The following is a 115,343-nucleotide window of genomic DNA, read 5'->3' on the forward strand; positions in this document are numbered from 1 at the left end:
AAGGTGCTGTGCCGCCTGTGCCTACTACGCTGACACTGCCCTGACCGCCGAAGCAGGCGATGGAGGTGCTCACCGTGGCCGTGGCCGTTACCGCTGTAGGCTGCGTCAGAGTGATCTCCGTTGTAGCTGTACAGCCGTTGGCGTCAGTCACCGTGAAGCTATAGGTGCCTGCTACCAGACCTGTGGTCTGGCCCGTCACCTGGTAAGGTGCCGTGCCGCCCGTGCCTACCACGTTCACACTGCCCTGACCGCCGAAGCAGGCGATGGAGGTGCTCACCGTGGCCGTGGCCGTTACCGCTGTAGGCTGCGTCAGAGTGATCTCCGTTGTGGCCGCACAGCCGTTGGCATCCGTCACTGTAAAGCTGTAAGTGCCCGCCGTTAAGCCCGTGGTCTGGCCCGTCACCTGGTAAGGTGCTGTGCCGCCCGTGCCTACTACGCTGACACTGCCCTGACCGCCGAAGCAGGCGATGGAGGTGCTCACCGTGGCCGTGGCCGTTACCGCTGTAGGCTGCGTCAGAGTGATCTCCGTTGTGGCCGCACACCCGTTGGCGTCAGTCACCGTGAAGCTGTAGGTGCCCGCTACCAGACCTGTGGTCTGGCCCGTCACCTGGTAAGGTGCTGTGCCGCCCGTGCCTACCACGTTCACACTGCCCTGACCGCCGAAGCAGGCGATGGAGGTGCTCACCGTGGCCGTGGCCGTTACCGCTGTAGGCTGCGTCAGAGTGATCTCCGTTGTAGCCGCACAGCCGTTGGCGTCAGTCACTGTAAAGCTGTAAGTGCCCGCCGTTAAGCCCGTGGTCTGGCCCGTCACCTGGTAAGGTGCTGTGCCGCCCGTGCCTACTACGCTGACACTGCCCTGACCGCCGAAGCAGGCGATGGAGGTGCTCACCGTGGCCGTGGCCGTTACCGCTGTAGGCTGCGTCAAGGTAATCGAAGTAGTTGTTGAGCAGCCATTAGCCCCTGTTACAGTATAGCTATATGTACCCGCTGTTAAACCACCAAATGTACCTGTTCCTGTATAGGGGGCTGTTCCATCGGTTGCTGTTACTGTTATCTCGCCGGTACCGCTGTAGCATTGAATTGATTGTGTAATGCTCGCCGAAACTGTTGGAGCCACCTGATCCACTTCAATAGTCTGACTTGCTACAGCCGTACAACCGTTAACCCCGGTTACTACAACTGAATACGTAGTCGCTGTTGTGGGGAAAACCGTTATGGCTGCCGTTGTAGCTCCGCCTGGACTCCAGCTATAGCCAGTGCCTCCGGAAGCTGTCAGTGTAGTCGACGTAGTAGTACAATTTAAGGCAGTTACAGAAGCGACAATAGTCGCATTCGGTACTGTCGTATTGCTCTGTACTGTTGTGGTAGATGAAGTCGAACAACCGTTGTTGCGGGTGATGGTCACCGTGTAAGTACCCGCTGCACTTACCACCGCCGTGTTACCCGTAGAGGCAACCACCCCATTCGGTCCTGTAAACACGATGTCCGCATTTTGTCCAGCGTTGGTGTAGGCCACCGTCAGTGTGACGCTGGTCTGAGCACAGGTTAGCGTGCCACTGCTGGTGAAGCTGGTGATGTTGGCAGTTGCCGTGTTGGAGGTTACCGTTGTGGTAGCTATGGCAGAGCAGCCGTTAGTACCCGTGACCGTTACGGTATAGGTGCCCGCTGCACTCACCGTGGCCGTGTTGCCACTGGAAGCTACGGCTCCGTTAGGACCTGTAAAGCTATAGGTCACCCCTGGCGTGGTGCTACTGGCAGTCAAGGTAAGGCTGGTCCGCTCACAGGTCAGGTTACCATTGTTGCTGCTGGTCAGCGTGACACCGGCCGGTACAGCCGTGTTGCTGATTACCGTGGTGGTTGCCGTGGCCGTACAGCCGTTGCTGCCGGTGGCCGTAACTGTATAGGTACCCGCGGCACTCACTACCGCCGTGTTGCCGGTTGATGCTACTGCTCCGTTAGGTCCTACAAAGCTGTAGGTCACCCCACCGGTGCTGCTGCCCGCCGTCAAGGTGACGCTGGTCTGGTTACAGGTCAAGGTGCCACTTGCAGCCAGCGTTACCTCAGCCGGTACTGCCGTGTTACTAATTACCGTGGTGGTTGCCGTTGCCGTACAACCGTTGCTGCCGGTGGCCGTAACCGTATAGGTACCCGCTGCACTCACCACCGCCGTGTTACCGAGCGATGCGACGGCCCCGTTTGGCCCTGCAAAGCTGTAGGTCACACCCGGGGTACTGCTGCCCGCCGTCAAGGAGACGCTGGTCTGGTCACAGGTCAGTGGTCCGTTGTTGTTGAGTACCACACTGGCTGGTACTGTCGTATTGCTCTGTACTGTTGTGGTAGATGAAGTCGAACAACCGTTGTTGCGGGTGATGGTCACCGTGTAAGTACCCGCTGCACTTACCACCGCCGTGTTACCCGTAGAGGCAACCACCCCATTCGGTCCTGTAAACACGATGTCCGCATTTTGTCCAGCGTTGGTGTAGGCCACCGTCAGTGTGACGCTGGTCTGAGCACAGGTTAGCGTGCCACTGCTGGTGAAGCTGGTGATGTTGGCAGTTGCCGTGTTGGAGGTTACCGTTGTGGTAGCTATGGCAGAGCAGCCGTTAGTACCCGTGACCGTTACGGTATAGGTGCCCGCTGCACTCACCGTGGCCGTGTTGCCACTGGAAGCTACGGCTCCGTTAGGACCTGTAAAGCTATAGGTCACCCCTGGCGTGGTGCTACTGGCAGTCAAGGTAAGGCTGGTCCGCTCACAGGTCAGGTTACCATTGTTGCTGCTGGTCAGCGTGACACCGGCCGGTACAGCCGTGTTGCTGATTACCGTGGTGGTTGCCGTGGCCGTACAGCCGTTTGGACGAGTAACTGTTACTGTGTAAGTACCCGGCTGGTTCACCACCGCTGTCATACCGGAACTACTTACTACACCGGGGCCGGCAAAAATAAAATTAGCGCCCGTATTAGGGCTGCTTACCGTCAGCGTGACACTTGTTACGGCACAGGTTAAGGTGCCGCTGGATACAAAGCTGTTGATTGTAGCGGGATCGGTGTTTGATGCTACAGTAGTTGTCGCTACGGCCGTACAGCCATTGGTGCCGGTTGCTGTCACTGTATAGGTACCAGCCGTACTGACAACCGCCGTATTACCGGTAGAGGCTACCGCACCATTCGGCCCCACAAAACTATAGGTCACACCCGCAGTGCTGCTGCCGGCTGTCAAGGTGACGCTAGTCACGGCGCAGGTGAGGGTACCACTGGATACCAGACTTACTCCGGCCGGTACTGCCGTGTTACTGATTACCGTGGTGGTTGCCGTGGCCGTACAACCGCTTTGGCTGGTGGCCGTTACCGTATAAGTACCGGGTTGATTGACCGTAGCCGTATTGCTGCTGGTTGATAAAATACCAGGCCCGGCAAAACTAAAGGTAACACCGGTGGTACTGCTTGAGGCTGTCAGCGTAGCAGTAGGACTGGCACAGGTAATTGGACCGTTTACAGCCAGACTTACGTTCTGCGGAGCAGACGTGTTGCCGATAACCGTGGTAGTAGCGGTAGCCGTACAGCCATTCGATCCGGTTGCGATTACCGTATAGGTACCGGCGGTACTTACTACCGTAGATGCCCCGGTTGCGCCGTTACTCCACTGGTAGGTTACGCCAGAAGTAGTACTGGAGGCCGTCAGCGTTACTGAAGTGGTGGTACAGGTTAAAGGGCCGTTATTAAAGGCAGACACATTGGCCGGCGGAGTACGATTATCGCCCACGATAGTCGTGGCCGTGGTAGTACATCCGTTAGAGTTTGCTGTTACGGTATAAGTACCGGGTTGATTAACGATAGCCGTATTCCCGCTGGTGGTTTGCACACCGGGTCCGGCAAAACTATACGTTACACCAGTCGTGCTACTACCGGCCGTTAAGGTAGCCGTTGCCGCCGTACAGGAAATAGGGCGGTTAGCACCAAGCGTTACATTTTGGGGAGGAGTTACATTCCCCAGAACCGTGGTAGTGGCAGTAGCTGTACAGCCCGGACTGGTAGCCGTTAGCGTATAGGTACCCGGCTGCGTTGTGTTTGCCGTATGCCCTCCGACCAGAAAACCGTTCGGACCAGTCCAGGTGTAATTAGTGCCGTTGACGGGCGCCGTGGTTAGCGAAAGGGTAACCACCGGTTGAGTCGTACAAGACAGCGGCCCATTGTTGGTAGCCGCAATACTCACGGCGTTTACCGTAAACGGATTGGAACAGTCATTGGCAGACCCTTGTGTAGAGCCAGCCGAAACGTTGATCCGACGGGAGCCGGTGGGACCGTTGAGCGGATAAGTGTATGTATAGCAGTACGCTTTAGTTGTTTTGGCCGCCTGGGCCTGTGTTACCGTGAAAGAGCCAGGGTTGGCTCCCACCCCACACTTTCCGCTTCCATCTAGCTGCGTTATCTGAAATACCGTACCGGGACTCAATGCCTGGTTATTAGCTGTTGTAAACGTAAAGCATACCTCTATCTGGCTACCGGCGCAGATTGCGCCCGGTGATACAGATGTTACGGTAACTTTTTGGCTGTACGCATTGCCCATGCCGAGCAAGACGAAAAAGGATAAGAGCCAGGGGACCCTGAGCAGGTAATATTTCAGCATAGAGCTAATTATTAAGTGAACGTTTTGACTATAGGCAACCATTTGAGTACAGGGTTAGACGATAGCAACCCAGTAAAGTATCTTATGAGGAGGTATTTTTTCGGAAGCACATGATTACCAGGAACCGTGAACCGGAAAATACGCTGCCCAGAGACCCAACCGGGTATCACCGTCTGCGTGTGAGATGAATCTGTTTTGCGGAAACTGTTACGCCGGATGCGTATGGAGATAACCGCCGGGAACCGGGTTCACGGACGGTAATACAGGGGAAAGAGAAAAGTAGTTTTTTTCCATACTCATTAAGATGATAAGTGTACGACAGGTATATGATAAGAGACGTTCTGCCGGGTCAAAGAAACGTATTATTTTAAAAGGTGGTACCGAATTAGGCAGTTTTACCCGAAAATGAGTGACCAAATATAGCCGCCGAAAGTCAGTTAATTTCGTTTTAATGTATATTTAATTTTTTTTTAATTGAATATATCAAGCCACTTCATAAAAATGACCGTTCGCTCAAAAGTTTTTTTCTATTTCAACTAAAAAGAATAAAATACGAGCAAATAATAGTCTTAAATATATTAATAGTAACATCTGTTATTTTCATATAAGCAAAAATGCTCAGGTTCTAGCCGGTTACATCTGAATACCAATAGCCTGCATCAACTGGCTGGCGTTGAAGCTTTGGCAGATACCCGTCCGCAGGCGGTAATCAAACACCAGCTCACCCTGGTGGAGGTCAGACTGAAAGTGGTAGTTGGTGATGAAGTCGACCTGCTCCCCTACCTGCCCCAGTTCCAGATCGTGTGTGGAGACAAACCCGGATGCCGGCGTGCGGTGCAGCTGCCGGATCAGCGCTTCGGCCCCGCGGTGGCGGTCGGCGGAGTTGGTGCCTTTCAGGATTTCGTCGAGGAAGTACAGCACCGGCAGGCTGTCGGTCTGGCTGGTGAGCTGAATGAGCGTTTGCAGGCGTTTGAGTTCGGCGTAGAAGGACGAGGTGCTTTCTTCCAGCGAGTCCTGGGTGCGCATACTGGTAAACACCCGCAGGGGCGAGCAGGCAAAGGCCTCGGCACAAACCACCGACCCGGCCAGCGCCAGCACCACATTGGCCCCCAGCGTGCGCAGAAACGTACTTTTGCCCGACATATTGGAGCCGGTAATCAGGATGGTCTGTCCCGAGCCGGTCAGCGCTAAGGAATTGGCTACGGCCTTTGCGGGTGTAATCAGCGGGTGTGCAGCCTCTCTGGCGTCCAGCACAACACCGGTGTCGCGGATGTCGGGAACGGCATAGTCGGGGTGGGCAAAGGCCAGGCCGGCCAGGCTATTGAGGGCTTCGGCCTCGGCCAGGGCGTCAAGCCATTGCGGCAGGTGCCGGCCGTGCCGCTGCCGCCAGCGGTCGAGGCCGATCAGGTACTGCACATCCCAGAGGGTCAGCACGCCGAAAAAGAGGTAGAAGTAAGGATTTCGGCGAAAGTTCAGGTTATCGGTCAGCCGGTGCAGTTGACGAATGGCCGCCGACGCGGGTTCCCCGTCGGCCGTCAGGTGGCGCCGGATCTGCCGCCACTGCACGGCCTCCGCCGACCGGTTTTCGATGAGCCGCAGCATATCGCGGTAGGTATCCAGGGCCTGCACCATCTCAAACGTCTGCTCGCTGACGGCCTGCGTCCGTTTGGTCGTTTGGCTCAGCACCAGGCCATGCACAAACAGGGAACCCAGTACGGCCACGCCAGGGACCATGCCCGTCAGCCAGAGACCGATCAACCCAACCGTAAATACCGGCAATACCCAGCGCACCACCTTCAGGTAGCCAGGGAGCGGGGGTACCGGCTCCCCAGCCCAGGCCAGCAGCGGCTCGGGCGCCTGACCGGCACCGGTGCTAAGGTAAGCGGCCGCTTCAAACGCCTGCCGCCAGTCGAGTTGGGGGGCCAGTTCGGCTACGGCCTGCTGGCGGAAGCGAATGGTCTGGGGCGGAGCAGGTTGCTGCAACCACTGAGCCAGGGTACGCTCACCAATATACGTATGGGTTCGGTTCAGCAGCCGGAAGAGCGAATGAGGGCCAAATACGTCAAGATCAGCCGAATACGGGTGCAGCGGGTTGCCAAACTGGGCACCGGTTTCGTTGCGCAGGTATTTGCGCTCCAGCCGGGCGGCTTCGTCCTGGTTGATAAACTGCAGGTGGCCGGCATAGTCGCGCTCGCGCCGGACGGCCTGGTGTTTTTTCAGCAGGTACAGAAAGCCGGTCAGACCCAGGCCGGCAACGACAAACGCCCAGGTGGTTTGGCCGGTGCTGCCCAGCCACCAGACGAGGGCGACGGCGATAACAAACCAGCTTAGGCGGATAATGGCGAGTTGGTTGTACCGGCGCTGGGCGGCTTGCTGCTGTTGGGCAAATTGGTGCTGGCGTTGGATGAAGAGATTGGCTGGTGTCATAACCGCAAAGGCGCAAAGAGGGCGCAAAGTACGCAAAAAGTAGGGATTGTTTGTCTGGCAAATTGTTATACCTTTGTTATAACCAGATATATTTTTTCGATGCAGCAACCCATTCGCAAAATAGGCAATTCACAAGGTATTTTGTTACCCCGGCCGCTCCTTCAGCAAGTTGGTATTGAAGGAGTGGTTGATATTGAGGTAACGGAAGGGGCGCTGGTACTCCGGCCGGTGCAGCCTCATCCGCGTGCCGGTTGGGATGATGCTTTCCGGCAGGCTCTTGAGCGAGGTGATGAACCGGAAGCTGATTTTTTTGAGGGAATACCTAACTCCTTTGATGATACAGAATGGAGTTGGTAGTACATCGCTTTGAGGTATGGCTGGTATCCTTAGATCCAACGCAGGGGAGTGAGATTGCGAAGACGCGTCCCTGCCTGATTGTTTCTCCGGATGAGATTAATCGCAGGCTTAATACCGTATTGGTAGCACCAATGACCAGCACCCGCAAACAGTATCCAACGCGGGTCAACTGCCGGTTTATAAATCAGGATGGCCAGGTAGCACTCGATCAGACCCGTGCTGTTGACAAATCCCGATTAGTCAAACGAGTAGGTACGTTAGAGACCGATGTTTGCCAGACTGTCTGCCAGACACTGGTTGCCATGTTCATGTATTGATTGGCCTTACTGATTGCACTCTGAGCAGACGCCCTGGACCAGCAGGTTTATTTCTTTGCGCCGGTAGCCGCTGGGCAGGCTGAGGGCGGGGATGATGACGTCATCCAGGCAGGTGGTCTGGCCGCACTGCTCACATTTGAAATGTACGTGGTCGTGGTGGTGGTCGTTCTGAGCGCAGGTGGTGCGGCAGAGGGCGTATTTGGTGCCGCCTTCGTCGTCGAGGACTTTGTGGAGGATGCCTTTTTCCAGAAAGGTTTTCAGCGTCCGGTAAATGGTGACGCGGTCATGGTCGGGGCCAAGTCCGTTTTCAATATCGCTGTGCGACAGGGCATGATCCGTCTGCAGAAACAGGTCCAGTACCTCCTGCCGGTTGCTGGTATGCCGTAGCGAAAAATCGCGTAATGTCTGAGTGGCAGTCATGGGTTAAGTCGATAGTAGATAGTCAATAGTCGTTAGTGATTACGCCATTTCTTACTAATGACTAACGACTATTGATTATCCACTACTCCGTTGTTTCAAACTGTAATTTAACCAAATTCGCGTACAATCCCTCGCCGAGGGCTGCTAATTCCTCGTGCGTACCCGATTCGGCGATTTGTCCCTCGCGGATCACGTAAATGGTATCGACCTTCCGGATCGTGGCCAGACGGTGGGCAATAATGATGGTCGTCCGGTTCTTCATCAGTTCGTCCAGGGCGCCCTGCACCAGCCGTTCCGATTCGGCATCGAGCGAACTGGTTGCCTCGTCGAGGATCAGAATAGCCGGGTCTTTCAGGATAGCGCGGGCAATGGCAATGCGCTGCCGCTGACCACCCGATAGCTTGACCCCCCGCTCGCCCACCAGCGTATCGAATCCTTCGGGGAACGACCGGATAAATTCCAGGGCATTGGCCCGCCGGGCGGCTTCCAGAATGTCGGCATCCGACGCGCCCGGTTTCCCGTAGGCGATGTTTTCCTTGATACTACCACCAAACAGCATCACCTCCTGCGGAACCACGGCGATGTTCTGCCGCAGATTCGTGACGTTGAACTCCTGAATGTTCCGGCCGTCGACCAGGATGCTGCCGGTCTCCACCGGATAATAGCGCATCAGTAACTGCACGATGGTCGACTTACCGGCTCCGCTTTGCCCCACCAGGGCGATCTTCTGCCCGGCGGCTACGTCCAGCGAGATGCCTTTCAGCACCTCGATATCCGGCCGTGAGGGGTACGAGAACCGCAGGTTGCGGAAGGCGATCTGCCCGTCAACGGGCACCGGCAGGGCACTCGGCTCGCTCACCACATCTACTTCGGGCTGCTCTTCCAGAATTTCCAGAATCCGCTCCGAGGCCCCGATGGTCTTCTGCACCTGAGCGTACAGGTCGCCCAGACCACCCACGGAGCCGCCGATAAACATCGTATAGATAATAAACGTCAGCAGGTCGGAAAAGGGCATCTCACCGCTGAGCACCAGATTACCCCCGTACCAGACCACGCCGACGATACCGCCAAAGAGCGCGAAAATGATAAACGACACAAAGACGCCCCGGAACTTAGCCGCCCGCAGCGAGTTATTGACTACCTTCTGCAGGGCCAGGGAGTACCGGTTGATCTCCAGCCGCTCGTTGGTAAACGCCTTCACCACGTTTACCGATTGCAGGGTTTCTTCGACCACCACGTTGGCGTTGGCCAGTTCGTCCTGCGCCTTCTTCGACAGCTTCCGGATAAACCGGCCGAAGAAAATAGCCGAAACGATCATTAGCGGAAACGTCGCCAGCATAAAGAAGGTAAGCTTCCAGGATAGGTAAAAGATGATGGCCGTGCCGACGGTGAGCGTAGCTACCTGCCGGAAAAATTCTGCCAGCGTGATCGAGAGCACATCCTGGAGCTGGGTAACGTCTGATGAAATGCGGCTGGTAAGTTCGCCCACCCGGCGCTGCTCAAAAAAGAATACCGGCAGCGTAATAATCTTGCCGTATACGGCCCGGCGTACATCGGCCATAGACCGCTCGCTGACCTGGGCAAAAAAGTAGATGCGGAAGAAGGAGAAAATAGCCTGCACCACCAGGATCAGCACAAAGAACCCGACCACCTGGTTGAGCGAATACGCCGAACGCCCTTCGATAACGCTCGTAATTTCGCCGATAAGCTTACCAAAGCTGAGCGTGGTAGCCGTCGACAGGATCAGGAACAGAAAACCCAGTGCGAAAGAGGCCCGGTACGGCTTCACAAACCGGAAAATCCGCAGGGCCTTTTTGAGGCTGTCTTTACTAACCCGTTTTTTATCGTCTGGAGCGGCCTCCTCGCCGAAGCTCCGTCCTCGTTTTGCCATTCTATCTGTTTACGTCAATACAAAATTAATCGTCATCTGGTTGCCCTTTATACCCTGACTCCTGAAAAATCTGGCGGGCATTGGTATTCGCCATCAGGTCTTTAATAGAAACCGATGGGTGCTCGTCATGGTATCTACCCACAATTCGCCAGCCCAGCCACCGCCCAATGGCACCGGGGGCTCTGGGACCGATTTCGGCCGTAAAGGGTCGCTCGTTGGTGTAACGCTGCTTAATGGCCGGGCTCGTCTGGTATAACAATTGTTCGTCGATAAAGTGCGCCCAGACCAGATCCTGCGCGGCATAAGTACTCGTCAGTTGCTGATCGGTATAGCCGATGATGAGACTATCGGGCGTTTCGGGCAGCATGGTTTTGGTAAAAACGTACCCTTTGCCGTAGTAGATCATATCGGCCAGCAGCGTCTGATCGGTTCGGTCGGTCGCGTTGAACGAATGGGAAAGGGCAAAGACAATGGCCGGTACCAGGAAGTCTTTCTGGTAGCGACGCAGGATGTACTGGGGAAAATCGGGACCCTGCGGGCGGTATTTGGCGCTGGGGCCGGCAAAGTAATCTAATCCAATAACGATAAGGCTGTCGGAGACGACAAAATCCGGCCCCATAAAACCGGTTACTAACGTAGCAACGCGGGGCACCTTGAAGTCCGGAAATTCTTTCTTAATATTGGTAAACGCTTCTGAAAGCTGATTTTGCAGTTCTTTGGCCTCCGAAAACTCAGTCTGCACCTGCTGATACAATACGTTCAGTTCACGGTCGTTTATCCGGGTATAAAGCTCATTCACCAACGCAGTATCCTTACCGGCATCCTTCGAGCTAAAATACAATCGGGCCACGTCGGGGTGCTGGTCGAGAAACGCCCGGATGCTTTCGCGTGATTTGCCGGAAAAGAGTTGCTGATCGAGCCGCTGCAGCGTTACCTCTTCGCGTTTATCGCAGGAGTTCAATAACACAATACAAAAAAGTCCCCAAACCAGGAGCCATTTCGGGGAAATCCTGTCATTCATCCGTTTACCTGTTTTCATTCTTGAAAACGTCCAAAATCATGAAAAAAGTTGCAGCCGCCTGCCTGATTTTCTCGTTAATCGGCACCGGATCGATCCATGCCCAATCCCGCCCTGTTTCGCAGCCCCGGCTGTACGCCCCCACGCTCGCCGTAAGGGCCAACCGAACCGACTTCATTGCTGACCCAACCGACGAAAAGCCGGTCAAAGGTCGTAAAAAGAAGAAACAGGCGCAGAAAGAACGGGCCGAATATGAACGTTCCAAATACGGAAAGAACAATAGCAGCCCGGCCGACGCCGATATCTACCCGGACTATTCGCAGCCGAGTCACCTGATTGAAATGAGCTTTCGGGTTGCCCCTATTGTCTCGTTCAACACCGTTCAGGGCCAGGGTACCTACCAGAGCTTTACCGACAACGGTGTTGGCGTACGCCTTAGTGTAGGCCCCTCGCTGGATTACTTTTTCTACAAGAACCGGTACTCCTTCAGTACAGGCCTGTGGTACACCATCAAACGGTCGGGCTATGTGATGCCGGGTTCGTTTGGGCAGCCCCGCTGGGACCCGAGTGCGCCGATGCAGCGGTCGGTCTATAACCTGCAATACGTACAGGTTCCCCTCACGGTCAAAATGTTTGCCAACAACATTGCTCCGCAAGTGCGGCTGTACGTGCAGTGCGGAGGAGTGGCCGATGTGAAGCTGTCGGAAAAACCGCTCAACGAAACCACCGACGGCCTGTACCGATACGCCGAAAGCAGCGGCAAACGCCGGCAGTATGGCTTTGCCGACCTGGGCATGCTGGTGGGTGCCGGCATCCAGTACAAGCTGAACAACACCAACGCCCTCAACATGGGCCTTACCTACCAGCGCGGCCTGATCGACGTGGCGCGGGGTACCGGCCTGGTTTCGAAGAACAACCTGCTGGGCCTTGATCTGGCGTTTAAATTCTGATTTTTATCCTGGCACCCTACCTAACCATCGGCAGCGGCAGGCTCACCATAGTAGCAATATCGGTCCGGGCATCTACCGGCCGCAGCCGGAACGAGTAGCTGTAGGATTTGTTGCCGGGCAGCAGGTATTCCGGATGGGTACGCGGGCTCCAGCTATCGTCACCGCCGAGGCCCATCTGCTGAAAATCGACGTTGACCACCGTTACCGAGCCCCGCTCCAGTTCCTGCGTAGCGGGGTTCTTTGCCTTTAGCAGGGCGGCATCCGTATAATCCCGGACGTTAACGTTCACAACAGGATCACCGATAATGAGCAGCCCGTAGCCCGACGGATCGGCGATCTGCATCCACCGCACATCGGTTTTGTTGCCGTTTTCCTGGGCCATCGTGTACGGAAAATACTGATCGGCCACTTTACTCTTGTACCGACCGATGAGGGCGGCATCTTTCCGGTCCCAGTAGCTTTCAAAAGGCCCCCGGCCATACCAGTTCAGATCGGTGAAGAGTTTGGGCAACTGAAACTGCATACCCACCCTGGCCAGCGCAGGCAGCGTTCCTTCGGGGGTATAGGTGGTGGTCACAAACACATCGCCGGTTCCGTATACAACATAATCGGTCTGCTGCAGCAGCCGGCCCTCTTTGGCGGGGATTTCATTGATACACCGGATTCGGACCATCTGCGGCCGGGTCGACTCAATAGTAAACTCAAGCGGACGGGCCTGGGCTGTATCCAGACCGGCATCGCGCCAGCGGGCTGCAAACGAGCGGCTGCCTCCACCTTCGTCGTTATCGGTCGGCACCCGCCACAGACTGGGCTGTGGCCCCTGCTCCAGTACTTTTCTGCCTTTGTAGGTCCAGCTTTTGAGACTGCCGGCGGCTTTGCTGAACACCAGTGTAAAGTTCATTCCCTGCACGGTAGCCCCGCCGGCCGACGGGGTCACCTTCAGGGCGGGCAGGCTGCTCATGCCCATGACCGGCATCGTGGCTGCGTTCACCTTCACCGGAAACTGACCGAACGCCACCTCATGCCCGGCCGGTGCCCAGGGTGTTTCCTGCTTTAGCTTCAGGCTCACCATCAGGTAATACTCACTGCCCGGATCGGCCGGATCGGGCAGGCGGTACGGTAACGTCAGCAACTGCGTCTGGCCCGGTTTTGCCGTCAGGTTAGCCTCCGCCCCCTGCGCAACTACCTCGCCGTTCCGCAGCAGCGACCAGTCGAGCCGGAACGGCTCCAGCGTCTGGAAGTTGTAGCTGTTTTTTACCGCCAGCCTGTTCTGCTGCGCCGACAGCGGGGCCGGCACCGATAGTTTGATGGACTGGTATACCTGCTTCACCTCGTTTAGCTCCGGCTGGGGAGTGCGGTCGGGGTTCACCAGCCCATCGCCGGCATTGGCCCCGTCGATGGAATTGATGTGGTCCGTGTATTCTTTCCCTTCGGGCGTACGCAGACGCAAACCCTGATCGACCCAGTCCCAGATAAAGCCGCCCTGCATGCGCGGGTACTTGTCAATAGCGGCCCAGTACGCTTTCAGGTTGCCCACGCTATTGCCCATCGCGTGGGCGTACTCACACACAATCAGGGGCCGGGCCGGGTCTTTCTCCATCAGCCGGATCATATCGTTCACCGACGGGTACATGGTCGAGATAATATCGAAACTGCTCAGAGTGGTGGGCTTGTAGTCTTTCCGGCCTTCGTAATGGATCGGCCGGGTAGGGTCGATCAGCTGTATGATATTGGCCATGTCGGTGAAGTTCTGCCCCATGCTGGTTTCGTTGCCCAGCGACCAGATCACCACCGACGCGTGATTTTTGTCCCGCTCCACCATTGCCCGGCCACGGGCAATAAACGCGTCGCGCCATTCGGGCATATCGGCCAGCAGCACGTTCTTATACCAGAGTTCGTGACTCTCAATATTGGCTTCATCGACCACATACAGACCAAATTCATCGCAGAGGTCGTACCAGAGTGGATCGTTGGGGTAGTGGGAGGTCCGGACGGCGTTAATGTTGTGCTGCTTCATTAACCGGATATCCTGAATCATAGACTCGCGGCTGATAACCCGGCCCGTAGCGGGGTCGAACTCATGTCGGTTCACACCCTTAAAAGTGACGGCCTTACCGTTGATCAGCAGTTGCCCGTCGGCCAGCGTCACCTCCCGAAAACCGATCCGCCGGCTGATAGCCTCCAGCACCTGATCGTCGGATCCGATAAGCTGTATGGTCAGGGTATAGAGGGTAGGTGTCTCGGCACTCCACAGCGCCGGCGCCGTTATGGCGTTGGACAGCCGGTGAAGCCGTTCCTCATCGGTGCCGGTGCCGTCGGCGGAGCGGATGGTTTCGGTAAAGAGTACCTGCCGTTTCGGATCGTAGAGCGTAACTTTCAGTTGGTACGACGGCCGGGGCAAACCCGTGAGGTTCCGGACGTTGGCGGTTAATTTTAGGGTCGCATGCTGGTATTGCTCATCGAGGTCGGTAATCACGAAGAAGTCGCGCAGGTGCAGTTTGGGGGTACTGTACAGCAGAACATCCCGGTAAATGCCCGAGATACGCCAGAAATCCTGGTCTTCGAGGTAGCTGCCGTCCGACCAGTTGATTACCTGCACCGCCAGCAGATTCTCACCCGGCCTGGCCGCTTCCGTGATGCGAAATTCGGCGGGCGTCATGCCATCTTCGTGGTAGCCGATGCGTTGCCCGTTCAGGTATACGTAGCAGGCCGATTGCACCCCGGCAAAATGGAGGTAGAGTTCGCGGCCATCCCAGTTGGCGGGCACAGTAAATCGGGTCCGATACAATCCAACGGCGTTGGTATCCGTTACAATACGGGGTGGCTGTGCCGGAAACGGGTGTTTGATGTTCGTGAAAACAGGGCGGTCATAGGAGCGGCCTTCGCGGGCGCCGACTACCTGCCAGTTGGACGGAACGGGCAGATCATCCCAGGTCTGGTCGTTGATACCCGGCTGGAAAAAATCGCCCGGTACGCGGCTCGGATGCTGCACCCACCGGAATTTCCAGGTGCCGTTGAGCCGTTTCACAAAAGGCGAGGCTGTAGGGTCGTGGGTCAGGGCCTGCTGTTCGGTCGCATACGGCAGCGCGATGGCGTGGGGCTTTTCGGTGTTGCGGCTGATAACGGCGGGGTTTTCCCAATCGGGCAGGCCGGCACTGGGCTGCTGCGCCAAAACGGGCAGGACACTCCCGCTGAGGAGCAGCATCAGTATGCGTCGGTTCATGAAGTTTCTGGTTAAGTACACTTTGGTAACGATAAACTAAGGTCATCATTTCTTCCGGCCGCGAATTTAGTGGCCATTTCGTCTCTTTGTAAACCCACGGAGTTCATTGTTAACGCTATGGCTATTCAACGTTTTTTTCTCTTGCTGCTTTGTGGATTCCTTTGCTTACCGGCCTCAGCGCAGTCGCGTCGCCGGAATGCCCTGACGGAAGCGCCCGCCAATACCCCGGTACCCGTAGTGCCGGCCCCGCAGGCCCGGCTGCTGGAAGGCATGCGCGTAGGCAGCACGCTGCTGAACCGGGCCATACGATACTCCATCTACCTGCCGCCCGATTATTACACCTCCAACCGGCGCTATCCGGTTGTGTACCTGCTGCACGGGTATACCGACGATGAAACGGCCTGGGTTCAGTTCGGGGAGGCCGACCGGATCATCGATGAGAATATCAAATCCGGCGAACTGCCGCCCATGATCGTGGTCATGCCCGATGCCGGCCTTACCTGGTACATGAACGACTACCAGAACAAGGTACGCTATGAAGACATGTTTGTGCAGGAGCTGATCCCGCATGTCGACTCTACCTACCGCACCCGCACCAAACGCGACTACCGGGCCATCTCGGGCTTGTCCATGGGCGGTCACGGTTCACTGCTGCTGGCCATGCACCACCCAGAGTTATTTGGCGCCTGTGCCGCCCTGAGCGCGGCCGTGTTTACCGACGAAACCATGACCACGATGGATGAGGCTACCTACAACACCCGGTGGGCCCCGCTGCTGAGCGGACCCGTTAAGGGACAGGACCGGCTCACCGCCCACTGGAAACGCAACAGCCCACTTACGCTGGCCCGCTCGGCCCCGGAGGGGGACCTGAAAAAAGTACGGTGGTATCTGGACTGTGGCGACGATGATTTTCTGTCGGCGGCCAATGCCCTGCTGCACCTGTCGCTGCTCGAACGCCAAATACCGCACGAGTACCGCGTTCGCGACGGAGCGCATACCTGGTCGTACTGGCGCACCGGCCTTCCCGACGCCCTAAAATTCGTTGCCGACAGCTTTCGTCGCTGATAACACCCGCAACACGACCAAAAACGTGTTACCTTTGCCGCAGCACCATTGCCAACCAAGTACGAAATCGCCGGGCGGCCCCGTCTTAACTCTTAACTCTTCATTTCCTTGCTCTTAGCGACAGACATCGGGAACTCCGACATTGTTTTTGGCCTGTATGCCGACGGCACCTGGCGGCATGTCTGGCGTACCCCGTCGCTGGCCGACAAACCGGCCACGCATTACGCCACCCAGCTGCGGCTCTGGCTGCTGGAAGCTAATGTCAGGCCCGATGCCGTAATCACTACCGTGCTCAGCAGCGTAGTGCCCCCGCTCACGCCCACTATCCAAAGTGTATTGCAGGTTCTTTTTGCCCCGGAGCCCATTGTGGTCGGCCCGGCGGTATACCCATATCTGCCGCTGGAGGTGCTGCGCCCCTATGAAATCGGCACCGATCTGGTGGCCAACGCGCTCGCGGCCTACAGCCGCTACCGGCGCAACTGTGTGGTGGTTGATTTTGGCACTGCCCTCTCCTTTACCGTTGTAACGGGCAACGGACGGATCGTGGGCGTCTCGATTGCACCGGGCCTGCGTACGGCCATTCACTCCCTGTTTACCGATACCGCCCAACTCCCCGAAGTGCCCATTGAACTCCCTGCCTCCGCGCTGGGCACCAACACAACCCAGGCCATCCAGGTTGGCGTAGTGCTGGGCTACGAAGGCCTCATCCGCTTTTTAATCCAACGCACCCGGGCAGAGCTAAACGGCGACTGCATTGCTGTAGCAACGGGTGGTTTGTCGGCCGCCATCCCCACGCTGCGGGACGAATTTATCGATATTATTCCCTCTTTGACGCTGGATGGCATACGGCAGATCGGCGAATTGAGTCAGGCCGGTATTAAGGCAAAAGCGGCTTCCACCAACGCAAGTTAGAGCTTAAGACTACCTTAGTATCCAACAGCTTAGGGGCTTTTGATCCGATGTTCATACCTTTTACCGTGTCACCTGTAGGCAGTTGCCGGCGTAACCACCTTTCCACAAGATGAGGAATAGGCTCCTCAATTTATCCCGAAATCAATCTCCTGTAAATTTAGCGTACTACCAAACAATTTTAAGGCACTGATTTGCTGGTAGTGTTTTAAAGCGGAGATCAACACTTGCCTTAAAAAAATACAATTTCTGGTAATAAGTCCGTTGATTCCCAAAATCAGTTGCCGGAGTGGCATATTTTTTTCACCTGGTTTGGTAGATTTCCCTTAACCTGTTCGAAGGAAGAGTATTGTAAACAACAAATACATCGAGCGGGTATGAAAAAGTGGTTAGTGGTAATCGTTGTCTGTCTGATTACCTTAGGAAAAACAGCAGCTAATCCGGGCAACTGGAGCAATGGCAAGATTGTACTGAAAAACGGCGCCGTAGTAACGGGTGATATCAATTACAATTGGAAAGCGGAGATTGTGCAGCTTCGGCTGCCCAGCGGAACGATTAAAGCCTATTCGGCTTTTCAGGTGGATCATTTCATATACTTCGACAATGGTCAGAATGCCCTACGGAAATTTGCATCGGTTGACTACCCGATTAAGTCGACCCTGCATCGGAAGTTGTTTCTGGAAGAGTTTACGAGTGGCTCCTACACGGTATACCGCCGGCTCCGGCACGGACGCGACCCGATCAAGATTGCGAAACCGGCGATGTACGCCGACGACACGGAACTGGTCAAAGATTATGACAGTTTTAATTACTACGTGTTCACTAACGATACGTTTACCGACCTCGATTATTTCGAGCAGGAGCTATGGCCTCAAATGGAACAGGAGTTCGGCACTGAATTAAAGCAGTTTATTCAGACCCGGCAGATTAATACCAGTTCTACCGTGGCCCGGCTCATGATCATTACGCACTATAACTACCTGAAAGATAACACGTCAAGCGCCGACATTAAGTCTTCGTTTGCCCCGGCGGTGCGGTCGATGGTTTTAGCGGACGAATAAATTAGTTTTGGTCTTTCTAACGCACTACAGGCAAGCCGAATATCACTTCGGCTCCTGTAGTGCTTTTTTTATTCTATTTTTGCACTCTCCAACTGCAAGGCACGTATTTATATGCAATTAAGCGAACAGGAAATAAACCGACGGCAAAAGCGGGAAGAACTCATGCGGATGGGCATCGACCCCTACCCCGCCGAACTGTTTGACGTTACCACCACCATCGCCGAACTCCGGCAATCTATACAACCCCAGCCGGGTCTGGACCTCTCCGGCGACGAACACTGGGGCACGGTCCGTCTGGCAGGACGTCTGATGGGCTTCCGCATCATGGGCAATGCCTCCTTTGCCGAACTACAGGATGCCACCGGCCGGCTGCAACTCTACTTCCGGCGCGATGATCTCTGCCCCGGCGACGATAAAACCCTGTACAACACCGTCTTTAAAAAGCTGCTCGACATTGGCGACATCATTGGCGTGCAGGGGCATGTGTTTACGACACAACTCGGTGAGTTGTCGGTATATGTGAAAGAATTTAAGCTGTTGACCAAAGCTCTGCGTCCGCTGCCGGTTGTGAAAGAGGCCGTTAACGAGCAGGGCGAAAAAGAAGTTTACGACGCCTTTACCGACCCTGAGCTGCGTTACCGCCAGCGGTACGTCGACCTGGTTGTGAATCCGCAGGTGCGGGATGTGTTTGTCAAGCGCACGCAACTGGTCAACTCCATCCGGCAGTTTCTGAGCCAGCGCGGGTACCTGGAGGTGGAAACCCCCATTCTCCAGCCAATTCACGGCGGAGCGGCTGCCCGGCCGTTCCGGACGCATCACAATTCGCTGGACATGACGCTTTACCTGCGCATTGCCAACGAACTGTACCTGAAGCGGCTCATTGTGGGCGGCTACGACGGCGTGTTCGAGTTTGCCAAGGATTTCCGCAACGAAGGGATGGACCGTACCCACAACCCGGAGTTTACGCAGGTAGAATTCTACGTAGCTTATAAAGATTATCTCTGGATGATGGATACCATTGAAGAGATGATTGAAAAGGTAGCCCTCGACCTGCACGGCACCACCGAAGTGATAGTAGGCGACAAGACCATTAACTTTCAGCGCCCCTGGAAGCGGCTGACCATGTTTGAAGCCATTCAGGCATATACGGGCATCGATGTGTCGGCCATGGAAGAAGCCGACCTGCGGCAGGTAGCCGAAAGCAGAGGCATTAAGGTGGATGAAACCATGGGCAAGTCAAAGCTGATTGACGAAATCTTCGGCGAGGCCGTAGAGCCGAACCTGATTCAGCCCACGTTTATTACCGATTATCCGGTTGAGATGTCGCCCCTGACCAAAAAGCACCGGAGCAAGACGGGGCTGGTTGAGCGCTTTGAAGCCATCTGCAACGGCAAGGAAATTGCTAACGCCTACTCCGAGCTGAACGACCCCATCGATCAGCGGGAGCGGTTTGAAGACCAGTTGCGGCTGGCCGAGCGGGGCGATGAAGAAGCCATGGCGCTGGATGACGATTTTCTGCGAGCGCTGGAATACGGTATGCCCCCTACGGCCGGAGTAGGCCTGGGTATTGACCGGCTGACGATGATTATGACCAATCAGCCGTCGATTCAGGATGTGCTGTTCTTCCCGCAGATGCGCCCGGAGAAAAAACAGGAGGTATCGACGGACGCCGATTTTGAAGCGGCCGGCGTACCCAAAGAGTGGGTGCCGGCATTGCAAAAGCTGAATATCCTGACGGTGGAGCAACTGAAAGCGGTAAACCCGAATAAGCTGTTCAACGATTTGGGGGGCGTTCGCAAGAAGCTGAAGCTGGCGGTAAACATGCCGGCGCTGGATGAGGTGAAGGGCTGGACCGGGCAGTAGCGAGTGGGCAGTTCTCAGTGGGCAGTTTGCAGAGGATAAGCAGCCAACGTAATTTGTTTTCTGCCCACTGAGAAGCCGGATTTGCAATCCGGGGTACGGGGTACAAAAAAACCCGAGTTCCAGCGGCTCGGGTTTTCTATTGTCAGATCGGTACATGTGTTACATCACCGACTCTACTTTCTTCACTTTAACGGCGTTGAGTCCTTTTTTGCCATCAACCAACTCATACTGAACCCGGTCTTTCTCGCGAATGGTGGCACCGTTCAGACCAGTAATGTGTACGAAAATGTCGCGATTCGACTCGTCATCAACGATAAAGCCATAGCCTTTGCTCTCGTTGAAGAACTTAACTGTACCTGTTTGCATAAAATGAGAAAAATTAGAAATAGAAATATACGCTTCGTGGAGGGGACACTACTAACAAAGAACGCGAAACAGGCACCGAATCACCCGGCCAGTGGGTGTACTAGGCAGATACTCAACGGACTTTGTTGAACAGTGGAAAAGGCTGTTCCCTAAAAAAAGCCATCCTCCCTGAAACACAAAGTAAATAAATTTGTTTCAAATGCAAATAACATCCTGCAAATACTTTATAAGATTTTCGGTATTTATTTTAAACATTTCAATTTTTCCGGGTGTGCCTTATTTTTCGGTTCGCTAACGTGGTCTGAATTGGCTAAATTGGGATTGGTAAGAGGAGAAAACTGTGTTTGGGCATGAACAAGATTCGGTATTTTGTTGAGAAGCAGGCTTTTGGAGTGTGTACCCGTTTGGGTGAAATGATGAATATTTCGGCCAGCAGTATCCGTCTGTATTTTATTTATACGTCGTTTCTGACCCTGGGCTCACCGGTTATTATCTACCTGATTCTGGCGTTCTGGCTGGAAATGAACAAGCACCTCCGGCGCCACGCCCACCCTACCATCTGGGATTTCTGAAGTCGCTGCCGTACCCTGCATTACTGGTTCTGCTGTTGGGGCTCTTTGTTCTGCCAGGCCAACTGGCAGAACGTTTTACACCCGTTTACAAAATAATCCCAGACAATGCTGCGCGTATAAACCGGAAGGTGGGTAACTGCTCCTGCCTGGCGGAGCAACTGGTTGCGCACCGGGCGTAGCGCTCCCAATCGGCCGTAAAACGCAAAATGAGCCCGTAGAATAGCTCCAATATCACGCCATTGCCCGGCCCGCAAAAACACCGCCGACGATATACCATCCAGCACCAGTCGCAGCAGCAGGGTGCCAAACAGCCGCTCCGGCGGCAGGTTTTTGTACAGCATCAGCAGGCTGTTGCGGTAATTCAGGTAGGTTTTCTGCGGATTGGTTTTGGGTAGGGTGCCGCCCCCAACATGGTACACCACCGACCGCCCGCAGGTCCAGATCTGGTACCCGAGCCGTTGTACCCGCCAGCACCAGTCAATCTCTTCCATATGGGCGAAAAAGGAGGCATCGAATCCCCCCGCTTCGTGAAATACCCCGGCCCGGACGAACAGACAGGCTCCCGTGGCCCAGAAAACAGGGCGGTCGTCGTCATACTGCCCCCTGTCTTCTTCCAGCGTATCGAACAGCCGGCCGCGGCAGAAGGCGTAGCCCAGCCAGTCGATGTACCCACCGGCGGCTCCGGCGTATTCAAAATGGGTTCTGTGATCATACGCCCTGATTTTGGGCTGGCAGGCGGCAATACGGCTATCAGCCTCCATCAGGGCCAGCACGGGTCGTATCCAGCCGGGCGTCACCTCTACGTCGGAATTCAGCAAGACATAATACTGCGCCGGTATCTGCCGGAGCGCAGCATTGTAGCCACCGGCATAGCCGTGGTTGCGGGATAGTTGCAACAGGCGTACGGCCGGAAAGCGGTCGCGCAGCAGGGATACGGACTGATCGGTAGACGCGTTGTCGGCAACGTATACCGGAAAGCCCTCGGCATGGGCGAGTACCGACGGCAGAAAGCGTTCCAGAAACGAGTACCCGTTGTAATTCAGAATAACAATGGCCAGGTGATCCATGAAAAGGGGGGGCAGAGCCAGTAGCCCGGCCTTACATCATGCTGCCCAGATCGAAGCCGGGAATATCGGGGAGCAAACCGGCCGTAGACTTCCGAAGATGTTCTTTGATTTTAGGCTCAATATTCTCCATCGCCTTATTAACGGCCGCCACAATCAGGTCCTGAAGCATTTCCTTATCGTCGGGCTTGATCAGGTCGGAGTCGATTTCCAGTTTAACGACCTGCTTGAGACCATTGACTGTGGCCCGCACCAGGCCGGCACCGGATTCGCCGGTTTCAGAAACGGCGTGTAAACTCTGTTGGGCTTCCTGCATCCGGGCCTGAAACTCCTTTACTTTCCCGAACATATCCATCATGTTAAACATAACTGCAAAGTAAATGAAGGTACCGGGATAACCCGGCAGACAACAGAAAGTTTTTAGCGCATCAGCAGAAAGCTGCCCCGCTTAACCGACTGGACCCCGGTGTTATCCTCAATCTCGACCCGGTAGATATAATTGCCGGGCTCGGCCAACTGTCCGTTGATCATGCCGTTCCAGCCCCGACCGGCTTCGGTTGTGGTGAATATAGGTTCGCCCCAGCGGTTGAAGATCGTAAGGCTAAATTTTTTCCAGTATTTGCCCACCACCTTAAACTCCTCGTTCTGCCCGTCGCCGTTTGGCGTAAACACATCGGGAGCGAAGATCCTGGCGTTCTGGCGCAGCTCAAAAAAGTTTGAATAGCTGACCGACCCATTTGCGGAATTGGCAATAATACGAAACCGGACGGCCTGTAAGCGGGGGTCGTCCAGATCCGGCTCAAAATGCGTATTGCCGCCTACATTCATCTGCTGACGCGCCTGCCTGCCCAGCGAATCAATGAATTCGACGGTGTAAAAGGCTACGTTCTGGGGAAAAAACGGAGAGTCGGCGGTCCAGTCGATAGCCGTAGCCGTTTTGGAGGTCAGCCATACCGTACAGACGGGTGCCGAGGGATTGGACTTAAGCCCGCAGTTGTTCTGATACGTCACTTGGTAACAATACGACTGCTTACTGGGCTGAGCGGTTTCGTCCCGAAAAACGTTGGTGTTCTGAATGGTGTTCAGCGCCCGGAACGGCCCATTGGGGCTGTCGGCCCGGCCAATGGCAAACGAATACTGGGGCGTGGTGCCCACGGCCGGCCCCGTCATAACCAGGCGGGGGTAGTTGTCCTCTACCGAAACCAGTGTACTCCGTACATCGCCCGGAATATCGCCTGTCCCCAGACCGGTTACGCAGGTGGGTGCCGACGTAATGGATGTTCGTCCGCCGGGTGCAGCGGGGTTGTTGATCTCCGCCACCACGGTATAGCAATATTGGGTGTTGCAATCAATATTATCTGTATCAATGTACGCGCCGGTTGCCCTGGCAGCGATGTTGGTAATAGGAGCCGCCCCTCCATTTCGGAAAATCCGGTAGCGCAGAAACGTGCCTGAACCCGAATAGGTGTTCCAGCTCAGGCTGTTCTGTTTTTTCTCAGCCACAGCCGTAGTCACGATACTGCAGATGTCTTCCGACGCGATCGCATTGCCGCACACGTCTTTGGTTACCAGACGAAAGCACTGCTCCTTTCGGGCGTCGGTGCTGATGGTAAACGTACCCGAACTGGCGGTGCTGTTCTGGCCGGTTGCCACAAAATTGCCGCCGGCATCTTTCTGGTGCAGCTCAATGGGTGCGCTGCCGGTAAACTGGTATTGCAGCAGTATGGTCTTATCATCTCTGGCGGTCAGGGCCGTCACCACCGGCTGACTAACGCTGGCGGTAGCGCCCACCGTAACCTGCTTGGTACTGGAGCCCCCGCAATTGATGCCGTTGTATAACCCCAGCACCGTTACGCTGTAATTTCCGTTTGAGGTGTAGGTATGCGGTATGCGGGTTTGCGTAGCTACCTCGGCAATAGTCAGATCCTGGAACGGTGTACCGTCGCCCCAGCTGATCCGGATCTTATCGTATTTCCGGGTTTCATCGGTTAGTTTGAAATCAACGATAACCACCCGGCCGGCACAGGCCTGAGGGGTAAAATCAACCAGTGGCGTATCAAAAACTTCAATTTCCTGGCAAAAGAGCATACCGGTTCCCGACAGACTGCCTGCCTGCAGGATTCTGTATTTACCCGGTTTGGTGTAGGTATAGGAAGTCTGATCCAAGCCGCCGGTAGCGATATTGGCATTAGCCGTATACTCGTAGAAGTATTTGACGCTGGTAGCCGCCGTTTTGGTATTGGTAACGCGCACGGTCAGGGGTGCGCACCCTCTGGTTACATTCACCGTAAACCCGCCTTCTACTGAGTTGGCCGGCCGCTGCGCTTTATCGCATAAATCCTGAGCCAGCACCTGATTCAGGCCGGTAAGGATCAGAACGAAAAACAGATTCCACCGCCAAACGCTTGCCTCGTATACAGAAGGCTTTTTCCGATAAGTATTCACGCAGGGGTAATGATTTAGTCGTTATGTCGTTGGTTTATAAAGTACTGCCAATATAACGCTTGAACCCGACAATTTAGCGTCTAAAGAACGTATCTTTGCCTGAACGGGTTTTACAGGAAAGTAAAGGTATTCCACCGGCTCTCATCAAGCAAACGCATGAACAATAATAATACCAATATCCGGCTAGACTCCATTGAAGAGGCTATTGCCGATATTCGCGACGGTAAAATCGTTATCGTTGTTGACGACGAAGACCGTGAGAATGAAGGGGATATGATCTGCGCGGCCGAAATGACCACGCCTGAGATGGTAAACTTCATGATAAAAGAGGCACGGGGTTTGATGTGTGCCCCCCTCACGGAAGAACGCTGCCAGGAACTCGGTCTGGAAATGATGGTGGGCAACAACACATCGGTGCATACTACCCCGTTTACCGTGTCGGTTGATCTGCTGGGTAACGGCTGCACCACCGGCATCTCGGCTTCCGACCGCTCCAAAACCATTCGGTCCCTCGTTGATCCAAACACCCGACCGGAAGATTTAGGCCGGCCGGGGCATATTTTTCCGCTGCGGTCGGTTACGGGCGGGGTTATCCGCCGGGCCGGCCATACCGAAGCGGCCGTAGACCTGGCCCGACTGGCTGGTCTGCAACCGGCCGGTGTGCTGATTGAGGTGCTGAACGAAGACGGGACTATGGCCCGCCTGCCCCAGCTGCGCGAAATGGCCGACCGGTTCGGCATGAAACTGGTGAGCATTGAAGACCTTATTGCTTACCGGCTCCGCACCGAAAGTCTTATTAAGCGCGAAATCGGCGTGGATATGCCTACCGACTGGGGGCATTTCGACCTGATGGCCTACCGCCAGAGCAATACGGGCGATACGCACCTGGCCCTGGTGAAAGGAACCTGGGAGGCCGACGAACCCGTGATGGTGCGCGTTCACTCCTCCTGCGTCACCGGCGACATTTTTGGTTCCTGCCGGTGCGACTGCGGCAGCCAGCTCCATGCCGCCATGCAAATGGTGGAGCGTGAGGGCAAAGGCGTGGTGCTGTACATGAATCAGGAAGGCCGGGGCATTGGCCTGCTCAACAAGCTGAAAGCCTATAAACTTCAGGAAATGGGCCGGGATACGGTAGAGGCTAACCTGGAACTGGGCTTCGGCATGGACCAGCGCGATTATGGCATTGGAGCCCAAATCCTGCGCGATTTAGGTGTGCATAAAATCCGACTGATCTCCAACAACCCCAAAAAACGGGCGGGACTCATGGGGTATGGCCTGGAAATTGTAGACACCATACCCATTGAAATACCCGCCAATCCGCACAACGAACGCTATTTGCTGACCAAACGCGACAAAATGGGCCATACCATTCTAAAGGGATAGTTATTTGCAGGCAGTTTGCTGTTCTCAGCAGACAAAATTGTACGCCCCATCCTTCCGATGGGGCTTTTTGCGTTCTCCCCTTCTGCACCGCCTACCGCCCACTTATTTACAATCCCACGCAACCTGCTCCGCAAAATAGTCGTATTAGCTGCTGAACCGGTTCAACTGCAATAGCGAATAGCGTCCTTCACTAAACAGTTGAAAAGATGATTACCTTTACGAACCTCAGGCGAGCAATTTGGCCGGTGGTAACTAAAGACACCTCAGAAGTGCCCTGGCGGGGATCTTCGTGAAGCACAACGTTCCATTTTCTTAACCGTCGTTTGGCAATGTCCAACGCTCCTGCACCCCCGGAACTAACTGAACTGCTGGCCGGCTGCCTCCGTGGCAACCGGCGTAGTCAGGAGCGGCTATACCGACAGTTTTACGGGTATGCAATGAGCATTTGCCTGCGGTATACGCCCAACCGGGACGAAGCCATGGAAGTGCTGAACGATGGATTTCTGAAAGTATTTACCCGGCTGGATCAGTATGATACGAGCCAGCCGTTTAAACCCTGGCTCCGGCGCATTTTAATAAACACGGCCCTGGACCAATACCGGCAGACGGTTCAGCATTACCGCCAGGAGGATTTGAGCCAGGCAGAACAGACGCCGGAATCGGCGGCCGATGCGATCAGCAAGCTGGCCCATGAAGAACTGATTGAACTAATTCAGTTGTTGTCGCCGGCTTACCGACTGGTGTTCAACCTGTATGTGATGGATGGATATAGCCATGAAGAAATTGCCGGTCAGCTTGGGATTTCGGTGGGTACATCGAAGTCGAACCTGGCACGGGCGCGGGAGAACCTGAAAGCAATGGTAGTAAAAAAAAGCCGGATAGGGCCTAGCCAGGCCGGACCAGATCAAGATAAGTATGCAAGAGTTATCTGATGAGCAGATGGATGAACTCTTCAGAAAATCGGCTGAAGAGTTTGAACCTGTTTTTGATCCCGACCACTGGCTGGATATGAAACGCCGGCTGGACAATCATGACCGTGGCATTTTGTGGGGGCAGATTAGCCGCTGGGCTACGCCGGTCCTTCTGTTGCTGCTGCTGACGGGCGGCTACTGGTACTTCCGTTCGCCGAAGGCCAACCCCTCAACCGACACTCCCAAACTTGCCGGCAAGGTGACACCACCACCCACCCGGTTGCTACCATCGGACAGTAACCACCCGGCCGGCGAGCCGTCGGGCAAAACCGGACTCAGCCCGGCCCGCTCCAATGATGTCGGGTACGCTACAGCCGGGCCGGGCAAAGCGGATAACGCAACTACCAACGCGAAAGCACCGGACCAGCCGGATGCGCCTGGCACCCAAATACCCGCAGGCAACAGATGGCCGGCCCCTCCGGGCACGTCGCAACGGGCGTTGAACCTCACATCATTGCAAAGGCAACGACCAATTTTCCGGTTGGCCAGCAGGGACAGTAACCCTGAAAAAGATAAAAGCGCCGGAAAGCAGGATATCGATCCTGTGGCACAGGATACCCATACTACCGCCGGCGAGCCGGGGCACAGCGCCATGCCGCATGAGCCGGCAGCACCCGCAGTAGCCGCTGACCGGCCTGCTTCGCCAGAGGCTGCGGCACCAGAAGGTAGCCGGCTGCCCATGCTGTCGCCCATGGTTCCGCACGCAATCCGCTTGCCGGCTCCTGCTCCGCTTTCCAGCCAGATAACGGATAGTGATCTGCCCAGACCGGCCCGGCCGGTGGTGCCGGCGCGGGAAAAAGGCGCAAGCATTCAGTTTCTGGTTTCGCCCGATCTGACGGCCATTGGATTAACTGATTTCGACCGGCCGGGCACCAATGTCGGTATGCTGCTGCAATACCGCCTGGCAAACCGCTGGAGTATACAGACGGGGGTGCTGAGGAGCATCAAGATCTACCACGCATCGATCGAGCAGTACCAATGGCCCAGTTATTACCAGTGGGCGGTTATGCCTAAAGGCGTAGCCGGACGCTGCAATATGATTGATATTCCCGTAAATATCCGGTATGACTTTCTGCTGCGCCGGCATCCGGCCCAAGCGGATATAAAAAGCCGGTGGTTTGTCAGCAGTGGCATCACCAGTTACGTCATGCTGCGCGAAACGTACGATTATCAGTACGCCAACCCCAACGATCCGCAGATCAGGCATCGTAGCTGGAACGGGCAGACCGGTTCGTACCGGTTCAGCCACCTGAATGTATCCCTGGGGTACGAAAACCAGATCAGCCGGCGGTTGTCGTGGCAGGTGGAGCCGTTTATTAAAGTGTCGCTACGGCCGGTAGGCTACTTTAAGGCCCGCCTGCTGAGTACGGGCGCTTTTGTGTCGCTTCGTTATCGGCTTTGACTATAATACCATTCTTTTTCGTTACTACATAAGCAGTGCATACCAGAACTATGAAAAACAACGCAAGTAATCCGGAAGCAATGAAGCGTGGCGACTTTCTGCGCAGTTTAGGGTTGAGCACAGGAGCCCTGATGGCTTTTTATTGCATGGGCACGCTAACGGCCTGCTCGAAAAGTGGTGACACCCCGACCCCCAACAACAATAATTCAGGCACCAATGTTGGTCCCGGCACCGGTACCGCCGGCTTTACGGGTAATGCCGAATCGGCAAAAGGCAAAATAGATTTTACGCTGGATCTGACATCAAGCAACTTCAGTACCCTGAAAACCGAGGGTAAGTTTGTAAACGTAGGGGATGTACTGGTGGCCAATGCCAAAGGAAACCGGTATATTGCTGTTGCTAAAACCTGTACCCATGAGGGCGGAGGGCTGGATTACCGGCTGGCTACGGATGACTTACTTTGTAATAATCATGGCGGTCTGTTCAACACCAACGGTAGCGTCAAACTGGCACCGCCGACTAAACCCATAAAAGTCTTTACGGTTGCGCTGACCGGTGACAACCTGCGGATAACCGAATAATATATGCCGAACGTCCTGCTGTTTTTCTTTAGCCTGTTCCTGTGGACAGGGGCTTTAGCCCAGAACACGCCAATACCCGGCCGAGATACCCTGATGACGACAGATAGTACCTCGTCGGCTGATTTGCTGTCCGGCCTGACGGAGGCAACAGAAAGTCAGCCGTTGCTGCCCATTAAAATGGTGTTTACGCAACGGGCGCTTTGGGGGCAAAAGGGCTTATTACGGACCACGGGTATAGCTCCACTAACGGCCGTAAACCGGGCGAAAGAGCTGAAGATTCGTAAGGCCATGCTGAGAACCCATCAGATTCTGGGTTTTGTTACGCTTGGCGGTATGATTGCGCAGGGTATTGTGGGGTCTCGGCTGTATACCGCCAAAGGACTTGATTATGTCCGTCTCAAGGAGACACACGAAGATATTGCTACGTTTATCAATATTGCTTACGGGACCACGGCCGTACTGTCTCTGACGGCTCCGCCCCCACTACTGGGACAGCGCCGGGGTATCAACTCCATTAAAGTGCACAGAGCGTTAGCCATTGTTCACCTTACTGGCATGATTGCCACCAATGTACTGGCCAACCGAATATCCGGCAATTTTGACCTGAAACCCTACCACCGGGCAGCCGCCTTTACCACATTTGGCGCGTACGCAGCGTCCATTATTGCTATCAAGTTTTAACCTATCGCTTTCTGTATGAATCGTTTACAAGCGGGCCGTCTGGTTGTAGCCTCACTCGTTTTGCTGGTATGGGGGTCCTGGACCCCGAATGCCAATACGCTGCCGGGAAAACGGAAACTCCTGGCCGACAAATCGGCGTCGGTTGTAACCTATGCCATGCACCACCCGATGCATAGCTGGGAGGGTGTCAGCCGCGACGTCAACAGCGCTATTGTGTACAATGATGATACGCAGACGATTGAAAACGCAGCGGTTTCTGTTAAAGTAGGCTCGTTCGACAGCGGGAATGCCAACCGGGACTCTAACGCCATGGAAACCCTGGAAGCGCTGAAATACCCAAATGTGACCTTTGTCAGCCAAACTATTCAGACCGGGGCCAACGGGGCACTAACGCTTACAGGAAACCTGACCTTTCATAATGTAACAAAGCCGATAACCGTGCAGGCTACGCGTAAAGACGGCAATGGACGGATGACTGTTGATGGTAGTTTTGAACTTCGGTTGAGCGACTATGCTATTAAACGCCCAACGCTGATGACCATACCGGTAGACGAAGACGTACAGATGAAATTTACCATTGTCTTTCGGATGTGAGCCGGATCTGATCCTGCCGACACTATACAAAACAACGCCCCGGCTGTTCAGTCGGGGCGTTGTTCTGCAAAGTAGGGCTGGTAGTCCTTACGGCCCATCAGGCATAGGTATTCAGCATCACCGGCATCACCAGCATCAGAATATCTTCGTTCTCTTCCTTGTCGGCCGGCACCATAATACCCGCCCGGTTCGGGGCCGACATTTCCAGCGACACCATTTTGGCGTTCAGGTTATTCAGCATCTCGGCCATCAGCTTGGCGTTGAAACCGATTTCCATATCGTCGCCGTCGTAGTCGCAGAGCAGCTTTTCGTTGGCTTCGTTGGAGTAGTCGAGGTCCTCCGCCGAGATGGTCAGGGAGTTGGCCCGCAGCGTCAGCCGGATCTGGTGCGTGGTGCGGTTGGCGTAGATCATGATCCGCTTCAGCGAGTTCAGCAGGTCGGTGCGGCCAATGGTCATCACGTTCGGGTTGTTCACCGGAATGGCGTTTTCGTAGTCCGGGAACCGCTCGTCGATCAGCCGGCAGATCAGTTGCGTCGGGCCGAAGGTAAACGACGCATTCGACTGGCTGAACTCGGCTTTCACCGGCACGTTCTCCGGCAGAGAGGTCTTCAGCAGCGACAGCGCCTTACGCGGAATAATCATCGAGGTGTTGGCCGTCGACTGAATATCGGTCCGCCGGTAGCGGATCAGCCGGTGCCCATCGGTGGCAACAAACGTGGCGTTCTCATCGGTCAGTTGCAGGTACACCCCCGTCATGGCCGGGCGCAGATCATCGGTGCTGGTGGCAAAAACGGTATTGTTGATGGCGCTGGCCAGGGCATCCGATGATAATTCTACAGACAGATTGCGGTTGACCGACGGGATTTTGGGGAAGTCGATCGGGTTTTCGCCGGAGAGTTTATAGCGGCCGTTGTCGGTCAGGATTTCGGTACCGAACGTTTCGGTATTGATGTTAAACGTAATCGGCTGTTCGGGCAGGCTGCGCAGGGTATCGAGCAGCAGTTTGGCCGGAATAGCGATAGAGCCGCTCTCCGACGAATCGACCGGAATCTGCGTAATCATGGTCGTTTGCAGGTCGGAGGCCGTGACGGTCAGCGTTCCGTCTTCAATGCGGAAGAGAAAATTCTCCAGAATCGGCACGATGGGATTTGTCGCTACGACACCATTAATATTCAGCAGGTTTTTGAGCAGTACAGACGAGGAGACGATAAATTTCATATATACGGTACGTTTAGATACACGAATGCACAATAGAGCAAAAGTAACGAAATTAGTCATTAGTCGATAGTGTTTGGGGCGGTAATTGTTACGCAGACCGGGCCGCCCGATGGCCCGGTCTGCGTAACAACTTAATTTCCCCCTACCCCTCCAGCAGTAGCGTGTCGTCCTCGGCTTCCAGTTCGCTGACGTCGGGCACCTCAATGCCGGCGATGCACTGAATGGCACCTGTCAGGTCCGTGGTGTTGGCCAGTACCGCGTCAATGGTCTTCTCCCGCACTGTCCAGGCTTTGTAGGTGCGCTTCTTCTCCTTGTCCAGCTCAGTCCGCAGCACCGTAAACGCCCGCAGGATCGACTCAATGCCGTGGCGAAACTCGTTGCTGGTCAGGTAGCGGTACAGGAGCTGCATTTTGTCGCCCTTGTTCTCTTCGGCCAGCCGGGCGTCGGCTACTTTCAGCACGCCGTCGCGCAGCACCCCCGACAGCAGCTTCACCTCCCGGAAGGTGCAGACCCACACGCCGTTGTAGAGCCCGGCCTGGGGCATATCGCGGGGCATGGTTTCGGTAACCAGCACGGCCACATCGCCCCGGTGGAGCTGGAGATCCGCTTTCAGCTTTTCGATCCAGCCGGTGCTGAAGGTGCGGGTCCGTTTGGTTTCGTAGATGATGCGCCCGCAGACCCGGCCGTACTCGCTTCGCACCGTATGAATCACGTCGGCCCCATGCTGGCCTTTAGCGACCTCCTCGATCTGATCGAACGGATACACCGCAGTCAGTAGCCGCTCCAGCGCGAGTTCCACCACCTCGCCCTGGGCCTGTTGCGAGCCCTGCTCCAGCTTCTGCTTCATGGTGCTGAGCTGTAGCGTCAGAGACTTGATCAGCTCCTGCTGCTGCTCCAGTTCCCATTTAGTTTCGTCCTGTGCCCGTTGCAGCGCCGTGGTACGGATAGCGTCCCGTTCCTGCTGCAGGCGCTTCTCCACCTCCAGATCCAGCGCGGCCCGCTGGTCTTCCAGCTCTCGCTGCTGCCGCAACAGGCGCAACTCCTGCGCCTGCATGTCGCGGATACGGGCCGACTTCGCGTTCAGGTCTTCCTGGAGCGCCCTGACCAGTGCCTGCTGCTCTTCCTGCGCTCTGGCCAGCAGCGCGGCTTTTTGCTGTTGCAGTTGAGCCTCAACCAGGCGCTGCACATCGGCCTGCTGGTTAAGTACCTGTTGCTGGAGGGCAAGCGCCCGGCGTTTCAGGTCGGCTTCCTGCTGTTGCAGGTGGGCGTTCTGCCGGGCGCTTGCCTGCGCCAGACGTTGCTGCAACTGCTGTTCCAGTTGGTGGGCGAGAGTGGCCTCCAGGTCGATCGGCTGGTGGCAGTTCGGACAGGCGAAGGTAGTTTGCGTTGTTTCGAAGGTCGTAAACGGGTTTTGGGTGAATGATGGGGCAAAGGTAGGGAGGCATAGTGCAGTCTTTTTGCAGGGAGGAGAATCAGGGGAGTATAGGAGGAAAGGAATACAGAAGGAAAGGGAGTTGAGCGTATGGTGGGCCTGTTTGTACCGATTCCCGACCCGATAGTCGGCACCCCATTACGGCGGCCATAAGCCCAGGCAACGCCGGCCCGATAATCGCGGGCCGGGAATGGGTACCAAAGCCTTTGTTCTGCCGGAAGGGGTACGCTGAGCCGTAAACCGGAATTTTATTCCGGTTTAGCCCCGCCCGTGTTAACGCTTACGTTGCCGTAAACGGTACCATGAGCTATTTGTCCGGGGCAGCATCCCTGCTGGCCCCTTCTACAATAATCCTTGTTCTAGTGGAAGTGGTACTCTGACTCAGAACAATTCAGGCGGTTTTGCCGCTCTATACGGATGTCTTAATCCTTGTTCTAGTGGAAGTGGTACTCTGACACAAGTCTATTGCGGGGAGAACCACAAACCGCACTGGTCTTAATCCTTGTTCTAGTGGAAGTGGTACTCTGACGGCTTGGAAATAGTAGGCAAGGATGTGTACCAGACGTCTTAATCCTTGTTCTAGTGGAAGTGGTACTCTGACTTTAAATTTTACATTCACTAATGTGAATAACGATAGCATAATTGTCTTAATCCTTGTTCTAGTGGAAGTGGTACTCTGACGTAAAAATCTCGAACTTAAAAAAACTGTAACTATTTAGGTAGGGTATCCTGATGTAAGTTGTTGACAATAAGGAACTTATAAACTACTTGTTTGCGAAAGAGCGCCAAAATAATGCATCTTTTCAATTAAAATACTCTATTTAAGGCCAAAAATTGCACTTTTGCTGGCCTTGACTATGCAAATAATTGTACAATTTGGCGAAATAGGGTACCTAAACAGTTACAAAAAACTAAAGCCATGAAAGTCTTAATCCTTGTTCTAGTGGAAGTGGTACTCTGACTTACTACGTCAGTGGTACGCTCGAACTGGCTGAAGGCAGTCTTAATCCTTGTTCTAGTGGAAGTGGTACTCTGACGACTGATTTTTTTGTTAATTGGTTATTTAATTTTTAGTCTTAATCCTTGTTCTAGTGGAAGTGGTACTCTGACCACGTCTCAAAAGACCGGTAAGGTCATGAACGTGTATGGGTCTTAATCCTTGTTCTAGTGGAAGTGGTACTCTGACAAAACCAAACAAACACGTACGATTATGAGCAAGAACAGTCTTAATCCTTGTTCTAGTGGAAGTGGTACTCTGACCCTATCGGGGATGGCGAGGTCGCCATTGATTTGTATTATGTCTTAATCCTTGTTCTAGTGGAAGTGGTACTCTGACCAAACTGAACAGAAAGGCTATGACACAAGTTACCACTTGTCTTAATCCTTGTTCTAGTGGAAGTGGTACTCTGACCAAAGGAAACACCGCGATACTGAAGCGCTATATAAGTCTTAATCCTTGTTCTAGTGGAAGTGGTACTCTGACGTAACTGTCGAACAACTACCCGTTAACACAACACTGTCTTAATCCTTGTTCTAGTGGAAGTGGTACTCTGACTGTTCGCCTTTGACGGGTTGCGGCAGGTCCGTATGAGTCTTAATCCTTGTTCTAGTGGAAGTGGTACTCTGACCTGTAATAGGGCTTCAACAGCCTTAATCAACTCCTGTCTTAATCCTTGTTCTAGTGGAAGTGGTACTCTGACATTTTCCACTTCAATCGTGGAAACTCAATTACAAAGAGTCTTAATCCTTGTTCTAGTGGAAGTGGTACTCTGACCGAACAACTCTGTATGACTGGACATTTCACCGAGGTCTTAATCCTTGTTCTAGTGGAAGTGGTACTCTGACGGTCGCAATACTGGCAAAGAGGTAAACCAAACAGCCGTCTTAATCCTTGTTCTAGTGGAAGTGGTACTCTGACGCACTTACAATGGTTGAAGTGGACGACCGCGAGAACGTCTTAATCCTTGTTCTAGTGGAAGTGGTACTCTGACTACAACGATTTGTACGAAGATGATCCGCTTTGGTGTCTTAATCCTTGTTCTAGTGGAAGTGGTACTCTGACAGCCTTAAAAGGGCTACAACCAGAACAGGTACAAGCCTTGGTCTTAATCCTTGTTCTAGTGGAAGTGGTACTCTGACCTGTTAACACAGTAGGCGCGAGTTACCACACCCGCATAAGTCTTAATCCTTGTTCTAGTGGAAGTGGTACTCTGACTATATGCAATCGATGGCTCCGATGAGGAGCTCGACAAATAGTCTTAATCCTTGTTCTAGTGGAAGTGGTACTCTGACTCTCCCGGAACGGGCTGCTGCGATTACCCATTGTCGTCTTAATCCTTGTTCTAGTGGAAGTGGTACTCTGACTCGGGAGCCTCCAGCCGGATGGCTCTCTATATGGTCTTAATCCTTGTTCTAGTGGAAGTGGTACTCTGACATTAATTTCGATTCACCGACTATCACTGAATTAGCAGTCTTAATCCTTGTTCTAGTGGAAGTGGTACTCTGACTTTGGTTACTACAATCTTAAACCTAGTTAAGAAGTAGTCTTAATCCTTGTTCTAGTGGAAGTGGTACTCTGACTCTTTCCACGTTTAAGCAAAATAGCTTAAACCGTACGTCTTAATCCTTGTTCTAGTGGAAGTGGTACTCTGACTGCTAAATTTGTAAATACCTGTAAATCAAAGAACTATTTTTGAAAAAATTAACAAAGTACAACGTTTGCTTAGAAAAGTGATAGCGTTTTCGGAACATCGCCGGCTCTTTTTTCTTCCCAATACTACTCATTCCACCGAAATTTCAAAAGCCCGCCAGCCTAAATTATTTTTCTTCGGGTCGTAACAGGCGTGGCCTACCACCGATACAAGCTGATTTGCACGAAGCCCCCGGCTACCAAGCAGATCGGCCGGTACGTAAACATCCTGCACAAAGCCGAACCCGCCGGGTGCCACCTTCAGCGGCCCAGTGGCCGGGCGCAGGGCCACCGCCGGTGCCTGGTCGGTAGGGCGCACCGTACGTACCCGCACCTGGGGCCGCCCGTCTTTTTCGTCCCGCTCCAGCCGCAGGGCGAGGCTGCTGCCTACCTCCGGAAGCGCCATACCCGCTGCCGACCCAACCTGAGCCGTCCGGAAACGCCCCTGCGTATACGCATCGGCGGCATACGACACCAGACCCTGCCCGGCATCGACGGCCGTCACCAGCACGACAGTCTCAGGCAGGTCGGTCCAGAGCAGAGCTTCGGCGGCCGGCCGGGCGGTGCCGTACCAGTCGGCACTGGCCGGCACCGCCTGCGTATATTGGTCATCGTTAAGCCACTGCTCTACCTCGGCCGGAATTTTCCAGCCCTCCTGCCGGCGGGTCGCTACCAGCCGGTCGATCTCCGTACGGGCTTCGGCCCAGCGGTTCTGCCCGATCAGCACGGTCGCCAGCTTCTGCCGCACCTTGACCAGAAACGGCTCCGGGGCCGACAGCGACAGCGCTTTGGCGTAGCAACTGATGGCCAGGCGAGGCTCTGCGGCAACCAGATCGGCCAGCAGATCCCACACCCAGAAGTCCCGTTGCTTCCGGCGGGCAAACGGCAGAAACGCCGGTATGGCCTCGTCGGCCCGGCCGAGCGCCAGTAGCAGCCGGGCCTGGTAGTAGGGCAGAAAGGTCCAGTCGGGGTATTGGGCCGCCAGCGCCCGCAGCCGGTCCAGGACCGGCAGGACCATTTCTTCCAGCAGGGGCACCAGCTGGAGTAACTGCCGGGACACGGCCATGCATACCCGCTCAACCAGCGGACTCAGGGTGGTGCCGCCGGACTGATCGGCGTTCCCGCCGGGCAGGGTCTCGGGCTGGTAGTCCTCTTCCCGGAAAGCGTCCCAGCCGCCGTTGCCCAGAATACCGAGCCAGTCGACACCGGTACTGCTATGCCGCAGCAGGCCCTTGATCCAGACCGACCGCACCAGCGAGGGCTCCGGGTCCAGAAACAGCCGCGACAACGCCACCAGTTCGGCCAGGTCGCGCAGGGGCAGGCGGTCGGCCGGAGTCCGGAGCAGATAGCGGTTTACCGGCCACAGCACCTGTCCCCGCCAGCGTAGCTCATCGGCGCCCATCGGAAAATCGGCCAGCAACCGCAGCCCGCGCAGCAGCCGGACGGGCGCAGCCTCATCGGCGGCTTCCTTGAGCAGGTCGGTATACACCCAGGCCAGCTCCCGGCGGTTGCGGTCGTTGGTCGGGTCGGTTTCGTACAGGGCGCGGGCCTGCTGATAGGCTTCACGCAGGTTGCCGGACTGGCGGAGGGCGCGGATGGTTTGCGTTGTCATAAGAGTGATGAGTGATGAGTGATGAGTTAGGGGGCAACTGCCGGGCGACTCCATTCAGGCTACCCACTATCAACTAACGACTATCGACTTCACACAAATACTGTGTTCTTCGGAGCGGTCATCATCTCCAGGTCGAAAGACTTGCCGATGCAGTGCAGGCTGTTGAGCATGTCTTCGCCCACGGGCAGCAGCATGATGCTGTCTTCGTTTTCGTACAACTGCTGGATCTGCCGCAGCAGGTCGGTCAGTTCGCGGTACGAGCGCCGGTGCAGCCGGGCAAAGAACACCGACTTCTGCACGCGGATGCAGCCCTGCTTTTCGAGCAGCCGGGCCACCAGCCGCCGGATCTTGTTGTTCTCGATGTCGTAATAGATAAAGCAGTACATCTCTTCCGGGCGTTTTGTGGGTTCGTTTGTCAGCCAGTTCAGCCAGTCGGCCAGCCGCTTTGGCAGGGCGGTAGCATCCGCCTGTTCGGCCGATAGCAGGGCGTCGGGCCTGATCGAAGGCAGGCCGGCACCGGCCCAGGAGCGATTCCGCTCGGGCAGCGTTTTGGGCGGTATGGGTTTACGGCGGGGCATTGGTTGGCGTTTGACGTTTGACGTTTGACGTTTGATGACGAAGTGGAGCCACCCGGCTCTTCAACTGGTGGAGCAACGTTAAACGTTGAACGTCAAACGTTAAACCTAATTCAACGCCAGCGCAAACGGCACGCTCTCTACCACCGAAGGGGCAAACAGCAGCGTATACAGGCAGTCGTGCAGGCGGTCGGCCAGGGCCGGGTCGGTGCCGGTCCTGGGCGATTTTACCAGCGAAAAGCCCCGCTTGCCGAAAAAGACGTTGATCTCCGCCAGTCGCAGGCCCTGCGTAACGCAGAACTTCAGTCCGTAGTTGAGGGTAACTACTTCCTTCAGTTCCAGGCCGTGCTGGGGCAGCATGGTCCGCAGTTCGGCTTCCAGCCGGGTCAGTTCTTCGGGTACGTACACCTGCCGCTCCCGGCTGCGGGTGGTGGCCGTACTGCGCGGGTTGATCTGGTGCAGAATGTCCCGATAAGCCGCTTCGTCGATCGGCCGGGCCTTAGCCACCACCGGGACTTCAGCAGCTACCGCCAGCGCGGTTTGGTTACCCGCCACGTTACCGGCCAACGGGCGCTCCTCCTCCGCAAACAGATCGGAGGGCGCATCGGGTAGCCAGCACTGCCAGTCGAGGGGCACAGCGCTGCCGTTCAGGTAGGCCGTTGGGTCATGCGCCAGAAAGCAGGCCCGTGTGGGATCCGACGTGCGCAGGTCGACGCTCCGGGTCAGGCGCATATCGGCCCCAAACTGCGTGGCAAACTGCCGGTAGGCCGCCGAAAAAGCCTTAGGATCGGTGCAGGTGGTCGACAGCGGAAAGAACAGTTTCAGCCCACGCCCGCCCGGCGACACAAACGCCAGCGCCACCGACTCGTGCCGGCGAATCTCGTCGGGTACCGTACCGTTCAGGTCCGTACAATCGTCGAGGTCCAGCACAAAAAAGTCCGCGCCCAACAGGTGTTCCGTCCGGCGGCTCCCGTCGGCAAACCGGCTGCCCACCACATACGGCAGCCGGGTTTTCACCGACTTAGCGGCCGTCGTATCCAACTGGCTCAGCTTCCGCAGCCGGTCGGTCATCGACGCCAGGTGCGGGTCAGCCGTGATCTGCTGATGCACCTCGTCCAGGGTAACCAGCCGCAGCACCTCGGCCGCACTGGTGATCTGGGTTCCGAAAGAGAGCTGAGTTGTTGTCATGGGGGGGAAGGGTTAGGTTTCGGGTTTCAAGTTCCAAGTTTCAGGTTCCATGTTTCAGCGGGGCCGCCCGGCGGTTTCAGGTCGACGGCTGGAGGGACAAACATGAAACCGCCGGGTGGCCCCGCTGAAACCTGAAACATTAGATTTCAAACTTCTTCAGCGTCGAAGCCAGCTTCTGGGCTTCCAGCGTGATGTGCTGCAACCGGGAACGCGACAGGGACTGGATCACCACAACCTCGGCCAGGTAATCGTTGAACGACTGGATCAGAATACGTTTGCCCGTGGTGTTGAGCCAGTACTGCCCCTGCTCGATGTCGAAAAACTCGTCGAACACAATTTCCTGCAGGCACAGGTGGCAGACCACATAGTCGGCCCAGCAGCGGAACAGTTCGATAAAATCATAGACCAGCACGGGACGGTTGTATTCGTCGCGGTGCATGACACCGATAAACGGATCGATACCCGCCTGAATCAGCGCCGACTCGCAATGGCCGTACAACATGCCGTAGGCGTAGTTGAGCAGGCAGTTGAACGCATCGGCAGCACCCCGGTGGGTACGTTTGTCGAAGCGGTACGCAGCGGGCAGGCAGCGGCTCAGGTGGGCAAAATACACGCGCCCGGCGCTTCCCTCCCACCCCCGAAACGAGGCAAAAGCCTCCTGCGGATCGGTAATCTCGTAGGTGCCGATCCTGTCGCGGTGCCGCTGCAACTGCTGCAGGGGTTCGTCCGGCCGGGGAGCCGCCGTCCCTTCCAGCAGAGCGGCTACCAGATCGAGCACGGCCATCTGGTTATCCAGTTTCCGCACCAGTACCTCGCGCACCCAATTGTAGCCGAAGGAACTGCGTGCAAAGTCGAGCTGGTGCTTGCGCACGGTCGACACCGACCCGAAGCGGTTACTCCACAGCCGCCCCACCGGAAAACCTTTGCGGTCGACAAAAAGAATATCGGTGTCGTGTTCCAGGGCGGTCAGCACGGCATCGTAGGTCAGTTGGGTAGCCGGGTGCAGGCAGATGCTTTTCACCCCGGCCACCGGAACATAGGTTTCCCGGTCTTTGGTGCGAATGCGGTACCGGCCATTCCGAACGGCCAGGCTGCTGCCGCGCTGATTGATGACGAGTTGTGTGAAGGTGTGTGTAGTTCAGAATTAATTGGTTTCAAGTGTATACTGAACCAGTATGATCTGCTGCCAGCTTACCGGCTCTTTTTCTGCTACGCAGAACCGGAGTACAATTGCACCGGCGAACCGGTCCGGTTCAGGGGCGCAAAAAACCCTGCACCATTGCCAGGGATTTGGGCAGGCTACCCTGCCGCTGGCAGCTTGAGCGGGTAATGCGCATCTCGGTGAGCCATTTGGTCCAGAGCGCCGTGAGCAGGTCCATTTCGTCGAGATTGTCGTACTTCGGCCGGATTTCGGCCACGCATACAACCAGGTTCGGAAACGGCTTGCCTACCGGCAGCAGTCCTTCGGTCGGGCGGGATAGGGTTTGCCGCCACTGCGGATCATGGCGCAGCCGCTCCAGCATCTGCGAATCGGTGGTCCGGTTGCCCTGCCGCTTGGCGTGCCGGTTCTGCTCGAAATCGAAATACCCATCGGTGAGGATCACCAGCACATTGCGCCGGTCGGCCGCCAGGTCGGTGGGCAACTGCTCGTTGAAGTACTGCCACAGGTCGCAGCCGGCAAACTGCCGCGACCCGGTTTTGCCGGCCGTAGCCTCCCGGTACAGGCGGGTCAGCCGGCCGGGTAAAGCGGCTTTGAAGGCGTCCAGCCGCTTGCGTTTGTCGCCGATGCCCAGTACACTCATGTCCAGGTACAGATCCTCCATGTACGCGTCGGGCCGGTAGGCAATGCCTTGCTGCGGGGCAATGGCCACCCGAAACTGGTCGCGGGAGTTGATGATCAGATTCCGGCGTACCTCCTCCTCAAAGCGGCCGAATACCGCCTGGATCAGGGCAATGTCGCGCCGGGCCTGCTCCGGCTGCAACAGGCGGTCCGACAGGTCGAGCAGCACCACGTAATTCGCCGGCTGTTGCGGGTTCGGGGTACCAGGCCCGGCCAGGGCGACAACAGAGAGCGTCAGAAGGAGACAGAGTTGGATAAAGGTTGTCATACCATCGGTTGGTTTATAGTGTGGAATGATCAGTGGGCAGAAGGCAGAAAAGCGGCCGCCTGTATGCCTACTGCAAACTGCCTGCTGCAAACTGCCGGAGGTGCTCCTGGTAGAACGCCTGCCGGACAGTTTCGCACTCGATGCGCAGGGCCTCGTTGCCCAGCCGGTTATTAACATAGCCCAGCCAGCCGTCGTAGAAATCGGTAATGTATTTCTCCAGCTCCGAATCGCTCACCACCAGCACATCCTTCCGGTGGGTAAGGGCCTGCACATCCAGCCCTATTTTCCGGATGGTACCCTCCAGCTCTTCCAGCCGGGCTTTCAGATCCTGAATGCGGGCTTTCAGTTGCTGCCGGCGCTGCTGCCGGCTCCGGATCTCCAGCCGGGTAATCCGGTAGAAGTCTTTCTTGCCTTCTTCGTGCATCAGGGCGTGCAGGATACCGCTCCAGATCAGGCAGGTCACAAACCCCAGCACAATAATCAGGTAGAATACCGGTGAGGTCCACCAGTGATGCTCACCGTCGGCCAGGCCCATCAGCACCTTCAGTTCGTGGCTTTTCTGCTCCACAAAGAACGCCAGCAGCCCATCGGCCACCAGCACCACCAGCAGCAAACCCGCCAGAGACCACCACCGGAGCCGGTGCGAGCCGTCGGCCAGAATGTGCAGGAATCCACCGAAGGCAAAGAACACAAACGGCGCAATCCAGTGGAAGTGCAGCGTCTCGAATGCCGACCGGGCAAAGATCGTCGACATCACCCCCGCCAGGCCGTTGGTGCCGGCCGCCTGCGCTTCGCCCACCAGGTCGCGGATAAACGCCGAGTAGAAACCCGAGACGTAAAAGGCATACACAAACAACGTCAGCGGCAGAAACAGCAGCCAGTAGAACCGCAGCCGGAACCGGTCGATGTGGTCGGGGTGGCGGGGTCCTTCGGCCTCTGCCTTCCGAAGTTCCAGCATCTGTTCCTCCAGGTCTCCGATCTCCTGCTCCAGCTTCGGAATATCCGTGACGTTGATCTTGTTGATCTCCGTGCGGGCCAGGTCGGCATCCTTCTCCAACTGCAGGATCTGCTGGTCGATGGTCTGCCGCTGCTGCTGCCGCCGGGTATCGTCGGACCGCTCGTCGATGAGGTACCCCCGCCAGATCTGGTTGAACAGGTTCCGCAGCGCTTCGGCATTACCCCGGTGGTGTTCGGCTTTTTCGTAGCCGTAGCGGTGCAGGTTCACCCGCTTCACGAGCGTATCGGTAGCCGGCTCCGGCCCGGCGCCGGCTATCGGCTGGTCGGTGACGGGCTGGGTAGCATGGCCGTTCAGTTTGGTCGGGAAAAGAGCGAAGGTTGTCATAGCCGTAGGAAGGTTGAGATGAAAGACGCTGCAAAAGTGAGCCGCTTTACTGCATTCTTTTTGCAGCGTACCGACTTCTTTTTTATTTTTACGGCACAAGCTTTTCTGTCCTATGCCCGTCAACAAAAACCAACTGGGCCGTTTACTGGCCATCCATAACCTGCTGGGAACCGGCCGGCGGTATAATCTGAAACAGCTCATCGACGCCTGCAAACAGGTAACGGGCGATTTGCCGTCTGAACGGACCGTCTTTGAGGATCTCCGGCTGCTGCGGGAGGAGTACAAGGCGCCCATTTCCAAAGGCGTCAAATCGCTTTATCCGTACCACTATACGGGTGAATATTCGTTGTTTGGGGCCATGAATAAAGAAGATGCGGCTCTGGCCAACGAAGCGGCCGCCCTAATCCGGCAGATGAGCATGCTGCCGCAGTTTGCGGGCCTGGAGGAGGTTCAGCTTAAATTTCAGCAACGGGCGGGCGTGATTGGCCGGCCCGCCGAGCCGGTGGTGCAGTTTGAGCAGAATCCGGCCTACTCGGGCCTCAAACACCTGCAGCCCATCTACGAGGCCATTCAGCAGGACCGGCGGCTGCTGGTGCAGTACTGTGATTTCCATAACCAGCGAGTTAAAATTGAGTTTAGTCCGTATCTGCTGCGCGAGTACAGCAACCGCTGGTTTGTGTTCGGCTGGGACACCACCCGAAAGAGCATCATCAACCTGGCCCTGGACCGCATCGAAGACCTGAAGCGGCTCAGTGACAGCAAGCGCCGGCCCGACGACACCAACTGGAACGAGTACCTGGCCGATATAGTGGGTGTAACCCGCTACCAGGACGAGCCGGTGGAGACGCTGGTGCTGCGGGTGTATCTGCCCCGCGCCCGGTACGTAGAGACCAAGCCCCTGCATGCATCGCAGCAGATCATCGGCCGCACCGATGCCTACCTCCATTTCCAGTACCAGTTGCGCTGGAACCGGGAATTGGAATCGAAGCTGCTGGAGTTTGGCCCCGACGCCGAACTACTCAGCCCCACCCACCGACGGCAGCAGCTCAAGGAGCGCGTGCTGGCTATGGTTCAGCGGTATACATAAGCCCGAACTACTGGTAGCAGTATAGTTACACCCCCGTTCTGTCCAACGTATTGCACCGCGGCAACGGCAAGCCGTTCGTGGGCGGGGGTAAGAGTGATGCCGGGGTTGCCCGGCGGTTAGGGGTGGTGAATGATGAGTTAGGCGCTATAAGGGGGCCAGCCGCAGGTGATGAGTGGGTAGAGTGAGTTATGACATCATAAGGAAACCGGCAGGTGCGCGGTGCGAGGTGGTCTGCTCGTAGGGCGAGAGGTAAAGCACCGTTAATTCGCTCCCCGACAGATCCTCGATTCGGTAGGTATCAATGGGGTGCCGGCTAACCGGGCTATGGGTTGAGCCCAGCCGCTGCCAGGCTACCGGCAGGCCGTCGGGCGTACGCAGGCGGTTCAGGTAAACGCTGCTGTTTATGATCCCTTTGACTGGTATGGGGTTGGTACGGTCATAGCCGAACGCGCCGTAGGCATCCGGCAGTTGCTCGCCGGTAGTGCCGTTGTTGATGCCCAGCACAGCGTTGAGCGCCCCACCGATCAGGGCTTCGTCGCCGTGCTGTGCCCGGTACTGTTGCCGGTGAAATTTTTCGTTAAGGAACTCGTAGAGTATAGCGGCATCGCGGGAAGTGGGGAGCGGGTAGGCCGGTTGGCCGGCGGGCCGGTTCATGACTGAAAACCGGAACGTTTCTTCATCGGCCGGATCATCGAGCAGGAAGAACCGGGCACAGGCATGGAGATACATCCCGGTAAATGCCTGGGTGGTATAATGCCCACGCAGGCGCGGCTGCAGGGTAGCCACTTCGGCCTGGATCTGGGGTTTACCGTCGGGAAACATAACCGCCTGTAGCTGTTCCATCAGGCGGATAAATGCCTGATCCGGATGGTTTTGTTTCGGGCGCAGAAAGTCAAAAAACGGCATAGCGATACGAGCTTGATTAAGCCATAAAATAGCTAAAATTCAGCATATTAGCAAGCTTTTTTTCAAGCTATACCCGCAGGCGTCAGCCCGTTCTGACCAGCGTAATTGTAGAAACGGGCAAAAGCCCATACTGACTACTACCTCGCCGTGTCAGGGGGAGAAACGGTCTTAATCCTTGTTCTGCTGGAAGTGGTACTCTGACCCGCTGGTTAGTTGGCACGAACAACAAGGCAAGACCTGTCTTAATCCTTGTTCTGCTGGAAGTGGTACTCTGACTGGTTTACGAACGGTATAAAGACCGTTTTGGTGAAGTCTTAATCCTTGTTCTGCTGGAAGTGGTACTCTGACGCCTTGAAAAACTGGCAAAACACAAAGAAGAAATTTCTAGTCTTAATCCTTGTTCTGCTGGAAGTGGTACTCTGACATGCCGCATTGGAAGCAGCTGGATTCGTATTTGCAGGGTCTTAATCCTTGTTCTGCTGGAAGTGGTACTCTGACCGGTGCATGTAAACCCGACTGCACCACTGGCCGAGACGGTCTTAATCCTTGTTCTGCTGGAAGTGGTACTCTGACAAGTGCTTGAAAGTTCGGCGTAACAAGTAAGGCAAGTCTTAATCCTTGTTCTGCTGGAAGTGGTACTCTGACTACTCATACATACAATATGTTTGGGAGTCAACCGACATATTGTCTTAATCCTTGTTCTGCTGGAAGTGGTACTCTGACGAGTTACAAACTAAGGTTGGTTCTAAACCAGAAACCTTTAGTCTTAATCCTTGTTCTGCTGGAAGTGGTACTCTGACTCTTCCAAATTCTATCCAGGCTCAACGGTAAAAGCTGGATAAGTCTTAATCCTTGTTCTGCTGGAAGTGGTACTCTGACAAGTACGAAGATGACGATGAGGACAATGAACCTCTGTCTTAATCCTTGTTCTGCTGGAAGTGGTACTCTGACACAAATACGAACGTCTGCAAGCAGAGTTTTTAGAACATGGTCTTAATCCTTGTTCTGCTGGAAGTGGTACTCTGACTTTTGCTGATCTGCATTTTGGTCTTATTGGTATTAGGTCTTAATCCTTGTTCTGCTGGAAGTGGTACTCTGACTTTTGGCGAAATAGATAATTGTGTAATTGCTGAATTGCAGTCTTAATCCTTGTTCTGCTGGAAGTGGTACTCTGACTATGAAGCCAGTCAGGTAAACGGGGAACTGGCACTGTGTCTTAATCCTTGTTCTGCTGGAAGTGGTACTCTGACTTTCAGCGGTTGCACTTTTGACAGTAACGGTGTTTGTCTTAATCCTTGTTCTGCTGGAAGTGGTACTCTGACAGGACACAAGCGGTCGAAAGACCTGTAGGCTGAGTGTCTTAATCCTTGTTCTGCTGGAAGTGGTACTCTGACAATCAACTTACTACTGATATGGAAGCATTTAACTACAATTGTCTTAATCCTTGTTCTGCTGGAAGTGGTACTCTGACTAGGTACGAAAAAAAGCCTGATGTATCATTGCCCAACTGACAGTCTTAATCCTTGTTCTGCTGGAAGTGGTACTCTGACTGTTAGCTTTATTTAACAGTAATCCTAACGCAAGCATAGTCTTAATCCTTGTTCTGCTGGAAGTGGTACTCTGACTAAAACAAAGGCTGTTAATAAAACAGACCTTTGGAAGTCTTAATCCTTGTTCTGCTGGAAGTGGTACTCTGACACCACCACTAAAGAAGGCAAGTTTGTGACTAAAGTAGTCAAGTCTTAATCCTTGTTCTGCTGGAAGTGGTACTCTGACACTCGTTTGCTTTCTAACTAAGGGAGGTAGCCCCGGCCGGTCTTAATCATTGTTCTGCTGGAAGTGGTACTCTGACTGGTACAATGCCGGTGAAATTGTTAACTGCATGATCGTCTTAATCCTTGTTCTGCTGGAAGTGGTACTCTGACGAAGTGGTACTCTGACTTGTCAATATATAAATTATAGTCTTAATCCTTGTTCTGCTGGAAGTGGTACTCTGACTTTTCAACGGGTATTTCATATCGGTTTTGTTGGTTTGCCTGTCTTAATCCTTGTTCTGCTGGAAGTGGTACTCTGACACGCTCTGAATTATTCGATTTGGTGTTAGATTGTCTAGTCTTAATCCTTGTTCTGCTGGAAGTGGTACTCTGACGTAGCCAAGACTGAAGCATCGACCTTCAGACAGGCGTCTTAATCCTTGTTCTGCTGGAAGTGGTACTCTGACTACAACCACAATCGCCGAATACGTTGAGGCGGATACGGTCTTAATCCTTGTTCTGCTGGAAGTGGTACTCTGACTCTATTCATCCAGTATCTGACTGGAGAGATAGACTGGAGTCTTAATCCTTGTTCTGCTGGAAGTGGTACTCTGACATTGATTGTAAAACAGTCTCTTTAGACAAACTTTCTTTTTCCGGTCTTAATCCTTGTTCTGCTGGAAGTGGTACTCTGACAGCTAATTTTGTAAGTTGCTGATAATCAGAGCCAAAAATGGTTAAATTATTAGAAAAATACCATGATCGCTTGGAAATTTTATGTCGATTTCGGAACATAAACAGCATGTCAACGAACAAAAACCGGCGCAAAACCGATCCGATGCAGCCAAGATACGGCCCAAAAACATTCGATGCAAGCCCCCATACCAATTCCCGAACCAATATTGAAGAACCGGCAATCGGGCATCAAATCACCAATGCTTTCTGTTTACGTATATACACCATCGTTAAATCAATGCTTCGATTTCGCTTTTAATCGTATCGTACAGGCCAAAACCATTTACGGCAAAGATCTGGTCGAGTTGGCTGAAAAGATCGTCGGCTGTATAATCTTGTTTATTGCCGCCCAAAATGGCATTAACCTCGCCATGCGTAATCGAACCCAATCCATGTTGTGCGGCATTGCGCTTACCGGCCAGTAATTCCAGTTTATCACCAATGCGTTTTCTGACGGCCATCTGCGGATCTGTCAGCAATCCGTTGTTGCACAGAAAAATATAAATGCTTTTGTAGGCCCACCGGTTAGGATTGTTGATGGACACCTTCTTTTTGCGCAGGTAGGCAGGCAGGTCCGGATGCGTTTCTGTGAGTTTGGCCTCCCAGCCTGGGTTCTGATCGTTCTTACCGTATGCCGAATTAAAATAGGCATGTACCGGTCCCATGATCTGTTCAACCGTTGTTTTGAAAAGCACTTCGTTGAGAGTATGCGCCCGCCAGAGAAATTCATTGTATTTTCGTTGTTTCTGAAACCGTATCTTCATGGCCAGATACAGATCCACAATCTTTTCCGCTTCGGAAATGGTTTCCACCAATTCGTCATATTGCAGATTAAGCCGTTTTGTAGCATAACTGGCTTTGTGGAAGATAGCCGGATTAGAATGCATCGATTCAGTGATGGCATCAAAGTCCAAATCGATCAGGTGCTTGCGGATGGCTTTGGCGGCCAGTGTATCAACAAACCGGGCCGGAAAGGTTAACGCCTGAACCTCAGATCCTTCTGCTTTCTGTAAGTAGATTACCCGTCCTTCAAATGTTTCGATTAGCCGCAGGGTCAGCGCCTGGTTAATCTGGTCGATGCCTCCCTGCGGAAACAGGTACACCGCCTGCACATCGTCGGCATACAGTAGGTCGGCTTTAATGCGGGCAAACTCCTCATACTGTACCCCCATATCCGTCACGGCCTCATACCGGCCAAACGGGTCGATCTCAGCCGTATCGAAGTAGGTATCCTCCCGGATCAGCTTTTCGATGATGTCGGCAAAATAAACGGTATCGTTATCTACATTTTCGCGCTTTTTAACCCGTCCGGCCTGGTGGGCCTCTTCCTGATCAGTAAACACCAGCATGATCACATCCAGCCGGACACCTTTTTCTTTGAGATAAGTCAGGGCCGGCCGGATCAGCGGCCAGTCAATAATGGGCCGAAACAGCGTCCAGTTGTCGAGAATGATACGCCCATCGGGCCGGGGTGTCAGCGTATATACATCGGGAAACTCCTTGTTGTACCGCGCCGACACGCGCAACGCGGGCTGGTCCACCGGCTGCACCCAGGAGAGGGTCCGGTTGCCGCTGACTTCGGTTATGTGTTCAAAGCCGTTAGGCGACAGTGCATCGCGGAGCAGTTGAATTTCGCGGGTACCGAGAGTAATGACGAGGTAGTTTTTCATAAAAGGGGGCTGTAGAGACGCAATATGTTGCGTCTCTACACGAACGTTTCAGATAAAAGGTGTATGATCTCGTCGCGAATAGTGTCAAAAATTTCTTTACCGTTTGCCAAACCGAAGAAAGTCCTTAAATCAATAATGAGTTGATCTAAAGAGGTTTGCTTTGTCATTAAAGCATTTTCCAAATCATTGCGTGTTACTGGAAGAGCAGAATGAATGAGTTTATTTCGTAGCTTATCAAAGCAGGTGATCTGCTCAGTAAGGCGGGTTAGCTGAACCGGCTTTTCGTCAGTGCATTGCAGGTATCGATAGTTGTAGATATTCCGCAGCGTTTTATAGTCAGGTATCCAACCACCATCCGGCATACTCTGTTTATCCATCAGATAACGCTGCAAGCCATCCACGCGCCGTATTGCACTCCCAAAACTGGCATTTTGAGTTAAGTCTGTGATTTTTAAATAGTCAATAACATTTGGTCCAAGTAAAACCTCGCCAAGTGTACGGAGTCGAAGAAGCGTTTCGTTATACTGACTTTGTTCTTTTTCAATCAATGCATTGAGAAAAAGCAATTCCTGTCTGATTTTATATATTCCTTTTTTATCAACCGATTCCCAGTAGGCACCAATTGTAGGGTGGCTATATTTGGCCCGTAAAAGCTGTTTGTAACATTGCTCAGCTTCCTTAACATGAAGATTTCGTAAATTATCGCCTAATTGAGCCAATAGCTGCGGCTTTTTATCGTAAATCAAGACTTGAACAGCGTGAAAGTCATATCGCTTCAATAGCTCTTCAGCCTTTGCCTTGTTAAGATTTCGTATAAATTTCCGAGGAAACTTCCGTTCTGCTACCTCCTGGTCTTCTGGCTGCTGTAGATACCGTACCTTACCGGGAAAATGCTCTATCAGCTTTAGCGTTAGTGCTGTATTGATCTGATCAATCCCACCTTGCGCCAATAGGAAGATATGTCTGACCTCCTCAACTGGCGTGTTTAATAGCCCCCCCTTCTGCCGCTCAAAGTGTTCATATTGAAAATCAATATTTATTGGCTCTCTTTCTATTGGATAGTCCTTTATGTCTGAATTGGTGGTTGTGGGGTGTTGTAATAAATAAGTTTTGATCAGGTCATTAAAGTATAATGTGTCATCTTTCCAATGGAAACCTGCTACGGCTTTATTCTGATTAGTAAAGACTGTTAGCACATAGTCAACTTTAACAAGCTCCTTTTTAAGCCATTTTAAGGGCGCATCAATTAACGGGTACACTAACCATTTTTTATTCTCTTCTGATAACTTCGCAAGTTCCAGACCCGCGTTTCGGGGAGATGGAAAAATATAGTATTCAGGAAACAGCTCGTTAATATTTGACCGGACATCAATAACTGCATCCGTTTCTATGAGCCTGATTTTAGTGATAAAGTCTTTTCCTTTCTCTTTATCTGAATAAATACTTTCTATTTGAATCTTACCTTCAGTAATAGCCTGACGTATAGCAGCTTCCGTTGTTTGTACATCGCGAGTGCCTATGGTAATGATGAGAATATTTTTCATTGAGCTTATTTCTTTTCTTTATGATCAAGCAGCAGTTTCTCGGCACCTGTTTCCAGCATCAACATAATAAAGTTACACGGCCGGTTACAGCTTTAGCTGCTCGGGTGTCAGACCGGTGTTTTGGATGACCGCGTCATCAAGTTCAGGTATCATGCGTTTACACGTTTTCACTGTATTAAATGCAAATTATAACAGAGGTTGGTTAGGTTATCTCTCCTAACCCGTCAATTGTCAATACCCGCATGTTGGTGCGGTACTGGGCGGTATCACCCCCGTACACAAGCGCCGCTTCGGCCGTAGGCGAAAGCGCCTGAAAAAACTGTAGGCCTTTGAAAAAATCCGGCTGAATGGTCCGGCCCGATCTGATCTCAATGGCTGTCAGCCGCGCTCCCCGGTCGATCAGCAAATCCACCTCGTGCCCCGACTGATCCGACCAGAAATAGAACGGTGGCCGTTGCCCCTGGTTGAGCCAGTTTTTGGTCAGCTCATTAATAACCAGATTCTCGAACAACGCTCCCCGCGCAAAATGCACCGCCAGATCGTCCACCGACCGGATGCCCAGCAGGTAAGCGGCCAGCCCGGTGTCGTAGAAGTACACTTTGGGCGTTTTGACAATCCGCTTGCTGAAGTTCTGGTAATACGGTGGCAGCCGATAAGCGATAAACGATATTTCGAGTACCGTCAGCCAGGCGTTTACGGTCTTGTTGTCAACGCCCAGTTCAACGGCCAGGCTGCTTTGGTTAAACAACTGCCCGATGCGCCCGGCCAGTAACTGAATAAACCGCTGGAACAGGCCTAGATTCAGTATGTTCTTGACCTGCCGCACATCCCGCTCCACATAGGTTTGCAGGTAGCTATCGTAAAAAAACGCCGGGTCGATGTCCTGTACAACCCGGCGCGGATAAGCGCCACCCACCAGATAGTTCTCCCAGGATACAGGCGCATAGGCCGTGCCGCTTAACTCCTGCCACGACAACGGCAGCAGGTGAAACACCGCTACCCGACCTGCCAGCGATTGCGTAATGCTTTCCATCAACAGGAAATTCTGCGATCCGGTCAGGATGTATTCGCCGGTACGTTGCCGCTCATCGGTCAGGACCTGCAGGTACGAAAACAGTTCGGGCACATACTGCACCTCGTCCAGAATCACCCCGTTCTGGTACGTTTCCAGAAAGCCTTTAGGGTCTTGCCGCGCAAATTCCCGATCGCTCAGGCTTTCCAGGCTAACATACCGATATTCAGGGCTGAGCAGCTTCGCCAGCGTAGTTTTACCTGACTGACGGGGGCCGGTGATGCTGATAATAGGGTACTTCTGGAGCAGTTCATCGGCTATTGTGGCAAGTTGACGATGTATCACGGCGTTTTTTTGAAATTTAGGAATCAGATTCCTAAATTTCAAAAAAAACCTTATTTTGGTTTTACATATCGAATTTGAAGCAACTGCTTTTTGCCATTCAACTGATCGGCCTTTACGATAACGACAGTACCAATGGGCAAGGGGTTAATGTAACCTATCAGGTCAAACGTTTTCGACTCATAGCCTGCTGCGTACACCTTTACCTTGTTGGTGCGAGCTGCAACGACTACTTCAGCGTCCAGTTCCTGACCCTGTTTCAGCGTTCCTTCAAACAGTTTTGGCTTCCGGGCTTCTTCGGCCTGGCGTTGTTCTTCAGCCTGCCGCTTTGCTTCGGCCTCAGCAGCTTCGCGGGAAGCCTGTTCCTCAGCCTTCAGTTGCGTTTCAATCTGCCGGGCTTTTTCGGCTTCGCGCTCAGCAGCTTTGCTTTGCCAGTCGGCCCATTCGGTTTCTGAGAAAATAGTGAGCTTCAGAAAACCCAGCGGCACACCGCCCAGAGCCACTTTACGCGATTTAGGTAAAGCAAATGCGTTATACCGTGCAGTTCGCCGAACGGCCTCTGCCAAATCAGCCATTTCTTGCTGAAAGTTCACATTGGGCACGTTCCGCCACTGCTCTTCGGCCCAGCCGCCTGTCATATTCAGGTAGCCCGTGCCGAAGCCCACCCGAATGATACACTGATTAGTTTGCAGTTCGGTCAGCAGCCCGCGTAAGGTGTCGAGGTATTCGCTGGCACCGTCGTCGGGCAAATTCTGTGCCTGGTAACGGTTAAGCTCTTTGTTGATAAGTCGACGGGTATTGGCGTTGATGTCGGCAATCAGCTTTTTCCACTCGATGCGGTCGCGGTGCGGAATTTTGTCGGCGGTTTCGCGATAACGTGGGTCACGTAGGCGCGTCAGTAATTCGGCGGGTATCTGTACCCGGCAGATGGCTTCGGCTCCCTGGGGAATACATTCGATCAACTGCTTTACGTCGTCCTTCATTTCGAAGGTGCTGCCGCCCTTTTCGTTGAGCGTTTCGGAGAGCAGGCAAACTGTCTGGTCGAAATGAGCATCACCGATCCGTAACAACCGAAATACGTCGTGGTTGGGTGCGTCGCCGGGTCTATCAACCAAAGCGAAGTACTTCGCTTCTAACTGCTGCCCTTTATACTCATATTTCTGCTTACGGTCGTTGAATTTTTTAAAGTCACTGATCCGGCGGGCGGCTGTGGGGTTGGCCTGTATAAGTGTATTGAAAAAAGCCGTTCGGATGGCTCCTTTCAGCGAAGAACCGGGTAGAAGCGGCTGCCCATTGCCCGAAAACAATTGTTCGCGGATGGTCGGGAATTTTGTTTTGCCGTCTTTGGTCCACTTGGCGGGCTTTTTACTGCCCACGGCCCGCATGGTACGCCGGGCCACGTCGGCGGGCAACACAGCAGGCTTGCGCTTGCGAACATAATCGAGTAGATCGCCTTCATTGTCGATGAGCTGAATCCACTGATCCAGATTTTCTTCACCGATCATGTCCAGCACCTTGCGCTCATCGACCAGCGCCACCGTTGAGGAGTCCGAAAAATACAGATATTCTGTGTTGCCCTGAAGCATCCGGCCCGAGCCAATATGCAGCGGGGTCAGGGTTTCGATCAGTACGTGTTGCGTATTCATGCGTCGGGCGGAGAAACGGTGATGGGAATAGCAAAAGCAAGTCCGTCGCGCCAAACATGCTGGGTTACCTCTGGCGTGTCGGGTTGTAAGTCGGCTACTTTACCCAGGAGTGGTTTGCCAGGCCGATGTGGGAAAACTGATCCCTCCGTAAACATGTAAATCGATTTTTTACGGTACGTCAGGTGTTCGGGCCGGTCTGGACTGGCGATGTAGCCGCCCCGTTTAACTAGACCATAAGCACTCTGACCTAAAAAATCAGCATCCAGTTCGGTTTGTTCCGGGCACCAGAGCGACAGCAACAGTTGATGTGTCGGTTGATCGGGTACAGCCAGGGTTAACGTTGCTTCTGAAACCTCAAACTGCCCATTACCCACGCTTCGGTCGGTGCCCACGCCGTTGTCGCCAAGGCACTTAAGGGCAGCCCGCACATCGGCATATACTGTTTCGTCGTGACTACTAAAAGCAAACCAAAGGCCAGCCGTTTCACTGAAATACAGCCTGTCCACGTAATAAGGTAGCGGGTCTTCTTCATAATTAGCCGGAATGGTTACCCGTTGCTGCACATCCGTAGCAAAGACGGGGGTTTCGCCTAATGTTCGAACGTCGGTGTGATCGCTCACAAACCGACCATCTGCCGTAAAGTCAGCCGCCCGTAGGTGTCGCTTCCGCTCGTTGATGAGATCTTCAAAGTATGACTGACCTAGAAAGGCAAGTTTCTTATGTTTCTTCGCCTGCCGTTCTTGGATAATTTCGTCATCTCTAAACGGTTGAACACGGGCCTGCGGTTTTGGGAAGAACAGTTCATTGCCAACAAACGGAAACGCCGATGATATACGAAACTTTTTAAAGAACGCATCTGTGTCGCTTACAGACTCAGCCCCTAAAACCTGCCGGGCGCAGACGAAAAGCGCCGATTTGAGGGTATCCGCGTGGAGAACTTCTTCACTCTCGCCGTAATCGTCGGTTTTCCCTTTCGATAGATGCAAAGGGGAGCGGAAGTGCATTTTCAGCACTCGATAGGTCAATTCAGCCATCGGTCAGCGTAGGTCTGTAGGTACTTTAGCTTCATCAAGAGTCAATACGTTTTCCTGGACTTGACCTTGATAGAATTCACTGGTTCGCTCTACTACTGATTGAATACGAATTTTGACCTGACCATTACCACGCGAACCGGAGCCGCCGAGGTAGTCATCCTGAAGAAGTTGAAGCGCTTTGTATGTCAAAGAACGAAGCTCGTCCCTAAACTTGTCTTCATCAAACACATTCACGACGATGTTCAGGCCGAAGCGTGCTCCTGCGGGTACCCGCTCGAAAGTACGGGGCATTGCCGCAGACGTGATACGGTCAATAACAACTTCTGTTTTGGCTTCAGTAAATGGTAATTCAGTACCTTTTAATTCGTCAGGATTAAGCAGGAAGCCGTCACGGCAGATAATGCGGGAAGGGCGCTGGCGTTCGTCGCCCCGTGCCGAGCCGAACAACACTGTGGTTTGATGGTCTGGGTTTTCGCCAGGGCCGTTTTTAACTTTGCCCATAGCTTTATCGCCAATATAGCCAAACGACACTTCTAGTAAAGAGCGCATTTTTCCTTTCACTGAGCTGCCGGGTACATAAGGCTGTTTGGTAACAGGGTTACGAATCACCATTTTGTCGGGGCCACCGATACCCATGGCTGAGTTAGAGCCGCCAATTAGCAGACCTGTTAACGCTTCTATTTCTCCTTTGATTAAGATTTTCTTTGTCAGTTTCATGTGTTTGGAAGGTTAGTCACGTCCACCAGCGGCTTTGTGATAGGCTAATATGGCTTCAATAAAATCGCAGAAATTTTTAAAACGGACTTCGTCGTGTTCGGTGCGGGCCTTTACGGCTTCATGAGCAAGTTTCATAACCCGTTCAAAATCTGTTGCCCCAGTTGATCGGTCTTTGTCCTGCGCACGTCGTGCGGCATATGCCATTTTGGGCTTAAGTAGAAGAAAATCAGTTCGTCCATTATTAAATCCTGCCATCTGAATGCGCTTTATTTCACCAAAAACGTTTCGTATCTGTGATGTTGTGAAATTTGCACCTTTGAGATGTTCGCCAAATCCTTCCGCAAAAATGATGGCGTCGTCTGTAATACCGCTGGTAATCCAATCGGCTGAAAACGACACTTTTTTATTTTCGTTACCATAGGTAGGTGGCCCACTTGGTGTACTCCCGGAGCCGTAGCTGCCGGACGAGTATGCCCCTCTGTTTTTGTTTTGGTCGTACTGTGGCATATTAGTCAGTTTGTGTGTTTTCGCTTCTCATTTCAAGTTCCGCCCAGCGGGCTGCTACGTTGAGTAATTCCAAAAAAGTGTATTTTGAGTCAGTTAGTGGTTGACCCTTATAAGTACGGTTTGTAAATAAATCTGTCTTTAGCTGATCGAAAAATCGTTTAGCCTCTTCAGATTTAGCTCGTTCTCTAGCCCGCCCCAAATCATATGCAGAGATCCAACGCCAGCTTGGATTTTGCCCGTTTTTAGCTTGTTCCTGCTGCATGGTGTAAAGTGTACCAATCTTGGAGATTAGTGCTTTGGGGATGTTTTTTTCACCGCCAATGTGGCGTTTAAGGTCATCTTTCAGCTCCGTGACAAGTTTCCACTCTTTACCCCACGCTAATGGTGTCCCCAATAGGCTGAGGCTGTTTTTCTCACGCTCACCATATCGGTGGTTTTTAGCTCGTTTCTCCTCGTCAGCTGATTGATCGGCGGCTTTGGCAATGGGAAATTTAGCTGGCACTACTGCTACTCCGCCTGAGATGCCTAACCGGTTGCTCTGGCAAGTCCAATCAGCGAAGTCCTGCTGAATAGCCTCTGCAAACCGAAGAATTACATCCCACTTACCAACAATGAACAGGTCATCGCCACCAGCATAGAGAATAAAGGTGTATTCGCGGAAGTCAGCGTCTTCTTCCCGAATTTGATTGAGATACCCTTTAAAGAAATAGTCTAGTGAGCGACTCAGCGTACTGTATCGCGAGAACGTACGTTTTCCCGAAGAAAAGCCATTCTTGAAGAGAAAGCCAAGGTTATCGACGTCCATTCGCAAAACGCCCAGACGTTTGAAATTTGTACTATCAGGTCCGGCCAGTTCTTCGAAATATTTTGGCTCCCCCTGCCGGGAACGGGGTATCGTGTTGCCACCGTAAAATGTGAAGCCGTACGTTTGATCATTACCAGGAAGCCCAAACCCTGACGTCTCCCCGGTATTAACACTTTGCACTAATACACTATCTACACTACCTCTGGCCCAATTACGAAACTTCTCAAGTTGCTTCTCACCGATAAAATAATAATGTTGCCCTAAACCAAGCGGATTGAAAAACCGGTTGCTCTCTACCCCAAATGTTCGTTCATCCGGCTCCCAATAAGTAATGGGCTGGTCCGACTTTACCACGTACCGAACAGTTTCGCGCAGTGTTCGCCCAAGCCGAATTTGTTCGAAGGTTGGTTTTCGAACACGCTGTCCTCTTTCTTCGACGCTATCCTCTGGTCCAAGTGGAAATGAGTCTTCTAGTAAGCCGCCGGTTTTAGGATCTCTATTAAATTCTTCACTGGTAATGGCATCGCGGCTACCTCGGCTTTCTCCGCCTACTTCGCTTGGCTCAAAAAAGAATCCGTAGTCTTTAGTAGACAGCGTATCGGCAAATCGTTGTTTTTTCTGAGCCGCCAGTTTTTCGGTTAACCCAGACCACACCTCGCCAATAGTGCCGTTTTTACCATATACTTGCTCTTGAGTTACTGGCTGACAATCGATGGCAAGAAACAATTTTACGCCTTGTTCGTCCCGCAACTTTTGGGCAACTTTCTGACGTAAAGAAGGTAATTCTGTTCGGGTAAACTCTGTGTTGGGAGCCAATATGTAAAAACCTCCTCCTGAGCTGTAGACAATGTTTGCCCGGTGAAGCTTCAGACCATCGAGCAGATACTGTACAATGCTATCTACCATCAATTGCAGATAGAATGAACGACCTTTCAGGTTTTTTGCCGCACTACGACCGATGATGTCGTAGATAAATGCCTGAATGCCCGACAAATCGCCCCCGATTAATAAAAAAGGTGCTTCAGTAACTGGAATGACCGGTTTAGGTAGCTGCTTCTCATGACTATAGTCAAATAAACAGAGGGCAAAGGCCGCTGTACTTTTTAAGTGGTCGTATAGCGATACATCGGGTAAATGCTTCGTACTGCTCGGCACGGTTACGGTGTATTTTTCAAGCAGATATAGCAGTGTATCAGCCAGGGTCGATACCGTTCGGGGACGGTTCTGCTGCTTACCGATAGTTGTCAATTCTTCGGCAAACGATTGCCAGAGTGTCCGGTACTGCTCTGGAGCCGACTGGTCAAAGTCATCAGCCATCGCTTTCGGAAAGAACGATTTGTCTAATGCAACAGAAGTGATTGGCAATCGATAACGAATAGTTTTTTCGTCATAGATTGTTTCAAATACGCTTACCATTCGGACTTTTTTGAAATCGTCCCAATTTCCGGTTCCTTCGGTATTCAATTCTGCATATTCATCAACCATTCCCTCCTGACTCGTGCGGTCAATGCCCGAAGAATAATGATCGGCCAGTTGTATGAGACCTTCCTCTATTCGGGCGGAGTCTGGCTTGTGATGAGCCGCAGCAAGACGTGCCAACTGGCGCAATTGATCGGGCGTCAGCGCGTCGGTAAACAACGCACGAAACGTTTCAAAGAATTGATACGTCCATAGTACGTGCTTGTGTGTGTACCGATCATGCTGATCTTTGGGGCAAAGGGTACTTTCTAATGCTTTAATATCATCAGAGAGTAGCTTTGATTTTTGTACTCCATTTGCATCCCCCCGCTGGTAAAACTTACCGATGTCGTGCAGTAGCCCTGCCAGATAAATCAATTCCCGTGTATGTGTCGTATCTGCCATGCGTTCGTATGTTACTGGTCATTGCTCCTTTGTTCCCTTTCTCCTCTTCTCCCTTCCTCCTTTCTTCTCGTCACCACCCCAAACCCCAAACTCACGCCTTTGCCCAGCCCAATAAAATCGGGCAGGAACACGTTGGTGTCGAACGTAGCGTCGAAGGCGGTCAGCAGATGCTCTTTGAAGCGCTGTTTGCGCGGGGGCGAAAGGTGACGAATGCGGACCCGTACTTCGCGGTCGATGTACCAGTCGAGGCCTTTGGCCATGGAGAGGATGTTGCCCCGCAGGATACGTTCCAGAAAATCGATGCGGTCGCGCTCGTAGGGGAGCTCCATAAAGCGCAGGTAGTTCTCCTGGTTCAGCGCCAGCCAGTGGCGGATGGAGAACGAGAAGCTGTACTCCCAGGCTTGTAGGGTGTATTGGTTCAGCCGCAGGTCTTTTACGCGCAGTTCAACCGGCCGCCCGTTCAGCTCGACATCCCAGGTCCGGTTCTGGAAGAAGTGGTGAATGTCCTCGGTGCCCTCGTCCAGGCAGATAATGGCCGGGCTGCGGCCGATGCGCTTGTACTGAATGAGCGGGTAGCGGTAGATGGAGCCGGCCGATTCGTAGTGGTTATGAAAGAGGTCATGTTCCCGGCCGGCTTTGGCGATGACCGCGCCCCGAAAGGCAGGGATCTCGTGCGGTTCAATGGAGGCATCGAACCGGATGTGCAGGTATCGTAGTTTTCGCAAGGGTAAGGAACGGGTTAGGGTGACGAACGAATTGCTTCTGCAAAAAGTAAGAATCTTTCCTAAGAAGCAAGTAGCGACATTGCCGTTAGCTAAATCGCCCGGCAAAGGTTGCTGTTGAGAATGCAACCTTTTTGCAGCCACCCTAAAATTACTTATCCCCGGCTATACCTCCTCCGACGTACCGTCTGCCACACCAGGCCCACCAGGCCCACCAGCGCCACCGGTCCCAGCAGATTCAGCAACTGCCATTGCAACCGCTCGTTGTTTAGCCGAATCCTGTCCAGCGGCCGGATGGTTACCTGCCGGGCGCGGGCAGCGATGACCCCTTCCGGGTCGACCAGGTAGTCGATGGCGTTCAGAGCAAAATCTTTGTTGGCAAACGTGTTGCGGGTAAAACGGTCGTAGCCAAGTGGATACGGTACGTTCTGGCGGTAATTGACATCGTTGACAATCAGGTCGCCGTCGGAGCAGACAATCACCCGCGACGGCTCACCTTCGGCTTTAAACGTTGCGGCTCGGGGGTCGCCCGGCAAAATGCGGCCGGCGTAGATGGACCGGAAACGGCCTTCCAGCAGGCAACCGACCAGCCGCACCCCACCATCGTACGTGGCCGGGTCGGGCTGCTGGCGGGCCTCGTTATAGGCTACCACGGCCGGTACTTTCAGAATTTTGGTATAGGGGGAGGTCATCAGCAGGGGCGTTTTCCGGATACCCGCTGCGCGAACGGTATCCAGCGTGCTGACAAACCGGCTGTACAAGGCATCCAGGTTACGCACGATAGGGCTGGCTCCGAAATTGTTGAGGATCGGGTAAAACCGCCACGGCACCAGTTGGATGTTTGGTTTATCGCCCATATTACCCACGTTGAGCGGAATGGCCGCGCAGCTCAGGTCCTTGATAATGTCCTGATTGACCCGAACTCCCCAGCGGAAAAACAGGTCGTCGAGGTTCAGGCTGAGCGGCTGGGCAAAGGTACCTTCCGCCCCCACACTATCGACCCGCTGCCCCTCCACGAAGAACAGCGCCCGACCACCGTTCACCACAAACTGGTCTATCTTGAACTTATCGTCTTCTGAAAACGGCTGCTCCGGCTTAGGCACCAGAATGGCATCGATGCCCTGAATAGGCCCCGGTTTACTCAGGTCCACAAAATACAGGTCGTAATTCTCCTGAATAGACGCCAGCAGGTCTGAGAACCGCGAGGGCGGCACACTCGTATTGCCGGAGATCAGCCCGATTTTGCGCCGGTTGCCTTCGGTCTGCGTCAGCCGCCGGATGGCCGACCCCAGTTGAAACTCTACCCCCTCGTACGATTGGTTGAGCTGTTCTTCGGGCGAGGCCGCTTTGTTGCCTTTGAGCAGTTGCACGGCCGATTCTTTGCCCTGGTAAGAAACAATGGCTCCCGGAAAAATCAGTTTCTCAGTGCGCTTTCCCCCTTCGTTGGCAAAGAGATTGGTCGGGGTTACGCCCCGCTCCGCCAGTTTTTCGATCAACTGCGCTTTTTCTTTTTCACTGACAATTGCGGTAGGGTCAATGAACCGGTAGGTTAGATGCCGGCCGGCCTGCGCCTGAAACTCCGCCAGCGTTTCCCGCACGGCATTCTCCAGCCGCCTGAAACCCGGTGGCAAATCACCGGTGAGGTAAACATTTACGTGTACATTGTCGTCCAGATCAGACAGCAGGTTGCGCGTGGCGCCGGAGAGTGTATAGCGTTTTTCTTCGGTCAGATCTATGCGGAAAAACAAAAAGCTCGACAGCACATTGACGGCCAGCAGAGCCACGATAACGATTGCAAAACGGGAAATTTCAGACTTCATACAGACGGTAAACGGACGGAGCGGCAAATATTGTAAACGCAAAGATAAAAGGATGGCAACCAACCTCATCGGCGGGTTGTTGACTAGTTGAATAACCGGTTTGTTCCGATGCCGAAAACCCGCTAATTTGCCCGGATATTCAACGTCTTTGCTTATGACTACTTCACCCGGCAAACTTGCTACCCTCGACCGCGTCATGGACGGCCTCATGAGCCGCTACCGCGAACGCGTGCCCGATGTAAACGGCATTATCAACGCTATGATCGATGAAGGCGTTATCCGGTCGGCCAACGAGATCGAAAACGACCATATCGCCTTTCGGACCATGGGCGTGCCTAACCTCGGCATCCGGTCGTTCGAGAAAATCTTTCTGCACTATGGCTACCAGAAACGTGACGAATACAACTTCACCGAAAAAAAGCTGACGGCTTACTGGTACAGCCCGCCCGAACCCCACTACCCGCGCATCTTTGCCAGCGAACTGCGGGTAAACGAGCTATCTCCCGAGGCCCAGACGATCATTCACAGCTACACCAACGAAGTTACCAGCGACCCGGTCGATTCGCTGGACCTGGACGATGCCGCCAGGGTTGACCGGTTCCTCCACCAGCCCCTGTGGCGCACGCCGACGCTCAGCGATTACCAGCGCCTGTTAGGCGAAAGCGAATATGCGGCCTGGGTGATCTACAACCGGTACTACCTCAATCATTTCACCATCAGCGTGCATAACCTGAAGCCGGGGTATACTACCATCGATGCGTTTGTGGGCTTTCTGGAGCGCCGGGGTTTTAAGCTAAACAATGCGGGTGGAAAGATAAAGGTAAGTCCGGATGGTGCGTTGCGGCAGGCCTCGACGGTAGCCCAGATGATCGAGGCCGAATTCGCCAACAACGAAACGCACCGCATTGCGGGCTCCTACGTCGAGTTTGCCGAACGGCGCGTCCTGCCCGAGTTCGAGCAGTTGCCCGCCGATCAGATCCGGCGCGAGCACCGGCGCGAGGGCTTCGAAACCGGCAATGCCGACAAGATCTTCGAGAGTACGTTTACGTCGCAGACGGGGAAGTAGTGGGCAGTTCTCCGTAGGCAGTAGGCAGTTTGCAGAAAAAGAACCGGAAAGTGCTCGTTCCGCCTGCCTACTGCTCAAAGAATCCAGCGGAAGAAGATATACAGCGTAAAGGAGAGCAAAATAGATACCGGGAGGGTGAGTACCCAGGCTGCGGCTATGTTTCTGACGGTACCGCCCTGCAGGTTTTTGATTCCTTTATTTGCCACCATACTTCCGGCAATACCGGACGACAGCACGTGCGTAGTACTAACGGGTAGTTTCAGCGCCGATGCAATACCGATGGTACTGGCCGCTACCAGTTCGGCCGAAGCACCCTGCGCATAAGTCAGGTGCTGCTTACCGATCTTTTCACCAACAGTCACCACAATCCGGCGCCAGCCCACCATGGTACCTAAGCCCAGCGAGAGGGCAATCATCAGAATGACCCAGGTGGGGGCATAGTCGGTAAACCGGCGTAGACCCTGCTTTTCGTCCAGGTTCTGGGTAATGGCATCCCGCTCGCTCTTACTTAATTCCACCTCCTCGCTTGCCATCAGCTTTTTCAGGTTGCTGTTGATCAGCAGCAAATCCCGGCGGACGTCCAGCCGCTTTTCGGCCGGCAGTTTGCCATCTACCAGCGAACCGGTCAGCATAACCTGTAACTCATCTATTTCCTGCCGGGTAGACTGAAGCCGCAACCGGTCTACCTGCCCAAGCCTCGTAGTATCGATCCGGCTAACTGATTGCTCAATCCGGGCCAAATTACCCTGCATTGCAAGCGGGTCTTTGCCAATATCGAGCGCAAAATAAGCCGGCGTGATCCCGATCAGAATTAGCATTACCAGACCGACGCCTTTCTGACCGTCGTTACTGCCGTGGAAGAAGCTTACCAGGGTACTGGTGCCAATGAGAATGCTGCGAATCCAGGTCGGCGGGGGAGCGTTCTTTTTGGGCTCCTTAAAGAGTTGATCCTTTACGTCGGCGGGCACCATGCGCCGGATCAGAAACATCAGGATAACCACCAGGCTAAAGCCCAGCAGCGGAGACAACAGCAACGCCTGAAACGTTTCAAACGCTTTATCCCAGTTCACAGCCGCGCTGGAGCTTTCAGGCATGGTTGAGAAGGCCAGACCCACGCCCAAAATGGACCCGATGAGCGTGTGCGAACTGGAACTGGGCAGGCCAAAATACCAGGTACCGAGGTTCCAGATAATGGCGCTGATCAGCAGGGCCAGCACCATAGCAATGCTGTGATAGACGTTCTGATCCACCAGCAGTTCAACGGGCAGGAGGTTTACAATCCCCATCGCCACGCCGATGCCGCCGAACAGAACGCCGATAAAATTGCAGATACCCGACCAGACCACGGCCACGGTAGGTTTCAGCGAATTGGTGTAAATAACAGTAGCTACGGCGTTAGCGGTATCATGAAAGCCATTGACGAATTCAAATGCGCAGGCAGCTAAAAGACTAATAGCCAAAAGGATGAAAACATCCGTTTCGAGTCCAAACATGTTGTGTTGAAGGCAGTAAAGATAAAGTCAACCGCTTGTTGACCATACTTTTAGCAAAGGTAAGGCAAACTTACCAGCATAGTGTTAAGAAATTATTAACAGCATCGGTAACCTTGTTCACGAGCTTCTCCTCTGTTTCAGGCAGCTTTGTCTTTTCCTGCCAACTGCCCACAGGCTGCGTCTATATCTTTACCCCGACTGCGCCGTACATTCACCACCACGCCCTTGCTCTCCAGAAAAGCGGCAAATCTGTCGAGTGTTTGCGGGTCGGTATTTTTGAACGTAGCCTCGGCAATGGGGTTGTATTCAATGATGTTTACTTTGGCCGGTACGCGCTTGGTAAACTCCCACAGCTCTTTAGCGTCCTGCAGGCTGTCGTTGAAATTGTAAAACAAAATATACTCCAGCGTGACGCGGGTGCCGGTTTTTCGGTAGAAATACTGCAAAGCCTCCGCCAGTGCCTTCAGCGTGTTGCTCTCGTTGATGGGCATGATCTGGTTGCGCTTCTGGTCGTTGGCTGCGTGCAGCGAGAGGGCCAGATTGAACTTCACGCCATCGTCGCCCAACTGATTAATCATCTTGGCAATACCGGCGGTAGATACGGTAATCCGCCTGGGCGACATATTCAGCCCCTCCGGCGAGGTAATCCGCTCTACCGACTCCAGCACGTTGCGGTAGTTCAGCAAGGGCTCGCCCATACCCATGTATACAATGTTGGTGAGCGGTACGCCGTAGTGTTCCCGCGCCTGCCGGTCTACTTCTACTACCTGGTCGTATATCTCGGAGGCTTCCAGGTTCCGCTTACGCTCCATATAACCGGTGGCGCAGAACTTACAGGTCAGCGAACAGCCCACCTGTGAAGATACGCAGGCCGTCATGCGATCATGCGGTCCGTCGCCACGGTCGCCCTCGCGCAGGGCCGGGATCAGCACGCCCTCCACCAGGTTGCCGTCGTACAGGCGAAACGATGATTTAACCGTGCCGTCGGTGCTTTTCTGCTGCTGGGCCACGGTGAGGGGCCGAATCTCAAAATGGGCGTCCAGCAACTGCCGTGTCTTCAGCGAGAGGTTGGTCATCTGGTCGAACGACCGCGCCGATTTCTTCCAGAGCCATTCATAGACCTGCTTTGCCCGGAATGCCTGCTCGGCATGCTCCACCATCCAGTCTTTCAACTGCCCGGCCGTCAGTTTCCGTATATCCTGTTTTTTCTGTACCGCTGCCTCTGTCATTACTACTCTTCCTTACTCAGTTTTTGTCCTATTTCGAACTGATCTTTCTGTGCTTTCCAGCGCCGGACCGCATTACCACCCGCCGGAATCCATTCGGATGTTACGTCCATGATTTTAGGTGCTACGGGCAAAATATGGGGATAAATCCAGGTGCCATCGGTTTGCCGGGCTGGTATCTTAACGCCTATAGTACTAAACAACCAGAACAGCACACTAATTCCGAACACCCACGTAAAAATACCAACCGAGGCCCCGGCCACACTGTCGAACGTGCCCAAAATCGTGTACCGCAACGATTGCCGCAGCGAATAGCCCATCTGGTTGATCAGGAAAATGGTAGGAAAGAAAATAATAGAAAACCCAAGCCAGGGTAATATCCGGCGGGCCATTTCGGTGCTGATGTACGGGGCCAGCAGATCGATACCAAAATTCAGGAACTTAAACCCGACGATCATCGCCACAATAAACGCCACCACCGCCACAATCTCCACCAGGAGCCCTTTGCGGTAGCCGTTATACGCCCCCCAGATCAGGGGAATGAGGATGAGGATGTCGAGTGTTTTCATAATAAAGAGTGAAAGAGCGAATGAGTGAAAGAGCGAAAAAAGTAGGCGTCTCAAAACCACTCTTTCACTCATTCACTCTTTCGCTCTTTAAGCCAAAAGCTGCTTTACCGCCCCCGAAATCGCCTTCCCATCGGCCTGACCGGCGAGTTCTTTGGTGGCCACGCCCATAACTTTGCCCATGTCGGCGGGGCCGGTGGCCCCCACGCGGGCGATGATGTCCTGCAGGCGGGCTTTCAGTTCGTCGTCGGAGAGCTGCTTGGGCAGGTATTTTTCGATGACAGCAATTTCGGCCTCTTCGGTTCTCAACAGGTCTTCGCGACCCTGCTGCCGGTAAATATCGGCAGAGTCTTTGCGCTGCTTGACGGCTTTGGTCAGAATACGGGTTTCGTCTTCCGGCTTCAGACCGTCGCCGGCGCCTTCTTTGGTTTCTTCCAGCAGGATCATTGATTTGATGGCCCGCAAGGCCCGCAGCCGGTCCTGGTCTTTGGCCAGCATTGCCTGCTTAATATCCGCGTCGATTTGTTGCTTCAGTGACATATAACAGTGAGAGTGAAGAATTATGCGTTAAGAATGAAGAATAGTGGTCTATCTTCGTCTCCGGAACAAATGAAAGTTGGGCAAAGTTACAAAAACAGCGATACCTGTTCTATTCATTCACTCAGTCATTCGTTAATTCAACATTTCTCAGATGACCCGCCTAAGCGTCAATATCAACAAAATAGCAACCCTGCGGAATGCGCGGGGCGGCAATAATCCCAATGTGGTGCGTGTAGCCCAGGATGCCGAGCGGTTCGGTGCCCAGGGGATTACGGTTCACCCCCGCCCCGACGAACGACATATCCGTTACCAGGACGTGCTGGACCTGAAAGAAGTCGTCACCACCGAGTTTAATATTGAAGGCAACCCCGACGAGCGCTTTATTGAACTCGTAAAACGGGTCAGGCCCGATCAGGTGACGCTGGTGCCCGATGCCCCCGACGCCATTACCTCCAACGCCGGCTGGGACACCCTCCGCCATGCCGACCACCTGCGCCGGCTGGTTGATACGTTCAAAAGCGACGGCATCCGGGTTTCAATTTTCGTAGACGCCAACGAACGCATAGTCGAAGGGGCCAAAGCCACCGGCACCGACCGCATTGAGTTGTACACCGAACCTTATGCCGCCGAGTTCTACGACAATCGCGAACACGCCATTGCCTCCTTTGTGCAGGCCGCCCGCGTAGCCAACGACCTGGGGCTGGGCCTTAACGCCGGCCACGACCTTAATCTGGATAACCTGCGGTACTTTGCCGAGAACATACCCGGCCTGCTGGAGGTATCCATTGGCCATGCCCTTATCAGCGACGCTCTTTATTTTGGGCTGGAAAACACGATTCAGATGTATCTTCGGGAACTAAGTAACGTTTGATAGAACGCGGATGACACGGATTAAGCGAATTCACACAGATTTTATTTAGATTATATTCGCGAAAATCTGCTCAATCCGCGTCATCCGTGTTCTATCCACCACCATGATCCAGCAATTAACTGTCGACGAATTTTTAGAAAAAGCCCGGCACCTGCCCATCATTGATGTACGGTCGCCGGGCGAATACGAGCACGCGCATATTCCCGGAGCCGTCAACATACCGCTGTTCGACAATGAGGAGCGGGCGCAGGTGGGTACCCGTTACAAGAAGGCCGGCAAAGATGCCGCCGTGCTGCTGGGTCTTGATCTGGTGGGACCAAAGCTGACGTCGTTTGTCAAGCAGTCGCGGAAGCTGAATCCGAAGGCGCAGGAGGTGCTGGTGCATTGCTGGCGGGGCGGTATGCGGAGCGGCAGTTTTGCCTGGCTGCTGAACACGGCCGGCATGCAGGTAGCTACCCTCGTTGGCGGTTATAAAGCCTACCGCAATGCGGTGCTGGAAGCCTTTGCCGAACCACGCCCGTTGATTATTCTGGGGGGCAAAACGGGCAGCGGTAAAACCGACGTGCTGAAAGAACTGGCCCGACAGGGCGAACAGGTGATCGACCTGGAAGGATTAGCCCACCACAAAGGCTCCTCGTACGGGGCCATCGGGCAGGCACCGCAGCCAAGCTCCGAACAATTTGAAAACCGGCTGTTTACCGAATGGCGACAACTTGACCCTGGCCGGCCTATCTGGCTGGAAGACGAAAGCCGCAACGTCGGCACCTGCTTTATCCCGTTGCCCCTCTGGCAGCAGATGCGGATGGCACCGGTCGCGTTTATCGATGTACCGAAAGCAATCAGAATAAACCGGCTGGTACAGGAATACACCGGCATCGACCATCAACTACTGATTGAGGCCACCGAACGCATCCGCCGGCGCCTGGGCAACAAAGACACCCAACTGGCCCTGAACGCCCTGGCCGAACACGATTACGCCACCGTGGCCGACATTACGCTATCGTACTACGATAAAGCCTACCTGCACGGTCTCTCCCAGCGTGAAGCCGAAACAGTACACCAACTGGCCATTATGGAAGACAACCCCGCCGAAACCGCCCGGCAGCTAAAAGCATGGGCAGCGGATTATGAGAAGGTAACCTTGCGGTAAATGTCGCTTATGGGCAACACCAGTTTACCCAGCCGAACCGTTTCTTCCGGCGAATGATAATCGGTATTCAGCCACTGATCGGGTTGCGCAGTGCGGGCATACACGGAGGCCATCGGCTTTGTCTGGTCAACAAACAGGACGTAGTGCAGCGAGAGCAAGGTTTTATAGCACTGATAGCTTCGTACCTAAATCATAATCTTTCGTTGATTCTGACAGGATCTCAACCACCAGATACGAATTTGTCAGTTGCGTACCGGACAGTTTACTGCTGGGTAGCCGTACAAAGTCGGGTACCCCCTGAATTACCGGCACATCTGCGTTGAACTCGCTCCGGCAGGCTTCTGCATAGATTTTAATGTTACTGCCTACTACGGAGTAATTACCCAAATCATCGAAGTAGTTGGCCAGCAGTTTGGCCAGTGTTACCACCAGCAGTTCATGAATAAAACTTGCCTGTCCCGTCTGTGCGGTATTGCCTTCCTTTTCGGCTTCTGCACTAGAAATGATTTCGCCATTGACGTATTCAATAGTATAGGGTACCTCATCGACCAGGTCGAGGTATTCTTCCCAGGTAGCCGGCACCCGCAGCATAACCGGCCCGGCGGCCCGCTCGGCCCAGGTCATCGGCAATTTTGGCGGTACTGCTTCCATTGATTACCGCGTTTATACATCCATTAAAGATAACCAAAATCCTCTATATTCGTTTCTGCCAATACGATACCCATGATTGAACGCATCGAAACGCCGGGGGCTCCCCTGCCCGCCGGTCACTACGCGCAGGCAACCGTCTGGAACGACCTGATTTTTGTTTCCGGTCAATTGCCCATCAACCCCGTGACGAAGGAGAAAATCACCGGCCCCATCAACGAGCAAACCCGGCAGGTTCTGGCCAATATGCAAGCCATTCTGGAAGCTGCCGGCAGCGACCTCCACCACGTACTGAAAACGACGGTGTACATTGCCGACATCAGCCTCTGGGACCAGGTCAACGCGGTATATGCCGGCTTTTTCGGCGATCACCGGCCCGCCCGCGCCGTGGTTCCCACCAACGAATTACATTACGGTTTTTTGATAGAAATTGAAGCGGTGGCAGTCCGGAAAAGCGCAGCAAAATCCTGAAGGTGCAGGGAACAAGCGTCTCTGTGGCGATTAGACCGAACGGGTACCGTATTATCATAAACGTGGAAACCCGTATAATCAGTTCGTCGGCCGGTCCGGTACGGGGGCACTGGCGTGGAATTCGGTGAAGATGCGCTGGATATAATCGTCCAGCAACTGCTGGATACGGTTGCGATCACCGGAGCGGACAATGAGGCCGACATGGTGCTCTTTGTGCATACGCCACCAGATTTCGGGTTCGGTGAAAACGGATTGGTCAGGCCATTCCTGACGGGCAAGGGATACGATCAGGCCGGCGTAGTGATACTGCTCGTCGGGGAGATGGTAGGGCAGGTTGCGGGCTACTGCGCTTTCCAGTCTGGCCCATTCGCGCCAGAGGTTAATGCCGGAAGCGGCTTCCACCATCTCGGCAATATGTGCTCCGCCAACACGGGACGAGGTTTCCAGAAAATACAGCTCGCCGTCGTGGTCGCCCTTAATGTACTCGGAATGCGAGGCACTGTACCGCATCCCGAACGCCTTCAGCACCTGCTGGTTCAACTGCTGGAGAGCCAGCGTTTCCAATCCGTCGTGCGGCATCACCATTGTCCGGAACACCCCTCCGCCATGCGCAACCTCCATCGGCGTAGCCAGGTACTGACTGCAGCGGGTGAAAATAACGGTACAATCCAGCGAAAGCGAATCGACATGGTACACCTTGCCCGGTTTAAACTGTTCGATGAGGTAATTGTGCCGCAACTCACCCAACGCATGAATGGCCTGCCAGGCTTCGTCCAGCGAATGTACTTTCCGGATGCCCGTAGCCGACGCTTCGGAGCGGGGCTTGATCAGCCACGGGGCTTCTGTGGAGCGAAGAAACTCCGTGATGCTTTCGTCGTGAAACAGTGGGCTGAACGCGGGCACCCGAATTCCGGCCGACTGCGCCCGTATCCGCATAGCCAGCTTGTCGCGGAAATAGCGGGAGGTAGTCAGCCCCATACCATCAAAACGGAATGTTTCGCGTACCAGAGCCGCCTTCTCTACGTCGAAATCATCCAGCGCCACCACCCGGTCGATCCGACGCGACCGCATTACGTGCGCCAGTCCCTTCAGCATGATGTCCAGGTTTTCGCTTGAGTTCAGCTCGTTGGGCAGGTAGAAAATTTCGTCAATAGCCTCATGCGGCCACGGATGGTTGCGCAGCTTCTCAACGGTGAGCAGGTAAACCGTATTGCCGAGTTCTTTGCAAGCTTTTAAAAATGGTTCTCCTTTAAAGAATGTCGATATGCACAGGAACGACAGTTGACTCATGCCGGGTAATGAGTTAAAGTGACCAAATGGATAAGTATTATCCAAATACTTAAAGATTTCGCAGAAAATCAATCAGCAGCCGCACACCATAAGCGGTGGCGTTCTTCTGCGACCCAAATTCCGTGTCGGCAAAGGCCATACCGGCAATGTCCAGGTGCGCCCATTTGGGGTGATTTTCCGTAAATACTTCCAGAAACTTGGCGGCACTGATGGAGCCGGCAATTGGCTTTCCGCTGAAATTTTTCAGGTCGGCTACATCTGATTTAATGTCTTCTTTGTAAACATCCCAGATGGGCATTCGCCACAGCCGCTCACCGGTACGGTCTCCGGCCCGGATCAGTTGCGTGGCGAGTTCATCGTTTTGGGTAAACAGACCGGCCGCGTGGTAGCCTAAGGCGGCAATGATACTGCCGGTCAATGTAGCCAGGTCAATCAGCACCTCAGGCTGGTAATTGCTGACCATATAACCCAATCCATCGGCCAGGATAATGCGGCCTTCGGCGTCGGTGTCAATCACCTCAATGGTTTTCCCCAGATAAGAGCCGATTACGTCGCCCGGCTTGGTAGCGCTGCCGTCGACCATGTTTTCCGTAGCCGGCACAATACCGATCAGGTGAACGGGCAGTTTCAGTTTAGCGGCTGCTTCTACCGTCCCCAACACGGCGGCCGCTCCGCCCATATCGCTCTTCATCAGGTGCATGTTGGTAGACGGCTTTATGGAAATGCCGCCCGTATCAAATGTAACGCCTTTGCCGACGAGCCCCACTTTCCTGACATTGGCCGCATTGGCGGGTTTGTATTCGGCAATGATCAGCACAGGTGGCAGGTCACTGCCTTTGTTGACGCTCAGCAGGGCATCGAATCCCTGTTCTTCCAGCTCCTCCTTGTGCAGCACTTTGACCGAATACCCATACTGCTGCCCCGATGCTGTGGCCCAGTCGGCCAGCAACAACGGGTTCATGTAGTTCGACGGCGCGTTCATCAGCGTCATAATGTCAAGCTGCGTAGCTGCCAGCGCTTCGGCTTGCGTCAGCACCTGCTCCGCTGCGGCACGCTGCGCATCATCGACCAGTAGCCTCAACTGCCCATCTTCCGAAAAAAACGCTGAGGTATCGTTTTTTTCCGTCTGATACAGCCGCAAGTCATAACCGCCCCCGCAAACGCCCAGCACCACCGCTTCGACCCTGTCGGCATCAAAGCCGGTCAGGTCAATGGCAACCTGTTGCGACAGTTTGGCTTTTTGTTTGAAGAACAGTTCCCGGAACGCCCGCAGCCAGTCCATAGTACCGGGTGTTTTTCCCAGCCCCAGCAGGTAAGTTTTCCGGCCGTCGGGATGGTAGAGCGGCAGGACTTCTTTAGCGTCGGCTTTGAAATCGGTATTGAGCACCGAGGGGGGCACCCCTGTTTTTTCGCCGATGGTCACCAGGGTTTCGGCTAATGTATCGGTCTGGACAACCGGTATAACCAGGGCGTCCGGCGTGGTGGATGGGGAAGACGTTATTTGTATCTGCATTGCTTATGGTAGTGTCGGTTAAAAGAACAGCCACTCTACCGCTTTTGGAAATTCGCGGCTCCAGTGGGCTTCCTGGTGCGTTCCTTTCGGATCAATAGACACGTGGAGGTCGATGCTGAGGCCACCGTAATGCTGCCGGAGCAGGGCATCGTTGAAGCGCTGCAGGTTGGGCACCATGTACGACGATTCGGCTCCTCCGCCGTAGGCGTAGACCTTCATCGGCACCGGCGCGGCAAACTTAATGGCATCAAAGTAAATTTTCGGCGAAATCCAGAGCGCCGGCGAAAAAATCATCAGCCGCCCGAAGACCTGCGGAAACAGCATACCGGCATAAATACTGATCAGCCCACCCAGCGAACTGCCACCCATTCCGGTATGCGCGGCATCGGGTATGGTGCGGAAGTGCGTATCCACAAACGGCTTCAGCGAATGCCCGATGAACTCCAGATACTGCCGCCCCCGCCCCTGCCCGGCTTTGGTGCGGTGGAGAGTAAATTCCCGGATGCGTTCTTCGGCCCCGTGATCAATAGTCACCAGAATAACGTCGTGGTGGTGACGGGCTGCCAGCAGCGCCATTTTTTTATCCACCTCCCAGCAGCCGAACTCACTGCCTTCACCACAGAGGTTTTGTCCGTCGTGCAGGTACAGTACGGGGTAGTGTTTATCGGTCGTATGATAATCATGCGGGAGCAGCACCTGTATGCGCCGGGTGGTGTCCAGTTGCGGCAGATGAAAATCTTCGCTGATTAGTTCAACGTTCGGCAGAAAATCCGGATTGAACGACTTGCCGAACCACCGCCAGTGCGGAACAAAGTCACTCTGCGTACCATAATGGAGTGTACTAGTCCGGTTGGGTACGCCTTCGCCGGAGGCATCCAGCTCTACATGGTCCCAGCCGCCCCGGTTGTATTTGTATTCGATTTTGTCGGGTAACGAGAAATCAGCCGGAAATTCAAAGACATAGCGGCCCGGCTCTTTGAGCTGCATTTGCAACGGTTCCGCATGGGGATACCAGTCGCAGAAATTACCGGAAACGAACACCGGCCGGTCGTCATGAACCGGGGTTGTCATCTCCAGCCGAAGAGAATTAGACATGTATGCGAACGTATATACAGTTGGTTGATTAGAGAACCATCGAGCCCCCTCATTATGTTTTCGACAGGCTATAATTGTCTCCTGAAAAGCCGCTGCCGGCTACAAACGTAACTTTATTAAGCGGCCCCGGATTAACGGCTCGTGTTCGTAACTTTCTTATAGTAAACCGGACAGTCCTATGAGCGTGTTACGAACGATAGCGGTAGCCGGCCTGTCGCTGACAGGGAGTCTGGCCCTGGCGCAGACGGGAAACGGCCTGAAGGGCGAATACTTCAACGGCCCCAACTTTGAACAGAAAGCCTACACCCGCACCGACCCACAGGTCAGCTTCGACTGGAACTGGCGCTACCCGGCACCGGGCGTACAGCGGGAGTATTTCTCGGTACGGTGGACCGGCAAGCTCTACGCCCCCACCTCCGGCAAATACCGGTTCAGTGCGACCGTAGACGATGGCGTGCGTATCTGGGTCAATGGCAAAAAGGTGATTGATGAATGGCGTAAGCAGGACGATACGCAGTTTGTTGGAGAGATTACCCTCCAGGGAAAGCACTATTACGACCTGAAAGTAGAGTACTACAACGACTGGAAGGGCAGCATCATTTTTGTGTATTGGGAGACCCCTGAAGAGCGAAAAAGCAATCTGTTCGGGTATACCGGCAAACCGTACAAAACTATTCCGACGCAGTACCTCTTCAGCAAACCGGTAATGGCCGGCCCCGTTACCGCTCAGCCTCAGGTAGCTGTTGCCCCCGCTATTCCTGCGACAAAACCGGTTACAGCGGCACCGGCTGCTGTAACCACTAAACCAGCTGCCACCGCAAAGCCGAAAGCCTCGGCGACGGTGCCAAAGCAAAACATCTCAACCCTGAAATCAACCGGTCAGGTAGCAGTGGCGACGCCTGCCGTTAAAACCCCGGCCGTATTTACCAACCTGGTGCGGGGCGAAGCGGTTATCCTCAAACAGGTGTTCTTTGAGCAGAGTAACTACGTGCTGCGGCCGGAGTCGTTTACGGAGTTGAACAAACTGGTGCAGACGCTGAAAACCCAGCCGTCGCTGCAAATCGACATTGTGGGCCATACCGATAATGTAGGCGATCCGCGCCTGAACCTGGCCCTGTCGGAGAACCGCGCTAAAGTGGTGGCCAATTACCTCATCCGCAACGGCATTGCGTCTGACCGCCTGGAGACCAAAGGCTACGGCGGTACCCGGCCCATTGCCGACAATACTACCGAAGGTGAACGGGCCAAAAATCGCCGGGTAGAGTTTGTGGTCAGGTAAACACCGGAAATAACCGCTCATACCAAAACCGAAGGGCCGTACCCCCAAAATCGAGATATTCGGTAACGTTTCTATTCACACTAAACAGGAAACCTATGGTCAGGTGGCAACTGCTCTGCGTAGGAGCCTGTCTGGCTACGGCCTTGAACGCCTATAGTCAACAGCAATCGATGAATGGCCGGGGATTGGTCGGCGAGTACTACAGTGACCGGAACTACGGCAAAAAGGTCTTCACCCGCATTGACCCGAAAATTGACTTCGCGTGGTTCAACCAGGCACCGGGACCAGGTATGCCCGTATCCTATTTCTCGGTTCGATGGACGGGAAAACTCTACGCCCCTGCGTCGGGGAAATATATATTTACCGCTGAGGTAGACGACGGTATCCGCTTGTGGGTAGGCGGTAAAAAGCTCATCGACGACTGGGATCTCAATGACAACAAAACCATCACCGGCAGTATTCTGCTGACGGCCGGGCAATACTACGACCTGCGCATCGATTACTTCAACGATATGCTGGAGGGCGAAATCAAAGTCTATTGGGTAACCCCAAAAGACAATAAAGCTTCCGGTATTTTTTCCGGCAATCCAGGTACGCTTATTCCGGCTCAATACCTGTATCAGCCCCGCTATACACCCCCTAAACCCGCTGTTGCCCGCGCCACAGAACCGGTCAGTAACCCAACACCGGCAAAAACAACAGCGCCCACGCCTGTACCGGCACAGGTAGCAAGCCGTACCGTTCGTCCCAGTTTGCCGGCTCCAACTACCCCAAAGCCTCAGCAAACGAAGCCGGCCGATACGGCAACGGTCAAACGCACAACACCCCCGGTTGTAGCCGAAACCTTTGAAGGGCTCAAGACCGGCGAAGCGGTGGTGCTGCGAAACGTCTTTTTTGAGCAAAGCCAATATCGGCTGCGTCCGGAATCCTACGAAGAACTGGACAAACTGGTGAAGACGCTGAAGAAATACCCAACTGTTCAGATTGAAATCAGCGGCCATACGGATAATGTCGGCGACCCACGTTTGAACCTGACACTTTCGGAATACCGCGCTAAGGTAGTGGCCAATTACCTGACCCGGCACGGTATTGATTCCGACCGGCTCGAGGCCAAAGGCTACGGCAGCACCCGCCCCCTCGCCGACAATGCTACCGAAGCGCAGCGAGCCCAAAACCGGCGGGTGGAGTTTGTGGTTAAATGACGATTATCTCCTGTTCGCTAATGGACAAAAGATTGTCCGGATTCGGACAGATCCTGGAAAATAGTATAGGCTGTAACCGGCAGGAAAGCAATTTTCAGTGGTGGCACAAGTATTGAGCAACATTCAGGGAATAGCTGTGTCTTTAGGCACATAATACAGCAACCATGCTCCGTAATTACCTGAAAATTGCTTTCCGGAACCTGCTAAAGCACAAGTCGTTCAGCTTTATCAATATCGTGGGAGTCGCTATCGGCTTAGCCTGTTTCCTGCTGATTGCCTTATACGTGAAGGACGAGCTGAGTTACGACCGTCACCACCGGAACGCCGACCGTATTTACCGGGTAGCCCGGACGTTTCTGTCCAAAGACGGCACCGAATCGCTCAAACTGGGCCATGCGGCCCCACCCTTTGGTTCGCTCATCCGGCAGGACTTCCCGGAACTGGAGCAGGTGGTGCGGCTGCTGGAAAACAACGCCCTGCTGCGCTATGGGGAGCATTCGTTTAACGAGGAGAATATGTTCTTTGCCGAAGAGAACGTGTTCAAGGTATTTACAGTCAACGTACTCAGCGGTAACCCCGACAAAGCATTGGTCAATCCATTCTCCATTATGTTTTCTCGGCCGATGGCGGAGAAATACTTTGGAAAGGAAAACCCGGTGGGCAAAACGGTTCGGATGGACAGTCAGTTTGACATGACCGTAACCGGCGTTTTTGAGCCGTTGCCGGCACAGTCGCACTTTCATCCTGACTTTCTGATTTCCTTTTCAACCCTCAATGATAATCGCGTTTACGGAGCGGAAGGGTTGCGCAGCAATTGGGGCAATAACTCATTCTCGACCTTTATCCTGACTCCGCCGAATTACGACATCAGCCGCCTGGAGAAGGCCTTTCCGGCGTTTCAGGACCGGCATATACCGGCGTTTCAGAACGTTAAAGCCTCTTCGTATTCGGTATTGCATCTGATGAAGCTGACCGACATTCACCTGCATTCGCAACTGGATTCGGAAATTGAGCCGAATGGCGATATTCAGTACGTGTACCTGTTCTCGGCCATTGGCCTGTTCATTTTGCTGATTGCCTGTATCAACTACATGAACCTGGCCACGGCGCGTTCGTCGTCGCGGGCCAGGGAGGTCGGTATGCGGAAGGTAGTAGGAGCCATCCGGAATCAGCTGGTTGGGCAGTTCCTGAGCGAGTCGCTGCTGCTGGTGTCCATTGCGCTGGTGATTGCCCTTATTCTGGTGCTTATCTTCCTGCCTTTCCTGAACGACTTTACGCAGAAGCAACTGACCATTGGTGCCCTGGCCGACCCAACGTTTCTGCTAACCCTTATTGGCATTACCCTACTCACCGGTCTGGTCGCCGGCAGCTATCCGGCCTTCTTCCTGACATCGTTCCAGCCGATTAGTGTGTTAAAAGGCAAAGTGGCTTCTTCTATTCGGAATGGGCGGCTGCGGCAAACGCTGGTGGTGACGCAGTTTGCCATCGCGGTGGCGCTCATCATCAGCACGGCGGTGGTGTACAACCAGATGAAGTACATCCAGAATTATAAACTGGGCTACCAGAAAGATCAGATTGTGCTACTGCGCATGGGAGCCGACTCGGCCCGTGATTATGAGGCCCTCAAACAGGAGTTTAAACGAAGCAGCACCATCAATGATGTAGCTCGTTCCTCCAGAATTCCGTCTGGACGGTTGCTGGATTCCTGGGACGCGTATGTGCTGAAAGGCGATACCATGGCTCCCACGGATATCGGCATCAAAGCGCTGACGATCGATTACGAGTTTATCCCGACGTACCAGATTGAAATGGCTGCCGGCCGGAACTTCTCCCGCGAATTTCCTACCGATGATTCAACGGCCTTCATTCTGAACGAAACCGCCGTGAAAATGCTGGGTTGGAAAGACCCAAATGATGCCATCGGCAAGCAGTTTGGCTACGGTCGCGACCGGGGGCAGATTATCGGGGTAACCAAAGATTATCATTTCGAATCGCTTCACCAGACGGTAGCGCCCATTGTGATGTTCCTTGACCCGCAGCGGCTTTTCTGGGCATCGGTTCACGTAGCCGGTAAAAATCTGCCAAACGCGCTGGCCCATATCGAGTCCGTCTGGAAGAAGAACTTCCCCGAGCGTCCGTTCGCGTACGAGTTCCTCGACCAGCGGTTTGGCCAGTTGTACGCCCGCGAGCAGACGCAGCAGACCTTGTTCGGTATCTTCGCCGGTATCGCCATATTCATCTCCTGCCTGGGGCTGTTTGGCCTCTCTATGTTCATGGCCGAGCAGCGGACCAAGGAAATTGGCGTGCGGAAAGTCCTGGGAGCATCCACAACGGATATTGTGGCTTTATTCTCCAAAGACTTTCTGAAACTGGTGCTAATCGCCATTGTCATAGCCTCGCCGATTGCCTGGTATGCCATGGACAAATGGATGCAGGACTTTGCGTATCAATCGGGTATTCCCTGGTGGGTCTTCATCCTGGCCGGTGCGCTAGCGGTGCTGATTGCGCTGTTTACCATCAGCTTCCAGAGCATTAAAGCCGCGCTGATGAACCCGGTGAAGAGCCTAAGGGCGGAGTGATAACCTTTTAAACAACACCCAAACTAACACACAGCAATCAATCATGAAAACTTTACTCACCCTGTTGCTGCTGAGCGCAGGCCTGACGGCGGTAGCGCAGCGGTCGTCTTTACACCAGGAGATTAACGACAACGGAAAGACCTTACGGATACGCGTTGATGCGGAGCAGAAAGGCCGGGCAGAAATCCATTACCAGCGAACCTTTGACGTAAAAGGCATGAGTAAGGAAGAAAAGGAAGCTCTGGTCAGCCGGGTTATCGATTCTTTAGGCATTGTGGAGGCCCGGCACGATGTGGTTATTATCAAAAAACAGCGTGAAAACCGCGAGCCGGATGCCAATTTGGCCACCGCGGCTAAACCGGCTTCCAAAGAGGCAGGCTATGCCGAAACCAAGTCGGTGACGAGCGTGAAGCATACGCGTACAACCACAACCGTTAACGACGGTACGGTGGCCTCGTCCTCCTCCGGCATTGGCAGCACCAATAATCCGTTCACCAAAACCATTGAAGAAGATCCGGTATCGGGCCGGCTCAAGATGCATTACGAGTACACCAAAGACGGCGAACAATTCATTTTTGAGCGTACCGTGAATGCGCAGGGCAAAACCGAAAAAGAAAAGCAGCGGCTTATTGAAGAGACCGAGAAGAGTTTGGGTTTGCCGGTTAAGAATATGTAAGCCATGTACGGGTCCGGCGCACCGGTCCCGCTGACCCAGCCGCGATAGCGGTTAGGCTCCCTGGCTAAAAACTTGCCATCCTCTTTAGCCTAACGGCTAGGCCATCGGGACGATGACCCGTACAACAACGCTATGTTCAGAAATCACCTCAAAATCGTCCTTCTTGATGGACCCGGTGAAGCGTTTAAAGACGGAGTGAGGGAGGAAGAAAGGGTTAGGGAGGAGAGAATTCTGAGCCCCTTCCTCCCCTATAAAAACCCATTCAAATCAAGTTGAAGCACCTCGGAGAATGATGTTTCGGTAACCAGGCCGCCGTCGCCTTTGCGGTAGCGGAACCATTGGAAGGCAATGTAATCGTATACGAAGCCTTCCAGAATGCCGTAGTCATCCTGATCAATGAGTTGAATGACTTTTTTGAGGTCACGTTTCAAACCCTCGGTATGGCAGATTTCAACAATGATGGGGGTTTGGCGGGCGTCGTTGTCGTAAAGGATTAAATCGGGAACCGGACTCGCCTGGCTCTCATCAAGCATGGTTTCGGGGAGTGGTTCCAGGCGGATAGTGCCTTCTTTATAGAATAGTGGACCCAGTCCGGAGTTGAGTTTGGATATGACCCGCTGATGCGCTTTTGGGCCATAAACACTCATTTCCTCATAAGTCAGCGGAAGTCCGGATGCCGAAGGAATATACATAATTCGTAACGCTATCTACATCAAATATATCGTTAACCAACATGCTTCGCAACTATCTCACCACTGCCTTTCGGGCGCTGAAGCGCAACTGGAGCTATAGCCTCATCAACGTGGTAGGCCTCACTTTCGGACTAGCCTGCTGCCTGCTGCTTTTCCTGGTCATTCGGTATGAATTAAGCTACGACCGGCACCATGCCAGCGCCGACCAGCTCTACCGCATTGTCACGCACGTAAAAACATCGGAAGGTGAAGGCTATAACTCGGGTATGCCGCTGCCGGCGCTGGCGGCTCTGCGTACCGATTTTCCGGAGATGCAGCAGGATCTGACCATGATTAGTGACCTGCGGGAAACGCTGGTAGCCACCAACGCCCCGCAGGCACCGGGTGGGCTGCGTCGGTTTGAGGAGCCAAGGGGCACCATGGCCTTTGTGGAGCCGGAGTACTTCCGGCTGTTCAGCTACCAATGGGTACAGGGTAATCCGGCTACGGCGTTGGTTAATCCAAACACGGTAGTGCTGACGGAAACAATGGCAGAGAAGTATTTCGGCACGGCCAGCCCAATCGGCAAAATCATCAGAGTTCGGAACAAAATGGATTTTGTGGTAACGGGCCTAGTGAAAACTCCACCGGTAACAACGGACCTGCCTTTCGGTATCCTGCTATCCTTTGCGTCGCTGAAGGAGTTTGGAGCTAATACCGGCTGGGACGACTGGCAGTCAAACTCCAGCGGTGTCCAGATTTACCTGAAGGTATCCCGAGACCCGGCGCAACTGGAGCGGCAACTGGTGGCGTTTACCAAAAAATACCTTCCCGCCGAGGATGCCCAGCGGCAGCGGTATGAGCTACAACCTTTGAGCGACCTGCATTTCAACCCGGAGATCAGTACCTATAGTGATCGTACCGTGAGCCGGCGAATGATCTGGGCAATGGGGCTAATTGGCCTGTTTCTGCTAATTACCGCCTGCATCAACTTCGTCAATCTGGCAACGGCGCAGGCTATCCGGCGGGCCAAGGAAGTGGGTGTCCGGAAAGTGCTCGGTAGTTCACGGATGCAGTTAGTCCGGCAGTTCCTGGGTGAAACCGGTTTCCTGACAGGTATCTCCATTGTACTGGCCCTGGTCATTGCCTACTTCAGCGTACCATTCCTGGCCGATTTGCTGAAAATTCAACTGACATTCTCTCTTTTTGCGAATCAGGAGGTTGTTGGTTTTCTACTGCTGCTGGGCATGGTAACAACCGTACTGGCTGGTTTTTACCCGGCCCTGGTCTTATCAGGCTATCAGCCGGTGCAGGCGCTGAAGAGTAAGGTTCGCGTAGTAGGCAGCGGTCACCTTACCTTACGGCGGAGCCTGATTGTGCTGCAGTTTACCATTTCGCAGATGCTGATTATCGGAACCATTGTGGCCTATAACCAGATGGAATATTTCCGGTCGGCGGATATTGGCTTCCGCAAAGACGCGATCCTGACCGTACCCATTCCCGAGAAAAAGCCCGGCCAACTGGAAGTTTTTCGTAACCAACTGGCGGCCATTCCCGGTGTGGAGTCCGTAAGCTATGGTATGTCGGCACCTTCGGCAAACGGCAACTGGTGGACAAGCTTTCAGTTCGAGAATGCCGAAAAGCCCAGCGACTTCGGGGTGGTTATGCGCCCGGCGGACACCGCCTATATCAGCACGTACGGCATGAAATTGCTGGCGGGCCGTAACTTTCAGCCCGCCGATACCATGCGCGAGGCCATCATCAACGAAACGCTGCTGCATAAGGTAGGCCTGAATGACCCGCAGCAGGCGATCGGCCGATTGATCTCGGTGGGCGGCAATCCAAAAATGCCGATTGTTGGGGTGGTCAGGGATTTCAACACCTTCTCCCTCCACCGGAAGACTGATCCCTGCGTGCTGGCTACCCACCGCAACGCCTATAACCTGGCCGGCATCAAATTTGCCGGACAGGGCGGCACCGCCGGTATCAGTCAGTTAATGGCTTCGGTTGAAAAAACGTGGATGGCCACCTTCCCCGATTTTCTGTTTAAATACGAATTTCTGGACCAAACGCTGGCTAACTTTTACCAGGGTGAAGAACGGATGTATTCCATCTTCCGATTGCTGGCTGGTATTGCCATTTTCATCGGTTGCCTGGGCCTGTACGGTGTCGTTGCCCTCATGGCCGAATCGCGCACCAAGGAGGTCGGCATCCGGAAAGTGCTGGGTGCCACTACCGCTCATATCTTCAGCCTATTCTCGGTCGACTTCCTGAAACTGGTATTGATGGCACTGGTCCTGGCCTCACCCATTGCGTATTATGTCATGGACAAATGGCTGGCTGATTTCGACTATAAAATCAGCATTGAATGGTGGATGTTTGCCCTGACCGGCCTGCTGGCCACCGGCATCGCCCTGCTGACGGTTTCCTTCCAAAGCGTGAAGGCGGCTCTGATGAACCCGGTTACTTCACTTCGTTCTGAATGATAAATGCATAATGATGAATGATGAATGAGCTTCGCGCTACCCATTCATCATTCATCATCACACCGGCGAGCCGGTCAACACGCATCATTATGCTAAAAAACTACCTTAAAATCGCCCTCCGCAGCCTGTTGAAGCATAAGGTCTTCTCGGTGGTGACCATTGCCGGATTGGCGGTGGGTATGGCTGCCTGCCTGCTCATTATCCAGTATGTGCAGTTTGAGCGGAGTTACGACCGGCAAAGCCCACACGCCGACCACATCTGGCGCGTCTACGTAGAAAATTACAGCAACGGCACACTGGATACCCGCGATGCCAACACCCACAGCGCCGTTGGCCCGACCCTGAAAGCTGAATTGCCCGAGGTGGCCGACTATACCCGCGTGTATAGCGCCGGGGAACTGACAGTTATTCGGAATCAGACGCCCTACGCCCAGAGCAAAGCCTATGCGGTTGAGCCTGCCTTTCTGCGCATGTTTCCATATCGGGTGCTGGCTGGAAATGCCATGCATGGGCTGGCTAAGCCTGGAAATGTGGTTTTAACCGCTTCGGTGGCAAAGAAGTATTTTGGTGAGACCAATCCGGTAGGGCAAACGCTACAACTGGTGGGCGGCTGGTTCTCCAGCCCACATACGGTAGCTGCCGTTATCGAGGATGTGCCGCTCAATACGCATTTTAAATTCGAGATGCTGCTGCCGTACCAGACGCTGTATAGTCAGGGACATAAAGACAACTGGGAGAACTACTGGGATTACAACTATATCCAACTGCATCCGCAGGCCAACCCGGCATTGGTTCGGGCCAAGCTGACCGAACTCAGCAAGCGCTACCTGAACAAGAGCCATATGGTGCTGAACATGCAGCAGCTTACCGATATTCACCTGCGCTCGGACCTGACGTATGAGCACGAAACCAACGGCAGCGCCCGCATTGTGTACTTCCTGCTGCTGATTGCTGCGTTTATTTTAGGGATTGCCTGGATTAACTACAGCAACCTGACTACCGCCCGGGCCATGGAGCGGGCTAAAGAAGTGGGTTTACGCAAAGCCATTGGTGCCAACCGCCGACAAGTGATGGGGCAATTTCTTGGCGAAGCCGTCGTGGTCAATCTGCTGGCCATCGGCCTGGCCCTCACCCTCGTGCAGCTAGCCGGCCCCACCTTCAACCAGTTAACCAATAAACCATTAAACCAATCAACCAACCCCCTGGCACTGGCAGGACTGTTTACCATCAGCGTGCTGGGGTCAGGCTTTTATCCGGCGGTGGTGCTGTCGGGTTACGAGCCAATGAGTATGCTGAGGGGTTCGGTTAGTCGCTTCGGCAAAGGGTTGGTGCTGCGCAAGTCGCTGGTCGTTTTCCAACTGGTCTGTACGGTTGTGCTGCTGGCAGCCACGGTTACAATCGTCCGCCAGCTTGATTTCCTGCTAAACCATGATTTAGGTATTTCCATCGACCAGATGCTGGTGCTGAAAGCCCCCCGCTTCGATTACCGGCAGGATTCTGTTTACCGCAACAAATACGAGGTGTTCAGGACGGAGGTGGCTAAGGTGCCGCACGTACAGCGTATGGCGGCTTCGTCGGTCGTGCCGGGCGAAGGGCTCAACGCCATTGGGGGTACCAGTGAAGGCGTATTCTGGAAAAAACGTATCACCGGGAATAAGCAGACGTTCTACTTCGTCAACGTCGATGAGCAGTTTATGCGTACCTACGGCGTCCGGCAACTGGCGGGCCGGGGTTTTGAAGCCAACCAGCCGCAATGGCGCAATCAATACATCATTAACCGGGCTGCGTTAACAGCTTTGGGCTTTCCGTCGCCCGAAGCCGCCGTTGGGGAGTCAATTGTGTTTGGCAGTGGCAACACCAGCCGGGAAAATGGCATGCGTATCATCGGGGTAGTCGACGATTTTCATATTGAGTCGCTGAAGCTACCGACCCGTCCGATGCTGTATATGTGCCCACCCGCCACCCAAATGGCCTACTTGTCGGTGAAGCTGGGAACGCAGCAACTCCCCGCCACCCTGGAACGACTTCATCAAATCTGGAAACAGCTCTACCCTGCGAGCCCGTTCGAGTACTTCTTCCTGGACCAGAAGTTCGATGAGCAATACCGGGCCGAGCGCCAGTTTCAGCGCATTTTTACCCTCTTTACCAGCCTGGCTATTCTGGTAGCCTGTCTGGGCCTGTTCGGCTTAGCCACCTTTACCGCCGAACAGCGTACCAAAGAGATTGGTATACGCAAAGTGCTGGGCGCTTCTGTCCTGAACCTCGTCTCACTGCTGAACCGCGACTTCCTGAAACTGGTTCTCGTCGCCATCGGCATCGCAACGCCCATTGCCTGGTACGCCATGCAGCAGTGGCTGCAAACCTTCGCCTACCGCATCAACCTCGACTGGTGGATATTTGCTCTCGCCGGTCTGCTGGCGGTATTGATTGCCCTCTTAACGGTCTCCTTCCAGAGCGTGAAGGCGGCTTTGATGAACCCGGTGAAAAGCCTTCGTTCGGAATAGCAACTATGAAACAACGCATTGTCCAACTCAGCTTAGTCGTCGATGATTACGATGAAGCCATCCGCTTTTACACCCAAAAGCTCAAATTTGTCCTTCTGGAGGACACCGTCCTGAGTGAGACCAAGCGGTGGGTACGGGTAGCCCCACCCGGTGCTGAGGAGTGTGCGCTGCTGTTGGCTAAAGCCGCTACGGAGCAACAACAAACACGGGTAGGCAATCAAACCGGCGGACGTGTGTTCCTGTTTCTGCATACCGACGACTTCTGGCGGGACTACCAAAACCTGCTGGCCAACGGCGTTCAGATTGTACGGGAACCGTCGGAGGAGCCTTATGGTACCGTAGCGGTATTTGCGGACTTATACGGTAATCTGTGGGATCTGATCGAACCCAGGCATTCCGGATGACCAGGGGTGTTAGCTGCCGCCGAGGAACCTGTGTGGGGCTGGGGCTAGGCTATGCCAGCCGGTATACATTTGGACCAGGAACAGACTAACATGCAGTCCAAGATTCGCTTAGCAATAAATCGATCAAAGTAAGACATTATAAAATTTGTTGCACTGCGTCTGTCAATAGCTTCACCTTAGCCAAAGCTTCACCGTAAGAAGGAACAACCGTATCCTGAGCGTAGGACATTCCGTTGACGAACCGCACATACTCCTCCGGAAATGCGGTTCACTTCTGCTGCCTAACCTGCTATCTGGTTGATGAAGGAAGAAACCGGCAGGTCAATACTCGGTAAATGCAGGTCGGCTAAAGTAAATTCAAGCTTGATGTGTGGCCGCAGTGATTGAGCTGGCTCGCAGACAGTAGGATAGGTCAAATCAATCATGATGTGCCGATTATTATCCCTTGCATCTGCCTTAAGTAACTCATACGTCTGGGTCAGCGAGCCAGTTATATGTTCTTTAAACGCCGATAACGCTTTCCGAACTTGCGAACCACTCTGCCTCTGGAGACTCGGTGTAATGAGCCTGAAGTCAATGTCTTCCGAGAATCTCTCAATCAGCTTGTGTGCTTTGGAAAGGGAAGAGCCCCCGTGAAGACAATTGCAAAATCAGGATGTGGATTTTCGACTAGTAACTTGATTACTTGAGTCACATGCCAATCCTTTTCAACAAAGGCTTCACTGATACCTATATTCAGAGCAACCTCCTCTACCAGTGCCCTGTCAAGCGACATACTCGTATTTTAGGTAAGCGCCTTTGTAACCAATCTTTCGGCTAACCCGCCTTTTAACGCCAATCAGCCGACCGGTCGGCACCTGCGTTGACTGACCGGCCTGGTACGCTAATTCGGCCGATGAGGGAGCCGTTTTGACTTTTAGCCGACGTAATGCTGCCTTGCCCAGGTTAGGTAACGTTGAGACAGGCACGATTTCCCCTGTCAGCGCTGATACTTTCGCTTTTGCATAAAGACCATAGCCAATTCGGACAATGTTACCCTTGTCAGCCAGTCTCTTCAGCACGCGGCCAACCTGGTCATAATCGCCCAAGTCTTTAAAGTCATCTCGTAAGAAGACATTGCCGCTTTTACGAGCGATTCGTCTGGAAACTTTACTTTCCAATGTCAGTCTTTTACCCATTGTTTATCAGTGTGTTACTATGCAAACATACGACATCTTACAATAGTTTTCACACCCGCCCATAACGACAAAAGATCATTAAACTTACTATGCAGTTAAGAGAATCGCGAGCGTTGTGTGGGGTGTCCGCAATTACTTACCGAATAGCTTACGGATTACCTCAATACGTTGTCCTACTAACGACAGAGCAAATACAATCTGAAGACTTCTCGTAAAGGCTCTTGTTGACATAGTATGCTTCAGGTTGCCGATGTGATTACATACCTCGTACAGATCCTTGTTGTCTTCGACACTGAGACCAAACACGGGGTATTCCCGCTCTGCGGCTTACACGGTTCGCTCACAGAGCAATCATCTTTTTCTATTCATGCTGGCCTTTGTTAAGTGGGAAGTCCTGCGGTTTTCGACAGCCAAAAATCATTTTGCTTTGAAAAGTTCGCTAACGCTGGATGCGATGAAATTGGCTTTGCGAGACTTAAACAGTCTCAAAAATCAATCTACTCTATTAGCTAAGGCTGCGTAACATCAGTAAGTAAATTAGAAGCTATCCGTGATTCCTGACTTATCTGCTTGCGTGTATGCCATTTGTCAGGTATCTTAGTGACAAGATTGCCGGCTTATGGAACTGCTCACCGATAATATTGGATCAGAAACCAGCTTCGAACTGGTAGATCAAGCCCGTCAAGGCGTGTTGCGACTCCGCGTAGACGAGGTGGCCCGTCCGGTATCACTCACCGATCGCGACATGGCCCACATTTTAGGCATCTCGGAGCGAACCCTTCACCGGCTTCAACCACAGGCTCGGCTCGCTTCAGGTGCATCGGAACGGTTGCTGCTGCTGGAGAATCTTCTGGCTCATGGGCTCGCGGTGTTCGATGGCCGTGCCGAGGTACTGGGCCGTTGGCTAAGGATACCATTGCCTGAACTGCGCCGTCAAGCTCCCCTGGAATTTTTAGATACAACCATCGGTTTCGCGCTGGTCCACCAGGTACTGAGCCGTATTGAACACGGTATCTACGCCTGAAGCCGGATGACCACCGAAGGATCTCCATTACGACTTTACCGGTTAGTGAAGGAGCGGTTTTCCGCCACTCCCTTGTCGACCGAGGGCGCCCGACACAACAGTGGCCGTTGGCATCCGGCCGGCCAGGGCATTCTCTATACGTCTACCAGTCCTGAACTGGCCCTGCTGGAACAATTAGTGCACCTGCCTACCTTGCCCTACGAAGATTTACCCCGGCTGGTGCTGTTGACGCTGACTGTGCCCGACAATCGGCGTGTGCTGACAGAAGCAGACTTACCCGCTACGTGGCGGGACGAAGCAGCCTTTGGAGACAACCACCAGCTAATGACACCTTGGCTGATGTTTCCCGATGTTTTGGCGGTGGGGGTTCCATCGGCGGTGGTCACTGAGTCGCTGAACTACCTGTTGCATCCGGCCCACGCATTATTTGAACAAATAAAGATTATCGAGAGTAAACCGTTTGTTATCGACCGCCGACTATGGGAAAAATCATAAAGGACTATACTATCTAAAAGCATAGCATACCTTATTGGTGGCTGGCGTTATCGGCGTATAACTACAAAGACGGCCTGGTTTATGTGGATAAAAACAAAACAGACGGCCGGTATTATCCTTCTAAAATGCTCTGGGCGCTGGGCAACTATAGTCAGTTTATTCGCCCCGAAGCGGTACGGGTTGAAGCGGCCACCTCTTCAATATGCCCAAACTTGCTCCGGAGGAGCTGACAGTTAATAGAAAGGCCGAGTCCTTTAGAATCACCGTTGCCCCGGAGGGTCGAACGGCCGATGCCGCTAACCTATTTTTGCCCGATTTAATTGGCCCTCAAAGCCGCTTTACTTGACCCGGTGAAGTCCCTCCGTACCGAATAGCCGCAAACAAGGCTTAACAATTATTAACAGCCTCTGCATAAACCAAGTCCGTATCTTGATCACCGAATCAGGATACGGACTTGTTGTGTGGCAGAATTATCAGTTATGGGCGATTACCCTTCAAATATATCGCTTAGGTTAAGCTGAATGCCGGTTACGGGGTCATTTACCACACCGTCAGCAAAATTCATCTGCCGTTTGTCAGGCAGGAGAATGGAAACCGTCTGCACGGTGGGGACCACCAGCCAGACCGATTTGACGCCGGCCGGGAAATGCTTTTTATAAATACGCTCGGTTAAGCTGTTCAGGCTCTGTTCGGGCGAGAAGATTTCAATCGTGGTCAGGGGTATATCCTGAACAACAATTTCGTCGGCCAGCCAATCGGCTTTGCGTTTCGGCAAGATGCTCAGGTCAGGGCGGGTTTTACCAGAAGCAAACTCAAAATCAAGTTCGGTTAAAATACTATACTGCTGGCGGTAAGCAGACATTAGTAGAAATGCCAGTCGGCTCTGTAGTTCGGCATGATTGTAACTTGACATTTTTTCCTCTTCGAAGTCGGTAGGAGTTTGGGCGACAGCTTCCATAGCATGAGTGTTTCCGGTTCTTAAAGATAACCAAAAAGTGCGACAATATGCTGCATAACTACCTCACAACAGCCTGGCGGAGCCTATGGAAGCAACGCACCTATACGCTGCTGAACACGGTCGGATTATCGGTAGGTATTGCCGGCGGATTGCTGCTATTTCTCTTTCTGCGGCATCACCTCAGCACCGACCGGCACCACGTTAACTTCGACCGTATCTTCCGAATCAACACCGATCTGCACCTCGAAGACGGCTCCATTGAGTACAATCCCGAAGCGCCCCCGCCCCTGGCGCAGGTGTTGCGTACAGAGTACCCACAGGTAGAGCAGGCGGCTTTCCTGATGATGAACCGGGACCTGACTGTTAGTGTCCAGCGACCGGACCAACGAGAACCCGTGCGTTTCCGGGAACACAAAGGAACAGCCCTGGCAGAGCCGGAGTGGTTTGCTGTCATGAGCTATACCTGGCTGCAGGGAAACCCCAGAACAGCCCTTCGCCAACCCAATACAGTTGTACTGACGGAATCTTGGGCGAAACGGTATTTCGGGACCGCCAATCCGATGGGGCAGGTGTTAACTCTCAACAATAAGGTCAGTGCGACAGTCACGGGTATTCTGGCCGACCCTCCCCCGACGACCGACACCGACATCAGCCTGTTTATCTCATTGTCCACCATGCACCGGCTCTTTCCGGACTTCAACCCATCCGACTGGTATTTCCTCACCAGCTCCCATCGGCTCTATTTTACACTGAAAGACCCCGGCACTGCAGCCAGTCTCCAGCAGGCGCTACCTGCCTTATCGAAGAAGCATTATGGCGAGATGGCCACTATATTCCGGTTTCAGGTGCAACCCATGCGCGAGTTTCACTTTGATGTGCAGCGGGGCGGTGGCGCTATCCGCTCGTCGCTGCTCTGGTCGCTGGGTATTGTTGGCCTGCTGCTGATTGGCGCAGCCTGTATTAACTTTGTCAACCTGGCTACGGTGCAGGCACTCCGACGCAGCAAAGAAGTCGGCGTACGCAAAACGCTGGGTAGCTCACGGATTCAACTGATTTTGCAGTTCCTGCTGGAAACGGCGCTGATTAGCGGGACGGCTACCGCGCTGGCGCTGCTCCTGGTGGTGGCCCTGCTGCCGTTGTTCAACAACTGGCTTCAGTTAACCCTGACTCTTCGGTTTGATGCACTACTTGTTGCCTTTATTTCCATGCTGCTGCTCAGTGTCATTCTGCTGGCGGGTGGGTATCCGGCGGTGGTATTGTCCGGCTTTTCGCCGTGGGCTGCACTACGGGGTAAGCTTATCGCCCCGTCGGGACATGGCTTTACGGTCAGGCGGGTGCTGGTGGTGGTGCAGTTTGCCGTATGTCAGGTGCTTATTCTTGGTTCGTTTATCGTGGCAAACCAGATGCGCTATATCCAGCAGGCCGATTTGGGATTTCGGAAAGACAACGTTGTAGTTGTTCCGCTGCCCTACAACACCAAACCAGCCCAGGATGCGTTCAAGCAGAAACTCGCGCAATATGCCGATGTTCAGGCGGTGAGTCTGCACCACCGGCCGCCGGCCAGCGATCAGTTGTTCGGCGGGTCGTTTAAGTTTGACGGAAAGGCCGACTGGGAACCCTACCCCATTCGCGAGCGCCTGGCCGATGCCGATTACCTGACCACCTACGGCATGCATTTACTGGCGGGCCGTAACATCATGCCCAGCGACACCATCCGCGAATACCTGATCAACGAAACACTGCTCCACAAACTCGGCTTTCAGAACCCGCAGCAGGTCTTGGGCAGGCGGTTACAGCATTACCTCTCGCCGGTTCCATTGCCGATTGTGGGGGTAGTCAAAGACTTTCATCAGAAATCGCTACGGGAAGAAATTGGCCCCTGCATCATCGCCAGCCGCGCCGACTGGTACGAACGGGCCGGTATCCGCATTTCCGGAAAAAACCCGAGCCAAACGCTCCGGCGCATTCGCCGGACATGGCAGCAGTTCTACCCGAATGAGGTATTCGAGTACCGGTTTCTGGACGAGCAGGTAGCAACATTCTACGAAACAGAAAACCTGGTCAACCGGCTCGTCAACGTCTTCACCGGTATCGCCATCCTGATTTGCTGCCTGGGCTTGTACGGACTGGTTTCTATAGCTGTGGTGCAACGGACCAAAGAAATTGGGATTCGGAAAGTGCTGGGCGCTTCTGTACTAAGTATCGTCGCAATGCTCAGCCGCGACTTCCTGATCCTGGTACTGATCGCTATTCTGATAGCCTCACCCATTGCCTGGTGCACCATGCATCAATGGCTGCAAGGCTTTGCATATAAGGTTGATATGGCCTGGTGGGTATTTGTAACTTCGGGCCTGCTGGCGGTCAGTATTGCCCTAATCACCGTAAGCCTTCAGAGTATCAAAGCGGCTTTACTGAATCCTGTTCACGCCTTACGGAGCGAGTAAATCAGGAAATACCACGCCGTCTTTCGTACGTCACAAAATCAAATGCGGCCTCGTGGCGGTCGTCGGCGGGGTGGTGCCGGCGCTCCACTTCTTCCCACGCAGACTTATCAAATTCCGGGAAGCGGGTATCTCCCTCGAAAGCTTTGTCAATCTCGGTCAGGTACAGTGTGGTGGCTGCGGGCATTGCCATGTTATAAATTTCTCCACCGCCAATGATAAAGATTTCGTTTTGCTCCACCTGGCGGGCTTCGGCCAGAGCGTCGTCCAGCGAGTGAACGACCACACAACCATCGGCCTGAAAGTCGTTACTGCGGGTAATGACAATATTCGTCCGGTTGGGCAGTGGTTTGCCCAGAGCCTGTAGGGTCCGACGCCCCATAATAACCGGGTGGTGGCTGGTTTTCTGCTTAAAAAAGCGAAAATCGTCGGGTAGGTGCCAAGGCATATCGGGCCCACCGTCTGGGTTACTTTGGCCGATAACGCCGTTCTGGGCTACAGCTGCGATGAGGCTAATTTTCATACATGTAAAACGGATTTGCAATCCGTTAGAAGACTTAAAATTGACTGCCAGGACGGCTGACAACAGGATCGGTCCTGTAAAACGATTTCGTACGCTGATGCGTTTTTAGTCCGTTGCAGGATTGACATTATCTGCAGGATAGTTAACAGCCGGATTGGAACGATTAAACGGAGTACAATTGCACCGGCGTCCCGGTCCGTTTTACAGGTGGTTTCCCCGCAAAAACTCCTCCACCGTCATCCGGCGTTTGCCTTCAGCCTGAAGCTCGTCGATGGAGATCCAGCCGTCGGCGACGGCAATATTGATGTATGTTTTGTTGTCGGTATCAATCGTACCGGGAGAAAACGCACCCAGGCGGTTTGCGGCTACGCTCACGTTGTAAAGTTTATAGAATTTGCCGTTGAGCGTCGTCCAGGCCGTTGGATAAGGCGATAAGCCACGTACGAAATTCCGGACAACTTCGGCGGGCTGGTTCCAGTTTACTTCACAGGTCTCCCGGTGAAGTTTCGGGGCTGGTTTCAGGTCGGTGGCGGTCGGTTGCGGGGTGCGGGGATAGTCTCCCGCTTCGATAGCCCGAACAGTTTTCAGCACCAGATCGGCACCTTTTTCCATCAGCCGGTCGTGCAGTGTGCCGGCGGTATCGTCGGGGTAAACAGGCTCCGTGTCCTGAAAGATCATCTGGCCGGTATCGATCTCTTTCTCGATAAAAAAGGTGGTAACGCCGGTCTCCGTTTCGCCGTTGATAATGGCCCAGTTGATCGGAGCCGCTCCCCGGTATTGCGGCAGCAACGATGCGTGGAGATTAAATGTGCCGATGGTTGGCATAGCCCAGACCACCTCAGGCAGCATCCGGAAGGCCACTACCACCTGAAGGTCGGCCTGAAAACTACGCAGCTGCTCGAGAAAGGCCGGATCACGTAATTTTTCGGGTTGTAGCACCGGCAGCCCGGCGGCTTCGGCGGCTTTCTTTACCGGCGAGGCAATCACCTGCAACCCCCGGCCCGACGGCCGGTCGGGAGCCGTTACCACGGCCACCACCTGACAGCCGGCATTGAGCAGCCGTTGCAGACTGGCGACGGCAAACTCAGGCGTACCCATAAAAATTATCCGCAAAGACCTGGTCATTTTCCGTTAACTATGTTTTTATTGATAGGCATTGACAGGTATTGCCCTTGCCGTTAAGTATTGCTATTTTTGTCCTCCCGACCGGATCAGGTATTGATCCGGTCATTTTCAGTTGGTACAGATCGCCGGGAAGCTTTGCCATAGCTGGCTGCCCGGCGGAAAGCGGAGTGCACATGCAACAAATGAACGCTTATATACACCGACCGTTTCGCCGACCGGCTCCTTACTGACGGCGTTTCTGACGTGGCTGCAAATAAAACCACTTTTGTTGCAGAACGGTCAGTGTACCGTTCTTTTCTTTTTTATAGCCTTCAACCGGAAGGCGACGAGTAAACAGGATAAAATAGAATTAAATACATGGGAAAGATTTCGTATTACACCGAAGAAGGGCTAAACCGATTGAAAGCTGAATTGAACGACCTGAAAACCAAAGGTCGCGCTGATATTGCCCGCCAGATTGCCGAAGCCCGCGATAAAGGAGACCTGAGTGAAAACGCTGAATATGATGCTGCTAAGGATGCGCAGGGCCTCCTGGAAATGAAAATTGCCAAACTGGAAGAGATTGTATCCAACGCCCGGCTGCTCGATGAGTCGACCATTGATGCCTCGCAGGTATCGGTTCTATCGAAGGTGACCATCAAGAATAAAAAGAATGGGGCCAAAATGACCTACACCCTGGTTTCCGAAGAAGAGGCCGACCTGAAGCAGGGTAAAATTTCGGTAGGTTCACCCATCGGTAAGGGCCTGTTAGGCAAAAAAGTTGGCGACTCGGCCGAAATTACCGTACCCGCCGGCGTTATGGAGTTTGAAATTGTGGAAATAGACCGATAATATGCCTTCCATTTTCACCCGCATTATCAACGGCGAAATTCCGGCCCACACCATCGCCGAGACCGACGATTACCTGGCGTTTCTGGACGTATTTCCGACAGCCGTAGGCCACACGCTGGTTATACCTAAGCAGGAGGTGGATTATCTGTTCGCCCTGGATGATGAGCTGTATACCGGCCTGATGCAGTTTGCGAAAACGATTGCACCAGCTATTGAAAAGGCGGTTCCCTGCAAACGTATTGGCGTAGCAGTAGTTGGCCTGGAAGTGCCCCACGCCCACGTTCACCTGATTCCGCTCAACAGCATGGCAGATATGAACTTTTCGAACAAGCTGAAGCTGAGCCAGGAGGAACTGGCCGCGACAGCCGAGAAGATACGGAGCTTTTTGTAGAAACATGTATCCCGGATTGTAAATCCGGCCGCAAAAGCCTGAACCAATAGGCAGCTTTGGTTTTCAGCTAGACCAGGCCGGATTTACAATCCGGGGTACTACTCACTTCAGCACCAGCTTCAGTCGATTCATCTCTGCGCCGGGCGATGCTTTCTCATACAGGATATTGTATACCGCTTCAATAATAGGCATCGGCACCTGGTACTGCTGATTAAATTCGTGGATGCTTTTCACGGCATAATACCCTTCGGCAATCATATTCATCTCCATTTGCGCCGACTGCACACTATACCCGCGCCCAATCAGGCTACCGAACGTGCGGTTACGGCTGAAAGGCGAATACGCCGTAACCAGCAAATCACCCAGGTAGGCTGAGGCACTGAGATCCCGCGGTTTTGGGTAAATCGTATCCACAAAGCGCCGGATCTCCTGCATGGCGTTGGAGACCAGTACGGCCTGAAAGTTATCGCCGTAGCCCAAGCCGTGCGTAATGCCACAGGCCAGGGCGACAATGTTTTTCATGACCGCACTGTATTCCACTCCATATATATCATCCAGGGGTGATGCCTGCACAAAGCGGCAGGTGAGCAGTTGGGCCACGGTGCCGGCGCAGTCGGGGCCGGAGGAGGCAATGGTCAGGTACGATTGTTTTTCCAGCGCTACTTCTTCGGCATGGCAGGGGCCGGCAATAACACAGATGCGGTCGGCCGGTACGCCGTAGACTTCTTCTACCCAATCGGTTACGAGCTGGTTGCGCTCCGGAATCATGCCTTTTATGGCCGATACCACATGCTTTCCCTCAAAATCTTTGGGTCGGGCTCCTTTTAACGCATCGGCGACAAAGGCAGCCGGTACGGCCAACACAATGAATTCGCTGTTTCGGAAGGCCTCCCGGATGCTGGTGCAGACGCGTACTTTGCGCGGGTTGATCTGCACATCGCTCAGGTAGCTCGGGTTATGGTGGTATTGACGGATATGATCGGCATCGGACTGCTGGCGCAGCCACCAGCGGATACTCACGTTATTTTCGGAGAAGATTTTAACCAGCGCGGTGGCCCAGCTCCCGCCCCCAACAACTGTCAAGCGCGTGGGTTCATAAAGTTTCATGGAGTAAAAAAAGGGATAAAGGAGGAAAGGAGGAAGGGCGTAAAGAAAAAACGAGTGTATGCCTTTTCCCCCTACTCCTTTTTTTACAAGGCTGCCTGCATGTAAAACCCAAGGGTACGGGCTGGGGTTTGTCGGCGAAGTAAACCGGAGTTGTACTCCGGTTTACTTCGCCGGCTTCTCACTATGCTGAAAACCGCTTTCGGGGATGGAACGAAACCGGTGTACAACTCCGGTCTACTCTTCCGGCTTCGCTTTCTTCGAATCCCGCTTGACAACGGCGTCGCCTTCTTTCAGTCGCTTGGATACGGCCAGGAATGGGCCGGATATGACCTGCTCGCCTTCTTTAAGTCCGGAAACAATCTCGATATTTTCGTAATCACTGATGCCGGTTTTGACCACGCGCCGTTCGGCTTTGCCCGTTTTGTTAACGAAAACAATTTCCTGCACCGGTTCTTTTTTGGCCGCCAGCTTAGCCTTCCGGTCATCCACGGCTGCGTTGTTGTTATTGTTATTCTGATTTTTGGTATCTTTTGCAGCCTCCTCCTCTTCGGTGCCTCGTGTGGTTACGGCCGCGATAGGTACCGCCAGCACATTGGTCTTCCGGTCGGTGATAATTTCAACCGAGGCCGTCATACCGGGTTTGAACGGATAGCCTTTGCGGTCTTTGCTGCTGAGCAGGTCCTGGTATGAATTATTAAGGATTCTTACTTTCACTTCAAACTCTGTTACAGCATCGGTCGACATGGACGAAGCCGCTGAGGCCGACGAACTCGCCAGGCCAATGGCGGTATTGGCGATTTCGGTAACGATTCCTTTAAACTTACGGCCCGATGTGGTATAGGAATCGACCTCAATATCGGCCGTATCGCCCAGGCTGACACGGACAATGTCATTCTCATTGACGTTGACGCGGACTTCCATATTGCTGAGGTTAGCCAGCCGCATGATTTCGGTACCGGCCATTTGGGAGGTACCGACCACGCGCTCGCCAAGCTCAACATTCAGCTTGGATACGGTGCCGGTAACGGGGGCATAAATGGTTGTTTTACGGAGGTTTTCACTGGCATCGCGCAGGCCGGCCTCAGCGCTCCGGATATTGAACTGAGCAGCTTTGGCATTCGCCTGGGCGGCTTCCACATCTTGCCGGGCCACATTGTAGTTGGCTTCAATCTGCTCAAAATCGGCCTGTGAAATAACTTTATCGGCCAGTAGTTTCCGGTTGCGCTCATAATCTGCTTTGGCCCGGATGAGCCGGGCCTCGGCCTGTGCAATAGAGGCTTTTGCCTGCTGATACTGCGCCCGGTTGGCGTTTACGGTAGCCTGCGCCCGCGACAAGAGGGACTCGTAATTATCCGGCCGGATTTTCACCAGGAGCTGCCCCTTGGTGACCGGGTCGCCTTCGCTGACATACAGGCCAATGATTTCGCCCGATACGTCCGGGCTCAGCTTTACTTCAATTTCCGGCTGCACCCGTCCCGACGCACTAACGCGCTCGATAATGTCGGTACGTTTTACGGTGGCAAACTCAACGTCAACGGCTTGGGGCTTCCCAATAATCCCGGTTTGCTTGGCCGCTACCAACCCAATAATCAGCAGCACGGTAATGCCGCCCAGAATCCACCAGATACGATTTGATTTACGCTTCATCGGTTAAGAAAAATGAGACCACCGGCGCAGTAGGAAAAACGAACGCGTATACATGACCCCGGAACAGCTATCTCCTGTTCCAAATTGCAGTCATATATTCCGGTTGGCCGGGCAGCTCATTCTTCCTTAAAACGACAGCGGTTTGTTTTGGTAAAAATCGAGGATCTTCGTCCTGAAAATATAATCGTACTTAGCCTGTACCAGGTTAGCCCTGGCCCGGTCAAGGTTCGTTTTGGCAATATTATAATCGACCGAGTTTAATGCTCCGGCATTTAACCGGCTCTCGGCCGCCCGGAATGCCTGCTCCAGCGAAGCCACCTGCACCTGCGTAGCCTGGTAACGGTTGGCCGAGGCCAGCATATTGGTATACGCCTGCTCTATCTGCTGGCGGAGCTGCAAACGGGCGTTTTCCGCAGCAATTTCTGAATTTTGTTTCGTGATTGTAGCAGAGGTAACTCTGTTTCTCGCCTGCATATTGTTGAAAATTGGGATACGCAGATTTAAAGAAACTGAACGGTTCAGGTTATTCCGTATTTGTTCACCGTAGGAGTAGGGCACAAAGGTGCCAGCCTGTTGCGTTTGAAAAACCTGCTGCTGCACTCCGTTAATATCGACAAACAGATTTGGTACCGCTTGCCGGATTAGTGTTCCATCGGTAACCAGACGCTGTAAACCAACACTGGAATACAGGGTACTCAGGTTACCGTTCAGCGACAGGGTGGGATACAATGAAGCCCTGGCGACATCAATACCTACCGCGTCGCTTTTTACCCGCAGTTCGGCCGCCTTTATTTCGGGCATAATGCCTGTGGCCGTTTCGTAAATCTGCTGCGGAGACGCCGTGTAGGGTGCAACCGCAGGATCATCAAACTGGATGCGCTCTACCCCGATTGCTCCCGGGCTGCCCGTACCGGGCAGGTTCATGGTCTGCAACAGGGCTAGTTTTGCCAGATCCAGGTTATTCTGGGCGTTCACAACCGCTAACTGGTCATTGGCCAACTGCGCCCGGATGTCATACAGCGTTGCCTCGGCTACGGTGCCGGCATTGACCAGTCGCTGCGTCCGCTCTACCTGGCCACGGGTGGCCTCTACCTGCCGACGGGCGATCTCCAGCTGATCCTCATTATTCAGCACATTCAGGTAATTCTGCACCACCGTCAGCGCTACATTATTTTGCGTTGCTTTCAGACTCTCCTCGGTTGACTGCAGAAACAGATCAGTTTGCTTGATGTTGTTCTGAATCGCAAATCCATTGAAAAGCGTAACGCTGGACGAGAGCTGGTAGTTATTGGAACTCACCGCCCGTTCCACAAACGTGTTGGTGGTGGGGTTGATGTTCCGTCCGGAGCTAAAGGCCTGCGATCCAAATGCGTTCAGGGTCGGAATGCGATTCATTTTAGCCTGATAGTATTGCAGGTCGCTGTTCTGTACCTGTAGCTGCCCCTGCTTTACCTGCAGGTTGTTTTGCAGCGCAATGTCGATGGCCTGCCGCAGCGAGAATCGGTTACTGTTCGGCCCGACACTCTGCGTTGGTTGTGCATAGGCCGCGCTCACCAACAACAGGCCGGCCAGCCATTTCGGACGTTGAAACAATCGATTTACCGCGCTCATCATGGCTACTCGTTTCATGGTTTAATATTACAAAGTTAATTTTGACTCCTCTACCGTTTTGGGATAAACGGCAGAAAAACACGATGTATCTGGTTTATAATTCTGATATACTCCCGGAGAGCCAGTTTCGGCTGACCGCCGATAACCGGGCTTTTCGGTATGGCGACGGGCTGTTTGAAACCATCCGGTATGAACAGGAACGGATTTGGTTTCTGGCTGACCACCTGAACCGGCTGACTCGTGGTATGCAGGCGCTTCACCTACAGCACCGCTTCGGTTTTAGTCAGGAAACGCTGGAGCAACAAATTCAGGCCCTGCTTACCCTGAATGGCCTGGCCAATCAACCGGCCCGGATCAAGCTACAGATGTGGCGGCAGCCGGGTGGACTTTATACGCCAGACAGTAACAAATCGGAGTTTCTGCTGACGGTGCTGCCCGGCCGGCCCTTTGCCGTAACCGCCAGAAACCGTCTGGGCGTATACGATTCTGTTCGTGTATCGCCCTCCCCCGTCTCGACCTTCAAGACCCTGAATGCACTGCCGTATGTGCTGGCGGGGCTTTACAAACAAGCGGCTCAATGTGATGACGTGGTCCTGCTCGATACGGCCGGTCACCTCGCCGAGTGCAATGCGTCCAACCTGTTCTGGCTTCGGGGGAATACCTTGTTTACGCCTTCACCCGATGCGGGCTGCATCGATGGGATTATTCGTCGTCAACTACTCCGGCAGGCTGCTCAAACTGGGTTATCGGTGAACGAAGGGCTTTTTATGCCTGATGCCCTGACAGACGCGGAGGTGGTTTTCTGCTGCAACGCAGCGGGTATTCAGTGGTTTCGGAAGGTTGAGTTCCACAACAGGACCATCACACCAAACACATCGGAACAGGTCCTGGCTACCCTGGCTCCGCTGTTTGCTACACTGATGCCGTAGCGGCCGGTTCGAGCCAGCCGTCTTTCAGGTGCAGAATGCGATTACCGTAGCCGGCATTTATGTCCGAATGAGTTACCTGTACAATGGTTACGCCGTCTTTCTCGTTTAGTTCTTTAAAGAGTTCCATGATCTGCTTCGCGTGCTCAGAGTGCAGATTACCCGTGGGCTCATCGGCAAAGATCACTTTAGGGTTCGCGGCAATGGCACGGGCAATACCGACTAGCTGCTGCTGACCGCCCGATAGCTGATTCGGGAAAAGGTCTTTCTTCGCCACCATGTTGAACCGGTCGAGCAGTTCGGCTACGCGGCTCTTGCGCTCCGACGACGACATGCCTTTATACAGCAGCGGGGTTTCAATGTTTTCGTATACGGTCAATTCGTCGATGAGGTGATACGCCTGGAAGACGAAGCCGATGTGGTTGCGGTGAATGTCGGTCCGTCTCCGCTCCGAGAGCTTCTGCACCGGCTGATCCAGAAACAGATACTCACCTTCCGAGGGTTCTTCGAGCAGGCCCAGGATATGCAGCAGCGTCGACTTACCCGACCCGGACGGCCCCATGATGGATACAAACTCACCGGGTTCAATGTCTAACGTAATGTTGCGGAGTACGTAGGTCTTGCCGAAACCGGCGGGGTAATATTTGGAAACGTTGCGTAGAGAAAGCATGCGTATAGGTATAAGACTGTTGAATTCAAAAATACGGTTAAATACTCGCGATACGGCCGATCAATGAGCTTGGCTGCTCCGGGCGGATGGTCATTTTGGGGCAGTCTTCCAGACGAGCACTGCTCAGGCAAACTGTTGTGCGCTCTTGCCGGACCGACCGTTCGGCCTTTCTGGCCCGGCGGAAGATAAACCCTTTATCCATTAAAAAGTCTGCATGGCGAGTCTGTTTTATCTCAGACTTTTCTGCTGCTATCTGACTAGTCTGGTACTGTTCCGCTGCGCAAACCGACGTCATTCCCGAACCGGAGAAGACTCCAGCCAGCATACTAATCCCGAAGAACAGGTTCGCCAGGACTTTTACAATGATGCCAGTGTTTATGTAGGTTGTCATAACAGTAAGATAGAGATGTACCCTACTAAACTCAATGCCTGTGCCAGAAACAAAAAGCCCTGAAAAACAGCTAAAAATAGCCATATAACGCAAAAAAGTGTCCACTACCGGACACTTTTTTGTTCACAAACGGACAGGCCTGTTAACTCATTGGTTGATGTATACATTGCCGCTGTTGGCGGCAATAGTAACGGGTATCCCACCGCCGTTCAGTTTACCGCGAATGCGATCTTCTTCGGTATTGCCACTAAAGTTTTTCAGGGGAACAGCCACCCGGCGACCACTCAGATCCAGGTCGATGCCTTTGTCGAGCGGCATCCGGACCCGCACGCTGCCCGGCCCGGCCGTGAGTTTTACGTAGTCGCCCAGTTTGGTAATCTCCACGTCCATACCGCCCCCGCTGGTACGGGCTTCTACGCTGCCGGATATGCCCGCCAGCTTAACCGAACCGCCGGACGTACCGGTAATCAGTTCGCCGTTGATACCGTCGGCTTTCACGCTGCCCCCGCTGGTGGTGGCATTGATTTTGCCGCGCAGGTTGTTCAGGTGTACGCTGCCGCCGGAGGTGCGCAGGGCCAGGTTTCCTTCTGAATCCTCAGCGTGGATAGAGCCTCCGCTGGTAGACAGGTCAATATCTTTCCGGCAACCCGCCAGATGGATACTACCACCCGAGGTGCGGCCCTTGATGGCTCCTTCGACATCGGTCAGGTGCAGACTACCGCCACTGGTGGTAAAGTTCTGCTGGCCGTTGAGCTTGCTGATCCGGATACTGCCGCCGGAGGTTTTCAGGTCGGTGGCGAAGTTGCGGGGAGTATAGACCCGAAACGAGATGCTGACGGATTTTTTCCAGTCCCAGTTATCGCGGCCTCTGCGCTTGGCGGTGGCCACTACGGTGTTGCCTTCGGTATTGATGGTAATATCGTAGTCTTTCAGCCGCTCCTCAATTTCCTCCTTACTCATCTTGTTGTCGGGCCAGTTGTTGGGCCGGACATACATATCCACTTTAACGCCGGAACTTTGGCTTCCTTCCACCAGAATGCTGCCACCGGAGGTTTCGACGCGTACGGTGTTGAGGCTGCCCGTGAAATTTTTCGTCTGATAAGGTTGTTCGTCGCGGTCGTTCTGGGCGTAGGTTAAGCTCGTCAGCAACAGGCCGCCGAGTAGTAAGGTAAATCGGGAACGGTTCATGATGGTTCGTTTTACATGTTTAATCAATAGATGCAGAAACCGACGGCAACGTTGCACGCGTCCCGCGATTCTGTCAGGGTAGGCTAATGGCCAGTACGTCGATCTCCTCCAGCGTTACCTGCCCGCCAAAGCCGCACACGATGGTTCGTTTCTTGTTGGTCGGCCGGTATTTGATCGTTACCTCGCCACGCATCCGGCCGGTCCGGAACAGATTATTTTTTTCGGCAAATTCCCGCACGTTCTGCTCCGACGCTTCGGTTGGCGCAAATCGGCGCGATTCATCACCGTTGTCGATGGTAAAGTGCCACGAGCAGCCGTCAACCGGCAGTTCATAAATCAGTGTTGCTTTCTTCTCAATTACTTCACCCTGAGCGGTCGGCCCCACGTTTATTGCTTTCCGGCAGGTCCCAACCATTCCTAAAATCAGGCAAAAAACAATGACTATCGTTTTCATGGCTACTGGTGTTTTTACCTGCATAGACCCGGCTTTTGGCTGGAAGGTTGGAATGTCTGCCCCAGCAGCCCTGCTGGGCCTTTACAGCACTACACCAGCAGGGCTGCTGGGGCAGACTACTCCGTTCTCAGGCTCTTCACCGGGTTAGCCAATGCCGCCCTGACACTTTGGATGCTGACGGTTAGCAGCGCAATGAGGGCGACCAGCAGGCCGGCCGCAACGAGGATCCACCAGTCGATGGCAACGCGATAGGCAAAGCCGTTGAGCCAGCCGTTCATGGCGTACCAGGCAATGGGCGAGGCTATCAGGATAGCAATCAGAATAAGCTTCAGGAAGTCCAGAGAGAACAGGGCGACAATGCTCGTGACGCTAGCCCCCAGTACTTTCCGGATACCGACTTCGCGAACCCGCTGTTGGGTGACCAGCACCACCAGGCCATATAAGCCCAGGCAGGAAATGAACATGGCCAGCACGGCAAAGTAGGCGACAATATTTCCCAGCCGCTGGTCGCGCTCGTACAGCCGGGCGAGGTCTTTGTCCAGAAACTCATACTCGAATACCTTCTGCGGGAAGAAGCCATCCCACTGCTTTTCAATAAAAGCCAGTGTCTGCGGGATATTCTGGTTCCGGATCTTAACAGAGAGTATGGACAGCATGGACGCATTGATATCCATCACCAAACCCTCTATAGGCTGTTGCAGCGACTCCATATGGAAATCTTTCACCACACCCACCACTTTACCGTTCTTACCCTCCAGTTCAAGTTGCTTACCGATAGCCTGCGCCGGACTCCCCCACTTGAACTGCTTCACCGCCGACTCGTTGATGATGAAGGCTTCAGCCTGGTCGGTACCATACGCCCGCGAAAACGCCCGCCCGGCTACCAGTTGCAGCCCGTAGGCTTTGATGAAGTCGTAATCGGTCGCCAGGGATGTGGCAAACAGGTTATCGTTACGGGTAAAGCCCTCGGGCACTATGCCACGCCGGGTGCCGCCCAGCCCCAGCGGCCCGCTTGACAAAGCAACCTCTTCGACCTGGGGATTGCTGCGCAGCACGTCCTTGAGACTTCTCAGTTTCGTAAACAGGCTGTCGGTCGGGTTGTCGAAGATATTGTTTAAGTTGTTGCTCTTGAAGGGGATGGTAATCACATAGTCTTTGTTGAAGCCCAGCGGCTGCTCCTGCACATACCGAAGCTGGCGATACGTGATAATGGTGCCGATGATGAGCGCAACGGAGGCCGTAAACTGCACCACCATCAGCGTCTGTCGCAGCATGCCACCTTTTGCCTTGCCGCTGGTAAAATTACCCTTCAGGGTCTGAATGGGCAGGAACCGGGCCACAAAGAAGGCTGGATAGCTCCCCGCCAGCACACCCGTCAGCAACGCAATACCCAAAAAGCCGAGCAGCAGTTGTCTGTTGCCGAACAGATACGCCATTGTCAGCTCTTTGCCGGTCAGGTGATTCAGCACCGGCAGCAACAGGCTGATCAGTACCAGCGAGAGACCGAAAGCAATCAGGCACAACAGCAGCGATTCGCCCAGAAACTGACCGATGAGTTGCGTCTGGGCCGCACCCAGCACTTTACGCATCCCCACCTCACGGGCCCGCTTCAGGGACCGGGCCGTAGCCAGGTTGATAAAGTTGATGCAGGCAATCAGCAGCGTAATCAGGGCTACACCGATAAAGATGTATACGTAATCCATACGCCCGGTTGGCTCTACCTCATTGGCCAGGTTCGACCGCAGGTGAATGTCGGTCAGCGGCTGGAGTGCATACACAATGTCTTTGGCGAACCGCTCATTGGCGTGCGTCAGCAAAAACTCCGGAAACCTGGCGTTGACCGTAGCCGCCGACTGCCCCGGTTTCAGCAGCACATACGTCAGCGAATGGCTGATAACCCAGTTTTGGGGCAGATTCTGACGGGCATCTTCACTGATGGTGGCAAACATGGTTTCGTAATTGGCCAGCAGGTCGATATGCACATGCGAGTTATCCGGCAATGCTTTGATAACGCCCGTAACCGTCATGGGGTACTGCCCGTCCAGGCTTAACATCTTGCCCAGCACATTGCCGCTGCCGAAGTATTTTTCGGCCACCTTGTCGGTAATCACCACCGAAAACTTATCCCGCAGCGCCGTAGCCGGATTTCCCTGTAGAAAACTAAACGTGAAGATGGTGAAAATAGCGGGGTCGCCGAAGAAGAACCGCTCCTCTTCGTATTTATCCGGTCGCCCGGCTACACCGTCTTTCGCTTCGATGGACGCGCTCCGCCGGAACAGCCGCGCCGTCTGCTCCACCTCCGGAAACGAACTGGCAATCAGCGGTCCGGCCGGTGTCGGCAACGTCACCAGCGCCGTAGGAACCCCGGCGAATTTGGGGTTGTACGTAACCCGGTAGATGCGGTCGGCCTTTTCGTGAAATTTATCATAACTCAGTTCGTGGCTGACGAAGAGCAGAATCAGAAAGCAGCAGGTCAGGCCCAGCGTCAGGCCAATACTATTAATGACCGAAAACGCTTTCTGCTGCAGCAGGTTGCGGATGGCGATTTTAAGGTAGTTGCGAAGCATGGTAAAGGGAAGAAAAGAGTAGAAGGAGCAAAGAAGGCAGGGAGGAATTCTTTTCTTTACTCCCTTATCTCCTCTGCCCGGCGGCCCGGCTTTACTCCGTTTTTAATGAGGTAACCGGGTTCATCAGGGCGGCCCGGATGCTTTGAAAACTGACGGTGAGCAGGGCAATCACAACGGCCAGCAGACCCGCCAGGGCAAACACCCACCACTCGACGTCAATCTTATAGGCGAAGTTCTCGAGCCAGCGATTCATGGCCCACCAGGCAATGGGCGTGGCGATAACGATGCCGATGAGGACCAGTTTCAGGAAATCGCGATTCAGCATCGAGACGAGGCTGGGAACGGAGGCCCCCAGCACCTTGCGGATGCCGATTTCTTTGGTGCGCTGCTGGGCAGTGAAGGTTGCCAGGCCGAACAGACCCAGACACGATACCAGAATGGCAATGCCGGAGAAGAAGTTAAACACCTGCCCCGTCCGCTGCTCGGCCTGGTACATGCGGTTGTAATCATCGTTAATGAACCGGTACTCAAATGGGTAATCAGGGCTGTATTTTTTCCAGAGCCGTTCGGCCGCAGCAATGGCCTGCGGTGCATCACGTCCGGTTGTTTTTACATACACCCGCCCGAAGGAACGATTGGGTTGGTAATAGAACAGGGCCGGTTCTACTTTCTGATGCATGGAGGCAAAGTGGAAGTCTTTCATCACCCCGATAATGGTACCCTCTGTCTGCCAAAGCTTGAATCGCTTACCGATGGGATTACTGATACCCGCGTTTTTTACCGCCGTTTCGTTCAGGATAAAGTGCGTTGAGTCGGCTTTGGAACCGGTAAACACATCACCGGTCGCCATTTTCAGCTTGAACGTTTGGATGAAGTCCTTCTCCACCGCCATCGGGCGGATGATAAACATGCTTTTCTCGGGCTTGCCATCCCAGTCGGTATCACCGGTGGTAGTGCCTATATTGATCAGATTACTGCCCGCCGAGGTCACGGCCAGCACACCCGGCTTCCGCGACAGTTCTGCTTTTACGGCGTCGTAGTGTTTGGCAATTTCATCCGTCATCCAGAAGCCAAACACGTTTTCGCGATCATACCCCAGGTCGCGCTCGCGCATAAACCGGAGCTGATTGCCGATAATAATGGTGCCGACAATAAGCACAGTCGATAACGTAAACTGCGTTACCACCAGCACCTTGCGGAAGGCTCCTCCCTTACTACCTGCGGCCACTTTGCCGCGAAGTACCTTGAGGGGTTCAAACGACGAGAGCACAAAAGCCGGGTATATACCCGCTAACAGCAGCGTAAAGCCCAAAGACCCAACCAGCACCAGCCATACATCCGGATTAGCCAGCGAAAACGATTGCGTTTTGCCCGTAAGTTCCTGATACACCGGCTCTACGCCTTTGATTAACGCAATAGCCAGCACCAGCGCAATGGCAAAGATCAGCAGCGATTCGGCGACAAACTGCCCGATCAGGTGCCGGCGACCCGCCCCTACTACTTTCCGGACGCTGACCTCTTTTGCCCGCTGGGAAGCACGGGCCGTGGCCAGATTCACGTAATTGATACACCCGATGCTGAGCAGAATCAGGGCCACAATGCCCATAATCTGCACCTGCTGCATAGCCGACGCGGTACCATCGGGCCGGTACAGGTGAATGTCGGTCAATGGCTGGAGCCGGTAAGTGGTTACCTGGTCATACTTGTTGTTCTGGTGATGGATATCGGTAAGCGTTTTGGCAATGTTGTCCGGAGATGCGTTGGGGTTAACCCGCACAAACGTGCCGGCAAACCAGTTGCCCCAGTCAGTCTCCATTGATTTCCAATAGTCGTTTGACTGGTACGCCTTACTGGGTATTTCGAAGGAAAACAGCAGATTGGCCCTAATGCTGGAGTTATCCGGAAAGTCGCGGATAATGCCGCTGACCACATAATTTTTCTGTTGGGGTACTGAATAGATGACCCTGCCCATTGCATTGGCCATTCCGAAATACCGGCGGGCGGCCGACTCGGTCATCACCACCGATTGCAAATCCGGGAAAGGGCGCTCACGGCTACCCTCCACCCATTCGAAATCAAAGAAGGTAAAAAAGGCTGGGTCTACATAAGCGGCCTTTTCTTCCAGCAGCGTCTTATCGTCTATTTTAAAGGGCGAGCTGTCGTAGTTATCGGCAACCCGAACAGCCTCCTCCACGCCCGGCACCTGCCGTTTGGCGTAGGGCGCTACCGGAGCCACGATACCGGCACTAAACTGGTCTTTGAAGCCCCCATTGACGCGGTAGATCTGACCAGCATGGCGGTGAAAGCGGTCGTAGCTGAGTTCGTCTTTCACATACCACAGCAGTAAAATACCAATACCGAGGGCAATTGCCAACCCTCCAATATTGATGGCTGAGTAGCCCTTGCTGTTGAGGAGGCCCCGCCAGGCTGTTTTCAGGTAGTTTCGTAGCATTGTTAGGCTGAGTAGCGATGTGGACAGTTAGGACGGCGCAAACGCAGAACGCACCGGCACAGGTCTGTCAATTCCTGCTCAACTCTTATGCCATCACTATTAAACTACCCGAAAATCCCTTTTTTTCCCGGTACGCTGTCCGCAACCGGACAAGTGGTGTCCGGTTGTGAACAGATGTGGCCATGAGAAACTAAGGCTTAGATAGAGATTTCTGTTGGAGAACCCTTCCGGGCGGCAGCCTTTTTGGGGTATTGGTTGCGGGCGAGGAGACTAAACGCAACCAACCCGATCAGGACCACGGCAACACTAAACCCGGTATGGTAGAGGTCTGGTTTGATAACCCAGAAAGCCGTGATAAATTGAACCACCAGGACAATGTACAGAAAATTGACAATTAATTTTCTGGGAATTTTGCTGATGACATAGGCCCCCATCGGAGCCATAGATAAACAAACCGGAATAGCGCCCAGCAGGTAATACTGCACTGCATGTGATACGTCGTGTCTTACCAGAATATGCCATAGAAAGCCAAATACGGTCGTGATTGTCATCAGCAGAATCGAGGTAGGGGTGGCAATTTTCTCGTCGATGCGGAAATACAGCGTCAGCAGCGTAAAGGTGATGATATCGATGCCATTACCGAAAATAGCCGATATGGCTCCTCCGAACAGGCCAAATACCATCAGCAGGAGAATATGCTTCCATCCTAACTGTGCCGGTAGATCGACGTTTTTAATCGTGCCGGCCTTCCGGTTGATCGTCCAGAGCGCAAACCCGAAGCTAAGCCATAGCGACACAAAAAACAACTTGGTTATTTTAGCCGGGATGATCGCAACCAGCCACTGATCACTCACCATAAACCCGATGATGCCGGCCGCGCATACCGGCAACACACAACGTTTGACAACCTGTATGCGCTGCGACAGAATAAATACGGAAGCAGAGGTCATACCAAACGACTGGCACCCCAGCGAAAACACCCGGGCATCAGCCGGCAGGATATTCAGCAAAAGCGTCATGACCGGAAAGGCAACGGCACCACCGCCTTCAGCCGTAGCTCCGCAGATAAACGCGCCGAATACCATAGTGATAGCGATCGGCCAGGCAAACGCATAAATATCGTACAAAGACAGGTCATTGAAATAGATATACGAGCGCCAGCCCACCAGCAGAACCAGCAGGACAGCCCAGAACAGATGACGTAGACGCATACGGTCGTGACAGGAAAGTATAGACGGTCCTAAAGCTACAAAAAAGGTTGAACATTAGTAACCCTCCCTTTCGTAAACGGCACGTTTTCCGGCATTTACCAGCCGGTTTAACCCATTCCGCCTACGCCTGGGGACCGGCTTTATTCCGTTCTCAAACTCTTCACCGGATTCATCAAAGCCGCCCTGATACTTTGAAACGATATGGTGACAAAAGCGATGAATATCGCCACGACACCCGCCATGATGTACACCCACCAGGGAACGTCGATGCGGTAGGCGAAATCCTGCAGCCATTGGTTCATGGCCCACCAGGCAATGGGAGTGGCAATCACGATTGCGATAAAGACCAGTTTCAGGAAGTCCCAGCTCAGCATCGTAACGAGGCTGGGTACAGACGCACCTAGTACCTTGCGAACACCAATTTCCTTAGTCCGCTGCTCGGCCATGAAAGCCGCTAAGCCGAACAGCCCCAGGCAGGCCACCAGAATGGCAATGATGGCGAAGGTAAGCGCAATGGTGCCGATGCGCTGCTCGGCCCGGTATATGGCGTCGAACTTGTCTTCCAGGAACGAGTAGTTAAAGGGCTGCCCCGGTGCCATTTGCTTCCATTTCGTTTCAATTTGCGGAATCAGCGCCGACATATTCTGGGTACTCAGCCGGAAGCTGGCAGCCGAGGTGTTCTTATTAAGGAACAGCCCCAGAGCCCCTATATTTCGTCGCAGCGATTCGAAGTGGAAGTTCTTCACCACGCCAATGATGGTGTACGTCTTGAAGTTTTTACCGGTCGCGTCGAACATCTGCATGACCCGTTTGCCAATCGGGTCTTTAAACCCGAAGATTTTAACCGCCGTTTCGTTCAGGATAATGCCGGACGAGTCGTAGCCAAAATCGCGGGAAAAATCACGACCCTGCACAACCTGCATACCAAGCGTCTGCACATAGTCGTGGTCGACGGTCCATTGCTGCATACTCACCGCTTTCTTCTGGTCGAATTCACCTTCGGGAAACATGGGACTATCATTCCGGTCGGAAGGCACCGGCAGGTAACCCGATAAAGTACCGCCAACTATACCAGGCAGACGCAGTATTTCATTTTTAAAAGCCTCCGCCTGATTGCCAAGGCTGTATACTTCATGAATGGTCAGTACCTGGTCCCGGTTAAAACCAAGCTTGGTGGTCTGGATATAGTTGATTTGCCGGTACACCACCATCGTCCCGATTATCAGAATAACCGACATGGCAAACTGGAAAACCACCAGTCCGCTGCGCAGGCTTACCTGGGCCGAACGCCGGTTGATGAGTTTGAACGCCCCGCCCTTCAGCACCAGCAGCGGCCGGAACGACGACAGGAAGAATGCCGGATAGCTACCCGCCAGCATACCGACTACAACGGGCAGTAGCAGGATAACAGCCAGGTAATTGGGTGCAAGCAGCCTTTGCACGGACAAGTTTTTAGCCGCAATGGTATTAAATAGCGGCAAGGCCAGCGTCACCAACCCCAACGCCAGCCCCATCGCAAAAACAGCCATCAGGATTGATTCGACCATAAACTGGCTAATCAACTGCTGCCGCTCCGAACCCAACACCTTGCGAACGCCCACTTCCTTGGCCCGATTGGCCGACCGGGCGGTTGCCAGATTCATAAAATTAATGCAGGCAATGAGCAGAATGAAAATCGCTACCGCCCCAAAAATATAGATGTATTGAATGTCTCCGTTGGGGGCCAATTCTATCGTTTGGCGTGACTTCAGGTGAATATCGGTCAGCGGCACCATCCACATTCGATACTTATTGCCCGATTCGCGAAACTGTTTCATGTTCACGCCCATAATGGCCAATGCCTGTGGGCCTATGTAATTCTCAACAACGTCAGTGAAATTCTTTTCAAAGGCATTTGGGTCAATACCAGGTTTCAGAAGGATATAGGTGTGGTGATTGTTACTAAGCCACTGACCCCACTGGTAATTATCATTCAGCATCGTCACGAAAAAATCAGTGCGGAAATGGGAGTTTTCCGGCATATCCTGCATGACACCGGTCACTTTATATACTTGCGTATCATTAAAGACCAGGGTTTGTCCTATTGGATTCCGGTTCGCGAAATGACGACGGGCGGCTGATTCACTAATTACCACGGTATTGGGTTCTGCCAATGCCCGCTTCGGGTCACCAGCTATAAAGGGTAGGGTAAATACGTCAAACAGGGTAGAATCAGCAAAGACGATTTTGTCTTCCCGTAGGTTATGCGGCTGCCCCGACCGTTTCACCAGCCAGGTTCCCCGGTCATGGAATCGTACATAATTTTCTACTTGCGGATAGTCTTTTTTCAGGGTTGGCCCAAGGGGGTCCGGCGATACCGCAAACCGCATATCATTCCCACCGAAGACAATATCGGTATTGATTCGGTAAATGCGGTCGGCTTTGGTATTGTACCGGTCGAAGCTCAGTTCATCCACTATATATAGGGTAATGAGCAGGCAACAGGCCAGCCCGACGGCCAGCCCAAAGACATTGATAAACGTGAAACCTTTGTGCTTGCGCAGGTTTCGCAGGGCGATGGTGAGGTAGTTTTTTAGCATAAAAGAAAAGAAGGAAAGGAGAAAAGGAGGAGGGAAAAGGGGTGTGGTAGATTTACCCTTTCTTCTCTCCTTCTTTTCTCCCGCTTGTTTCAGTCATGGTGTGGATAGCAGCAGTCAGCCTGCACTATCTTAATGCCAAAGCCTGTACCAAAAACCAACTACACCTGATAATCAGCAACTTCCCCAGGAAAACAAAATAAAAATGTCCGCAATCGGACGGTGGGGCGTACAATTGCGGACACTGGGGGTAGTTATTGGTTCACTAGTTAACTGGTTAATTCGGTTAGGATAGCGGGGCAGTCTCCAGGGTCACCGTAAAGGTGGTACCCACGCCCGGCCGGCTCTTTACAGATATGGCTCCGCCATGGTTCTCGGCTATTTTTTTGCACAACGCCAGGCCAACGCCGTTGCCAGGGTATCTGGATGCGCTATGCAGCCGCTGGAACATCTGAAACACCCGTTCAGTATGCTGCGGGTCAAACCCGATACCGTTGTCGATGATGTCAATCTGAACGTATTGCTTCTTAATTGCTAGAGGTTGCACTTCAGCCAAAAGCGGTCCGGTTGGGTGGTGTGCGCTAATGATAATGTCTGGGCACTGATTGGGTTTATGAAATTTCAGCGCATTGCTCAGCAGATTAGAAAACAACTGCGTGAGCTGTGCCCGGTTACCAACCACAACAGGCAGGCGATCAACAGTTATCACCGCATCGGTTTGCTGAACGGTCAGCTCCAGATCATCCAGCACCTCCTTCAGCAACGCATTCAGGTTCACCGGAGCCGGTGGGTTTGTGCCCGTGCTCAGCCGGGAATAGGCCAGCAGGTCCCGCACCAGGGATTGCATCCGGGTTGTGGCATTCTGCATCCGTCTGACCAGATCGGTCCCGTTTTGGCCAAGTACGTTTCCGTACTGATCCATCAGGATATCACCAAACGATTTTACCTTGCGCAACGGCTCCTGCAAATCATGTGAGGCTACATAGGCAAACTGTTGCAGGTACTCGTTGGATTGCTTCAACTGCCCTACCAGCGACTCGGCCTGGTGCAGGGCTTTACGCAACGGGGTCTGGTCAACCACAGAAACAACAATGCCTTCACCCTGCCGCGCAATTGAGACATCGAAAACACCCTCAAGCCCGTCGGCATGGTACGCCTGCTCGATCCGCTGCGGAATACCCGTTTCGGCCACCTGCACATACCGGGCAAACAGGCCACACTCAACCAGGCCCGGCAGCACGTCGAGCATGGTTTGCCGGGGAACGGTAGTATCCGGCCAGTTAATCAGCCGGGCGTTGGCTTCATTGTGGGTGATGTACTTAAAATCGATGATGGTACCCTGCTCGTTGCGGATAGGCTCAAACAACGATACGGCAATCTGGCAGCCGTTGAGCACACTCGCCAACTGCTCTTTCTGCCGGCGCTCCTGTTGCTCCAGTCGTTTGGTTTCCGAAATATCCTGGAAGGTAAATAATACGCCATCGCCCTGCTTCACCAGACTGATATCAATCCAGCGGTCGGGACCATTGTCCAGCAGGCGCTCTTCAAAGCGAATTGGCAGACCCGATTGCATAACCTGCATCAGGCGACTCAGGAAACCCCGTTCTGAAGCCAGCGGGTACACCTCCGACAGCGTACTGCCGATTACCTGATGAATGGCGCGGCCAGTTATACCGGCATATGCTTCGTTGGCAAAAACGTACAGGAAATCAACAATCTTCCCCTCTCCATCCCGAATGGCCTGATACAGCACCAGCCCAATCGGCATGTTGTCGATCACCTCCTGAAATAATTCGGATGACTGCCGCTCCAGAGATACACCTTTCAAAATAGCTGATACGTAAAGATTGCGTGTATAATGTCTATCTACCTGGTTCTAAGAGAAACTTAAACTACAACAAAAAACAATGCGGTCAAATATCCTGCTCCGTAATTGTCGGAATTAAAAAAGCTACTCTCCATTTCCGGAAAAAACCTGCTCAATGCTGACGAATTGAGTACACGGTAAAATTCACGTTTAGCCTTTCTGATAATCCAAAATCAGCAGACAATAATACATTTATAATCAAACGTATATACCCCGTATAGCATCTTTATGCGATTGAGCAGTCTGCTTCTTTTATCCAATTTTGTACCGTGGCCGGCCAACTCCTCAAACAGGTCAGCTCTCTCTGCTGATTCCTGCCCGCATTCTGATTGTCCTATCAATAAAAACACGGCGGCTACTGAGTAGCCGCCGTGTTTTTATACCAAATAACAGGGAGGACTTAACATCAGCCTCCTGCTGCCTTAGGATTTTACAAGCTGGTTTGCAAAGGGCTGCGTATAGAACCGCTTGCCGGTTGACTTATAAAGTGCATTGGCCACCGCCCCGAACACCGGCGGGAAAGGCGGTTCGCCCAGGCCGGTCGGGTCAATATCATTCTCCACAAAGTACACCTCAATCGTCTGGGGCGCTTCGTTATTCCGGATCAGGCGGTAATTGTGGAAGTTGCTTTGCTCGGCAGCACCGTTTTTGTGGGTCAGCGCCCCATAAAAGGTGTTGCCGATGCCATCAACCACCGCAGGCGGGCGGATGCTGAATCATGGCAATCAGCAGACCGTCGGCCCGATAATCCAGCCCAAAAAGGGGAGGTCTTCGCGTTTCGCCAGGACGGCTCGGCAGGCAGTGCTCCCGATCCGGGGAAAGCAGCCATGGCGACAAGGTCAAACTAAATTCGTTGCGGCTAACCCGCTGCCTTGAACGGTTATGATGCCTACCTGGACCTGGGGTCCCATTGTCTTTCTCCGGTTTACGAAAAGCGTAGAAAGGCCCCGCTCCTCAGCACCAACACGTCTATTGACTGTCTGACCTGGAACGGTTATATTGCGTCAATACAGCGTTTTAGTTTGTATTGACGCAACACAGTTGCGTCTATTTACAAGTTGGCTGCAACTGTGGCTGCACATTTAATCAAAATGTAAAAAATTAAACCTCAAAATACTGTTAATATGGCTGCTTTAACATTAGAGTCTGGAGCAAAAGTTCTTAATGAATTTATTTCTTTAGGTAAAGAACTATCAAAACTTCCAATTCTGCCAAAGTATAAGCAGTGTGCAGTTGATTTGTATTCAATCTGCAAGCGGATACTTGATGCAAACGAAAATACCGCTAAGTGGATAAATCAATTCCTGTACTTTGACTTTAGGTCAAAAACAGCAAGAACTGACTTCTTACAAGTTATAAAAGAATACAAAAATATGAAAAGCGGTCAGGAAAGGCAACAGCTCAAGTTTAACTGTGCTGACATTGAAAACATTTATCAAAAAAATCTCGAAAATAAAATAGGTCAATGGTTTGTTAAGGACCAATCCAAGTTACTTCAAGCACAAAAAATATTTAAGGACTTGTCGCATTCAGACGCTGACATGGTACAGTTCGTAGAAGAAAATATATTGCAACAACTAGATAAAGTAGTTTCCAAAATGGAAAAGGCAACTGATGCAGGCGATTTGAATAAAGCGGAAAGCGCTAGAATACAATGCAAAAAAGACTTGAGACCGGTCTCCGAACTCATAGAATTATTCAACAAAGAATTCACAGACCTTGTAATAGAGTTTGCGAAAATTGCAAAAATTCCAATTACCTTGATAGAGAAATAAACATTTTGAAAACTACAGCAGCAGCCAACAGCGGTTTTGCGTCAGCGGGGGGCGACCCAACGCAGCGTCAGCAGCAGTAACAACTATCATCTTCAGTCTCGGCTTGACGGAACGCAGGTGAGCAGAAGAATAAAACTTGTACATTAGTAAAAACATCGGCGGCAGTTCAGGGGCGACGGAACACGGAATGCCCCGCCGAACGCAAAGCCGTTTAACGTTAGCGACAACTCTAATTCGACACACCAGATGACATCTAATAAGCCTTTAGAATTGACAACCTAAAAATTTAAACCTAATGGCAAAGCAAGGAGATAAAATCACAAATGCACGAACAGGGCAAAGAATGCTTTTTCTTCGAACCGGAAAGGAAACAAATGGTGAGCTACTGGAAATTGAATCCTTCAATCTTAAATCCAGCATGAGAGAGCCAATTCATGTTCATCCTAAACAAGAAAGCACTGCAAAAGTTATTTCCGGAAGACTTCACTTCCTGGTAAATGGCAAGGAACAAATCATAGGGCCCGGTGAAAGTATTACGATTCCTGCCGGCGCCCCTCATTGTTTCTGGAACGAGGATGATACAGAGGCTCATTCTGTTCAACAATTTTCTCCTGCACTCCATATAGACGAATTCTTTGAATCATTTTTTGCGCTCGCTAATGACGGCAAGCTTAACGATCAAGGAATGCCCCCTTTTTTACAGCTGCCATTGATGGGGTTAAAACATAAGGATGAAATTCGTGTGATAAACCCACCATGGCCTATGCAACTTTTGAGCTATTTGATACTGGCACCAATTAGTTTTCTGATGGGTTATAGACCGACCTATTACTCGAGAAAATAATGCAACTATATTCTGGTTCGAACACCATTTGTCACGGATAGCGCGTAGATGACATTCGGAGGACCGTCTTCATTCAGACGGTAGAGCAGCCGCTAACAAGGGGTTTGGCGTTATGGCGAATTAACGAATATATCCTCATCGACATAACACTACTCAGCTACATATCCAGCTTTACGAATAAATCCCAGCTAATTGCATAATATCGTCTTTTGTACTACTTTCAACTTCAGTCCCGGCTTGACGTAACACGGAATATCGCCACATTGCCTAGCCCTGTTCGTTGTGTGCAAGCTAAGGACGAGCCTTTCTTTCTAAACAACCAAAACCTATCATTATGCAACGTAGGATATTTATTAAAAATTCAACGCTGACAGTTGTCAGTGTTAGCGCTTTCGGAGCTTTAAACTGGAATGGGAAAAACTTTGAAGGCGACACGCCAACTACAACGGATATACTTGGACCCTTTTACAGGCCAGGCGCACCGTTACGAACCAATCTTAGGCTTTCCGGCTCAAAGGGGACACCGATCGTTTTAAGAGGAAAGATTTTTAAAGAGGATGGGAAAACGCCTATAAACGATGCGTTTGTAGAAATCTGGCATTGTGATGAAAATGAAGTGTATGATAACACGTCCGACGACTACAACTATCGTGGCGGGCAACGAACAAAAGCAGACGGAACGTATGAATTCAAATCTATTTTGCCTGTTCCCTATAAAGCGGTCCCCACAATCGAAACATCCTGGCGACCGGCTCATATACACATGAGGGTTTCGGTGCCAAACCAGCAAGATTTAATAACGCAGATCTATTTTAAAGGCGGTAAGTATGTTGACACGGACAAATGGG

At 53.3% G+C, this 115,343-nt stretch carries 93 protein-coding genes, 2 pseudogenes and 3 CRISPR repeat arrays (1 of these 98 running past the window's edge); of the genes and pseudogenes, 37 read left to right on the forward strand and 58 right to left on the reverse strand.

Annotated elements, in window-relative coordinates:
• Together ABD931_RS17250 and ABD931_RS17255 are read right to left on the reverse strand one after the other, a co-directional pair.
• A partial coding sequence (locus ABD931_RS17250) for a beta strand repeat-containing protein (RefSeq protein ID WP_370469328.1) occupies window positions 1-4,624 on the reverse strand: 4,624 nt, incomplete at its 3' end.
• A gap of 633 nt (window positions 4,625-5,257) precedes the next feature.
• The gene (locus ABD931_RS17255; protein ID WP_345269082.1) at window positions 5,258-7,051 is read right to left on the reverse strand and encodes a MutS-related protein; all 1,794 of its coding nucleotides are present in this window, start codon (window positions 7,049-7,051) and stop codon (window positions 5,258-5,260) included.
• Between the two features lie 99 nt (window positions 7,052-7,150).
• On the opposite strand from ABD931_RS17255, the gene ABD931_RS17260 reads away from it, so the two are divergent.
• Window positions 7,151-7,408: an AbrB/MazE/SpoVT family DNA-binding domain-containing protein gene (locus ABD931_RS17260; RefSeq protein ID WP_345269084.1), complete on the forward strand. Its 258-nt coding sequence runs from the start codon at window positions 7,151-7,153 to the stop codon at window positions 7,406-7,408.
• Window positions 7,396-7,725, forward strand: coding sequence for a type II toxin-antitoxin system PemK/MazF family toxin (locus ABD931_RS17265; protein ID WP_345269085.1), 330 nt, complete (start codon window positions 7,396-7,398; stop codon window positions 7,723-7,725). Before ABD931_RS17260 ends, ABD931_RS17265 begins: the two co-directional genes overlap by 13 nt.
• Window positions 7,726-7,731: 6 nt before the next feature.
• Here the strand turns inward: ABD931_RS17265 and ABD931_RS17270 are convergent, their stop codons facing one another.
• From ABD931_RS17270 to gldB, 3 genes are all read right to left on the reverse strand, one after another.
• A complete protein-coding gene (locus tag ABD931_RS17270) occupies window positions 7,732-8,145 on the reverse strand; it encodes a Fur family transcriptional regulator (RefSeq protein ID WP_345269086.1) in 414 nt (137 codons plus the stop codon).
• A gap of 82 nt (window positions 8,146-8,227) precedes the next feature.
• Window positions 8,228-10,036: an ABC transporter ATP-binding protein gene (locus tag ABD931_RS17275; RefSeq protein WP_345269087.1), complete on the reverse strand. Its 1,809-nt coding sequence runs from the start codon at window positions 10,034-10,036 to the stop codon at window positions 8,228-8,230.
• Between the two features lie 25 nt (window positions 10,037-10,061).
• Window positions 10,062-11,057 (reverse strand): gliding motility lipoprotein GldB, encoded by a 996-nt coding sequence (gene gldB / locus ABD931_RS17280; protein ID WP_345269089.1) that lies wholly within the window; start codon window positions 11,055-11,057, stop codon window positions 10,062-10,064.
• 38 nt (window positions 11,058-11,095) lie between these two features.
• Between gldB and ABD931_RS17285 the strand changes: the two genes are divergently transcribed.
• Window positions 11,096-12,004: a porin family protein gene (locus tag ABD931_RS17285; RefSeq protein ID WP_345269090.1), complete on the forward strand. Its 909-nt coding sequence runs from the start codon at window positions 11,096-11,098 to the stop codon at window positions 12,002-12,004.
• Between the two features lie 16 nt (window positions 12,005-12,020).
• Here ABD931_RS17285 and lacZ read toward each other — a convergent pair whose 3' ends face one another.
• Window positions 12,021-15,227: a beta-galactosidase, LacZ type gene (gene lacZ, locus ABD931_RS17290; RefSeq protein ID WP_345269091.1), complete on the reverse strand. Its 3,207-nt coding sequence runs from the start codon at window positions 15,225-15,227 to the stop codon at window positions 12,021-12,023.
• Window positions 15,228-15,344: 117 nt separating this feature from the next.
• On the opposite strand from lacZ, the gene ABD931_RS17295 reads away from it, so the two are divergent.
• The 4 genes from ABD931_RS17295 (at window position 15,345) to lysS (ending at window position 20,125) form a co-directional block, all read left to right on the forward strand.
• Window positions 15,345-16,292 (forward strand): alpha/beta hydrolase, encoded by a 948-nt coding sequence (locus ABD931_RS17295; protein WP_345269092.1) that lies wholly within the window; start codon window positions 15,345-15,347, stop codon window positions 16,290-16,292.
• A gap of 108 nt (window positions 16,293-16,400) precedes the next feature.
• Window positions 16,401-17,204 carry a type III pantothenate kinase gene (locus ABD931_RS17300; RefSeq protein ID WP_345269094.1) on the forward strand — a complete coding sequence of 268 codons (804 nt, stop codon included), beginning with the start codon at window positions 16,401-16,403 and terminating at the stop codon, window positions 17,202-17,204.
• Window positions 17,205-17,578: 374 nt separating this feature from the next.
• Complete coding sequence (locus tag ABD931_RS17305; RefSeq protein ID WP_345269095.1) at window positions 17,579-18,262, forward strand: hypothetical protein; 684 nt, start codon at window positions 17,579-17,581, stop codon at window positions 18,260-18,262.
• Window positions 18,263-18,373: 111 nt separating this feature from the next.
• Entirely contained in the window at window positions 18,374-20,125 is a 1,752-nt protein-coding gene (lysS, locus tag ABD931_RS17310; RefSeq protein ID WP_345269096.1) for a lysine--tRNA ligase, read from the forward strand.
• 159 nt (window positions 20,126-20,284) lie between these two features.
• Here lysS and ABD931_RS17315 read toward each other — a convergent pair whose 3' ends face one another.
• Complete coding sequence (locus ABD931_RS17315; protein WP_345269097.1) at window positions 20,285-20,491, reverse strand: cold-shock protein; 207 nt, start codon at window positions 20,489-20,491, stop codon at window positions 20,285-20,287.
• Window positions 20,492-20,841: 350 nt separating this feature from the next.
• Between ABD931_RS17315 and ABD931_RS17320 the strand changes: the two genes are divergently transcribed.
• Window positions 20,842-21,063 (forward strand): PspC domain-containing protein, encoded by a 222-nt coding sequence (locus tag ABD931_RS17320; RefSeq protein ID WP_345269098.1) that lies wholly within the window; start codon window positions 20,842-20,844, stop codon window positions 21,061-21,063.
• Between the two features lie 20 nt (window positions 21,064-21,083).
• On the opposite strand, the gene ABD931_RS17325 is transcribed toward ABD931_RS17320, so the two are convergent.
• The 3 genes from ABD931_RS17325 to ABD931_RS17335 are packed head-to-tail and all read right to left on the reverse strand — an operon-like array spanning window position 21,084 to window position 24,572.
• The gene (locus ABD931_RS17325; RefSeq protein WP_345269099.1) at window positions 21,084-22,130 is read right to left on the reverse strand and encodes a glycosyltransferase family 2 protein; all 1,047 of its coding nucleotides are present in this window, start codon (window positions 22,128-22,130) and stop codon (window positions 21,084-21,086) included.
• Window positions 22,131-22,161: 31 nt separating this feature from the next.
• Window positions 22,162-22,494: a YbaB/EbfC family nucleoid-associated protein gene (locus ABD931_RS17330; protein ID WP_345269101.1), complete on the reverse strand. Its 333-nt coding sequence runs from the start codon at window positions 22,492-22,494 to the stop codon at window positions 22,162-22,164.
• Window positions 22,495-22,547: 53 nt separating this feature from the next.
• Entirely contained in the window at window positions 22,548-24,572 is a 2,025-nt protein-coding gene (locus ABD931_RS17335; RefSeq protein ID WP_345269102.1) for a T9SS type B sorting domain-containing protein, read from the reverse strand.
• Window positions 24,573-24,728: 156 nt separating this feature from the next.
• Between ABD931_RS17335 and ABD931_RS17340 the strand changes: the two genes are divergently transcribed.
• The 6 genes from ABD931_RS17340 to ABD931_RS17365 all read left to right on the forward strand — a co-directional run bounded on the left by ABD931_RS17340 (window position 24,729) and on the right by ABD931_RS17365 (window position 30,184).
• Window positions 24,729-25,955, forward strand: a complete 1,227-nt coding sequence (locus tag ABD931_RS17340) for a bifunctional 3,4-dihydroxy-2-butanone-4-phosphate synthase/GTP cyclohydrolase II (protein ID WP_345269103.1) — start codon at window positions 24,729-24,731, stop codon at window positions 25,953-25,955.
• Between the two features lie 329 nt (window positions 25,956-26,284).
• Window positions 26,285-26,887 (forward strand): RNA polymerase sigma factor, encoded by a 603-nt coding sequence (locus ABD931_RS17345; protein ID WP_345269104.1) that lies wholly within the window; start codon window positions 26,285-26,287, stop codon window positions 26,885-26,887.
• Window positions 26,871-28,328, forward strand: coding sequence for a hypothetical protein (locus ABD931_RS17350; RefSeq protein ID WP_345269105.1), 1,458 nt, complete (start codon window positions 26,871-26,873; stop codon window positions 28,326-28,328). The genes ABD931_RS17345 and ABD931_RS17350 overlap by 17 nt, the downstream gene beginning before the upstream one ends.
• A 50-nt stretch (window positions 28,329-28,378) precedes the next feature.
• On the forward strand, window positions 28,379-28,909 hold the full coding sequence (locus ABD931_RS17355) for a QcrA and Rieske domain-containing protein (protein ID WP_345269106.1): 531 nt from the start codon (window positions 28,379-28,381) through the stop codon (window positions 28,907-28,909).
• Window positions 28,910-28,912: 3 nt separating this feature from the next.
• A complete protein-coding gene (locus ABD931_RS17360) occupies window positions 28,913-29,590 on the forward strand; it encodes a hypothetical protein (protein ID WP_345269107.1) in 678 nt (225 codons plus the stop codon).
• Window positions 29,591-29,605: 15 nt separating this feature from the next.
• Entirely contained in the window at window positions 29,606-30,184 is a 579-nt protein-coding gene (locus tag ABD931_RS17365) for a YceI family protein (RefSeq protein ID WP_345269108.1), read from the forward strand.
• 97 nt (window positions 30,185-30,281) lie between these two features.
• Here the strand turns inward: ABD931_RS17365 and dnaN are convergent, their stop codons facing one another.
• The 8 genes from dnaN to ABD931_RS17405 form a co-directional block, all read right to left on the reverse strand.
• Complete coding sequence (dnaN, locus tag ABD931_RS17370; RefSeq protein WP_345269109.1) at window positions 30,282-31,403, reverse strand: DNA polymerase III subunit beta; 1,122 nt, start codon at window positions 31,401-31,403, stop codon at window positions 30,282-30,284.
• Window positions 31,404-31,545: 142 nt separating this feature from the next.
• Window positions 31,546-32,709, reverse strand: a complete 1,164-nt coding sequence (locus tag ABD931_RS17375; RefSeq protein WP_345269111.1) for a DUF2130 domain-containing protein — start codon at window positions 32,707-32,709, stop codon at window positions 31,546-31,548.
• Between the two features lie 470 nt (window positions 32,710-33,179).
• Window positions 33,180-33,517: direct repeats of the CRISPR family, unit length 37 nt; unit sequence GTCTTAATCCTTGTTCTAGTGGAAGTGGTACTCTGAC.
• Window positions 33,518-33,760: 243 nt separating this feature from the next.
• Window positions 33,761-35,488: direct repeats of the CRISPR family, unit length 37 nt; unit sequence GTCTTAATCCTTGTTCTAGTGGAAGTGGTACTCTGAC.
• Between the two features lie 127 nt (window positions 35,489-35,615).
• Entirely contained in the window at window positions 35,616-37,136 is a 1,521-nt protein-coding gene (locus tag ABD931_RS17380) for a DUF7017 domain-containing protein (RefSeq protein WP_345269112.1), read from the reverse strand.
• A gap of 89 nt (window positions 37,137-37,225) precedes the next feature.
• A complete protein-coding gene (gene cas2, locus ABD931_RS17385) occupies window positions 37,226-37,714 on the reverse strand; it encodes a CRISPR-associated endonuclease Cas2 (RefSeq protein WP_345269113.1) in 489 nt (162 codons plus the stop codon).
• A 105-nt stretch (window positions 37,715-37,819) separates the two neighbouring features.
• Window positions 37,820-38,899, reverse strand: a complete 1,080-nt coding sequence (locus tag ABD931_RS17390; protein WP_345269114.1) for a CRISPR-associated primase-polymerase type B — start codon at window positions 38,897-38,899, stop codon at window positions 37,820-37,822.
• A 139-nt stretch (window positions 38,900-39,038) separates the two neighbouring features.
• Window positions 39,039-40,010, reverse strand: a complete 972-nt coding sequence (cas1, locus tag ABD931_RS17395; RefSeq protein ID WP_345269320.1) for a CRISPR-associated endonuclease Cas1 — start codon at window positions 40,008-40,010, stop codon at window positions 39,039-39,041.
• A gap of 142 nt (window positions 40,011-40,152) precedes the next feature.
• Window positions 40,153-41,007: a hypothetical protein gene (locus ABD931_RS17400; protein ID WP_345269115.1), complete on the reverse strand. Its 855-nt coding sequence runs from the start codon at window positions 41,005-41,007 to the stop codon at window positions 40,153-40,155.
• A 67-nt stretch (window positions 41,008-41,074) separates the two neighbouring features.
• Window positions 41,075-42,349 carry a hypothetical protein gene (locus ABD931_RS17405; RefSeq protein ID WP_345269116.1) on the reverse strand — a complete coding sequence of 425 codons (1,275 nt, stop codon included), beginning with the start codon at window positions 42,347-42,349 and terminating at the stop codon, window positions 41,075-41,077.
• A gap of 112 nt (window positions 42,350-42,461) precedes the next feature.
• Between ABD931_RS17405 and ABD931_RS17410 the strand changes: the two genes are divergently transcribed.
• Together ABD931_RS17410 and ABD931_RS17415 are read left to right on the forward strand one after the other, a co-directional pair.
• On the forward strand, window positions 42,462-43,436 hold the full coding sequence (locus ABD931_RS17410) for a helix-turn-helix transcriptional regulator (RefSeq protein WP_345269117.1): 975 nt from the start codon (window positions 42,462-42,464) through the stop codon (window positions 43,434-43,436).
• 50 nt (window positions 43,437-43,486) lie between these two features.
• Entirely contained in the window at window positions 43,487-43,621 is a 135-nt protein-coding gene (locus ABD931_RS17415) for a hypothetical protein (RefSeq protein WP_345269118.1), read from the forward strand.
• A gap of 1 nt (window position 43,622) precedes the next feature.
• Here ABD931_RS17415 and ABD931_RS17420 read toward each other — a convergent pair whose 3' ends face one another.
• The 11 genes from ABD931_RS17420 to gldG all read right to left on the reverse strand — a co-directional run bounded on the left by ABD931_RS17420 (window position 43,623) and on the right by gldG (window position 60,513).
• Window positions 43,623-44,342, reverse strand: coding sequence for a hypothetical protein (locus tag ABD931_RS17420; RefSeq protein ID WP_345269119.1), 720 nt, complete (start codon window positions 44,340-44,342; stop codon window positions 43,623-43,625).
• Window positions 44,343-44,507: 165 nt separating this feature from the next.
• A CRISPR array of direct repeats spans window positions 44,508-46,792; the repeat unit is 37 nt; unit sequence GTCTTAATCCTTGTTCTGCTGGAAGTGGTACTCTGAC.
• A gap of 269 nt (window positions 46,793-47,061) precedes the next feature.
• Window positions 47,062-48,501 carry a hypothetical protein gene (locus ABD931_RS17425; protein WP_345269120.1) on the reverse strand — a complete coding sequence of 480 codons (1,440 nt, stop codon included), beginning with the start codon at window positions 48,499-48,501 and terminating at the stop codon, window positions 47,062-47,064.
• A 35-nt stretch (window positions 48,502-48,536) separates the two neighbouring features.
• A complete protein-coding gene (locus ABD931_RS17430) occupies window positions 48,537-50,045 on the reverse strand; it encodes a hypothetical protein (RefSeq protein ID WP_345269122.1) in 1,509 nt (502 codons plus the stop codon).
• Between the two features lie 202 nt (window positions 50,046-50,247).
• A complete protein-coding gene (locus tag ABD931_RS17435) occupies window positions 50,248-51,402 on the reverse strand; it encodes an ATP-binding protein (RefSeq protein WP_345269123.1) in 1,155 nt (384 codons plus the stop codon).
• A gap of 50 nt (window positions 51,403-51,452) precedes the next feature.
• Window positions 51,453-53,045 carry a type III-A CRISPR-associated RAMP protein Csm5 gene (gene csm5, locus ABD931_RS17440; protein WP_345269124.1) on the reverse strand — a complete coding sequence of 531 codons (1,593 nt, stop codon included), beginning with the start codon at window positions 53,043-53,045 and terminating at the stop codon, window positions 51,453-51,455.
• A complete protein-coding gene (gene csm4, locus ABD931_RS17445; protein ID WP_345269125.1) occupies window positions 53,042-54,079 on the reverse strand; it encodes a type III-A CRISPR-associated RAMP protein Csm4 in 1,038 nt (345 codons plus the stop codon). Before csm4 ends, csm5 begins: the two co-directional genes overlap by 4 nt.
• Before the next feature lie 3 nt (window positions 54,080-54,082).
• The gene (gene csm3, locus ABD931_RS17450; RefSeq protein WP_345269126.1) at window positions 54,083-54,796 is read right to left on the reverse strand and encodes a type III-A CRISPR-associated RAMP protein Csm3; all 714 of its coding nucleotides are present in this window, start codon (window positions 54,794-54,796) and stop codon (window positions 54,083-54,085) included.
• A gap of 12 nt (window positions 54,797-54,808) precedes the next feature.
• Complete coding sequence (csm2, locus tag ABD931_RS17455) at window positions 54,809-55,303, reverse strand: type III-A CRISPR-associated protein Csm2 (RefSeq protein WP_345269127.1); 495 nt, start codon at window positions 55,301-55,303, stop codon at window positions 54,809-54,811.
• Window position 55,304: 1 nt separating this feature from the next.
• Window positions 55,305-57,971, reverse strand: coding sequence for a type III-A CRISPR-associated protein Cas10/Csm1 (gene cas10, locus ABD931_RS17460; RefSeq protein ID WP_345269128.1), 2,667 nt, complete (start codon window positions 57,969-57,971; stop codon window positions 55,305-55,307).
• Window positions 57,972-57,982: 11 nt separating this feature from the next.
• Window positions 57,983-58,696 carry a CRISPR-associated endonuclease Cas6 gene (locus ABD931_RS17465; protein WP_345269129.1) on the reverse strand — a complete coding sequence of 238 codons (714 nt, stop codon included), beginning with the start codon at window positions 58,694-58,696 and terminating at the stop codon, window positions 57,983-57,985.
• A gap of 152 nt (window positions 58,697-58,848) precedes the next feature.
• A complete protein-coding gene (gldG, locus tag ABD931_RS17470; RefSeq protein ID WP_345269130.1) occupies window positions 58,849-60,513 on the reverse strand; it encodes a gliding motility-associated ABC transporter substrate-binding protein GldG in 1,665 nt (554 codons plus the stop codon).
• A gap of 154 nt (window positions 60,514-60,667) precedes the next feature.
• Here gldG and ABD931_RS17475 point away from each other — a divergent pair, with 154 nt between their 5' ends.
• Window positions 60,668-61,579 (forward strand): DUF1338 domain-containing protein, encoded by a 912-nt coding sequence (locus tag ABD931_RS17475; RefSeq protein ID WP_345269131.1) that lies wholly within the window; start codon window positions 60,668-60,670, stop codon window positions 61,577-61,579.
• Between the two features lie 74 nt (window positions 61,580-61,653).
• On the opposite strand, the gene ABD931_RS17480 is transcribed toward ABD931_RS17475, so the two are convergent.
• From ABD931_RS17480 to ABD931_RS17495, 4 genes are all read right to left on the reverse strand, one after another.
• On the reverse strand, window positions 61,654-63,072 hold the full coding sequence (locus ABD931_RS17480) for an inorganic phosphate transporter (RefSeq protein WP_345269132.1): 1,419 nt from the start codon (window positions 63,070-63,072) through the stop codon (window positions 61,654-61,656).
• A gap of 137 nt (window positions 63,073-63,209) precedes the next feature.
• Window positions 63,210-64,301, reverse strand: a complete 1,092-nt coding sequence (rlmN, locus tag ABD931_RS17485; RefSeq protein WP_345269133.1) for a dual-specificity RNA methyltransferase RlmN — start codon at window positions 64,299-64,301, stop codon at window positions 63,210-63,212.
• Between the two features lie 2 nt (window positions 64,302-64,303).
• On the reverse strand, window positions 64,304-64,867 hold the full coding sequence (locus ABD931_RS17490; protein ID WP_345269134.1) for a CvpA family protein: 564 nt from the start codon (window positions 64,865-64,867) through the stop codon (window positions 64,304-64,306).
• A gap of 87 nt (window positions 64,868-64,954) precedes the next feature.
• Window positions 64,955-65,404, reverse strand: a complete 450-nt coding sequence (locus tag ABD931_RS17495) for a GatB/YqeY domain-containing protein (RefSeq protein ID WP_345269135.1) — start codon at window positions 65,402-65,404, stop codon at window positions 64,955-64,957.
• A gap of 151 nt (window positions 65,405-65,555) precedes the next feature.
• Here ABD931_RS17495 and ABD931_RS17500 point away from each other — a divergent pair, with 151 nt between their 5' ends.
• Together ABD931_RS17500 and mnmH are read left to right on the forward strand one after the other, a co-directional pair.
• Window positions 65,556-66,275: a pyridoxine 5'-phosphate synthase gene (locus ABD931_RS17500; RefSeq protein ID WP_345269137.1), complete on the forward strand. Its 720-nt coding sequence runs from the start codon at window positions 65,556-65,558 to the stop codon at window positions 66,273-66,275.
• A 103-nt stretch (window positions 66,276-66,378) separates the two neighbouring features.
• Window positions 66,379-67,425 (forward strand): tRNA 2-selenouridine(34) synthase MnmH, encoded by a 1,047-nt coding sequence (gene mnmH / locus ABD931_RS17505; protein ID WP_345269138.1) that lies wholly within the window; start codon window positions 66,379-66,381, stop codon window positions 67,423-67,425.
• On the opposite strand, the gene ABD931_RS17510 is transcribed toward mnmH, so the two are convergent.
• The gene (locus ABD931_RS17510) at window positions 67,401-67,583 is read right to left on the reverse strand and encodes a hypothetical protein (RefSeq protein WP_345269139.1); all 183 of its coding nucleotides are present in this window, start codon (window positions 67,581-67,583) and stop codon (window positions 67,401-67,403) included. The two genes, mnmH and ABD931_RS17510, sit on opposite strands and share 25 nt — an antisense overlap.
• A gap of 4 nt (window positions 67,584-67,587) precedes the next feature.
• Window positions 67,588-68,076 (reverse strand): Uma2 family endonuclease, encoded by a 489-nt coding sequence (locus tag ABD931_RS17515; protein WP_345269140.1) that lies wholly within the window; start codon window positions 68,074-68,076, stop codon window positions 67,588-67,590.
• Window positions 68,077-68,148: 72 nt separating this feature from the next.
• Between ABD931_RS17515 and ABD931_RS17520 the strand changes: the two genes are divergently transcribed.
• Window positions 68,149-68,544 (forward strand): RidA family protein, encoded by a 396-nt coding sequence (locus ABD931_RS17520; RefSeq protein WP_345269141.1) that lies wholly within the window; start codon window positions 68,149-68,151, stop codon window positions 68,542-68,544.
• Between the two features lie 78 nt (window positions 68,545-68,622).
• Here the strand turns inward: ABD931_RS17520 and ABD931_RS17525 are convergent, their stop codons facing one another.
• From ABD931_RS17525 to ABD931_RS17535, 3 genes are read right to left on the reverse strand one after another with little or no spacing between them, the layout of a single operon-like run.
• Window positions 68,623-69,834: an ATP-grasp domain-containing protein gene (locus tag ABD931_RS17525; RefSeq protein ID WP_345269142.1), complete on the reverse strand. Its 1,212-nt coding sequence runs from the start codon at window positions 69,832-69,834 to the stop codon at window positions 68,623-68,625.
• A gap of 49 nt (window positions 69,835-69,883) precedes the next feature.
• Window positions 69,884-71,347 carry a leucyl aminopeptidase family protein gene (locus ABD931_RS17530; protein WP_345269143.1) on the reverse strand — a complete coding sequence of 488 codons (1,464 nt, stop codon included), beginning with the start codon at window positions 71,345-71,347 and terminating at the stop codon, window positions 69,884-69,886.
• Between the two features lie 18 nt (window positions 71,348-71,365).
• Complete coding sequence (locus tag ABD931_RS17535) at window positions 71,366-72,442, reverse strand: alpha/beta hydrolase (protein WP_345269144.1); 1,077 nt, start codon at window positions 72,440-72,442, stop codon at window positions 71,366-71,368.
• 178 nt (window positions 72,443-72,620) lie between these two features.
• Here ABD931_RS17535 and ABD931_RS17540 point away from each other — a divergent pair, with 178 nt between their 5' ends.
• From ABD931_RS17540 to ABD931_RS17555, 4 genes are all read left to right on the forward strand, one after another.
• Window positions 72,621-73,721 (forward strand): PA14 domain-containing protein, encoded by a 1,101-nt coding sequence (locus ABD931_RS17540; protein ID WP_345269145.1) that lies wholly within the window; start codon window positions 72,621-72,623, stop codon window positions 73,719-73,721.
• Between the two features lie 95 nt (window positions 73,722-73,816).
• Window positions 73,817-74,923 (forward strand): PA14 domain-containing protein, encoded by a 1,107-nt coding sequence (locus tag ABD931_RS17545; protein ID WP_345269146.1) that lies wholly within the window; start codon window positions 73,817-73,819, stop codon window positions 74,921-74,923.
• Window positions 74,924-75,087: 164 nt separating this feature from the next.
• A complete protein-coding gene (locus ABD931_RS17550; RefSeq protein ID WP_345269147.1) occupies window positions 75,088-77,502 on the forward strand; it encodes an ABC transporter permease in 2,415 nt (804 codons plus the stop codon).
• Window positions 77,503-77,545: 43 nt separating this feature from the next.
• Complete coding sequence (locus ABD931_RS17555) at window positions 77,546-78,178, forward strand: hypothetical protein (RefSeq protein ID WP_345269148.1); 633 nt, start codon at window positions 77,546-77,548, stop codon at window positions 78,176-78,178.
• A gap of 248 nt (window positions 78,179-78,426) precedes the next feature.
• Here ABD931_RS17555 and ABD931_RS17560 read toward each other — a convergent pair whose 3' ends face one another.
• Window positions 78,427-78,870: a hypothetical protein gene (locus ABD931_RS17560; RefSeq protein ID WP_345269149.1), complete on the reverse strand. Its 444-nt coding sequence runs from the start codon at window positions 78,868-78,870 to the stop codon at window positions 78,427-78,429.
• Window positions 78,871-78,911: 41 nt separating this feature from the next.
• Between ABD931_RS17560 and ABD931_RS17565 the strand changes: the two genes are divergently transcribed.
• The 3 genes from ABD931_RS17565 (at window position 78,912) to ABD931_RS17575 (ending at window position 84,243) form a co-directional block, all read left to right on the forward strand.
• Entirely contained in the window at window positions 78,912-81,335 is a 2,424-nt protein-coding gene (locus ABD931_RS17565; RefSeq protein WP_345269150.1) for an ABC transporter permease, read from the forward strand.
• Window positions 81,336-81,424: 89 nt separating this feature from the next.
• Window positions 81,425-83,839, forward strand: a complete 2,415-nt coding sequence (locus tag ABD931_RS17570) for an ABC transporter permease (protein ID WP_345269151.1) — start codon at window positions 81,425-81,427, stop codon at window positions 83,837-83,839.
• A 5-nt stretch (window positions 83,840-83,844) separates the two neighbouring features.
• The gene (locus ABD931_RS17575; RefSeq protein ID WP_345269152.1) at window positions 83,845-84,243 is read left to right on the forward strand and encodes a VOC family protein; all 399 of its coding nucleotides are present in this window, start codon (window positions 83,845-83,847) and stop codon (window positions 84,241-84,243) included.
• Window positions 84,244-84,524: 281 nt separating this feature from the next.
• Here the strand turns inward: ABD931_RS17575 and ABD931_RS29255 are convergent.
• Together ABD931_RS29255 and ABD931_RS17580 are read right to left on the reverse strand one after the other, a co-directional pair.
• Window positions 84,525-84,869 (reverse strand): annotated as a pseudogene (locus tag ABD931_RS29255) (nucleotidyl transferase AbiEii/AbiGii toxin family protein); the annotation flags it as partial.
• 138 nt (window positions 84,870-85,007) lie between these two features.
• Entirely contained in the window at window positions 85,008-85,421 is a 414-nt protein-coding gene (locus tag ABD931_RS17580; protein ID WP_345269153.1) for a DUF6088 family protein, read from the reverse strand.
• A gap of 367 nt (window positions 85,422-85,788) precedes the next feature.
• On the opposite strand from ABD931_RS17580, the gene ABD931_RS17585 reads away from it, so the two are divergent.
• From ABD931_RS17585 to ABD931_RS17595, 3 genes are all read left to right on the forward strand, one after another.
• Window positions 85,789-85,944 (forward strand): hypothetical protein, encoded by a 156-nt coding sequence (locus ABD931_RS17585; protein ID WP_345269154.1) that lies wholly within the window; start codon window positions 85,789-85,791, stop codon window positions 85,942-85,944.
• Between the two features lie 96 nt (window positions 85,945-86,040).
• Window positions 86,041-86,445 (forward strand): Xre family toxin-antitoxin system antitoxin, encoded by a 405-nt coding sequence (locus tag ABD931_RS17590; RefSeq protein WP_345269155.1) that lies wholly within the window; start codon window positions 86,041-86,043, stop codon window positions 86,443-86,445.
• A 6-nt stretch (window positions 86,446-86,451) separates the two neighbouring features.
• Window positions 86,452-86,940, forward strand: coding sequence for an RES family NAD+ phosphorylase (locus ABD931_RS17595; protein ID WP_345269156.1), 489 nt, complete (start codon window positions 86,452-86,454; stop codon window positions 86,938-86,940).
• 487 nt (window positions 86,941-87,427) lie between these two features.
• Here the strand turns inward: ABD931_RS17595 and ABD931_RS17600 are convergent, their stop codons facing one another.
• Entirely contained in the window at window positions 87,428-87,898 is a 471-nt protein-coding gene (locus ABD931_RS17600) for a Uma2 family endonuclease (RefSeq protein ID WP_345269157.1), read from the reverse strand.
• Window positions 87,899-87,945: 47 nt separating this feature from the next.
• On the opposite strand from ABD931_RS17600, the gene ABD931_RS17605 reads away from it, so the two are divergent.
• Window positions 87,946-90,342, forward strand: coding sequence for an ABC transporter permease (locus ABD931_RS17605; protein ID WP_345269159.1), 2,397 nt, complete (start codon window positions 87,946-87,948; stop codon window positions 90,340-90,342).
• Between the two features lies 1 nt (window position 90,343).
• Here the strand turns inward: ABD931_RS17605 and ABD931_RS17610 are convergent, their stop codons facing one another.
• A complete protein-coding gene (locus tag ABD931_RS17610; protein ID WP_345269160.1) occupies window positions 90,344-90,862 on the reverse strand; it encodes a dihydrofolate reductase in 519 nt (172 codons plus the stop codon).
• Window positions 90,863-91,063: 201 nt separating this feature from the next.
• Window positions 91,064-91,987: a methionyl-tRNA formyltransferase gene (fmt, locus tag ABD931_RS17615; RefSeq protein ID WP_345269161.1), complete on the reverse strand. Its 924-nt coding sequence runs from the start codon at window positions 91,985-91,987 to the stop codon at window positions 91,064-91,066.
• A 357-nt stretch (window positions 91,988-92,344) separates the two neighbouring features.
• Here fmt and greA point away from each other — a divergent pair, with 357 nt between their 5' ends.
• Window positions 92,345-92,818: a transcription elongation factor GreA gene (gene greA / locus ABD931_RS17620; protein ID WP_345269162.1), complete on the forward strand. Its 474-nt coding sequence runs from the start codon at window positions 92,345-92,347 to the stop codon at window positions 92,816-92,818.
• A 1-nt stretch (window position 92,819) separates the two neighbouring features.
• Window positions 92,820-93,209 (forward strand): HIT family protein, encoded by a 390-nt coding sequence (locus tag ABD931_RS17625; RefSeq protein WP_345269163.1) that lies wholly within the window; start codon window positions 92,820-92,822, stop codon window positions 93,207-93,209.
• A 102-nt stretch (window positions 93,210-93,311) separates the two neighbouring features.
• Here ABD931_RS17625 and ABD931_RS17630 read toward each other — a convergent pair whose 3' ends face one another.
• The 3 genes from ABD931_RS17630 to ABD931_RS17640 all read right to left on the reverse strand — a co-directional run bounded on the left by ABD931_RS17630 (window position 93,312) and on the right by ABD931_RS17640 (window position 97,592).
• The gene (locus ABD931_RS17630) at window positions 93,312-94,316 is read right to left on the reverse strand and encodes an NAD(P)H-dependent glycerol-3-phosphate dehydrogenase (protein ID WP_345269165.1); all 1,005 of its coding nucleotides are present in this window, start codon (window positions 94,314-94,316) and stop codon (window positions 93,312-93,314) included.
• A 234-nt stretch (window positions 94,317-94,550) separates the two neighbouring features.
• Window positions 94,551-95,963: an efflux RND transporter periplasmic adaptor subunit gene (locus tag ABD931_RS17635; protein ID WP_345269166.1), complete on the reverse strand. Its 1,413-nt coding sequence runs from the start codon at window positions 95,961-95,963 to the stop codon at window positions 94,551-94,553.
• A 126-nt stretch (window positions 95,964-96,089) separates the two neighbouring features.
• Window positions 96,090-97,592, reverse strand: a complete 1,503-nt coding sequence (locus ABD931_RS17640; RefSeq protein ID WP_345269167.1) for a TolC family protein — start codon at window positions 97,590-97,592, stop codon at window positions 96,090-96,092.
• Window positions 97,593-97,657: 65 nt separating this feature from the next.
• On the opposite strand from ABD931_RS17640, the gene ABD931_RS17645 reads away from it, so the two are divergent.
• On the forward strand, window positions 97,658-98,503 hold the full coding sequence (locus ABD931_RS17645; protein WP_345269168.1) for an aminotransferase class IV: 846 nt from the start codon (window positions 97,658-97,660) through the stop codon (window positions 98,501-98,503).
• Here the strand turns inward: ABD931_RS17645 and ABD931_RS17650 are convergent.
• The 11 genes and pseudogenes from ABD931_RS17650 to ABD931_RS17700 form a co-directional block, all read right to left on the reverse strand.
• Window positions 98,487-99,170: an ABC transporter ATP-binding protein gene (locus ABD931_RS17650; RefSeq protein ID WP_345269169.1), complete on the reverse strand. Its 684-nt coding sequence runs from the start codon at window positions 99,168-99,170 to the stop codon at window positions 98,487-98,489. The two genes, ABD931_RS17645 and ABD931_RS17650, sit on opposite strands and share 17 nt — an antisense overlap.
• 37 nt (window positions 99,171-99,207) lie before the next feature.
• Complete coding sequence (locus tag ABD931_RS17655) at window positions 99,208-99,561, reverse strand: hypothetical protein (RefSeq protein ID WP_345269170.1); 354 nt, start codon at window positions 99,559-99,561, stop codon at window positions 99,208-99,210.
• A gap of 147 nt (window positions 99,562-99,708) precedes the next feature.
• Entirely contained in the window at window positions 99,709-100,749 is a 1,041-nt protein-coding gene (locus tag ABD931_RS17660; protein WP_345269172.1) for a DUF4097 family beta strand repeat-containing protein, read from the reverse strand.
• A gap of 73 nt (window positions 100,750-100,822) precedes the next feature.
• Entirely contained in the window at window positions 100,823-101,203 is a 381-nt protein-coding gene (locus tag ABD931_RS17665; RefSeq protein ID WP_345269173.1) for a hypothetical protein, read from the reverse strand.
• Between the two features lie 116 nt (window positions 101,204-101,319).
• Window positions 101,320-103,770, reverse strand: a complete 2,451-nt coding sequence (locus ABD931_RS17670; protein ID WP_345269174.1) for an ABC transporter permease — start codon at window positions 103,768-103,770, stop codon at window positions 101,320-101,322.
• Window positions 103,771-103,861: 91 nt separating this feature from the next.
• Complete coding sequence (locus ABD931_RS17675; protein WP_345269175.1) at window positions 103,862-106,222, reverse strand: FtsX-like permease family protein; 2,361 nt, start codon at window positions 106,220-106,222, stop codon at window positions 103,862-103,864.
• 197 nt (window positions 106,223-106,419) lie between these two features.
• The gene (locus tag ABD931_RS17680; protein ID WP_345269177.1) at window positions 106,420-107,433 is read right to left on the reverse strand and encodes a sulfite exporter TauE/SafE family protein; all 1,014 of its coding nucleotides are present in this window, start codon (window positions 107,431-107,433) and stop codon (window positions 106,420-106,422) included.
• A 140-nt stretch (window positions 107,434-107,573) separates the two neighbouring features.
• Window positions 107,574-110,012, reverse strand: coding sequence for an ABC transporter permease (locus ABD931_RS17685; RefSeq protein ID WP_345269178.1), 2,439 nt, complete (start codon window positions 110,010-110,012; stop codon window positions 107,574-107,576).
• A 283-nt stretch (window positions 110,013-110,295) separates the two neighbouring features.
• Complete coding sequence (locus ABD931_RS17690; protein WP_345269179.1) at window positions 110,296-111,837, reverse strand: sensor histidine kinase; 1,542 nt, start codon at window positions 111,835-111,837, stop codon at window positions 110,296-110,298.
• 461 nt (window positions 111,838-112,298) lie between these two features.
• Window positions 112,299-112,574, reverse strand: a pseudogene (locus ABD931_RS17695) (xanthine dehydrogenase family protein molybdopterin-binding subunit); the annotation flags it as partial.
• Window positions 112,564-112,719, reverse strand: coding sequence for a hypothetical protein (locus ABD931_RS17700; RefSeq protein ID WP_345269180.1), 156 nt, complete (start codon window positions 112,717-112,719; stop codon window positions 112,564-112,566). The pseudogene ABD931_RS17695 and the gene ABD931_RS17700, both read right to left, overlap by 11 nt.
• Before the next feature lie 281 nt (window positions 112,720-113,000).
• Between ABD931_RS17700 and ABD931_RS17705 the strand changes: the two genes are divergently transcribed.
• The 3 genes from ABD931_RS17705 to ABD931_RS17715 form a co-directional block, all read left to right on the forward strand.
• Window positions 113,001-113,651: a hypothetical protein gene (locus tag ABD931_RS17705; RefSeq protein ID WP_345269181.1), complete on the forward strand. Its 651-nt coding sequence runs from the start codon at window positions 113,001-113,003 to the stop codon at window positions 113,649-113,651.
• 295 nt (window positions 113,652-113,946) lie between these two features.
• Window positions 113,947-114,495, forward strand: coding sequence for a cupin domain-containing protein (locus ABD931_RS17710; RefSeq protein ID WP_345269183.1), 549 nt, complete (start codon window positions 113,947-113,949; stop codon window positions 114,493-114,495).
• 334 nt (window positions 114,496-114,829) lie between these two features.
• On the forward strand, window positions 114,830-115,343 hold the 5' portion of the coding sequence (locus ABD931_RS17715) for a dioxygenase family protein (RefSeq protein WP_345269184.1). It continues 380 nt past the right edge of the window; the window shows 514 of its 894 coding nt (coding positions 1-514); its start codon is at window positions 114,830-114,832; its stop codon lies off the right edge, out of view.

Origin of the sequence: Nibrella viscosa (genome assembly GCF_039541875.1) — a bacterium.
Taxonomy (GTDB): domain Bacteria; phylum Bacteroidota; class Bacteroidia; order Cytophagales; family Spirosomataceae; genus Nibrella; species Nibrella viscosa.

Coding starts and splice junctions, on each gene's coding strand:
- ABD931_RS17255 (WP_345269082.1), bottom strand. CDS start 7,051: ATGACACCAGCCAATCTCTTCATCCAACGCCAGCACCAATTTGCCCAA.
- ABD931_RS17260 (WP_345269084.1), top strand. CDS start 7,151: ATGCAGCAACCCATTCGCAAAATAGGCAATTCACAAGGTATTTTGTTA.
- ABD931_RS17265 (WP_345269085.1), top strand. CDS start 7,396: ATGGAGTTGGTAGTACATCGCTTTGAGGTATGGCTGGTATCCTTAGAT.
- ABD931_RS17270 (WP_345269086.1), bottom strand. CDS start 8,145: ATGACTGCCACTCAGACATTACGCGATTTTTCGCTACGGCATACCAGC.
- ABD931_RS17275 (WP_345269087.1), bottom strand. CDS start 10,036: ATGGCAAAACGAGGACGGAGCTTCGGCGAGGAGGCCGCTCCAGACGAT.
- gldB (WP_345269089.1), bottom strand. CDS start 11,057: ATGAATGACAGGATTTCCCCGAAATGGCTCCTGGTTTGGGGACTTTTT.
- ABD931_RS17285 (WP_345269090.1), top strand. CDS start 11,096: ATGAAAAAAGTTGCAGCCGCCTGCCTGATTTTCTCGTTAATCGGCACC.
- lacZ (WP_345269091.1), bottom strand. CDS start 15,227: ATGAACCGACGCATACTGATGCTGCTCCTCAGCGGGAGTGTCCTGCCC.
- ABD931_RS17295 (WP_345269092.1), top strand. CDS start 15,345: ATGGCTATTCAACGTTTTTTTCTCTTGCTGCTTTGTGGATTCCTTTGC.
- ABD931_RS17305 (WP_345269095.1), top strand. CDS start 17,579: ATGAAAAAGTGGTTAGTGGTAATCGTTGTCTGTCTGATTACCTTAGGA.
- lysS (WP_345269096.1), top strand. CDS start 18,374: ATGCAATTAAGCGAACAGGAAATAAACCGACGGCAAAAGCGGGAAGAA.
- ABD931_RS17315 (WP_345269097.1), bottom strand. CDS start 20,491: ATGCAAACAGGTACAGTTAAGTTCTTCAACGAGAGCAAAGGCTATGGC.
- ABD931_RS17320 (WP_345269098.1), top strand. CDS start 20,842: ATGAACAAGATTCGGTATTTTGTTGAGAAGCAGGCTTTTGGAGTGTGT.
- ABD931_RS17325 (WP_345269099.1), bottom strand. CDS start 22,130: ATGGATCACCTGGCCATTGTTATTCTGAATTACAACGGGTACTCGTTT.
- ABD931_RS17330 (WP_345269101.1), bottom strand. CDS start 22,494: ATGTTTAACATGATGGATATGTTCGGGAAAGTAAAGGAGTTTCAGGCC.
- ABD931_RS17340 (WP_345269103.1), top strand. CDS start 24,729: ATGAACAATAATAATACCAATATCCGGCTAGACTCCATTGAAGAGGCT.
- ABD931_RS17345 (WP_345269104.1), top strand. CDS start 26,285: ATGTCCAACGCTCCTGCACCCCCGGAACTAACTGAACTGCTGGCCGGC.
- ABD931_RS17350 (WP_345269105.1), top strand. CDS start 26,871: ATGCAAGAGTTATCTGATGAGCAGATGGATGAACTCTTCAGAAAATCG.
- ABD931_RS17355 (WP_345269106.1), top strand. CDS start 28,379: ATGAAAAACAACGCAAGTAATCCGGAAGCAATGAAGCGTGGCGACTTT.
- ABD931_RS17360 (WP_345269107.1), top strand. CDS start 28,913: ATGCCGAACGTCCTGCTGTTTTTCTTTAGCCTGTTCCTGTGGACAGGG.
- ABD931_RS17365 (WP_345269108.1), top strand. CDS start 29,606: ATGAATCGTTTACAAGCGGGCCGTCTGGTTGTAGCCTCACTCGTTTTG.
- dnaN (WP_345269109.1), bottom strand. CDS start 31,403: ATGAAATTTATCGTCTCCTCGTCTGTACTGCTCAAAAACCTGCTGAAT.
- ABD931_RS17380 (WP_345269112.1), bottom strand. CDS start 37,136: ATGACAACGCAAACCATCCGCGCCCTCCGCCAGTCCGGCAACCTGCGT.
- cas2 (WP_345269113.1), bottom strand. CDS start 37,714: ATGCCCCGCCGTAAACCCATACCGCCCAAAACGCTGCCCGAGCGGAAT.
- ABD931_RS17390 (WP_345269114.1), bottom strand. CDS start 38,899: ATGACAACAACTCAGCTCTCTTTCGGAACCCAGATCACCAGTGCGGCC.
- ABD931_RS17400 (WP_345269115.1), bottom strand. CDS start 41,007: ATGACAACCTTTATCCAACTCTGTCTCCTTCTGACGCTCTCTGTTGTC.
- ABD931_RS17405 (WP_345269116.1), bottom strand. CDS start 42,349: ATGACAACCTTCGCTCTTTTCCCGACCAAACTGAACGGCCATGCTACC.
- ABD931_RS17410 (WP_345269117.1), top strand. CDS start 42,462: ATGCCCGTCAACAAAAACCAACTGGGCCGTTTACTGGCCATCCATAAC.
- ABD931_RS17420 (WP_345269119.1), bottom strand. CDS start 44,342: ATGCCGTTTTTTGACTTTCTGCGCCCGAAACAAAACCATCCGGATCAG.
- ABD931_RS17425 (WP_345269120.1), bottom strand. CDS start 48,501: ATGAAAAACTACCTCGTCATTACTCTCGGTACCCGCGAAATTCAACTG.
- ABD931_RS17430 (WP_345269122.1), bottom strand. CDS start 50,045: ATGAAAAATATTCTCATCATTACCATAGGCACTCGCGATGTACAAACA.
- csm5 (WP_345269124.1), bottom strand. CDS start 53,045: ATGAATACGCAACACGTACTGATCGAAACCCTGACCCCGCTGCATATT.
- csm4 (WP_345269125.1), bottom strand. CDS start 54,079: ATGGCTGAATTGACCTATCGAGTGCTGAAAATGCACTTCCGCTCCCCT.
- csm3 (WP_345269126.1), bottom strand. CDS start 54,796: ATGAAACTGACAAAGAAAATCTTAATCAAAGGAGAAATAGAAGCGTTA.
- csm2 (WP_345269127.1), bottom strand. CDS start 55,303: ATGCCACAGTACGACCAAAACAAAAACAGAGGGGCATACTCGTCCGGC.
- cas10 (WP_345269128.1), bottom strand. CDS start 57,971: ATGGCAGATACGACACATACACGGGAATTGATTTATCTGGCAGGGCTA.
- gldG (WP_345269130.1), bottom strand. CDS start 60,513: ATGAAGTCTGAAATTTCCCGTTTTGCAATCGTTATCGTGGCTCTGCTG.
- ABD931_RS17475 (WP_345269131.1), top strand. CDS start 60,668: ATGACTACTTCACCCGGCAAACTTGCTACCCTCGACCGCGTCATGGAC.
- ABD931_RS17480 (WP_345269132.1), bottom strand. CDS start 63,072: ATGTTTGGACTCGAAACGGATGTTTTCATCCTTTTGGCTATTAGTCTT.
- rlmN (WP_345269133.1), bottom strand. CDS start 64,301: ATGACAGAGGCAGCGGTACAGAAAAAACAGGATATACGGAAACTGACG.
- ABD931_RS17490 (WP_345269134.1), bottom strand. CDS start 64,867: ATGAAAACACTCGACATCCTCATCCTCATTCCCCTGATCTGGGGGGCG.
- ABD931_RS17495 (WP_345269135.1), bottom strand. CDS start 65,404: ATGTCACTGAAGCAACAAATCGACGCGGATATTAAGCAGGCAATGCTG.
- ABD931_RS17500 (WP_345269137.1), top strand. CDS start 65,556: ATGACCCGCCTAAGCGTCAATATCAACAAAATAGCAACCCTGCGGAAT.
- mnmH (WP_345269138.1), top strand. CDS start 66,379: ATGATCCAGCAATTAACTGTCGACGAATTTTTAGAAAAAGCCCGGCAC.
- ABD931_RS17515 (WP_345269140.1), bottom strand. CDS start 68,076: ATGGAAGCAGTACCGCCAAAATTGCCGATGACCTGGGCCGAGCGGGCC.
- ABD931_RS17520 (WP_345269141.1), top strand. CDS start 68,149: ATGATTGAACGCATCGAAACGCCGGGGGCTCCCCTGCCCGCCGGTCAC.
- ABD931_RS17525 (WP_345269142.1), bottom strand. CDS start 69,834: ATGAGTCAACTGTCGTTCCTGTGCATATCGACATTCTTTAAAGGAGAA.
- ABD931_RS17530 (WP_345269143.1), bottom strand. CDS start 71,347: ATGCAGATACAAATAACGTCTTCCCCATCCACCACGCCGGACGCCCTG.
- ABD931_RS17535 (WP_345269144.1), bottom strand. CDS start 72,442: ATGTCTAATTCTCTTCGGCTGGAGATGACAACCCCGGTTCATGACGAC.
- ABD931_RS17540 (WP_345269145.1), top strand. CDS start 72,621: ATGAGCGTGTTACGAACGATAGCGGTAGCCGGCCTGTCGCTGACAGGG.
- ABD931_RS17545 (WP_345269146.1), top strand. CDS start 73,817: ATGGTCAGGTGGCAACTGCTCTGCGTAGGAGCCTGTCTGGCTACGGCC.
- ABD931_RS17550 (WP_345269147.1), top strand. CDS start 75,088: ATGCTCCGTAATTACCTGAAAATTGCTTTCCGGAACCTGCTAAAGCAC.
- ABD931_RS17555 (WP_345269148.1), top strand. CDS start 77,546: ATGAAAACTTTACTCACCCTGTTGCTGCTGAGCGCAGGCCTGACGGCG.
- ABD931_RS17560 (WP_345269149.1), bottom strand. CDS start 78,870: ATGTATATTCCTTCGGCATCCGGACTTCCGCTGACTTATGAGGAAATG.
- ABD931_RS17565 (WP_345269150.1), top strand. CDS start 78,912: ATGCTTCGCAACTATCTCACCACTGCCTTTCGGGCGCTGAAGCGCAAC.
- ABD931_RS17570 (WP_345269151.1), top strand. CDS start 81,425: ATGCTAAAAAACTACCTTAAAATCGCCCTCCGCAGCCTGTTGAAGCAT.
- ABD931_RS17575 (WP_345269152.1), top strand. CDS start 83,845: ATGAAACAACGCATTGTCCAACTCAGCTTAGTCGTCGATGATTACGAT.
- ABD931_RS17580 (WP_345269153.1), bottom strand. CDS start 85,421: ATGGGTAAAAGACTGACATTGGAAAGTAAAGTTTCCAGACGAATCGCT.
- ABD931_RS17585 (WP_345269154.1), top strand. CDS start 85,789: ATGCTGGCCTTTGTTAAGTGGGAAGTCCTGCGGTTTTCGACAGCCAAA.
- ABD931_RS17590 (WP_345269155.1), top strand. CDS start 86,041: ATGGAACTGCTCACCGATAATATTGGATCAGAAACCAGCTTCGAACTG.
- ABD931_RS17595 (WP_345269156.1), top strand. CDS start 86,452: ATGACCACCGAAGGATCTCCATTACGACTTTACCGGTTAGTGAAGGAG.
- ABD931_RS17600 (WP_345269157.1), bottom strand. CDS start 87,898: ATGGAAGCTGTCGCCCAAACTCCTACCGACTTCGAAGAGGAAAAAATG.
- ABD931_RS17605 (WP_345269159.1), top strand. CDS start 87,946: ATGCTGCATAACTACCTCACAACAGCCTGGCGGAGCCTATGGAAGCAA.
- ABD931_RS17610 (WP_345269160.1), bottom strand. CDS start 90,862: ATGAAAATTAGCCTCATCGCAGCTGTAGCCCAGAACGGCGTTATCGGC.
- fmt (WP_345269161.1), bottom strand. CDS start 91,987: ATGACCAGGTCTTTGCGGATAATTTTTATGGGTACGCCTGAGTTTGCC.
- greA (WP_345269162.1), top strand. CDS start 92,345: ATGGGAAAGATTTCGTATTACACCGAAGAAGGGCTAAACCGATTGAAA.
- ABD931_RS17625 (WP_345269163.1), top strand. CDS start 92,820: ATGCCTTCCATTTTCACCCGCATTATCAACGGCGAAATTCCGGCCCAC.
- ABD931_RS17630 (WP_345269165.1), bottom strand. CDS start 94,316: ATGAAACTTTATGAACCCACGCGCTTGACAGTTGTTGGGGGCGGGAGC.
- ABD931_RS17635 (WP_345269166.1), bottom strand. CDS start 95,963: ATGAAGCGTAAATCAAATCGTATCTGGTGGATTCTGGGCGGCATTACC.
- ABD931_RS17640 (WP_345269167.1), bottom strand. CDS start 97,592: ATGAAACGAGTAGCCATGATGAGCGCGGTAAATCGATTGTTTCAACGT.
- ABD931_RS17645 (WP_345269168.1), top strand. CDS start 97,658: ATGTATCTGGTTTATAATTCTGATATACTCCCGGAGAGCCAGTTTCGG.
- ABD931_RS17650 (WP_345269169.1), bottom strand. CDS start 99,170: ATGCTTTCTCTACGCAACGTTTCCAAATATTACCCCGCCGGTTTCGGC.
- ABD931_RS17655 (WP_345269170.1), bottom strand. CDS start 99,561: ATGACAACCTACATAAACACTGGCATCATTGTAAAAGTCCTGGCGAAC.
- ABD931_RS17660 (WP_345269172.1), bottom strand. CDS start 100,749: ATGAACCGTTCCCGATTTACCTTACTACTCGGCGGCCTGTTGCTGACG.
- ABD931_RS17665 (WP_345269173.1), bottom strand. CDS start 101,203: ATGAAAACGATAGTCATTGTTTTTTGCCTGATTTTAGGAATGGTTGGG.
- ABD931_RS17670 (WP_345269174.1), bottom strand. CDS start 103,770: ATGCTTCGCAACTACCTTAAAATCGCCATCCGCAACCTGCTGCAGCAG.
- ABD931_RS17675 (WP_345269175.1), bottom strand. CDS start 106,222: ATGCTACGAAACTACCTGAAAACAGCCTGGCGGGGCCTCCTCAACAGC.
- ABD931_RS17680 (WP_345269177.1), bottom strand. CDS start 107,433: ATGCGTCTACGTCATCTGTTCTGGGCTGTCCTGCTGGTTCTGCTGGTG.
- ABD931_RS17685 (WP_345269178.1), bottom strand. CDS start 110,012: ATGCTAAAAAACTACCTCACCATCGCCCTGCGAAACCTGCGCAAGCAC.
- ABD931_RS17705 (WP_345269181.1), top strand. CDS start 113,001: ATGGCTGCTTTAACATTAGAGTCTGGAGCAAAAGTTCTTAATGAATTT.
- ABD931_RS17710 (WP_345269183.1), top strand. CDS start 113,947: ATGGCAAAGCAAGGAGATAAAATCACAAATGCACGAACAGGGCAAAGA.